Below are 115,343 nucleotides of genomic sequence, written 5' to 3' on the forward strand. Positions count from 1 at the left end.
GGGGGGGGGGGGGGGGGGGGGCGGGGGGGGGGGGGGGGGGCCGGGGGTGGGGGGGGGGGGGGGGGGGGGGGGGGGGGCGCCCCCCCCCCCCCCCCCCTCCCGGGGTCGTGTGCTGCTGGGTGGTCAGGCCCAGAGCTGGCCGTGCAGGGTTTCGATGGCGGCTTCCGTGGTGGGTGCGGTGTAGACGCCGGTCGAGAGGTACTTCCAGCCGCCGTCGGCGACGACGAAGACGATGTCGGCGGATTCGCCCGCCTTGACGGCCTTCTTGCCGACGCCTATGGCGGCGTGGAGTGCGGCTCCGGTGGAGACGCCGGCGAAGATGCCCTCCTGCTGGAGGAGCTCGCGGGTGCGGGTGACGGCGTCGGCGGAGCCGACGGAGAAGCGGGTGGTGAGTACGGAGGCGTCGTAGAGCTCGGGTACGAAGCCCTCGTCGAGGTTGCGCAGGCCGTAGACGAGGTCGTCGTAGCGGGGTTCGGCGGCGACGACCGCGACGTCGGGCTTGTTCTCGCGGAGGTAGCGGCCGACGCCCATGAGGGTGCCGGTCGTTCCGAGTCCGGCCACGAAGTGTGTGACGGACGGGAGGTCGGCGAGGATCTCCGGGCCGGTGGTGGCGTAGTGGGCGCCGGCGTTGTCGGGGTTTCCGTACTGGTAGAGCATGACCCAGTCGGGGTGTTCGGCCGAGAGTTCCTTGGCAACGCGTACGGCGGTGTTGGAGCCGCCCGCGGCGGGTGAGGAGATGATCTCGGCGCCCCACATGGTGAGCAGGTCGCGCCGTTCCTGCGAGGTGTTCTCCGGCATGACGCACACGATGCGGTAGCCCTTGAGCCTGGCCGCCATGGCGAGTGAGATGCCGGTGTTGCCGCTGGTGGGTTCGAGGATGGTGCAGCCCGGGGTCAGGCGGCCGTCCTTCTCCGCCTGTTCGACCATGTGGAGCGCGGGGCGGTCCTTGATCGAGCCGGTGGGGTTGCGGTCCTCCAGCTTGGCCCAGATCCGGACGTCCTCGGACGGGGACAGTCGCGGGAGGCGGACCAGGGGCGTGTTGCCGACGACCGCGAGCGGGGAGTCGTACCGCATCAGCGCATTCCGCCGGCGACGGCCGGGAGGATGGTGACGTTGTCGCCGTCGGCGAGCTTGGTGGAGATGCCGTCGAGGAAACGGACGTCCTCGTCGTTGAGGTAGACGTTCACGAAGCGGCGGAGCTGGTCGCCGTCGACGATGCGCTCACGGATGCCGTTGTGGCGGGTCTCCAGGTCGGCGAGGAGGTCGGCGAGGGTGTCCCCGGTGCCTTCGACGGCCTTGGCGCCGTCGGTGTAGGTGCGGAGGATGGTCGGGATGCGGACCTCGATGGCCATGGCGTGGGCTCCTGTCGAAAGCGGGGAGGGCGTGGGGCGCGCGTCTGCTCGCCCCCGCGCGGGGGTGGTGCGTACGTGGTGGCGCTCGGACCGCGGCTCAGGCCGTGCGGTTCACGGGCAGGCGGCAGCGGGGACACATCGCGCTGGAGAGCCTGCACAGGTCGACGTGCAGCCGCGCGACGAGCAGCATGCCCGGCGTCTTGTCGCTCACGTCATGGGGAACCATGCGCTCATCGTATCGATTCCCCACCCGGGATCCGGAGTGTGATTCCACATGGTGGATGGTGGGCGTTCGCCATTCGGACATGTGTCGTCGGCGGGCGGTCCCGGAGCCGTTCAGGTGCTCAGCCGGCGGTGGGGTAGGCCTCGACGACCTCGACCTCTTCCTCGGTGATCTCGCCGTCCACGATGCGGTACGAGCGGAACTGGAAGGGGCCGGCGTCGTCGGTGTCGGCGGTGGAGACCAGGACGTAGTGGGCGCCGGGTTCGTTGGCGTAGGTGAGGTCGGTGCGTGAGGGGTAGGCCTCGGTCGCGGTGTGGGAGTGGTAGATGATCACCGGCTCCTCGTCGCGGTCGTCCATCTCGCGGTAGAGCTTCAGCAGGTCGGTGGAGTCGAACTCGTAGAAGGTGGGCGAGCGTGCGGCGTTGAGCATGGGGACGAAGCGTTCGGGGCGGCCGGTTCCGGCGGGGCCGGCGACCACGCCGCACGCCTCGTCGGGGTGGTCGGCACGGGCGTGGGCGACGATCTGGTCGTGGAGGGCCTGGGTAAGGGTCAGCATGGCGCCAGGATAAGCAGACGGGCCCCCGCGTACCGAGGAGTGGTACGCGGGGGCCCGGATGCCGGACAGGACCGTTGGGGCGGCCGGTGTCCCGCGGGTGCCGTGGCCGGAGGGGCGGGCGGGGGCCGTCGGGTTCCCTCCGGTCACGGCATCAGGTGCCGTGGTGCGGGTCAGCGCTTGCTGAAGGCGGCGTTCCCGGGGTTGCGGGCCCGGAGGACGAGGTAGGAGACGCCGAGCAGGAGAGCCCAGACGGGGGCGCAGTAGAGCGAGATCCTGGCGTCCTTGTCGATGGCCATCATGACGATGACGAGGCCGATGAAGGCGAGGGAGAACCAGCTGGTGAAGGGTGCTCCGGGGGCCTTGAAGGTGGACTGGGGCAGTTCGCCGCGGTCGGCCTTGGCGCGGTAGCGGATCTGGCAGACGAGGATCATGATCCAGGCCCACATGCCGGAGATGGTGGCGAAGGAGACGACGTAGTTGAACGCGTCGCCGGGCCACTGGTAGTTGATCCACACGCCGACGAGCATCAGGGCGGCGGAGAAGGTGGTGCCGATGAACGGCAGGCCGTTCTTCGAGAGCCTGGTGAAGACCTGGGGGCCCTGTCCGTTGAGTGCCAGGTCGCGGAGCATGCGCCCGGTGGAGTACATGCCGGAGTTGCAGGAGGAGAGTGCCGCGGTCAGGACGACGAAGTTCACGATGGCGGCGCCGATGCCGAGGCCCATCTCCTGGAAGGCGGCGACGAACGGGGAGACGCCGGGCTTGAAGGTGCTCCAGGGGACCACGGACAGGATCATGATGAGCGCGCCGACGTAGAAGACGGCGATGCGCCAGGGCACGGTGTTGATGGCCTTGGGCAGGACGGTCTTGGGGTCCTTGGACTCGCCGGCGGTGACGCCGACGAGTTCTACGGCGAGGAAGGCGAACATCACGATCTGGAGGGTCATCAGCGTGCCGCCGATGCCTTCGGGGAAGAATCCGCCGTCGTTCCACAGGTTGGAGACGGTGGCGGTGTCGCCGGCGTCGGAGAAGCCGATGGTGAGGACGCCGGCGCAGATGAGGATCATGCCGAGGATCGCGGTGACCTTGACCATCGAGAACCAGAACTCGAGTTCACCGAAGAGTTTCACCGAGATCAGGTTGGCGCCGTACAGGATGAAGGTGAACACCAGTGCGGACAGCCATTGCGGAATGTCCCACCAATACGTCATGTAGGTGGCGGCGGCGGTCACTTCGGTGATTCCGGTGACGACCCAGAAGAGCCAGTACGTCCAGCCGGTCACGAATCCGAAGAAGGGGCCGAGGAATTCGCGCGCGTACTCCGAGAAGGAGCCTGACACCGGGCGGTACATGAGGAGTTCGCCCAGGGCGCGCATGATGAAGAAGATGACCAGGCCGGCGATGGCGTAGGCGAGGATGAGGCTCGGTCCGGCCCTGTCGATGGCCTTTCCGGCGCCCAGGAAGAGGCCTGTGCCGATGGCTCCGCCGATGGCGATCATCTGGATCTGGCGGGCTCCGAGGCCACGCTTGTAGCCCTCGCCCGCCGGGGCGCCGACGGCGTCCGCGCCGTCCTGCTGCCCCTTGTCGACCTTCGCCGATGTCATGGTGGTGCGCCTTTCTCCACGCCGATCCGCGCCGCCTTCGGCAGCGGATCAGGTCCTGATCCCCCCGGATATGGATGGAGTGCCGCCGGCGTTCGGCCGGTCTGTGGCGCCCCCGGGGACAGGGGTGGCGTCCCCGGGCGGTCGTGAAGATCTATCACGGACGCCCGAGGGCGCCGGAGAACATTCTGTGGCACACACCACAGGGAAAAGCGGACAATTGTTTCCAGGTAAGGCAAAGAAGGCGGACCCTATGGCGGGATCGTTATTCGGATTTGAGGATCCGTTGAGCGAACGCCCTGGCGCGCACTCCTGCTCAGTCGGGCATGAGGGTTTCGACGAGTGTTTCCTGGAGTGCGCCGAGCCACAGATAGGCCATGACCATCGGTTTGCGCGGGTCGCTGTCGGGGAGGCGGTAGAGCGCGCCGTCCTGCCCCTCGTCCTCGTCGGAGACCTCCAGGCGGGTCCCGATGGTGAGCCTGAGGTCGTTGAGGGAGCCCAGCCAGTGGTGGCATTCGCCGGGCGTGAGGGCGAGCACGGCTCCGCCGTCGGAGACCGGCTGGAGGGCGTCGAGCGTCCGCACGACGGCCAGGGCGTCCTCCCGCTTGCGGCTGCGCAGGTCGTTCTCCGTGAAGCGGCGGAACTCGGCGGACGCCTCGCGCAGTTCCTTGTCCTCGTCGCCGTAGGCCTCGGGGAAGAGCCGGGCGAGGGCGGGGTCGGAGGGCGGCTCGCTGGGCCCTTCGGCGAACAGGGCCGCCAGGGGGTCCTCGCCGTCGGCGGGCTGGTCGCCGGGGCCGATCAGTTCGAGCAGCTGGACGGTGAGGGAGCGCAGGATGGCGATCTCGACCTCGTCGAGGGCGACGGACGCGCCGCCGCCTGGGGTGGCCTCGAAGTGGCCGGCCATGGATTCTCCGATGAGTGGGTCGGACGGAGGGGCAGCGGTCGGGTCAGTTGCGGTCCTGGGTCAGCGTGGCCCAGAGCCCGTAGCCGTGCATGGCCTGGACGTCGCGTTCCATCTCCTCGCGGCTGCCGCTGGAGACGACCGCGCGGCCCTTCTGGTGGACGTCGAGCATGAGCTTGTGCGCCTTGTCCTTGGAGTAGCCGAAGTAGGCCTGGAAGACGTACGTCACGTAGCTCATGAGGTTGACCGGATCGTTGTGCACCAGCGTCACCCAGGGGACGTCGGGCTCGGGGACGGCGAAGGTCTCCTCGGCCGATTCGGGACGTTCGATCTCTACGGGGGCAGCAACGCTCACCTACCCCATGCTGCCACCACTGAGGGGCCCGCGCACAAACGGCGCCCCCATCTCGTCACTTTGACGAATAGGGAGTAGCATCCCCGGCATGAACTCAGCGGACCTTGGGCGACGGGTCGGTGTGCCGTCGACCGCGCTCTTCACCGACCAGTACGAGCTCACGATGGTGCAGGCCGCACTGAAGGCAGGCACCGCGGACCGGCGCTCCGTCTTCGAGGCGTTCACGCGGCGGCTGCCCGAGGGCCGGCGCTACGGCGTCGTCGCGGGCACCGGGCGGGTGCTGGACGCGGTGGAGAACTTCCACTTCGACGACGAGATGCTCGGCTTCCTGCGCGACCAGCGGATCGTGGACGGGGCGACCGTGGACTGGCTGGCCGACTACCGCTTCAGCGGCGACATCTGGGGTTACCCGGAGGGCGAGGTGTACTTCCCGGGCTCGCCGCTGCTGCGGGTGGAGGGCTCCTTCGCCGAGTGCGTGCTGCTGGAGACCGTGATCCTCTCGATCCTCAACCACGACTCGGCGATCGCCGCCGCCGCGTCCCGGATGTCGGCGGCCGCCGGGGGCCGCAGGCTCATCGAGATGGGTGCCCGGCGCACCCACGAGCTGTCGGCGGTGGCGTCGGCCCGCGCCGCGTACATCGGCGGGTTCCACACCACCTCGGACCTGGCTGCGGGCTTCCGCTACAACATCCCCACGGTGGGCACGAGCGCGCACGCGTTCACCCTGCTGCACGACAGCGAGCGGGACGCCTTCCGGGCCCAGGTGGACTCGCTGGGCCGCGGGACCTCCCTCCTGGTCGACACCTACGACGTGACCGAGGCGGTCCGCACGGCGGTGGAGATCGCGGGGCCCGAGCTCGGCGCCGTACGCATCGACTCGGGCGATCTGCTGCTCGTGGCGCACCGGGTGCGCCAGCAGCTGGACGAGCTGGGCGCCACGGAGACGAAGATCGTGGTGACGTCGGATCTCGACGAGTACGCGATCGCCTCGCTGGCCGCCGCGCCCGTGGACTCGTACGGGGTCGGCACCCAGCTGGTCACCGGGAGCGGGCACCCGACGTGTTCCATGGTCTACAAGCTGGTGGCGCGCGCGAGGTCGGCGGATCCGGCCGATCCGCTGCTGCCCGTGGTGAAGAAGTCGCTGGGCGCGAAGTCGTCACGGGGCGGCCGCAAGTGGGCGGCGCGCCGGCTGGACGCCGCGGGTACCGCGGAGGCCGAGGTGATCGGCAGCGGGGACGTCCCGGCGGAGCTGGTGGAACGGCAGCTGCAGGTGGAGCTGGTCAGGGGCGGCGAGGTCGTCGGACGGGAGCCGCTGGAGGCCGCCAGGGACCGGCACATCGCGGCCCGGGCGGGCCTTCCGATGTCGGCGATGCAGCTGTCCCGCGGCGAGCCGGTGCTGCCCACCGAGTACCTCTGAGTGCCGCGCGGGGGCGGGGGCCCGTGACGCCCGGCGCGAGAGCCGGTGCGTATGCCCCCTCCCGCGGGGTGCGCCGAGTCTCTAGGCTCGGTGGCGTATCCGCCCGCCCTTCTCCGTACACACCGCCGACCCCCCATCGAAGGACACACGTCATGCATCGCGCGTTGATCGTCGTTGACGTCCAGAACGACTTCTGCGAGGGCGGCAGCCTCGCGGTGGCGGGCGGCGCCGATGTCGCCGCCGCCATCACCGACCTGATCGGTCAGGCCCAGCCCGGGTACAGCCATGTGGTGGCCACCCGCGACCACCACATCGACCCCGGTGACCACTTCTCCCCCTCCCCCGACTTCGAGCACTCCTGGCCGCCGCACTGCGTCGCCGGTACGGAGGGGGTGGGATTCCACCCGAACTTCGCTCCCGCGGTGGCCTCGGGCGCGATCGACACCGTCTTCGACAAGGGCGCCTACGCGGCGGCCTACAGCGGTTTCGAGGGTGTCGACGAGAACGGCGTCGGCCTGGCGCAGTGGCTGCGGGACCGCTCCGTGACCGCTGTCGACGTGGTGGGCATCGCCACGGACCACTGTGTGCGGGCCACCGCCCTGGACGCGGCCCGGGAGGGGTTCGCCACGCACGTGCTCCTGGACCTGACGGCCGGTGTCGCCGAGGGGACCACGGAGCGGGCCCTGGAGGAGCTGCGGACCGCGGGTGTGGAGCTGACGGGCAAGCCGGTCGTCTGACGGGTCACCGCGCCCTCGCGGCCACCGCGCCCTGCGCGCCCTCGCGGCCACCGCGGGTCCCGGGGGGGGGCATGCACCGGCCGGGCTCAGGCCGCCGGGCGGGCGGGGCCGGCGTAGCCGGCGGTGCCGAGCAGGGCCCGTATCGGGTGCCAGAGCTCCTGGCTGCCGGTCTGGGGCGCCGTGCGGCGCCAGAGCAGCCCGTCCGGGTGGTGCAGGACCGCCGTTATCTCGTCCGGGGTGGGCGGCTGGGCGTTGCCGCGGAGGTAGACCGCGCGCAGCCCCAGGTTGCGCAGCCTGGTCAGGGCGCGCGCCCTGTTCGCCGCGTGGACCAGCACCCGTACGGGCGCTCCGGGGCCGGCGCCGTCCGCCGGGCCGTGCAGGGCCAGTGCCACGACCACGGTGCCGCCGGGCAACCTGCAGAAACCTCCGCCTGCCATGCTTCGCGCTCCCCCGTAAGACTTCGTGTCAATAAGGATCGGTAGGACGCACCTAAACACGACCGGCCGCCGCCCCGCTAGGGGGCGACGGCCGATCATGGTTTGACCAGGCTTTTTTCGGACTACTTGCCCGAGGGGCCGACCTTCACGATCATCGTGGCGCCGCTGAGCGGCTCGCTGACGATGGTGATCCGGGTGTTGGTGTCAGTAACCTTGACGCTTCCGGTCGGGTTCTCCTCGTACCAGTAGGTGCCCTTGCGGTCGTCGAAGACCGGGACGCCCAGCGAGGGCTTGATCTTCAGCGCCACGTCCGCGTTGTGCAGCGTGAAGCCCTTGTTCGGGTACCAGCTGAACGGCGCGTCGAACGGCTGGATCTTGTTGCGCAGGATCGAGCCGTTCGTCCACTTCAGCGGCTTGGCGTGGGAGTCCACCGGAAGGATCAGCCCCTGGCCCGGGTGGACCGAGGTGTTGTTGTCCTTCTGGGAGGTGTCCCAGAGCCAGACCATCAGGCCGTTCTGGTACGAGTAGTGCTCGACCCAGTCGGGGCGGGTGGTGGTGAAGCCGAAGTTGTACGGGCCGACCTCGAGGGTCTTGTCGTACGAGACGTACTGGCGGTTCTCGGCGAGGTAGTACTGCGGGTAGTCGTTGGTGAACGACTCGCCGATGCGCGAGAAGCCCTTGCCGGTCCAGCCGTTGTCGTCGCCCTCGGCGTCGTCCGAGAAGAGGACCGCGCCGTCGGCGGTGACGGTGATCGCGTCCGCGGCGAAGCCCTTGCCGCCCGCGCCGCCGTCCGTCTGGTAGCGGAAGCGGAGGTCGATCTTCTGGCCGGCGTAGGCGTCCAGCGGGTAGACGAGCTTCTTGTACGCGCCGGAGACGTCGGTCAGGGCCGGCTTGTCGCTGGCGTCGCGCGGGATGGCCTTGCCGTCGGCGGTGCCGTCGAGCGCGGTCCAGCTGGTGCCGCCGTTGGTGGACACCTCGGTGTAGAGGTAGTCGTAGTCGGCCTCGATGTCGTACCAGCCGGACAGGTCCAGCGAGGCGGACGACTTGCCGGTCAGGTCGACCGAGCGGGTCAGGGTGTTCGACAGGTCGTCACCCATGTCGCTCCACCACTGCTTCGAGCCCTGCGCGGGCTTCGTCACGGTGGTGGTGACTTCCTTCTCGGGAAGCTCGACGACCAGCGCCTGCTTGTCCTTGGTGTTGTACTCCGAGACACCCAGCTTGTGGAGGGAGTTCGTCGCGGCCTTGGCCGTGTCGTAGTCGAGCCAGCCCAGCTGGAGCTTGTCCCAGGCGGTCATGTCGCCCGGGAGGTTGCCTATCTGGCCGTCGCCGGTGCCGAGCCAGGAGCCGGCCGACATCAGGGACCAGAAGCCGACGGAGTTCTCGCCGCCGCCGGAGGTGTCGTACAGGTCCGGGAGGCCGAGGTCGTGGGCGTACTCGTGGGCGAAGACGCCCAGGCCGCCGTTCTCGGGCTGCGCGGTGTAGTCACCGACCCACATGCCGGTGTCGCCGATCTCGGCGCCGCCCGCCTTGTTGCCCTCGGGGCCGGTGGCTCCGGCGTTGGTGCCGTAGGCGTACCAGCGGTGCGCCCAGATGGCGTCGGTGCCCTCGACGCCGCCGCCCGCGGACTCGTCCTCGCCGGCGTGGACCAGCTGGAAGTGGTCGATGTAGCCGTCGGGCTCGTTGAAGTTGCCGTCGCCGTCGTAGTCGTAGCGGTCCCACTGGTCGTACTGGGCGAGGTCGGCCTTGATCTGGTCCAGGGTGCGGCCCTTGGCCTTCTGGTCGGTGACCCAGGCGTTCACGCCGTCGCGGACGGTGTCCCAGACGTTGGCGCAGTTGGTGGAGCCGCAGTAGTTGGAACCGTAGCGCGCCTCGTTGTAGGGGACCTTGACCCAGTCCGAGACCTCGCCGTCGACCGAGTAGCGCCCGGAGGACGTCTTCTCGTAGTAGGTCTTGAGCGATTCCTTGCCCTTGCCCTCACCGAAGTAGAGGTCCTGGAAGTGCTCCTGGTCGTAGTCGGCCTGCCAGGCGGTGCTGTTGTCCTTCGCCGGGTCGGGCTCGGCTATCTCGTTGTGCTGCGGGCCGGGCGTCCCGCCGTACTTCTTGACGGGCGGCTTGGGGCCGTCGCCGTCGGGGTCGAACATCGTGGTGTCGTCGACCTTGTCGCCGAACTCCACGAGGATGGTGAAGATCTTGTCGGTCTTCTCGCGGCCGAGCTCGACGTACTTGCTCTTGCCGAGCTGCACGACCTTGGAGCCGCCGCGGGTGGTCACCTTCTTGTCCCCGGACAGGACCTGCTCCAGGGCGGACTGCCGCTGGGCGTCCTGCTCCTTGCTGAAGGGGCCTTCCAGGTCGTGCTCCTGCGCCTTGACCGGCGCGGGGTCGCGCCGGTCGACGACGGAGGCACCGGAACCTGATGCCCTGTCATCCGCCTGGGCGGTGGCGAAGGTCGACGCCGTCGCGGCGGTGGCGGCCAGCGCCACGGCCACCGCGGTGGCGCGTAGCGCCCGTCTCTGAGTGATCACTTGATGCAGTCCTCCCCGGCGTTCGCGTCCGCGGCCGGGCGGTGGGTGGGTACGGGGCCGCGCGCGATTGAACGCGTCACAAGTGACGACATTCGATCGGAGTTATGAGAGAAAAGACAGACCTTGACTTGCACAGGCCAAGTGCACTATGCGGGAGCCGAATTCCGATATCCGGACGCCCCATCAGCCGTTCCGCGGACCTGCCGACTCCGACCGGCGCGCCGAGACCGGAATCCGGCAACCACGTGACTCCGTGCGCCCCCCGTGCACCGGTACCGTGGGTTAGGTCACGCTTACTCATCGTCCCGCACGGGCATCCACCGTCGTAGAGTCGATTGACAGTGCGAACGCGTCGAGAGACGTGTCGAGAGACTCCCCAACCGACGCCCCGAGGACGGATATCGCCATGCCGCGTCCGACTGCCGCACAGTACTTCTCCGGTTCGGCCACCGTCGTCGTCTCCGCCCTGGCCCTGCTGCTCCTCCTCGGCGTGGAGTCGGGCCCCGGCGTCGCGGCCGTCTGCGCCGCCTCCCTGGTGCTCGGCCTGCTGGTGGCTGCGGCCCTGCCGTCCCGCACGGCCGCGACCGCGACGACGGCCGCGCCGTCGATCGAGGTCAGGGCGCACCGCATGGCCGAGGACCTGGAGCGCGCCGCCGGCCGGGAGCGCGTCAGCGGTCAGACCTCGCGCCGCTGAGCGTCGGGCACGGTGACGACCACGGTCTTGCCCGCCTTGTCCTGCAGGCCCTGCCGGTACGGCTTGTCCGTGAACATCAGCACGATGTTGATGAGCCACCACAGGCACGGGCAGCAGAGCAGCGCCGGGACCCAGAGCACGACGGCGCGCATCAGCGCGGAGCTCGTGTCGGGGACCGAGCCGTCGTTGAGCATCGCGACGCGCATCTTCAGCAGCCGCTTGCCGGGCGTCCGGCCGTCCTTGTGGGTGAAGTAGGTGTCGTAGGCGACGTAGACGACCAGCCCGATGAGCGACCAGACGAGCTGGTGCCCGCTGTAGGCGTCGCCGACGGCGTTGCCGAAGTCCTCCCCGTCCTCCGACGTGACGTCGACCGCCCCGCCGAAGGGCAGCGAGATCAGGTACAGCGGGATCGAGATGATGAGGAAGTCGATGAGTCGCGCCAGGATCCGCTTGCCCGGTTCGGCCAGCGGCGGCATGCCCGCCAGCGGATCCGCGCCACCGTACGGGCCCCCGCCGCCGTACGGGTCGTTCGGCGGAGGCGGGGGCGGGGGCCCGCTGTCGTAGGGGGAACCGCCCTGCGGGGGCGGCGGCCCCTGCGGTGGCCGCTTCGAGAAGGGGTCGTCGTCGGGCGGCGGGGGTGGCGGCTGGTTGCTCATGGGGGCAGTGCACCCCGGCCCGCCGGGGCCCGCAACGGCTGAGGTCCCTTCGGGGGACGGGGCGTCAGCACACGGGCGTACGGGTTGTCAGCGCACCGGTACGCGGGTGGCTCTCACCCCGCGACGAAGGTGCGGGCGGCCTTGTCGTGCCAGCACTGACGCCACGGACGGTCGATCAGGCACCAGAGCACACCGACGACTCCGACGAGGAGGAGCCCCAGGACCCCGTACACCAGCCAGCGGCGCAGGGCGGCGCCCACGCCGGGCGAGTCATGGGACTCGATGTCCCGGACCTCGATGCCGCAGAGCCTCTTGCCCAGCGTGCGGCCCCACTTGGCGGTGGGCAGCGCCTCCAGGAGGAAGCCGAGGACCAGGAAGGCGGCGAGGACTCCGCCGAGGAGGGTGGCCGTGGTGGAGTCGAGGAGCCAGACCGTGACGGTCTCGCCCGACAGCTTCGCCGCGTCGATCTTCCGGTCGATGTGGTCCGTCGCCCGGGAGACCAGGGGGACGGCGGCCGCGCCGACGAGGGCGCCGAGGACGACGGTGTCCACCAGTCGCGCGGCGAACCGCCTGCCGAGGCCCGCCGGTCGGGCCGAGGCCTGGGACCGGGCGAGCTGCTGGAAGGGGTCGTCCACCGGCGGCTTCCAGGGCACCACGGGCTGCTGCTCGGGGCCCGCACCCGGCTGTCCGGAGCGGACCTGCGGCGGACCGGCCTGCTGCCCCTGGCCCGGCAACTGGTGCCCCTGTTGCGGCCAGGAGGCGCCCGCCCCTCCCGGGTCAGGTGCCGCGGGCGTGACGGGCGCGGGCGTCTGGCGCTGCGGGACGGCGGGCAGGGACGCCTGGGGCTGCGGGGTGGGTGCGGGCGGCCGGTGCCGGGGGGTGGCGGGTGCGGGCGGCCGCGCGGTGCCGGCGGGCGGCACGGCGCGGATCGCCATGGTGCCTTCGGCGGGCACGCGGCCCTCGTCGCGCGGCTGCGGGGCACGCGCCGGACCGCCGCGGCCGACCGCCCGGATCGTGACCGTGCCGTCCGTCGGCGGGCGGGTGCCGGAGCCGTCCCCGGCGACGTCGGGCCGGACGGGGTCCGCGCCACCGGCGACCGCGTCGCCGCCGTCCCGCATGCCGGGCAGGGCACCGCGTACGGGATCCTCGGCGCCGGTGGGCACACCACCTGACGGGGCGCCACCCGCCGGGCCGTCCTCGGCGGACGCGGGCCTGCGGGGCTCGGGCGTACGGGGGTCCTGGCCGCCGCCCCACGAGACACGGTTGTCGCGTTCACCGCCGAAGCCGGTCTGCCGCGACGTGTCCGCCTGCCAGGCCGAGGCGGGCAGGGAGCGGCCCGGGGGCGCGACGCCCTCACCGCCGTGGCCGGGCTCCTCGACCTCGTCGAGGTACATCGGCCCGGTCTCGTCCACCGGGGCGGTACGCGACACCGGGGACGGGCCGGACGACGGGGAGGGGGCGGTGCCGGGCCGCCCGGCGGACTGCGTGGCGGGGGGCGTCCCGTCCTGCTGGGGTGCGGGCCGGCTCGTGCCGGGGACCCACGAGGCGCCGTTCCAGTACCGGACGTATCCGGGGATGGACGGGTCGGGGTAGTACCCCTCGCGGGGGTTCTCGTCACCGGGTGCCGGGGTTGGGGCGCTCATCACCGTGGTCCCGTATCTCTTCGTGGCCTCATGCCGGCCGACCTCCATACAAGGGTCCACATCTATCAGACCTCCGAGTGCCCCCGGGCCCGTCCTGACGTTTGGACCACTTTCAGGGTCCGGAGAAGATTTTCTGGGAAGTCGCGTCATAGACGTCGGGGAGGGCGCTCTCTCCTTGTGCGGACCGGTCGAGGGACCGGCCCCTACGAGCATCGGAAGGTCGTGCACCCGCATGCAGAACGCCGTGGAACGCGAGCTGGAAGTCAAGCTGGTCCTGTCGCCCGAGCGGTCCGTCCCGGTACCCGCCCGGCTGTCCTACTTCACCGACGACCCGTACGCCGTGCACATCGCCTTCCACATCGGCTCGGACACGCCCGTGCACTGGACGTTCGCCCGGGAACTGCTGGTGGAGGGTGTGTTCAGGCCGTGCGGTCACGGGGACGTGCGGATCTGGCCGGCCAAGGTCGACGACCGGGGCCTCATCTGTGTCGCCCTCACCTCGCCCGACGGCAACGCGCTGCTGGAACTGCCGTCGGTCGCGGTGTCCGCGTGGGTGGAGCGCACCCTGCGGATCGTCCCTCCGGGGACCGAGAGCACGCTGCTCGGTCTGGAGGACGCCCTCACCCGGCTGCTCACCCCTCTGCCGGCCGACGACCTGTGGCTGAGCGACCCCTGGTCGCAGGACGAGCCGAAGGACGGCGAGGGCTGAGCCGTGGCGGAAGGGCTCAGAAGAGCTTGCCGGGGTTGAGCAGTCCGAGGGGGTCGAAGGCGGCCTTGATGCCGCGCTGCACCTCGACGCCCACCTCGCCCAGTTCGCGGGAGAGCCACTCCTTCTTCAGGACACCGACCCCGTGTTCACCGGTGATGGTGCCCCCCAGTTCCAGGCCGAGCGCCATGATCTCGTCGAAGGACTCACGAGCCCTGCGGGACTCGTCGGCGTCGGTGTGGTCGAAGCAGACGACGGGGTGGGTGTTCCCGTCGCCCGCGTGGGCGCAGACACCGATGGTCAGCCCGAACTTCTCCGCGATGGCGGCCGTGCCCTCGATCATCTCGCCGAGCCGCGAGCGGGGCACGCACACGTCGTCGATCATCGTGGCGGACCGGACGGTCTCCAGGGCGGGGAGAGACAGCCGGCGCGCCTGCATCAGGAGTTCGGACTCGGCGGTGTCCTCGGCGGGCACCACCTCGGTCGCCCCGGCCGCGGTGCAGAGCTCACCGACCGCCGCGAGGTCGGCGGCCGGGTCGGGCGTGTCGAAGGCGCAGAGGAGAAGGGCCTCCGTGGACTCCGGGAGGCCCATGGACGCCATCGCGTTGACGGCACGGACGGTCGTACGGTCCATCAGTTCGAGGAGTGACGGGGTGTGTCCGCGCTCCATGATCCGGCACACCGCGTCGCAGGCGGCGGCCGCCGAGGGGAACTCGGCGGCGAGCACGAGCTGCTGCGGCGGCTGCGGGCGCAGGGCGAGCACAGCTTTGACAACGATGCCGAGGCTTCCCTCGGAGCCGACGAAGAGACGGGTGAGGTCGTAACCGGCCACCCCCTTGGCGGTGCGCCGTCCGGTGTTCAGCAGCCGCCCGTCGGCCAGGACGACCTCGAGGCCCAGGACGTACTCGGCGGTCACCCCGTACTTCACGCAGCACAGCCCGCCGGACGCGGTGCCGATGTTGCCGCCGATGGTGCACATCTCCCAGCTCGACGGGTCGGGCGGGTAGTAGAGACCGTGCTCGTTCACCGCCCGGGAGAGGGTGGCGTTGACGACGCCCGGTTCGACGACCGCGATCCGGTCGACCGGGTTGATCTCGAGGATGCGGTCCATCTTCACCAGCGAGAGCACGATGCAGCCGTCGGATGCGTTCGCCGCGCCCGAGAGGCCCGTCCGCGCACCCTGGGGCACGACGGGGACGCGCAGCGCGGTGGCGGTCCGCATCACGTGCTGGACCTCTTCGACCGTCCGCGGGAGCACCACCACGGCCGGGGAGCCGGCCTCGCAGAAGCTGGCCATGTCGTGGGCGTACGAGGCGGTGACGTCGGGGTCCGTGATCAGCGCCTCGGCCGGAAGCCCCGCGCGCAGTCGTTCGAGAAGATCATCCATGATCCAAGCCTGACACCCGGGGCCAATGGTGTGAACCCGTCTGCGTCACCCTTCGGACACCACGATGTGATCTTCGTACTGACGCAGAGTGATGGCCATGGATGCCAAGTCGCAGCAGATCCCGGAGCCTCTCCCCTCCACCCTGCCGCCCCAGGGTGCGACGGCCGTCCCCCAGCCCCCCGCGCCGATGCGCACCACGCTGCGCCGGGCGGCGTTCGGTGCGGTGGCCGGCGCCGTGCTCGTGGCCGGAGCGGTGATCGCGGTGCCGGACGAGGCGGAGAAGGCCCCGCCGCCCGTGGCCGGGCCCGTGGCGAGGGCCGAGGCCGCCGCGGCTGCGGGCTCGCCCGCGTCCCTGTCGGACCTGACGGCTCTCATCGGCGACCGGCAGAAGTGGGTGGAGACGCATCCGGCGGACGCCCCGTCCTGGGCCACGCTGGGCACCGCGTACGTCGAATGGGGACGGCGCTCGGCGGACGCGTCCTACTACACCCGGGCCGAGCAGGCGCTCCAGCGCTCGCTGGCCGCCCAGCCGGGTGAGCGGGGGAACTCGGGGGCCTGGGTGGGGCTCGGGGCACTGGCCAACGCCCGTAACGACTTCCTCGCCGCGAAGAAGTGGGGCGAGACGGTCCGCGCCCGGCAGCCCAAGGACTGGACGGCCTACCCGGTGCTGATCGACGCGTACGAGGGGCTCGGTGAGTACGCGTCGGCGGCGAAGGCGACGGAGAAGTTCGCCTCCCTCCGCAAGGGCGCCCCCGCGCTGGCCAGGACCTCCGAGATGTACCGCAACCAGGGGTGGCGGGAGGACGCCCTCGCCGCGGCGCAGGAGGCGGCCGACCGCGCGGCTTCCCCCACGGAGAAGGCGGAGGCGCTGAACCGGCTGGGCGCGCTGGCCGCCGAGCGCGGGGAGCCGGACGAGGCGCTCGCCCAGTACGACGCCGCCCGGCGGACCGACCGCGGCAGCCTCACCTCCCTCGCGGGCCGGGCGCGCGCCCTGGTCGCCCTGGACCGCGCGGACGAGGCGCTGGTGGACTACCGGACGGTGACGACGAAGCTGCCCCGCCCCGCGTACGTCCTCGAACTGGGCGAGCTGTACGAGTCCCTCGGCCTGGACGGTGACGCCCGCACGCAGTACGCCCGGCTCCGCGGCCTCCTGACGCAGGCGAGGACCTCCGGGGTGGACGAGTCGCTGACCGAGGCCCGCTTCGAGGCCGACCACGGCGACCCGGAGGCCGCGGTGGACCTCATGCGCACCGCGTGGGAGGGACAGCGCCGCAGCGCCGCCGTCGCGGACACCCTGGCCTGGTCCCTGCACCGGGCCGGCCGCAGCGAGGAGGCGATGCAGTACGCGGAACGGGCGGTGGAGACGGGCGTACGGAACGCCTCGTACTCCTACCACCTGGGCGTGATCGAGAGCGCCCTCGGCCAGGACGGCCCGGCCCGCGGGCATCTGCAGGACGCGCTGCGCACCGACCCGCGGTTCTCACCGCTGGGCGCCCCGCTCGCCCGGGAGGCACTGGACGCTCTGGGTGAACCGGCGGAAGGCGGACCGGCACAGATCCTGCCGCCCTCCCAGGCCCCTGCCCCCGAACCCCCGGCGTCGGCCCCGGCGCCTGAGCCGGAGCGGAAGCAGGAGCAGGAGCAGGAGCCGAAGTCCGGGCCCTCACCGGATCCGACGCCCTCGCAGCCGGCCTCACCGTCCGCCCGCGCACCGGGGACGGGGGCCTCGGCGAGTCCCCGGGCGTGACGGGAGCAGGACCGGCAGGACGGAGGAGGGCCGCCCGGGGCTTCGGGCGGCCCTCCTCCGTCCGGTACGGGGGCACCCGGCCGAGGGCTTCGCGCTCATGGCGGGTGCCACGCGGCCGGGCCCCGCCGGAGACGCGCGGCCGGGAGTGCGGCGGCCGAGCGGGCCTCGGGCACGCGGGCTCCCGGGCCGTACGGAACCCCTGCCGCCGGGTCACCGGCCGCGCTGGATCCCCGGCGCCCGGATCACCGGCCGCGGGGGATCCGCGCCGCCCGGGTCACCGGCCGCGGCGGGTTCCGTCAGAGGTTTCCGCGCTTCTCCTGCTCGCGCTCGATCGCCTCGAAGAGCGCCTTGAAGTTGCCCTTGCCGAAGCCCATGGAGCCGTGGCGCTCGATCATCTCGAAGAAGACCGTCGGACGGTCCTGGACCGGCTTGGTGAAGATCTGCAGCAGGTAGCCGTCCTCGTCGCGGTCGACCAGGATCTTCAGCTCGCGCAGCGTCTCCACCGGCACCCGGGTCTCGCCGGCCCACTCACCCAGGGTGTCGTAGTAGGAGTCCGGGGTGTCGAGGAACTGCACACCGGCGGCACGCATGGCCCGGACGGACCCGACGATGTCGTTGGTGGCGAGCGCGATGTGCTGGACGCCCGCCTCGCCGTAGAACTCGAGGTACTCGTCGATCTGCGACTTCTTCTTCGCGATCGCCGGCTCGTTGATGGGGAACTTCACCTTGAGGGTGCCGTCTGCGACGACCTTCGACATCAGGGCGGAGTACTCGGTGGCGATGTCGTCGCCCACGAACTCCTTCATGTTGGTGAAGCCCATGACCTCGTTGTAGAAGGTCACCCACTCGTTCATCCGGCCGAGCTCGACGTTGCCGACGCAGTGGTCGACGGCCTGGAAGGTGCGCTTGGCGGGCGGCTCGACGATCGGGTCGGCCGCGACGTAGCCGGGGAGGTAGGGGCCGTCGTAGCCGCCGCGCTCGACCAGGGTGTGCCGGGTCTTGCCGTAGGTGGCGATGGCGGCGAGCACGACGGTGCCGTTCTCGTCCTTCACCTCGTGGGGCTCGGTGATGCCCCGGGCGCCGTGCTCGACGGCGTAGGCGTACGCGGCCCGCGCGTCGGGGACCTCGATGGCGAGGTCGACCACGCCGTCGCCGTGCGCGTGCACGTGGTCGGCGAGGAAGGTGCCCCACTCGGAGGACGCCTTGACGACCGACGTGAGGACGAAGCGGGCGGAGCCGTTGGTCAGGACGTAGCTCGCGGTCTCCCGGCTGCCGTTCTCCGGGCCGGAGTAGGCGACGAGCTTCATGCCGAAGGCGGTCGAGTAGTAGTGCGCCGCCTGCTTGGCGTTGCCCACCGCGAAGACCACCGCGTCCATTCCCTTGACCGGGAAGGGGTCGGCCTGCCGGGCGGTGTCCGGGGTGGTGTGCACAGTCTCAGTCATGTCCGAAGGTTCCCGCCGCTTCGCAAGGTGCGCAACAGTTCGCGAAACGCCTGGTCAATCTGTCCAGTGAACGGTCAGGATGAGCGGACTATCTGTACAGGCTGACCATCAGGGGGCGGACCATGGCGATCGACGGACTCGACGGCCGGCTCATCGTGCTGCTGGCCCGGGAGCCCCGTATCGGCGTGCTCGAGGCGTCCCGGCGGCTCGGGGTGGCACGGGGCACGGTGCAGGCGCGGCTCGACCGTCTTCAGTCCAATGGCGTCATCCGCGGCCTCGGACCGGACGTGGACCCGGCGGCGCTCGGCTACCCGGTCACCGCGTTCGCCACGCTGGAGATCAAGCAGGGCCAAGGCTCCGACGTGCGGGCCCATTTGAGCGGTGTGCCGGAGGTCCTGGAGCTCCACACCACGACCGGGCACGGGGACATGCTCTGCAGGCTCGTGGCCCGTTCCAACGCCGACCTTCAGCGGGTGATCGACCTGGTGGTCGGCTTTGATGGGATTGTCCGGGCCTCCACGGCGATCGTCATGGAAAACCCGGTGCCCCTGCGTATTATCCCGCTGGTTGAGCAGGCTGCAGGGGACACCGACTGAGCCTACGGAGCACCATGTGAACTTCTGGGAGTATTTGGGCACCCGCCACCAGCAACTGCTCACCGACACGTATCAGCACGCCAGCGCCGTCTTCCAGTGCATGGTCATCGCCACCCTTCTCGGCGTGCTGATCGGTGTGGTCAGCTACCGCAGCAACTGGGGCGGGTCGCTCGCGATCACGTCGACCTCGGCGATCCTCACCATTCCGTCGCTCGCCGCGATCGGTCTGCTGATCCCCCTGGTCGGTCTGGGGGTCCCGCCCACCGTGATCATCCTGACCCTCTACGGGCTGCTGCCCATCGTCCGCAACTGCATCGTCGGGCTGCGCGGGGTCGACCCCGCCCTCGTCGACGCGGCGAAGGGCATCGGCATGTCCCGGACCCGTCGGCTGCTGAAAGTCGAACTGCCCCTCGCATGGCCGCCCATCCTCACCGGCATCCGGGTCTCCACCCAGATGCTGATGGGCATCGCCGCCATCGCCGCCTACGCCTCGGGCCCCGGACTCGGCAACGAGATCTTCCGCGGCCTCGCCTCACTCGGAAGCGCCAACGCCATCAACCAGGTCCTCGCCGGCACGATCGGCATCGTCATTCTCGCCCTGCTCTTCGACGCCGCGTACGTACTGCTCGGGCGGCTCACCATCCCTAGGGGGATCCGTGCCTGAGACCGTCACCGCGCAGGCGGATTCCACCCCGGCCCGCCCGGCCACCACCTCCGGCGCCACCATCCAGCTGGAGAACCTCAGCAAGTCCTACCCCGGCAGCCCCTCCCCCGCCGTGGACGACGTGTCCATGGACATCAAGGCCGGTGAGACGGTGATCCTCGTCGGTCCTTCGGGCTGCGGGAAGTCCACCACCCTGAAGATGATCAACCGGCTGATCGAGCCGACCTCCGGGCGGATCAGGATCAACGACGAGGACGTCACCGACATGGATCCGGTGAAGCTCCGCCGGAAGATCGGCTACGCGATCCAGTCCTCGGGTCTCTTCCCGCACATGACGGTCGCCGAGAACATCGCGCTCGTGCCGAAGATGACCGGCTGGTCGAAGTCCGGGGTGAAGGACCGCGTCGAGGAGATGCTCGACCTGGTCGGGCTCGACCCCCGGGAGTTCCACGGCCGCTACCCTCGCCAGCTCTCCGGAGGCCAGCAGCAGCGCGTCGGTGTGGCACGGGCCCTGGCAGCGGACCCGCCGGTGCTGCTCATGGACGAGCCGTTCGGCGCCGTCGACCCGATCACCCGTGACCACCTCCAGGACGAACTGATCCGTCTTCAGCACGAGCTGCACAAGACGATCGTCTTCGTCACCCACGACTTCGACGAGGCCATCAAGCTCGGCGACCGTATCGCGGTGCTCCGGGAGCGGTCCCACATCGCGCAGTTCGACACCCCCGAGGCCATCCTCACCAACCCGACGGACGACTTCGTCTCCGGTTTCGTCGGTGCGGGCGCGGCCCTGAAGCGGCTCAACCTCACCCGGGTACGGGACGTCGGCATCGCCGAGTTCCCCACGGTGACCGTCGAGGACCCGCTCCAGTCGATCTTCAACAAGCTGCGGGCCGGCCAGCACAACGAACTGCTGATGCTGGACCGCAACAACCGCCCCTACAAGTGGCTGCGGCGCGGCGACCTGAGCCGGGCCAAGGGCTCACTGGCCCGTGCCGGGCAGCTGGTGCACGACACGGTGACCCGGGACGCGACGCTCCACGACGCGCTGGAGGCGGTGCTGACCGACAGCGGCGGCCGGGTCGCGGTGACGGGGCGGCGCGGGGAGTTCATCGGCGTCGTCGACATGCAGACCCTGATGAACTCGGTGCAGGAGCTCCTGGAGGCGGACCGCCTCGCGGCGATGGAGCACGAGCACGACCTGGAGGAGCTGCGCTCCCACCGGACGGAGCAGGAGCTGGAAGGGGGTGACGGCGGACTGTGACCCCCAGTCATCAGGCTCCCCCCAAGGGGGAGCGCCCGCCCGGCGAACACGAGGTGGGGGGCAAGGTCTTCCGCGACGAGGAGAGCGAGCCCGTCTCGCATCCCGCGCCGGCCCGGCGCATCACCTGGAAGAAGCTCGTCGTGGTCCCGGCCGTCTGCGCGGTCGTGCTCGTGGTCACCTACCTGTGGATCTCCAACGTCGAGCTCGACTCGATCGCGGAGAACTCACTGGCCGGTGACAACGTGCAGGTCCGCTGGTGGCAGCACGTCAGGCTGACCGCGATCTCCACCTTCTGGGTGCTGGTCATCGCGATCCCGCTGGGCATCGCGCTGACCCGCCGCGGGATCAGGAGGGCAGCCCCGGTCGTCACCGCCTTCGCCAACATCGGCCAGGCCACTCCCGCGATCGGTCTGCTGGCCCTGCTGGTGATCTGGCTGGGCATCGGCCCGTCGACGGCCATCACCGGCATGGTGATCTACGCCGTCCTGCCCGTGCTCTCCAACACGGTCGCGGGCCTGAACGCCATCGAGCCGACGCTCGTGGAGGCGTCCAAGGGCATCGGCATGTCGCCGATGGGCACCCTCACCAGGGTCGAGCTGCCGCTCGCGGTACCGCTGATCCTGGCCGGTGTCCGTACGGCGCTCGTACTCAACGTGGGCACGGCGACGCTTGCCACCTTCGGCGGTGGCGGCGGACTCGGCGACCTCATCACCTCGGGGATCCAGACGCAGCGCATGCCCGTGCTGATCCTCGGATCCGTGCTGACGGTGGTGCTGGCACTGCTGGTGGACTGGCTGGCCTCGCTGGTCGAACTGTGGCTGACGCCGCGCGGGCTGGAGGAAGCATGAGGATACGAACGGGCCTCGCATCGGCGGCCGCGCTCGCCCTCCTGCTCACGGGGTGCGGGCTGAAGAGCGGTTCACCGATGGTGGACGAAGTGGAACCGGGATCCATCGGCAAGGGGCAGCCCCTCAAGGGTGCCTCGCTGACGGTGACCTCGAAGAACTTCAGCGAGAACATCGTCCTCGGCCAGATCATGGGGCTGGTCTTCAAGGCGGCCGGCGCGGAGGTACTGGACCGGACGAACCTGCCGGGGTCGATCAGTGCGCGCGAGGCGGTGGTCAAGGGCGACGCCGACGCGCTGTACGACTACACGGGCACGGCGTGGATCACCTACCTGGGCCACGCCAAGCCGATCGTCGACCCGCAGGAGCAGTGGAAGGCGGTGCGTGACGAGGACCTGGGCAACGGGGTGACCTGGCTGCCGCCGTCCACGCTCGACAACACGTACGCCCTCACGATCAGCAAGAAGAACAACGCCAAGTACCACCTGAAGAACCTGTCCGACGTCGCCGCGCTCGCGAAGAAGGACCCCAAGGCCGTGACGGTCTGCGTGGAGAACGAGTTCGCCTCGCGTGACGACGGGCTTCCCGGCATGCAGAAGCACTACGGGATGAAGCTTCCGGCGGCGAACATCAAGAAGATGGACGCGGGGATCATCTACACCCAGGTGAACTCGGGCGGCTGCCTGCTGGGCGAGGTGTACACGACGGACGGCCGGATCAAGGCGATGAACCTCGACGTCCTGGAGGACGACAAGCAGTTCTTCCCCAACTACAACGCCTCTCCCCTGATCCACACGGCGACGCTGGAGAAGTACCCCGAGATCGCCTCGCTGCTGGCCCCGGTGACGAAGAAGCTCACCACCCCGCTCGCCCAGGAGCTCAACTCCAAGGTGGACGTGGACGGGGAGGACCCGCACGAGGTCGCCCTGGACTGGCTGGTGCAGGAAGGATTCATCCAGGAGAACTGACCGCACCGCAGAACGGCCCTCGCCGGGGCCCGCACCGCGCAGTACGCGCGGTGCGGGCCCCGGTCATGTCAGCAGCTCGGGACCTTGCCGCCCTCGTCCAGGGCGCGCAGCGAGGACACCGCGCTCTTCAGTGTCGTGACGGGGATGAGCCGCAGGCCGTCGGGGCGCTCGGCCTCGGCCTGCCTGCACTCGGCCTTCGGCACGAGGAAGACGGTGGCGCCGTCGCGGCGGGCGGCCTGCGTCTTGAGGGAGACCCCGCCGACCGCGCCGACCGTACCGTCGGCGTCGATGGTGCCTGTCCCGGCTACGGTGCGGCCGCCGGTCAGGTCGCCGCCGGAGCCGTTGCCGTCCAGCTTGTCGATGATGCCGAGGGAGAAGAAGAGTCCCGCGCTGGGCCCGCCGACGTCGGCGAGGTGGAGGGTGACGTCCACGGAGCCGGGCTTCCGGTCCAGGTACTCCAGCGCTGCGTCGACGGCCGCGTTCTGCGACTTCTCCATGTCCTGGAGGTTGTGCTGTTCGATCTCCGTCTCGGAGCCGCCGGTCGGATAGACCGAGTCCCGCGGCATGACGGCGCGGTCCGTACGGAACCAGCTGTCGACGATGTCCCCGATCCCGACGTCGGCCGTGGGACTCGTCGCCAGGATGGTCGTCATCCGCAGCTCTCCGTCGGTGGGGCGGGTCGGGGCGCCCTTGATCGTGATGACCGGCTTGCCCTTGTCGTCGCCGAGCACGTCCGCCGTGGTACCCGGCTGCGCCACGGTGAAGGGCAGCGGCGCGAGGACGGCCGCGGCGAGCAGCCCGAGGACGGGCAGCGCGCAGAGAGCGAGGACGCGGGGGCGGGAGAGACGAATGGCCACCCGCCCAATCTAACCGCCGGCGTGCCCCGGCCAGGACCGCCCCGGTCGTACGGGCGGTCCCGGCCCGGAGGCTCTAACGCAGCGCGTCGGCGACCTCACGGGCTGCGTCGAGGACCCGGGGCCCCACCCGTTCCGGCACGGCGTCGGCGAGCATGACGACGCCCACGCTGCCCTCCACCCCCGACACCCCGACGAGCGGGGCGGCCGCCCCGCAGGCGCCGGCTTCGAGCTCGCCCTGGGTGAGGGTGTAGCCGGGGTGGTCGACCGTCTTCTGCCGGGCGGTGAGGATCGCCCGGCCCGCGGCGCCCCGGTCCAGTGAGTGGCGGAAGCCGGCCCGGTAGGCCACGTGGTAGTCCGTCCAGGTCGGCTCGACCACGGCGACGGCGAGCGCTTCCGCTCCGTCGACGAGTGTGAGGTGGGCGGTGGCCCCTATGTCCTCGGCCAGGGAGCGCAGCGCGGGCAGCGCGGCCTCCCGGACGAGGGGATGCACCTGCCGGCCCAACCGCAGGACGCCGAGCCCCACGCGCGCCCGGCCGCCCAGGTCACGCCGGACGAGGGCGTGCTGTTCCAGGGTGGCCAGCAGGCGGTAGACGACGGTGCGGTTGACCCCGAGTTTGTTGGACAACTCGGTGACGGTCAGGCCGTGATCGGTATCGGCGAGCAGCTTGAGGACACGCAGTCCTCTGTCGAGCGTCTGGGAAGTCTCCGCGGTCACGACGCCCTCTCCCTCGTGGTGAAGCGGGGCGGTTGTCTCTACGGGGTCCGTCGGCGCCGGTCCCACGGCGCGACGCACCGAGAGGCCGCCGACTGGCCATGGCACCGGCTGCGCTCCGCGGCCACATTGCCACGGGGCGTTCATGTTTCGGGGAGATTAGCGAGAGGGTCCGCTCAGCGGAAGCCCTCGTCCAGAATCCGGTCCCGCCGCGCGCTCGCCCCGAATAACCCCCGGTCAGCGGAAGACCGTTCGGAACCCGGACATCTACGCGCGTTCACGTCACGCGACTCCAGGCAACGCTCCGTACAACGCGGGTGAACCGTTGTTAACCCAGCGTGAAAAGTATCGAGAAAAATCTTCACCCCGGGGCGCCCGCCTCCTGCACACGCGCCCTTGAACACCGCGTGCGCGCCCGGGACCCGCACCTCGGAGCGCACGCCCTCGGCATGGCGCACACCCAGGCGGACACCGCATCGAATGAGCCAGAATCGCCGTCCACCGCCCGACGCCGGGCCCGCCTCACTCCGCTTGATGTACGGCTGTCGTACGACCGAGCGGCAGGGCCCGGCTCACGGGGAGGGTGACCGTGAATGGGAGAAGACCACTCCGCACATAAGGGCAGGACTCACCGTGACGAAAAGCCAGGTCGCCCCCGACGGTACGGACAAGGACCAGATCACCGTCCTCACTGCGGCGTCCCGCGCCCTGGCGGACGAACTCGGCTGCGCCGCACAGGCGAAGCTGCCCACGGAGGTACCCGACGCTCTCTCCGGATGACACCCCGGATCCGGTGCGGGACGGCCTCATGCCGTCCCGCACCGGGTCCCGGGCTCACCGCATCCGGGTGGCCCACTCCTGGACCTTCTTGATCCGGTCCTGGATCTGCCCGGCCGTCGCCTCCGCGCTCGGCGGGCCGCCGCACACCCGGCGCAGTTCGTTGTGGATCACCCCGTGCGGCTTGCCGCTCTGGTGGGTGTACGCCGACACCATGGTGTTGAGCTGCTTGCGCAGTTCCAGCAGCTTCTTGTGGGTGACGACGGGCCGCCCCTCGGCCGGCTTCTCCAGCAGGTCGGCCTCCTCGGCGGGCTTCTGCCTGCTGTGGGCGATCTGCCGGGTCTGCCGCTTCTGGAGCAGCAGCTGCACCTGGTCGGGTTCGAGGAGGCCCGGGATGCCGAGGTAGTCCTGCTCCTCCTCGCTGCCCGGGTGGGCCTGCATGCCGAACTCGGCGCCGTCGTAGAGCACCCGGTCGAACACGGCGTCGGATTCCAGCGCCTCGAAGGGCAGTTGGTCCTCGGTCTCCTCGTCCTCGAGCTTCTCGGCGTCGGCGAGGAGCTGGTCCTCCTCGGCGAAGGGGTTCTCCTCGTCGCTGCCCTTCTTCGGCTTGTCGAGGACGTGGTCGCGCTCGACCTCCATCTCGTTGGCGAAGTCGAGCAGCATCGGGATGGTCGGCAGGAACACCGACGCGGTCTCGCCGCGCCTGCGTGAGCGCACGAATCGCCCGACGGCCTGGGCGAAGAAGAGGGGCGTGGAGATCGTCGTGGCGTACACGCCGACCGCTAGGCGCGGGACGTCGACGCCCTCCGACACCATGCGGACCGCGACCATCCAGCGCGAGGTGTCGTGGCTGAAGGCGTCGATGTTCTTGGACGCGGCCTTCTCGTCGGAGAGGACCACGGTCGGCTTCTCGCCGGTCACCGACTTGAGGATCTTGGCGTAGGCGCGCGCCGACTCCTGGTCGGTGGCGATGACCAGCCCGCCCGCGTCCGGGATGCCCTTGCGGACCTCGGTCAGCCGCTTGTCGGCGGCGGCCAGCACGTTGGGGATCCAGTCACCGGTGGGCGAGAGAGCGGTACGCCAGGCCTGCCCGATGGCGTCCTTGGTCATCGGCTCGCCGAGCCGTGCGGCGATCTCGTCCCCGGCCTTGGTGCGCCAGCGCATGTTGCCGCTGTAGCTGAGGAAGATCACCGGGCGGACCACGCCGTCGGCGAGGGCGTTGCCGTAGCCGTAGGTGTAGTCGGCCGAGGAGCGGCGGATGCCGTCGTTGCCCTCCTCGTACGCGACGAAGGGGATCGGGTTGGTGTCGGACCGGAACGGCGTACCGGTGAGCGCGAGGCGCCTGGTGGCGGGGTCGAAGGCCTCCTGGCATGCCTCGCCCCAGGACTTGGAGTCACCGGCGTGGTGGATCTCGTCGAGGATCACCAGCGTCTTGCGCTGCTCGCAGCGGTTTCGGTGCAGCATCGGGCGTACGCCGACACCGGCGTAGGTGACCGCGACCCCGTGGTACTCCTTGCTGAGCGGTCCGGCGCTGTAGTCGGGGTCGAGCTTGATCCCTATGCGGGCGGCCGCCTCCGCCCACTGCTTCTTGAGGTGCTCGGTGGGCGCCACGACGGTGACCTGCTGCACCACGTGGTGGTGCAGCAGCCATGAGGCGAGGGTCAGCGCGAAGGTGGTCTTCCCCGCGCCGGGGGTGGCGACGGCGAGGAAGTCGCGCGGCTGGTCCTGGATGTACCTGTCCATCGCGCCCTGCTGCCAGGCTCGCAGCTTGCCGGCCGTGCCCCAGGGGGCGCGGCCGGGAAAGGCGGGTGAGAGGTGGTGGGAGGCGGTAGTAGTCACGGTCTCCGGTTCGGGGCACTCGGGTACGTGGGGGCGCTGGCCGTACGGACCGGAACGGGCCCGCACGCGATACGACAACCGGGCCACCCTACCGGCGCGCGGGCCCGGACCCGCTATGACCGACCGCGCCACCGTGGCGCTGAGACCGGCCTCACAGCGGGCGCGCGGCCGGCGCCGCACGGCACCTCGGCCGTCCTCGGATCAGGGCCGGAAGGCCCTGAGCGTGGCGTCGACGAGGGCGTCGGCGTAGTCGGCGGTCAGCGGGCCGCCGCGGTGCAGCCACCGCTGGAAGAGCGGCGCGTAGAGCATCGCAAGGACCAGGTCCAGGTCGGCGTCGGGGGCGAGCTGACCGGCCCGCTGGGCGCTGCGCAGGCGTGCCTTCTTCGCTTCCTCCAGGGGTCGGTCCAGCTTCTCGCGGTACTCGGCCGCCAGTTCCGCGTCGTTGGCGATCTCCGTGTTGAGGGCGCGGATCAGGCGGTCGAAGGACGGGTCGCCGAACTCCTCGACCGTCGCGCGCATGACGAGCTTGAGGTCGGCCGAGACGTCGCCGGTGTCGGGCAGTGCGAGCGAGGAGGTGTCCGCGTCCTCGCTCAGCTCCAGGACGGCGGCGAAGACGACCGCGCTCTTCGTCGGCCACCTCCGGTAGATCGTCTGCTTGCCGACGCCCGCGCGGGCGGCGATGCCCTCGACCGTGACCTTCTCGTACGTCTCCTCGGCGACCAGGGCGCGGGTCGCCGTGAGGATCGCCTGCCGGGACCGTTCCTTGCGCCGGGAGTGATCCGGCCCCTTCTCGGTGAGCATGGGCACAGCTTACCGAAACGAGACGCACCGTATTGCCAACCGGTCGGCCAGGCCCTACTCTTCTCAAAACGAGACGCACCGTCTCCTTTACTGAGAGTGAGATAACGTGACCGACGCACGAGTCTGGCTCATCACCGGCGCGTCCCGCGGCCTGGGCAGGGCCTTCGCCGAGGCCGCCCTGGCGGGCGGTGACCGGGTGGTGGCGGCCGCCCGCGACGTCACGCCCCTGAAGGAACTGGCCGAGAGACATCCCGGCCATCTGCTCCCGCTGCCCCTGGACGTCTCCGACCGCCGGCAGGTGTTCGACGGGGTGGAGCGCGCGGCAGCCGAGTTCGGCGGGCTGGACGTGGTCGTCAACAACGCCGGCGGAATGCTCTACGGCATGGTGGAGGAGGCCGGCGAGGAGCAGATCCGGGCCCACATGGATGTGAACTTCTTCGGCGCCGTGTGGGTGGCGCAGGCGGTCCTGCCCCACCTGCGGACCGCCCGGGACGGCGGACGCCTCCTCCAGGTCACCTCGATGGGCAGCGGCGGAGGCATGGCCACCGTCGGCTTCTACGGCGCGGGCAAGGCGGCTCTGGACTCGGTCAGCGAGGCGCTGGCCATGGAGGTGGAACGCTTCGGCGTCAAGGTCACCGTCCTGCAGATGGGCGGCTACGACACCGGCCTCTTCACCACGGGCACCACCGCGACGGAACCCCTGGAGCGCTACCAGCCGCTGCGTACCGAGATGGAGGCCATGTGGGGTGACGCCGCCTCCCCCGCCCCTGAGACCGCCGCTCCGGTCGTCATGGAACTGGTGTCCATGCCGGCCCCGCCCCGGCGGCTGATCGTCGGCGGCCAGTCCTTCGACCAGGTCATGGAGATGCGGCGGGCCCAGGAGGAGCACTACAGGGCGTGGGAGGGGCTCAGCCGCCTGGCCCCGGGGTGAGGGGCCGCCGGGGGTTCGCCACAGACCCCGTACCCCTCAGGGGCTCGTCCGCACCCGGGTGGCGACCCACACGCCCACGGCGGCCACCGCGGCCATCGGCAGGAACACCACGGTGAACGCCCCCGGGTGGGCCCCGGCAGCACTCGTGGACCCGTGCGCGGCCGCGCCCACCGCTCCGCCCCCGAGCGCGGCGAAGGCGGCACCGCCCGCCGCGAGCAGCAGCACGTTGGACAGCCCGTCGGCGATCTGGAGGGAGGCGGAGTTGGCTCCCGCCTCCTCCGGCGCCGACAGCTTCAGCAGCAGCACGCTCGTGGAGGCGATCACGATGCCCATCCCGAAGCAGCCGACCGCCCAGACCGCGGCCAGGGTCCACGCCGGGACGGCCTCGATCAGCACGCTCGGGGCGGCGACGATCGCGAGCGTCACCAGGACCATTCCGGCGACCATGAGGGCCCCCTTGTGGGGCTCCAGGCGGGGCCTGGCCAGGACGTACGAGCCGAGGGCCCAGGTGAGTCCGCCGGCGGCCAGGGAGAGGCCGGCCAGCGTCGGGGACATCCCTCGCTGGGTGACGAGCATCAGCGGGACGAAGGACTCGGCGACGATGAAGGAACCGGCCGCGATGCCCCGCAGCAGGATCACCGCGGGCAGCCCCCGCGCCGCCCGCAGGGTGCCCCGGGGCAGCAGCCCGCGTACGGCCGGTACGAGCAGGGCGGCACCGGCCGCCGCCGGGACCAGGGACAGCCACCGCAGCTCCTGGCCCGCGTACTGGAGCAGCCCGGCGCCCGCCGAGATCCCGAGGGCGAGCCGGATGCGGCGCATGTCGAACGGCTCCGAGGCGGCCGCCGCGTCCGTGGGACCGCCGGCCATGCGACGGATCGCCGGCAGGGCCAGCCCCAGCGGCAGCAGGATCAGGACCGGGATGCCGACGAAGACCCAGCGCCAGCCGAGGTGCTCGGTGACGGTTCCCGAAGCGAGTGGCCCGACGACGGAGGGGACGATCCAGGCCGCGGAGAACGCGGCCATGATGCTGGGCCGGATCCGCTCCGGGTAGGCCCGACCGATGACGACGTACAACGCCACGATGACGAGCCCGCCGCCGATGCCCTGGACCGCGCGGCCCAGGATGAACGCCAGCATGTTCGCCGCCGTGCCGGAGAGCAGCAGCCCGGCCCCGAAGGCGCCGATGCCCGTGGCGAGGGGGGCGAGCGGGCCCCGCCGGTCGGCCCACTGCCCGGAGAGGACCATGGCGAAGAGGCTGGTGGTGAAGTACGCGGAGAAGGCGAAGGCGTAGAGCGGGATGCCGTGCAGTTCCCTGGCCGCCACCGGCATCGCGGTGCCGACCGCGGTCGCCTCGAAGGCGATGAGCAGCACGACGGAGACGATCCCGATGCTGAGCGCCCGGTGGGTCCGGCCCAGGATGCCTTCCGCCGGTTGCACGACGGTGGTCTCGACGATGGTGGCGGTGACCTCGGCGTCACGGGGTTCCAGGGCAGACATGGGATTCAGGGTAAGTGCCGTGGCCCCGGGTGACCCCTGTCGGTGGGCGGTATCCGGCTGGTCCCTTCGACGTAGGCCCGTCCGCTGTTTCATGAACGCGGCATGGCAGTCACGTTGCCGCACGCCCGCACCCCTTGGCCGGCTCGACCGGGGCCCGTACGGTCGGGAGCAGATCAACGCACGGCCGTGTGCCCGAGAGGCTCAGGGGCTCGACTGCAACTCGAGTTACACCGGTTCGAATCCGGTCACGGCCTCCACGCGGGAGAACCCGAAAGGCGACGGCCGCCCCCATGCTGCGGGGGCGGCCGTCGTCTTCGTCCCCGCGGCCGCACCGACCAGCTCCCCCGGCTCCAAGCGCGGTGTGCCTCACACTCGGGCCCCCACCCCGCACTCAGGGTTTCGGCTGGGCCTTCTGCCGGGCGCGCTCCTGAGACTCCTGCATCTCGAGGATTCGGAAGACATGGGAACTCGCCCGCTTGCGTGCGCTCCCGCTGGTGAACAATGCCGCACCCGCGACAGCGGGCGGCACGGCAAGAAATCCGAGTCCGAGGAGCTCCGGCCAGTCTCGCTCGGCGCTGCACAGCTTCCCCGCCCCCTGGCTGTACGAGCTGCTCTCGCTGTCGTAGAACACCGGTGCCTCACAGGCGATTTCGTCCTGGTAGTCGTGCACGGTGAACGGGATCATCAGCAAGTAACCCAGCCAGAGGAACAGGGCTGCGGACACCGCCATCAGGCCCGCCCCCCAGCCCTGTTGCCGTCCGGCGACACGGTCGAATTCCTGTCGGGCCGGCCATTGCATGAGTAGTCTCCCGTCGGTTGTCCGGCTCTGTTGCCCGCTGAGGATCGTACGGACGTATCCGGCCCCGATGGGCCGGTGCCGTGAACGGACCGCATGCGGGGCCGTTCGACCCCACCCCGACGATTCCGCCGAGTTCTCCACAAGATGCCCACACCAGTGCTCCTGGTTCGGACTCCGCCCAAGTAGACGCCCTGACAGGTTGCTAGCTTGGTCTGCAAGCCTGGACGCCCACCGGGGCACGCGGGCGCAGGACGAGCAGGCGGGGGAAGGGTTACCCATGGCATGGGACGAGTGGGAGCAACTGAAGACGCAGGCCGCCGATCGGCGGTCGACCGGTATGCAGTTGAACCAGCTCGACCCCGGAGGCGGGGGCTCTGCGACTCTGCCGGGACAAACGGGTGACCTCAAGGTGGGGCACAGCGATCTGGTGAAGATCGGCAGCCAGGCGCACGGCCTCTACAACGACCTCTGGAACAAGGCCCGGGTGGCCGTTCCCAGCAGCGACAAGGCCGCCGGTGACCTGAGCGGTCAGGGCTTCGCGCTGGGCGGCGGGCTCAAGCACGTGTCGACCCGGTGGGACGAGCAGCTGAAGTCGCTCATGGACGCCTGTGCCCACATCTCCAACCACATGCAGGTCACCAAGAAGGTGCACGCCGGTGACGAGGCCTACATCCATCGGGCGGTGAGCAGCATCGATGCCCTGGATGCCGGATTCGACGAACGGGTCGGCGAGCCGGGCGAGAAGAACCCGGCGTACGAGCCGAAGAAGTAACGGCGCGGCCACAGAGTCATACAGGAGAAACGACACCTCATGGATCTCAACGCGCTGCGCTTCGCCAACTTCACCACGCTGGACGAGGCGGTCTCGGACTGGGGCCTGCTCGTACGGCACCTCGTCGAACTGAAGAGGCAGGCCGAGGACGGGCTGCACAAGGCCGCCAACTCGGCCGACTGGACCGGTCTGAACGCCCAGGTCACCAAGGAATTCGTCGGCAAGACAGCTGGCGAGTTCGGAGACGCCCACACACAGGCCGACACCATTCACAAGATCCTCACCGACACCCGGGACGAGCTGCGCCAGTACAAGAAGGATCTCGAGGCCGCCATCAGCCGGGGTCAGAAGAAGAATCTGACCGTCACCAGCACGGGCGGCGGCGGTTTCACCGTCACCATGAACATCCACCCGGACCGGGCGGCCCGGGGCACCACCGTGCCGGACCACAGCGAGAGCGATGTCACCGCGCTGCGCGACGAGGTGCAGGCGATCCTCAAGAACGCCTCGGAGAGTGACGAGTCGGCGAGCAAGGTGCTGACCGCAATAGCCGACCAGGCCAGAATGGGCTTCTCGGACGCCGACTACAAGGACCGCGACTCCGCGGCGGAAGCAGTCCAGGCGGCTGAGGACCTCGCCAAGATCGCGGCGAAGAATCCCGAGGACCTCACGCCCGCCGACTTCGACAGGATCAACAACGGCCTGGAGAAGTACAAGGACGATCCGCTGTTCTCCGAGCGGTTCGCCACGCAGCTCGGCCCCAAGAAGACCCTCGAGTTCTGGCAGGGCATCAACGACCCCGCCATGAACCCCTCCCTCGGCCAGGAACGGGTCGACAAGTTCGACGACCTCCAGCGCAATCTCGGGATGACGCTCGCCACCGCCACGCAGAGCGACTCCGCCGACATGACGAGCTGGAAGGGCAACATGATCAAGCTCGGAGAGCAGCCCATCGGGCGGGACGGCGGCGGGCCCATGGGCTTCCAGGTCATGAGCAACCTGATGCGCACCGGCGACTACGACGACCAGTTCCTCAAGAGCTACGGCACCAAGCTCATGGAGACGGAACGCAAGCTCACGGGCAACGGCGAGCACGCAAACATGGCGTGGCAGCACATGGGCATGGACCCGTGGCTCAACAGGATCGGTGACGACAGCGGGGACGACCCGCTGACCGGCTACCTCAAGGGTCTGTCCAACAGTCCGGACGCGGCGACCGACTTCTTCAACGAGGAGTACGTCTCCAAGGACGACTCCCCCTTCGAGCGCGACACGGACGGCAACGGCAAGAACGGGAAGGTCCCGCTCTCCAACTTCCAGTACCTCTTCGAGGAGCGGGAGTGGCCGCAGGAGACAAACCTCAAGGGCGACGACGACATCACCGGCCGCAACAATCTCGCTCTCGCCTTGGAGGCCGCCACCACCGGGCACCCTGCGGGCGAGCTGCCGACGGCAGACACACCCGCGCACAACGAGGGGCAGACCAAGCTGTTCGAGTCGCTCGTGGCCTCCGTCTCGGACGACAACGAACGGCTCACGAAGTACAACTACATGTCCGACAGCATCGGGCAGATCACCTCGGAGTACCTGCCTGACATCAACCGGGCCATGACCGACGACCAGGACGAGGACACCAACAGGCTGTTCCCCGTCGCCGGCAGCTCCGCGACGCTCAACCATCGTGACGTGACGGCCCTGTTGGTGACTGTCGGTCAGAACCCCGAGGGGTATGCCGCAGTGGAGGTGGCCAACAAGCAGTACATGGCGAACCTCATGGACTACCACATGAACCCGGACCTGCCGGCCGACCAGCGGTACTCCAATGACACGCAGTTCGCCGTCGATCAGATTGCTTTCGGGTCGGGCGAGGTGTCCGGCACTCTGGCCATCGGCCGTCAGGAGGCGGTCGCCGGCCCCGCCGAAGAGGCCGACAAGAAATTCGATCAGTCCGTGGGACAGTGGAAGAACGCCATCTCGGGGGGCATTGGCACCGGCATCGGCGTCGGCACTTCGTTCATCGCCAGCCCGGTCGGCGGTGCGGTGGCCGGCGGTGTGGCGGGGACGGCGAGCAGCATGGTCCTCGAAGCCCTCTTCAAGGACGTCGAGGGCCATGCCAAGGACGACGCGGGCGCTGTCATCGGTGAGAAGTGGGAGAGCGGTCTTGATCAGAACGCGGCGTACACCGAGAAGGCTGTGGAGAACGCGGCGAAGGCGCACAACCGTGACGACCTGATGGACAACAGCTCCGACGAGAAGGCGCGCGCACGCGCTCACGAGGGGTTTCAGGCCGCGGGTGTCAACGCCACTTTCATGGCGCCACACTTGCGGACGGAAATCTGACCGACATTCCGGGCACAACGCCCGCCGCGTCATCTCTGTTCGAATCCAGAAAGGCTTTTCACGTTGTCTGCCCGTTCAACTCTCCGGCGTCACCGGTCCATCGGCACTGCCGCTTCCCTGTCGGCAGTCGTCGTCCTCGCCGCCGGCCTGTCGGCGTGCTCCGGCGACGACCAGCCCAAGAAGGCCTACACCGTGCCCACGTCGCTGTGCGGGGTCGACGTCGATCCCGCACAGGTGAAGGCCGTGCTGCCGGGCGGAGATGCCCTCTCCTCGGCACCCTCCCGGCCGAACGGCGGGACGACTCGCTGCGACGTGTCCGTGGACGGCAGGAAGGCCCTGCGCCTGGCCCAGACATGGTGGAACAGGACAGAGACGGCAATGGCCGTCGCGGCAGCGTACGACGGCACGGACGGCGGGGCGACGACCGACGACTACCGATTCGTTTACGCCGGAAAGGCGGGTGTGGGCAAGGTCCAGTCGTGCACGTCGTCGGAACACCCGGAGATGGCTCTCTTCACGATCATCCAGGTCTTGGACTCCGGTATCGACGACCAAGCCGCCATGAAGAGCCTGACCACCGACTACACCAAGGCCGTCGAGCAGTCGACGGCCTGTGAGTGACCTCGCCGCGCGGTGAGAGCCGGGAGAACCGCGCCTGCGGGGCGTCCGGGACCGTCGGCCTGATATGCCGTGGGTGTAGAGGCATACTCTGCCACCTTGCCCTGTCGCGGGATCACGGGAGTTCACCCAATGGCCGTCGTCGTCCTCTTGTTCGTCATAGCCGCCGTGTTCCTCGTCATCGCGCTGGTCGGCCCCTACCGGCTCTACTGGCAGGCCCGTCCTCACGCACCGCGACAGCCGTCGGACGGCGCACTCGCGGTGGGGCGGGTCGTCGCGTTCGGGGTTGCCGGGATCTTCGTCTTCGGTGGCTGCTCGGTCCAGGCGAGCATCGACCAGGCGACCTGGAGTGCGAGCGAGGTCCGGGAGGCCGCCGAGGACGCGGCCGAGTCCCTGGCCACCGACACCCAGATCCGCCGCGACCCGACGGACGGCTACACCTCGCTCATCGAGGCGGCCGTCGGAACGGCCGGCGAGGACCAGGGTCCGTCGTACAGGATTTCCGTGGAACGGGCCGGCGAGGGGCAGGACTACGAGATAGCGGCGGACGGGAGCGACACCACCGTCTGCATGCACGTAACGGAGAATGCCTCCGCGGAGGGCGGAGTCTTCGTCCCGGGCGCGGGCGCGGATGGCAGCAGCAACTCCATCCCGGAGTACGAGCTGACCGCCACCGTCGACGACGGCGCCTGCTGAGGGATCCAGCGGGCCCGTGCTGCCACTGACCACGCACGCGGTCAGCCCGTGGCCGCGCCCGCCACGGATGCGGTCCAGGCGGAGGGGTGACGGTGAAGGCGGGGCCGTCGGTGGCCTTGGAGCTCGCTCAGTGCGCCGGCCAGCCCAGGCGTTCCCTGGCGTTCCCCAGGTCGGCGGTGAGCGCGTCGCTCATCGGGTCTCCGGCTCGTTCCAGCATGTCGACGAGAACGGCCGCTCCGGCCAGGGCGCTCTCCTCGGCCTCGCGCAGCGGCACGATCACGGTGGAGTCGCCGGTGTTCAGGGTGGTCCAGCGGTGGGCGGCATCGCAGAGGAGCAGCGCCTCCCAGAATGCGCGCAGTGCCGCGGGAAGGCGGTCGGATGCGATCAGCTGGTGGCCGATCCGGGCGAGCGAAGTGACCTGACGTGGAACCGCGTTGACCACGTTCATCCGTCCGGTGGCCGAGAACCTGGTTCCGTCCCCGCCGCAGAGGGAAAGTCGCAGCGTCCGGATCTCCATCGGATCCAGGACGGCGGCCCGACCTCCGCCTGCGAGTCTGGTGGACTCCGTACGCTCCGCCTCCAGCAGTGCCTCCCGCAGACTCGGCGCAAGCACCGAAGCGAACTCCCGCTCCATCTCCGCGATCCGATCATGCGACCCACGGGCGGCCATGGCCAGATGTCCGGCCGCCTCCGCGTCACGCCCGGCCTCTCTCAGGTGGACTCCGATCCGGGCATGAGCCCCGGGACTTCCGGCCCCGCCGAGTTCCGCGGCCTCCAGAATCACGCCGTCCACCGCCAGGGCCGCGTCCCACTGCCCACGCGCCGCCTCCAGCATGGAGACGACGGGTGCGGCGAGACCGATCGCGTACGGGATCGCTTCCGGGCCGATCCGGCCCATCTCCTGGTATCGGGCGAGGGACTCCTGGCCGCATTCCAGAGCCAGTTCGTGGTCCCCTACCCGCAGTTGGATCCTCGCCCCCACCGCGAGGATGCGGGCGGCGTCCCCGGATCGGTCCGAGAGGGGAGTGAAGGCTCCCGCCCGCATGTACCCGCCGATCGACATGTCCAGATCGCTGAGGGCACTGAAGGGACGGTCCCACTCGGCATATGTCCGGGCCCTTCGCAGCCGGACGTCGGCCGTCAGCAGGACCGCGGGAACGGGACCCGTCTCCTGCCGGTCACCCCGCTGCTCACCCTCCTTCCGGGCGGCGAGCTGATCCGACTCCATCCGCTGGTACAGCTCCTCGGCCTGGTCCAGGGATGCGACGGCACCGGTCATGTCTCCGGCATCAGCCCTGGCCCGTCCCATGGCGTAGAGCAGCCCCGCCCTGGCCTGGGGAAGCTCAGGCAGGTCCGGTGAGGCTGCGTCGAGACGGTCCAGGGCGTCCAGCGCCCGCGCGAACTCGGCGAGCGCCTGTGCCGGCCCCTGGCTCTGCTCGGCGGCGAGCCCTCGTTCGTAGGCCGTCCCGTACTCCTGGATCGCCCTCTCGGTACGATCCCGGTCCTGCGAGACTCCCCGTCGCCGGAATATCTTCATCTTCCGCATTTCCCCCTTGAGTTGACTGCAGCCCGCCGTCCGGTGAAACGTCGGCATCCTGTCACGGCGTCTCCACCGGACGCCGCCGTTCACTTCGAAGGGTCCGTCACGGGTTCCCCGGCCGACCGGCTTGTGCCGGTGTGCCGGTGCGCGTGGGGGGGTGTCGGCAAGGCGTGCGGCGCCCGCGATCGGCGGACGGCCGGACCGCGCGGGTGCACGGGGGTGCGGGTGCGCGGGGGTGTCGTCCTCTTGTTCGTCACAGCCGCCGCGTTCCCCACCACCGCGCCGGTCGGGGCCCAGCCGTCCAGCCCCGTCGCTCAGGGACGCGCGTCAGGTTGCGGAGGCTCGCGACGAGGGAAGGCCCGGCGGTCGGGTCCCGTGTCCCGGGACCCGATCCCCCCTGGTGCACGCGTGGCTCACAGCCACATGTGAGGTGTTACGACCTGGCCGCCGCCACCGCTGCCTGCGGCCGGATCGGGAGGCGGTTGACGGGGCGGCCCGTGGCGGCGCGTACCGCCGAGGCCACGGCCGCCGGAGAGGTGACCACCGGGACCGCCGAGGCCGCCTTCGCGCCGAAGGGAGCGACCACGTCACGCTCCTCGACCAGCTTGACGATCCGGATGTCCGGCGCGTCCAGCGCCGTCGGCAGGGCGTACCCGGTGAGGTCCGGGTGGCGGATGATCCCGCGGGCGGTACGGAGGTTCTCCGTCAGGGCCGCGCCGATGCCCTGGGTGACGCCCGCCTCGATACGGGTCGCCAGCTGGGCGGGGTTGAGGACACGGCCCACGTCCTGGGCGACGGCCATCTCGACCACCCGGACGGAACCGAGCTCGATGTCCACGTCGACGACCGCGCGGACCGCGCAGAACGCGAGGCCCACGAAGGCGTCGCCCTGGCCCGCCTCGTCCAGGGGCTCGGTGGGGTGCGGGCGGCACTGGGCGGTGGCCCAGAGCTCCTTGCCGTCCATCGCCTCCGTGACCGTCGTCGAGAGCACCCCGTCGTACGAGGTGATCTTGCCGTCGGCGATCTGGAGGAGCTCCGTGGACATCCCGAACTTGTGGGCCAGAGGCTGGAGGAGCTGGGTGCGGACCATCTTCGCGGCACGCTCGATCGCACCGCCCGAGACCCAGGTGTGGCGTCCGTGCGTGGCCGCGCCGGCGGGCGGCTGGTCGCTGTCGACCGCCGCCACGTGCACCTCCTCGACGCCCAGGGTCTCCTGGACGATCTGGCGGGCGAGCGTGGTGAACCCCTGGCCCGTCTCGACGGCGGCGCAGATGACGGTGGCGACACCGTCGTGGACGCGGACCGTGGCCGTGGAGACCTCGTCGGCGCCCTCCGCTCCGAGCATGTGGACCATGCCCAGGGCGTAGCCCACCCCCCTGCGGACGGCACCCGGCTCCCCCGCGCCCTCCGGGCCGCCGGGGAGCAGCCACTCGTCCTCCGGGGCGTCCTTGGGGAGCACCGGGAGGGGGAAGTCGCGCAGTGCGCCGAGGAGTTCGGCGACGGGCGCGGGGCAGGTGACGGTCTGGCCGGTGGGGAGTATGTCGCCCGTGGCGAGGGCGTTGCGCTCCCGGAGTTCGAGCGGGTCGATGCCGAGCTTGGCCGCGAGCTTGTCCATCTGGCCCTCGTACGCGGCGCAGACCTGCAGGGCGCCCTCGCCCCGTACGTGCCCGGAGGGCGGGTTGTTGGTGCGGACGGCCCAGCCCTCGATGAAGGCGTGCGGGACGACGTACGGGCCGCAGGCGAAGGCCACGGCCGCTGCGAGGGATTCGGACGAGGCGTCGGCGTAGGCGCCCGCGTCGAGCAGGATCTGTGCCTCGACCTTGACCAGTCTGCCGTCGGCGTCCGCGTGGTGGCGGTAGCGCAGCAGGGTGGGGTGCCGGTGGGCGTGCCCCAGGAAGGACTCCTCGCGGGTGGCCGCCAGTTTGACGGGGCAGCCGGTGCGCAGGGCGAGGAGGCCCAGCGGGATCTGGAAGCCCGGGTCCTCGCGGTCGCCCGTCGCTCCGGGGACACCGGTGACGACGACCTTGACCCGTTCGGGGTCCAGGCCGAAGCAGGCGGCGGCCAGATCCCGGTCGGTGTGCGGGTCGGTGGAGGCGGTGTAGAGCTCGACGCCTCCGTCGGGCCGGGGTACGGCGAGCCCGGCCTCGGCGCCGATCGGGGCGGGGTCCTGGCGGCCGATGCGGTAGAGGCCCTCGACGATGACCTCGCCGACGGTGTCCGGGTCGCCGTAGCGGAGCGGGATGTGGCGGATCAGGTTGCCGTCGGGGTGCAGGGGTTCCGCGGCGAACGCCTTCTCGGGGTCGGTGACCGGTTCGAGGACCTCGTAGTCGACGGTGATCGCGGCGGCCGCCAGCCGGGCGGTGTCGGGGTGGTCGGCTGCGACCGCGGCGATGGCCTCGCCGTGGTGGCGTACGAGCTCGGAGGCGAACACCGGGCGGTCGACGATGCTGCGGCCGTACGAGCCGTCGCCGGGGATGTCCTCGTGGGTGACCACGGCGCGGACCCCGGGCATGCCCGCGGCACCCGTCGTGTCGATGGACCGGATCCGCGCGTGCGGGTGTGGGGAGCGCAGCACCGCGGCCCACAGCAGCCCCTCGGCCCACAGGTCGGCGGCGTAGGGGAAGGTGCCCTCGGTCTTGGCCCGGGCGTCGGCGGGCGGCAGCGAGGTGCCCAGTCCGAGCGCGGGCGGTTCCTGGTCCGGGCCGGTGCCCTCGGGCGGCGCCGTCGTGCGGGGGGTGCTGGTCGCGGTGGCTGCGTCGCTGGTCACGCCGCCTCCTTGTCATTCGCTGCGCGGCGGCTTCTGGTGGGGATGACCGGTCGTGCGGGGGACGGCGCGGTGTTCACCGGACGTCTCCCTCGTGGGCCTGGGCGCTGCCCGCGCCCGGGGCTGCCTGGTGCGGGATGCGCGGCTCGGCGTCGTCGGTGGCGGTGGTGGCCGCCGCCTCCGCGGTCGCCTCCCGGCTCGCCACGACGTCGCGTACGGCGTCGAGCACGCCCCGGTAGCCGGTGCACCGGCAGAGGTTGCCGCACAGGGCCTGGCGGGTCTCCAGCTCGCTGGGAGCGTGGTTGCCCTCCAGAAGGTCGTGCACGGTCATGGCCATGCCGGGGATGCAGAATCCGCACTGGACGGCTCCGCACTCGGCCAGGGCCCGCTGGACGTCGGACGGTTCGCCGTCGACCGCGAGACCCTCGACGGTGCGGACCTCGCTGCCGGCGGTCGTGGCGGCGGGGACCAGGCAGGACGCCACGAGACGCCCGTCGACCTGGACGTTGCAGGCGCCGCACTCGCCCTGCGAGCAGCCGTCCTTGGCCCCGGCGAGGCCGAGGCGCTCGCGGAGCACGTAGAGCAGCGACTCGCCGATCCAGGCGTCGCTCACGGGCCGGTCCACGCCGTTGACGTGCAGGACGTACGAGGCGGAGGGGTGCTCGCTGGGGCCGCCCGGGAGGGCGGACGGGGCGGGCTCGTCCGCGGGACCGGGGAGCTGCCCGGCGTCGGCACCGGGCTGTCCGGCCGCGCCGGCCTCCCGTTCGGCCTCCTCGGCGGCCGGTCCCTGCTCGGCGGACACCTCAGGTGCGGCCTCCTCCGGTGCGGTCTCCTCAGGGGCCGGCGCCTCAGGGGCCCGTGCCTCGCGGCCCGGTTCCGTCCCGGCTCCGTCGGGGAGATCGCCGTCGGAGGGAGCACCGCCGGAGGAGACGCCGTCGGGAGCAACGACGCCGTCGGCCTCGTCCGGCGCCTCCGGACCCGGCTCCGGCGCGACGTGGTGGGACTGCTCGCCATGTCCCGGGGCTTCGAGTGCGTCCTCGGCGCCCGAAGCGGTGGCAGGGGGCCCGGCGGGGGCCTCGTCGGCGCCGGCCGGCGGCTGCTGAGTCGCCCAGGGAGCGGTGGCTCCGCCCGGCAGCGTGGCGGGGGGCGCCTCCGTGTACCAGGCCGCCATCGCCGAGGCGGAGAACTCGCCGGACTCGTCGGGGAGGTCGCCGTCGGCCACCGGGATCGTCCACTCACCGGTGTGTCCCGCCGGTTCGGGCACCGGCTCGGGCTCGGGCTCCGGCGGTACGGCCTCGGTGAAGTGCCACTGGGCGGTGGTGGACGAGGTCCGCTCGTACTGCGCGGTGTCCGCGTACGGCTGCTGGTACGGGTCCTGCGGCTGGTTCGGGTCCGGCCAGTGGACCGCCTCGGGAGCGGCCTCCGGCCGGTGCGCGGCGGCCCGCTCCTGCTGGCTCTGCGTCTGCACCACCCAGCTGCCCGTTGCCGCCGGGTCGAGGCCGGCGGCCGGGGTCAGCGGAAGGATCATCGGCGGTACGTAGCTGTGCCCGGGTGCGGCCAGCGGGTCGTTCCCGAGGTCGGCGAGGTCCTCCGGGGGCAGATGGACGAAGGCGGTCGCCTCGGCGTCGTACTCACCGCCCTGCGGGGTCGGCTCCCAGCCGGCGTACGGGTCGGACTCCCCGTGCCGCTGCCCGGGGTTCTCCTCGTTGGTCACGACAGTGCCCTCCCCAGTGCGCGTCGGGCGAGCGCGGCGACGGTGCGCCGCAGGTGCAGTACGGCGGGCGACAGCGGAGGAGCCTCCCCGCCGTCGTCCGGTGATGCCTGGTCCGGGATGCAGGCGGCCGCGACGTACTCGCCGAAGGCGGCCAGCGCGTCGGGGGCCAGGCCGCGCTCCCCGTCCCAGTCGATCAGTGAGGCGATCCAGCGTTCCGCCTCCAGGGGCCGCAGCGGCATCGGCGCGATCGCGCCGACCGCGCACCGCACCCCGCGCCGGGCCGGGTCCAGGACGATCGCGACGGAGGCGGTGGCACGGCCGGGGCCGGTACGCCCGGTCGCCTTGAGGAAGACCTGCGGCGCGTGCAGGAGCGGCACGCGGACGAAACCGATCAGCTCGGCGGGCTCCAGCATCTCGCGTCCCGCCAGCAGGTGCGAGACGGGGATCTCACGCCGCGCCCCGTCGGCGCCGGCGATGACGAGCTCGGCCTCCAGGGCGGCCAGGACCGGCAGGGTGTCCCCCGTCGGGGCCGCGCCGGCGATGTTGCCGCCGAGGGTGCCGGCGTTACGGATCTGGGGCGGGCCCGCGGCCCGCGCGGAGGCGGCCAGCGCGGGGATGAGGGCGGCGAAGTCGGGGCGCCCCATGCGCGCGTGGGTGAGGCCGGCGCCGAGCAGCGCGTGGCCGTCCTGGTAGTGCCAGCCGCGCAGCTCGCTGATCCGGCCGAGGCCGACCAGCCCGGAGGGCCGCAGCAGGCCCTTGTTGACCGCCGACATGAGGTCCGTGCCGCCGGCCACCGGTACGGCTGCGGGCATGGCGCGGAGAGCCGCCACGGCCTCGTCGAGCGAGGCCGGCAGCATCACCGACCGCATCGTCCGCGGTGCGTGCGTGGTCAACCCAGCTGCCCCTTCCCGGTGTCCCGGCAGTCCCGCCTGTCCGCCGTACGGTACGTGCTCACGGCCGGGACGTGGCAACTCTGGCACATCTTCGGGGTCGGCCGTCGCGAGGGTCCACGAAGGATGCTTCCGTCCCGGACCAGGGGAAAAGCGGCCTTTGGCAGCCCTTTCGCCACACATGCGAATTGCCACTCTTCAGGAGATTCGTACGACTTATCCGCTTCCCCTGGCCGGACCCCGGAACACCGGTCACGCGCTCGGCGGCGGTCCCTCGATCGGGCGACCCGGGACGCCGGGACGCCGTTGCCACGGCTTCGGCCCCGTGGGCGGCCGGTAGGCGACGCCCAGGGCGTCGAGCCGGGCGTAGTGCGCCGTCATCCGGCGCTCGAAGTCCGCGAAGTCCCGTTCGCCCGGGGCCGGGAGGCGGGACCAGGCGACCTCGGCGAAGGCGGCGAGACGGGGGAAGACCTGGTAGTCGACGCGGTCCTGGTTCTGCATGACCTCGGTCCAGACGTTGGCCTGGGTCCCCATCACATGCCGGGCCGCCTCCTCGGAGAGGCCCGGGGGCACGGGCTCGAAGCGGTAGACGTCCTCCAGGGTGCGGACGTACGCGATGGGCATCGGCTCGTCCGGGCCGTCCGCCTGACGGTAGTCCAGGTACACCTGCTGCAGCGGGCACATCACCACGTCGTGGCCTGCCTCGGCGGCGGCGATGCCGCCCCCGTAACCGCGCCACGACGTCACGGCCGCCCCCTCGGCCAGACCCCCCTCCAGGATCTCGTCCCAGCCGATGAGCCGGCGGCCACGGTCCCTGAACCACCGGTCGAAGTGGCGGATGAACCAGGACTGGAGCTCGTCCTCGTCCGCCAGGCCGAGTTCGGCGATGCGCGCCTGCGCCGCCGGGGACTGCCTCCACTGGTCCTTGGGGCACTCGTCACCGCCGATGTGGAAGAAGGGCGAGGTGTCCGCGGGGAACAGTTCGAGGAGTTCCTCGAAGACCCCTTCGAAGAACCGCAGGGTGCCGTCGGTGGGTGCGAGTACGTTCGGACTGACGCCCCAGCTGTCCCACACGGACAGTGCGGAGGTGTCGACGACGTCGCGGTTGCCCAGCTCCGGATACGCGCTGACGGCCGCCTGCGAGTGCCCCGGGATGTCGACCTCGGGGACCACCCTGATGTGCCGTTCGGCGGCGTAGGCGACGATCTCGCGGATGTCGTCCTTCGTGTAGAAGCCACCGTGCGGTGTCTCGTCCCAGAGCTCGGAGTCACGGTGGCCGTACCTGGTGCGCGCACGCCAGGAACCGACCTCCGTGAGCCGGGGGTGGCGTTCGATCTCGACGCGCCAGCCCTGGTCGTCGGTGAGGTGGAAGTGGAAAACGTTCAGCTTGTGGGCGGCCAGCAGGTCGAGCACGCGCAGCACGCCCTCCTTGGGCGTGAAGTGGCGCGCCACGTCGAGCATCATCCCGCGCCAGCCGAAGCGGGGGCCGTCCTCGATGTCCATGGCGGCCAGGCCCCTGGGCCCGCCGTCGCCCACGGGTGCACGGCGGAAGGCCTCGGGACCGAGGAGCTGACGGAGCGTCTGCGCCCCCCAGAACACCCCGGCCGCGCTGCCTCCGGTGATGCGTACGCCCCAGGCGGGCACGGTCACCAGCCGGTAGCCCTCGGGCTCGACGGAGGGGTCGATGCGCAGTTCCACCGTGTTCGGGGCGCTCGCGGCGCCGTCGGCGCCCACGGCTCCCGGGGTGAGCCCCAGGCCGAACGCCGCGCCGAGGGTCGCTCGGAGCCAGCGCTCGGTGCCCTCGGTGCCCGGCCCCGCAGTGAGCGTGGTGGACCGGTCCAGGAAGAAACCGCAGCGACCTTCGCCCCCCACACGTGAGGGCGCCGGAATCAGGTCGTACATGTCAGTCCTTCACCGCGCCGCCGAGTCCGGAGACCAGGCGCCGCTGTACGAGGACGAAGAAGACCAGTACGGGAATGGTCATCACCGTCGAGGCCGCCATGATCCCTCCCCAGTCGTTCTCGTCGGGTTTGAAGAAGACCAGCAACGCCATCGGAAGCGTCGACCGGGAGATGTCGCTGATGATGAACGACTTCGCGAACAGGAAGTCGTTCCAGGTCGAGATGAAGGAGAACACGCTGGTCGCCACGAGACCGGGCAGGACGAGCGGGAAGAGGATCTGCCACAGGAACCGTGTCCGGCTCGCCCCGTCGATGTACGCGGCCTCCTCCAGGGCCTCGGGGACGGCCCTGACGAAGCCGCGCAGCATCCAGATCGCGAACGGCAGCGAAAAGGCGAGGTGCGGCAGGATCAGCGATCCCAGGGTGTTCAGCTGGCCGAAGTCGCGCATCAGGAAGAACAGCGGGATGGTCAGCGCCTCCACCGGCACCATCTGCGCCACGAGGAACATGATGAGCAGCGTGGTGCGGAACCGGAAGCGGAACCTGGTCACGGCGGTCGCGGCCAGGAAGGCGATCAGCGCGGAGACGACCACCACGGTTCCGGCGACGACCAGGCTGTTCAGGAAGTAGCGCCCGAAGTCCTGCTGCCCGAGGACGCGGCGGAACGAGTCGAGGGAGGGTGCCAGGGTCCAGGGGCGGGCGTCGGTGGACTGGATCTCGCCCGCGGGCTTGAAGGCCGAGAGCACCATCCAGTAGAGCGGGAAGGCGACGGCGGCGGCGATCAGCAGGGCGGCGGCCTCGGCCGCGAGCCGTCCGGGCCGTCTGATCCGCAGAAGCGTGCGCGCGCTCACAGTTCCTCCCCCTGCCGTCGCACCAGGCGCAGGTACACCAGCGTCACCGCCAGCAGGATCAGCAGCATCACGACGCCGATGGCCGATCCGAGGCTGTACTGCGAGTTGGCGAACGCCTTCTGGTACGCGTAGACGTTGAGCACCAGGTTCTGTCCGGCGATCCCGCCGCCGCCCGTCATGACGTAGATCTGGGTGAAGACCTTGAAGTCCCAGATGACCGACTGGATGGTGACGACGGTCAGAATCGGCCGCAGCATCGGCGCCGTGACCGACCGCCAGATCCGCCACTGCGAGGCGCCGTCGAGCGAGGCGGCCTCCAGCACTTCCGCGGGGATCGCCCGGATGCCCGCGTAGACGGTCACCATCACGAACGGGAACGAGCACCAGAGCACTTCGAGGAGCACCAGGGCGAAGGCGCTCCAGCGCCCGTACGTCCAGGAGAAGTCGCCGATCCCCAGCACCTTGTTGACCGGGCCGAAGTCCGGGTCGAAGAGGAAGACCCAGACGGTCGAGCCGGTGATCGCCGGTGTCGCCCACGCCCCGAGGGCGGCCAGCATGAGCGCGAGCCGGGGCAGGGCGCGGATCCGGGTGAGCAGGACGGCCAGCGCGCAGCCGGCGAGGAGGGTGGAGAGTACGCAGGCGGCGGCGAAGAGCACCGTCGCGAGGAGCACCTGCCGGAACTGGCTGTCCCCGAAGAGCGTGGCGTAGTTGCCGAAGCCCTTGAAGGTGGTCGGCTCGCCGCCGCTGACCTGCGCCTGGGTGTACTCCAGGAAGGAGATGAGGCCCAGTTGGTAGATCGGGTAGACGAGCAGCCCGCCGAGCAGGACGAGCGCGGGCAGCAGGTAGAGCCATGGCGTCCAGCCGGGGTGCCGGGCGGGTGACACGGGCCGGCGGCGGGGCGGGCGTGGTCGCTCCCCGCCCGCCCCGGCACGCACGGGGGCCTTGCGCGGCGTGGTGTCGGCGGTCATCGTCAGCCCGCTTCGGCGAACGCCGCGTCCATCTTCTCCGCCGCGTCGTCCGAGGCGGCGGCCACGTCCTTACGGCCGCTGACGATCTCCTGGAACATGGTGGGCAGCACCAGCGAGGAGTCGATGCGGCCCCAGGCCGGGGAGGCGGGGACGAACTTGGCTCCCGCGTCGAGGGTCCGGACGAAGGGGCCGACGAAGGGTTCCTTCTTCGCGGCGTCGTCCCGTACGTCGGTGTACGTCGGCAGGAAGCCCATGGCGTCGAACATCGCGGCCTGGGTCTTCTTGCCGGCCAGTGACCTCATGAGGTCGACGGCGAGGGTGCGGTGCGAACTGCTCCTGAGGACACCGATGTTGTTGCCGCCGGCGAAGGCGGGGGCGATCGACCCCTCGGCGACCCCGGGCAGCGGCACGACGGCGTACTTCCCCTTCACCGGGCCCGCCTCGACCGCGGTGTGGCTGAAGTCCCCGCCGATCGCCATGGCCGCCTTCCCGGAGGCGAAGGCGGTGACGGTCGCGTTGCCGCCCATGGAGGCGCATTTGGCGGCCGGGCAGTTGTCGTCGCCGAAGAGCGAGGTGTAGGCCTCGATGCCCTTGCGTGCCTCGGGGCTGTTGACGGCCGAGCGGTAGGTCGCGCCTGTCTCGCCGGCGAGTTCGCCGCCGTTGGCCCAGATGAAGGGCATGGCACCGTAGGTGTAGGCGCCGCCGACGGCGAGGCCGTAGAGGTCCTTCCTCTCCTTGTGGATCTTCTTCGCGGTGGAGATCAGCTCCCCCTGGGACTCGGGGGGTTCGATGCCGAGCTCGTCGAAGACGTCGGTGCGGTAGTAGAGGGCGCGGACGCCGACGAAGAAGGGCGCCCCGTAGACCTTGCCGTCCACGGTCACGGACTGCCTGGCGGCCGGGTCGGTGTCCTTCGCGTCGTCCCACGCCCCGAACTCCTCGGTGACGTCCGCCAGTCCGCCGTCCTTCACGTATCCGGCGGTGTCGGTGTTGCCGTACTCGATGACGTCCGGGGCGCTCCCCGGGTCGTTGAACGCGGCCTTGACCCGCTGGGCGCGGGTGTCGACGGGTATGTACTCGACCTCGACGTCGGCGCCTTCGTGGGCCTTCTCGAAGTCGGCCACCGCGGCGTTCACCACGCTCTCCTTGGGCTTGTTGCCGACCTCCTGGAACAGCCAGACCCGGAGCGTGCCGGTCCTGCCGTCCCCCTTCGAGCTGGTGTCGGAGGTCTGCGGCGCGCAGGCGGTGGCGGTGAGGCCGGCCAGTACAAGTGCCGCGGCCGGAGCGGCGATTCGGGCAGAAAGCTTCATCCGGGACCCCTACCGGTCGATCGTTGCATTCCTTGCAACGGACGTTTCGTTCTGCACAACTGGCAGGAGACTAAGGGGGTGTCCGCGCGCCGACAAGTGGTCTCTACCACTCTGTGACCACGCCGCCCTGCCGGGCGGCTCCGCGACCACGGGAAGCGGCCCTGCGACGCCCGCCGGCGCGGCGGCCGGGCCCGGCAGGCCCTCCGCCGACGGGCGGGCCGTGCCCGGCGCCGTGCCGCGCCGCCCCGCCGGACCCTTCGGGGCCCGGACATGCGGACGGCCCCCGGGGCACGCGTCTCGGCGTGCCCCGGGGGCCGTGGTCAGGCGGGATCAGGCCGGAAGGGGGGAGGGAACGTTCGAAGAGGTGCCGGGCGGACTACTTCTTTCCGCCGTCCTTGCCCTTGCCCTTGTCCTTGTCGCCTCCGGCGCCCATGGACTCGTAGATCTCTTTGCACATGGGACAGACCGGATACTTCTTGGGGTCACGCCCCGGGACCCAGACCTTGCCGCACAGTGCGACCACGGGAGTGCCCTCCAGGGCGCTCGCCATGATCTTGTCCTTCTGGACGTAATGGGCGTAGCGCTCGTGGTCGCCGTCGCCGTTCGACACCTGCGGCGTCGGCTCTACGAGGGTCCCCGTACCTGCCCCGCGCTCGGGCTCAAGAGTGCTCATAACTGCCAAGCGTACTGAAAGCTCCGCGCATCAGTTCAGCGAAGGGTCGTCCGGATACGTGGCGATCATCGCCAGCTCGCCGCGCTGCCTGCGCAGCACCGCGCGCCAGAGGTTCTCGGGCCGTGGCGAGGAGATGTCGCCGGGCTCCGACTCGACCACGTACCAGGCGCCGTCGGTGAGCTCGGTCTCCAGCTGACCGGGGCCCCAGCCGGCGTATCCGGCGAAGATCCGCAAGGAGGCCAGGGCCGCCCCGAGCAGCTCCGGAGGGGCCTCCAGGTCGACCAGGCCGATCGCGCCGTGGACCCGCCGCCACCCCGGCGGACCCTCGCCACCGGGGATCACCGCGAGCGCGAGAGCGGAGTCCAGCGAGACCGGGCCGCCCTGGAAGACGACGTCCGGTTCCCCGATCAGTCCGGCCCACGCGGCCAGGATGTCCGCGACGACGACCGGCGTCGGGCGGTTGAGGACCACACCGAGCGAGCCCTCCTCGTCGTGGTCGAGGAGCAGCACCACCGCACGCTCGAAATTCGGATCCGCCAGTGCGGGCGCGGCCACGAGCAGCCGTCCTGTGAGCGAGGACACCTCCGTCATGCCACAGATGATCCCGCATCCTCGCCCTCCGGGGGGACCGGGCGCCCGGTCCGCTCCCCGCGGGGGCGCGTCCGCAGCTCAGGGCGTACGGATGCGCGCCGGACGCGCGGGGAGCGCACGCCCGGAGGATGCCGGGAGCGGCCCGCCGCACGGTGACCCTCCGCGAGGTGCCACGAGCGGAACGTGTCGGACCGGATCGTGGGCGCCCGCCGCGCACCGGGCGACTTACTGAAGGAGGGCCGGAGCCCATTACCCTTTTGATGGCCCCCTGCCCGACCACTCCGGAACGCGAGATACATGACCGGCACAGACGATGTCCTGCTTGTCCACGGCGGAACCCCGCTGGAGGGCGAGATCCGCGTCCGAGGCGCCAAGAACCTGGTGCCGAAGGCAATGGTCGCCGCGCTGCTCGGCAGCGGGCCCAGCCGACTGCGCAACGTTCCCGACATCCGCGACGTGCGGGTCGTCCGGGGGCTCCTGCAGCTCCACGGCGTGACCGTCCGGCCCGGTGACGAGCCGGGCGAACTCGTCCTCGATCCCTCGCACGTCGAGAGCGCGAACGTCGCCGACATCGACGCCCACGCGGGCTCGTCGCGCATCCCGATCCTGTTCTGCGGCCCCCTGCTGCACCGCCTGGGACACGCCTTCATCCCCGGTCTCGGCGGCTGCGACATCGGCGGACGGCCGATCGACTTCCACTTCGAGGTGCTCCGCCAGTTCGGCGCGACCATCGAGAAGCGGGCGGACGGCCAGTACCTGGAGGCCCCGCAGCGCCTGCGCGGCACCAAGATCCGTCTGCCGTACCCGTCGGTGGGCTCCACCGAGCAGGTGCTGCTGACCGCCGTCCTCGCCGAGGGCGTCACGGAACTGTCCAACGCCGCCGTCGAGCCGGAGATCGAGGACCTCATCTGCGTGCTGCAGAAGATGGGCGCGATCATCTCGATGGACACCGACCGGACCATCCGGATCACCGGTGTCGACAAGCTCGACGGTTACACCCACCGGGCCATCCCGGACCGCCTGGAGGCCGCCTCCTGGGCCTCCGCGGCGCTGGCGACCGAGGGCAACATCTACGTGCGCGGCGCCCAGCAGCGCTCGATGATGACCTTCCTCAACACCTACCGCAAGGTCGGCGGTGCCTTCGAGATCGACGACGAGGGCATCCGCTTCTGGCACCCGGGCGGGGCGCTCAACGCGATCGCCCTGGAGACGGACGTGCACCCCGGCTTCCAGACCGACTGGCAGCAGCCGCTGGTCGTGGCCCTGACGCAGGCCGCCGGGCTCTCGATCGTCCACGAGACGGTCTACGAGTCCCGGCTGGGCTTCACGTCGGCGCTCAACCAGATGGGTGCGCACATCCAGCTGTACCGCGAGTGCCTCGGCGGCTCGGACTGCCGCTTCGGCCAGCGGAACTTCCTCCACTCGGCGGTGGTGTCCGGTCCCACGAAGCTCCAGGGCGCGGATCTGGTCATCCCCGACCTGCGCGGCGGCTTCTCGTACCTGATCGCCGCGCTGGCCGCCCAGGGCACGTCCCGGGTCCACGGCATCGACCTGATCAACCGCGGCTACGAGAACTTCATGGAGAAGCTCGAGAAGCTCGGCGCGAAGGTCGAGCTGCCGGGCGGCTCGCTCGTCTGAGGCGCACGCGCCCCGGCGCGCACAGTGCTGCCGCACACAGCACTGCGCACCCGCACCACCTGGGAGGACCGCCGCCGCGGCCCCCGTACGCACCGCGTACGGGGGCCGCGGCGTCTCCGCGCGACGCCCGCCCCGCGCTCCCGCCCCCGCGATCGCAGGGCACCTCCCCGCCCCGCCCTCCTCCGGCACCGGCGCGGGAGGGAGCGGCAACCGGCGCAGGCGCCGCGGAACGCCCGTACAGGGCCGAACGAGGCGGTCCGCCTCCCCGGGGCCGGACGGGCCTCCGGGAAGGCCGCAGCCCGCCTCACACCGCCCACGCGGGCGGTGGGAGGTGCGTCGGACGGCCCCGGACATGCGGAAGGGCGGCCGCCCCGGTGGGGGACGGCCGCCCTTCCTGACGCCTCGGGGGTCTTACTTGCCCTTGGCGGCTTCCTTGAGCTTCGAGCCCGCGGAGACCTTCACGCTGTAGCCGGCCGGGATGTTGATCGGGTCGCCGGTCTGCGGGTTACGAGCGGTGCGAGCGGCACGGTGGGTGCGCTCGAAGGTCAGGAAGCCGGGGATGGTGACCTTCTCGTCGCCCTTGGCGACGATCTCGCCGACGGTCTCGGCGAGCGCGGCCAGAACGGCGTCGGCGTCCTTGCGGGTCACCTCGGCACGGTCGGCCAGGGCGGCCACCAGCTCACTGCGGTTCATGTTTGTACTCCCGTGTTCTTCTTGCCTGTGAGGCGTGAGATCGAAGCCGATGCTGCCAGGGCCCTCTGACAGTCCCCGGACCCGGGTCTGATGTCAGACCCTCGCGCCCGAATACGCATCCTGCCCCCACCTGCGGCGCTAACGCCAATCCGGACCCCTCGACGTCATACGAAAACCACCACCACGTGGCTGTGATGACGTTCCGTCGACTTGTCGGAGCGGTACGCAGCGGATGCAGGGCCTGCGGGGCTCGCTGCCCGCCCACCCTAAAGGGGCGTTTGGGACGCCGCGACCCGCGACGCGCCGGACGAAGCCGCGCGGACAGGCCCGGAGGCGGGCCGAGGCGCCGTCCGCGGGAGCCGTGGCCGGCCCGCGCGGACGGTGTAAGGCGGGCACCCGCGCCCGGCACAGGCCCGGTCCGTTACGCCGGGTCGCCCGCGGCCTCGGCGACACCGGCCGCCTTGGCCGCCTCGCGGACCGCTCCCGCGACGGCTCCCGCGACCTTGTCGTTGAAGACCGAGGGGATGATGTAGTTCGCGTTGACCTCGTCCTCCGCGACCACGTCGGCGAGGGCGCGCGCGGCGGCGAGCATCATCTCCGTGTTGACGGTGCGGGACTGCGCGTCCAGCAGACCGCGGAACACACCCGGGAAGACCAGCACGTTGTTGATCTGGTTCGGGAAGTCGGAGCGGCCGGTGGCCACGACGGCCGCGGTCTCACGGGCGATCGCCGGGTCCACCTCGGGGTCCGGATTCGCGAGCGCGAACACAATTGCGCCCTCCGCCATGGCCGCCACGTCGGCGCCGTCCAGGACGTTGGGGGCGGAGACGCCGATGAACACGTCGGAGCCGGCGACGGCCTCCTTGAGGGTGCCGGTGACGCCCTCCGGGTTGGTGTTGTCGGCGATCCAGCGCAGCGGGGAGTCCGGGGTGGCGTCGACCAGGTCCTCGCGGCCGGCGTGCACCACACCGTGGATGTCGGCGACGACCGTGTGCTTGACGCCGGCGGCGATGAGCAGCTTCAGGATGGCCGTACCCGCGGCACCGGCGCCGGACATGACGACGCGTACGTCACCGATCCCCTTGCCGACGACGCGCAGCGCGTTGGTCAGGGCGGCGAGGACGACGATCGCGGTGCCGTGCTGGTCGTCGTGGAAGACCGGGATGTCCAGGGCCTCGCGCAGCCGGGCCTCGATCTCGAAGCAGCGGGGCGCGGAGATGTCCTCCAGGTTGATGCCCGCGAAGCCGGGGGCGATCGCCTTGACGATCTCGACGATGGCGTCCGTGTCCTGGGTGTCCAGGCAGATCGGCCAGGCGTCGATGCCCGCGAAGCGCTTGAAGAGGGCCGCCTTGCCCTCCATGACGGGCAGCGAGGCCATCGGGCCGATGTTGCCGAGGCCGAGCACCGCGGAACCGTCGGTCACCACGGCGACGGAGTTGCGCTTGATGGTCAGACGGCGGGCGTCCTCGGGGTTCTCGGCGATGGCCATGCAGACGCGTGCCACACCCGGGGTGTAGATCATCGAGAGGTCGTCACGGCTGCGGATGGGGTGCTTGGACGCCATCTCGATCTTGCCGCCGAGGTGCATCAGGAACGTACGGTCGGAGACCTTGCCGAGGACGACGCCCTCGATGTCGCGCAGCCCCTCGACGATCTCGTCCGCGTGCGAGGTCGACGTCGCCGCGATCGTGACGTCGATCCGCAGCTTCTCGTGGCCGGAGGCGGTCACGTCGAGGCCGGTGACGGAGCCACCGGAGGACTCCACGGCCGTGGTGAGCTGGGAGACCGCTGTGCCGCTCGCGGGCACCTCCAGCCTGACCGTCATCGAGTACGAGACGCTGGGCGCCGTTGCCATGGCCGAGTCCTTCGCTTTCCTGAGCTTCGTTGCCGCACGCGCAGGGCCCGGGGCTCCGTACGTGCGTTCCGATGGTCGCACCTACCGGTCGGTAGCAGGTAATGACTGCCACCTTTCGGAAACTTTTTTCCACCATACGAGAAGTGACCGCTCCGCGTAACCCCGGACGGCTGTGAAAACGGCCGCGGGCCGACGGGCCCCTGGGGTGCGTCCGGACGCGGCGGGAGCGGGCGGCACCCCGGGGAAACAGAAACAGACCCGCGTCACCAGCAGGTGACGCGGGTCTGTCTTCTCACTCAGGTGGCACCGGCCCGCCATGCTCGCCTCGCGGCAAGTGGTCGCTCGTAGCGACGAAGGTTGGGCCCGGGGGCTTGGATCGAACCGGTGCCGCCACCAGGCTAACAAAGACCCCGGAGAAGTGATTCCTGTGCGCCGGGTTGACTCGGAAAAGTCCTCCGTACGCGCGCTCCCCGAGGGCCGCCTCAGTCCCTCAACAGGTCCGGGACCCCGTCCTCGTCCGGCATGTCGCGCTCCCCGGAGACGACGGTGAGCTGTTGCGTCGCACGGGTGAGAGCCACGTAGAGCACCCGCAGTCCCGCCGGGGACTCGTCGGCGATCTCCGCGGGCGAGACGACCACCGTGGCGTCGTACTCCAGGCCCTTGGCCTCCAGGCTGCCCAGCGCGACGACCCGCTCCCCGAGCTCCTCCAGCCAGGAGGCCGCCTCGGCCCTGCGGTCCATCGCGACGACCACACCGACGGTGCCGTCCACCTCGGCGAGCAGCCTGCGCGCCTCCTCGCGGACCGTCGAGGCGAGGTCCCCGCCCCGCACCGTCTCGAAGCGCGGCACCACACCAGTCGAACGCACCGCCGAGGGGGACTCCATCCCCGGCATGGCCAGCGCCAGCACCCTGGCGGCCAGCTCGGCGATCTCGGCCGGGTTGCGGTAGTTCACCGTGAGGGTGAACCGGCGCCGCGGCCGGCTGCCCAGCGCCTCGTCACGGGCCGCAGCCGCCTCGTCCGGGTCGGACCACGAGGACTGCGCGGCGTCCCCGACGATCGTCCAGGTCGCGTGCCGGCCCCTGCGGCCGACCATCCGCCACTGCATCGGTGTCAGGTCCTGCGCCTCGTCGACGATGACGTGGGCGTACTCGGTGCGCTCCGCCGCCAGCCGCTCCGCCCGCTCGCGCTGGGTCTCCTCGCGCTGCGGCATCAGCTCCTCCAGCCCGGTGAGCTGGTCCAGCGGGTCGTACTCGCGCTTCTTCCTCGGCCGGGCCGGGGTGCCCAGCAGCGTCTGGAGCTCGTCCAGGAGCGCGACGTCGTGGACGGAGAGCGGGCCCCTGCCCTGCGCGTCCAGCCGTCTCAGCGAACGGGCGAGGCGGCGCACCTCCCCCTGGTTGAGGATCCGGCGGGACCACTTGCCGAGCCGCCGCTCGTCGGCCATGGCGACCAGTACCTGGCGCGGGGTCAGCTCCGGCCACCAGGCGTCCAGGAAGGTCAGGAAGGGGGTCTCGGTGGACACGTCCTCGTCGAACGACGCACGCAGCTCCGCGACCAGTTCGGGGTCGGTGTAGCGCCCCCGGGCCGACGACTTGTTCCACAGGGCGTCCAGGAGGAGCTTGCGGGCGCGCGGACGCAGCAGATTGACCGGGGCGGTGCCCCCGAGGACGTTGTGCCGGATCCGCCGGAGCTCGTCCGCCTCCAGCTCCAGCCGGCCGCCGAAGGCGACCACACGCAGCCGGGTCGGCGTGGTGGGACCTGAGGGCTCCTCGCCGAGGGCGAGCTGCCCCTCCTGGGAGGCGGGCCGGGGCACCGGCTGTTCGAGGGCGCCCCGGGCTGCCCTGCGCAGGACCTGGAGCATCCGGGACGAGCCCTTGATCCGGGCGACCGAGGGTTCGTCGTAGGTGGTCGCACCCTCCGGGCCGGCCGCCTCGTCGGAGAGCGAGCCGACGGCGCGGATCGCGACCTGGCCCTCCTCGCCGAGCGAGGGGAGCACGCCCTCGGTGTAGGCGACCAGGAGCGGGGTCGGCGAGACCACGAGGATGCCGCCGGAGTAGCGCCGGCGGTCCTGGTACAGGAGGTAGGCGGCCCGGTGCAGGGCGACGGCCGTCTTGCCGGTGCCGGGTCCGCCGGAGACCTCGGTGACGGAGGCCGCGGGTGCCCGGATCACCAGGTCCTGCTCGGCCTGGATCGAGGAGACGATGTCGCGCATCGTGTGGCTGCGGGCCTGGCCGAGCGCGGCCATCAGGGCGCCGTCGCCGACGACGGGCAGCGTCGCGCCGTCGAGGAAGGCGGTCAGCTCCGGGCGCATGAGGTCGTCCTCGACCCCGAGGACCCTGCGGCCCTTGGAGCGGATGACCCGGCGGCGTACGACCCGGCCGGGCTCCTTCGGCGTCGACCGGTAGAACGGCGCGGCGGCCGGTGCCCGCCAGTCGATGACCAGGGGCGCGTAGTCGGCGTCGAGCACTCCTATGCGGCCGATGTGGAGCGTCTCCGCGATCCGGGCGGTGGAGTCCTCCGCCACCGCGTCGTCGGCCGCCTCCACGGAGGTGAAGGCGCCGTCCGGGCCGCGCTCACCGTCTTTGCCGCGGAGCAGGTCGATCCGCCCGAAGAGGAAGTCCTCGAACTCGTTGTTCAGACGGTTGAGATGCACCCCGGCCCGGAAGACCTGGGCATCCCGTTCCGCGAGCGCGCCCGGGGTGCCTACCTGGCCCCGTTTCCCGGCGTCCCGCATGAGAAATTCCGCCTCGTCGATCTTCTCTTCGAGACGGCGGTAGACCCGGTCCAGATGTTCTTGTTCGACACCGATCTCCCGGTCCCGCAACGAATCGACAGCGGCATCCTGCGCGGCCACCGAGGCCCCCTTCTGACGTGCATCGGGCAGCCGTCAACCGTACGCGAAAGTAGGGCCCGGGCGCACCTGCCACCCAGGTCGCGTTTACGCGTCGATCCCCGCCGGCCGCCCGCTGCCGGCGGCGCGGGCGGCTCTTGCCCGCCGGTGCCGAGCCGTTCAGCCCTCCGGAGGACCGTCGTGCAGGATCCGCTGGAACATCCGGTGGTCCCGCCAGGCGCCGTTGATGTGCAGATAGCGCGGCGCGGTGCCGTAGAGCTCGAACCCGGCCTTGGCCAGGACCCGTTGCGAGGCCGCGTTGTCCACGACGGTCCCGGCGGCGATCCGGTGCAGCCCGAGTCCGTCACGGGCCAGCTCGCAGACCCGGCCGACGGCGGCCGTGGCCAGACCCCGGCCCGCCCGGTCCACGTCGATCCAGTAGCCGAGCCGCGCGTTGCGGAACGGGCCGCGCTCGATGGAGGCGAGGGTCATCGCCCCCACGACCAGGTCCTCCTCGTCGGCCAGCACCCAGGGCATGGCGCGTCCCGCGTCACGGTCGGCCAGAAGTCCGGTCAGCCGCGCGGTCTGGCCCTCGGTGGTGTAGAAGACCTCGGGCCGCACGGGCTCCCACTTCCGCATGTGGGCACGGCTGCGGGACAGGGTCACGGCGAACGAGGCCGCGTCGGCGAGTGTGGCGGGCCTCAGGCGGACCCCGTCCGCCAGCGGATGGCTGTCGTCGATCATCCCCGCAGCGTACTGCGCCCGCTTCCGCGGCCTGACAGCCGCTCAGGCCGGGCGGGACCGCCCCTCAGGAACCGTCGTACTTGGAGTCCGCCGAGGGGTCGAGCGCCAGCCGGTAGCCGCGCTTGACGACCGTCTGGATCAGCCGCGGCGCCCCCAGGGACGTGCGCAGCCGTGCCATCGCCGTCTCCACCGCGTGCTCGTCCGTGCCGCCGCCTGGCAGCGACCGCAGCAGATCGGCGCGGGAGACGACCCAGCCCGGTCTGCGGGCCAGGGCCTGCAGCAGGGCCATCCCGGCCGGGGGCACCGGTCGCAGGGCCCCGTCCACCAGCACGGCGTGGCCCCGGATCTCGACGGTGTGACCGGCGACGGGCAGCGTACGGGCACGGGCGGGCAGCTGGGAGCAGAGCACCTGCACGAGCGGGCCGAGCCGGAAGCGTTCCGGCTGGACGGTGTCGATCCCCTTGGCCTGCAGGGGCAGGGCGGTCACCGGGCCCACGCAGGCGCTCAGGACGTCGTGGCTCAGTGCCTCCAGCACCTCGCCGAGCATCCCGCGCGCCTCCGCCCGGTTCAGATAGGACGCCACTGCGGGGGCGCTGGTGAAGGTGAGCGCGTCCAGCCCGCGGGCGACCGTGATGTCGAGCATGCGGTCGAGGGGCGCGATGTCCTCCGGCGGCATCCAGCGGTACACGGGTACGCCGACGACCTCCGCGCCTGCCGCCCGGAGCGACTCCACGAAGCCGGGCAGCGGCTCACCGTGCAGCTGGAGGGCGACCCTGCGGCCCGACACCCCCTCCTCCAGCAGCCGGTCCATGACCTCGGCCATCGACTCGGACTGCGGCGACCATGCCTCGGTCAGGCCGGCGGCCCTGATGGCGCCCTTGACCTTGGGCCCGCGGGCCAGGAGTTCGACCCCCCGGAGCAGATCGAGGAGCCCGTCCCCGATGCCCCAGCCGTCGGCGGCCTCCACCCAGCCCCGGAAGCCGATCGCCGTCGTCGCGATCACGATGTCGGGGGCGTCGCCGATCAGTTCCTTGGTGGCGGCCAGGAGTTCGCTGTCGTCCGCGAGCGGCACGATCCGCAGGGCGGGGGCGTGCAGCACCGAGGCGCCACGGCGCGTGAGGAGTGTTCCCAGCTCCTCCGCCCGACGGGCTGCTGTCACCCCGACCGTGAAGCCCGCCAGGGGCCCGTGCTGTGCGTCGTCGTCGTGCATGGCGTGATACCCGGCTCTCGTCCCGCTGTTGCTCGATGATGCGGAGGACCGAGACTGTCAACAGCTCGTGACAGTTTCGGTCCTCCCGTATTTCCCGCCCGTTACGTCCTGCGACACCCTGTGTCCGCGATCACACCTCGGCGTAGCTGAGCTGCGGCTTCGCGGCGACCTCCGGGGTACGCCGAAGGTATACCGCCCAGGTCAGGCCGAAGCAGACCGCGTAGAAGCCGAGGAAGCACCAGAAGGCCGCCGTGCCCGTGCCCGAGGTCGCGAAGGACTGGCGGAACGCGAGGTTGATGGCGAGGCCGCCGAGCGCCCCGACCGCCCCGATGAGCCCCATGGAGGCACCGGAGAGGCGCCGCCCGTAGGCCGCCGCCTCCTCGCCGCGCAGGCCCTTGGCGAGCCCCTGGGCGTGGAAGATGCCGGGGATCATCTTGAACGTGGATCCGTTGCCGAGGCCGGTCAGGACGAAGAGGGCGATGAAGCCGACGAGGAACACGGGCAGGGACTCGATGCCGGAGGCGTAGACGACGACTCCGGTCGCCGCCGCCATCGCCGCGAAGTTCCACAGGGTCATCCGGGCACCGCCGTAGCGGTCGGCGAGCCAGCCGCCCGCGGGCCGGATGAGGGACCCGAGCAGCGGGCCGATGAAGGTGAGCGAGGCCGCCTGCAGCGGGGTGCGGCCGAACTGCGTCTGCAGGACGAGCCCGAAGGCGAAGCTGTAGCCGATGAACGACCCGAAGGTGCCGATGTACAGCACCGACATGATCCAGGTGTGCCGCTCCCGGACGGCCTGGAGCGCGGCCCCGGTGTCGTTCTGGACGGGCCGGAGGTTGTCCATCCGCAGCACGGCGCCGAGGGCGGCCACCAGGATCAGCGGGATGTACGCCCCGAGCAGGATCCGCGGGTGGGTGGCGCCCGCTGTGCCGATCACCAGCAGGCCGATGAGCTGGACGACCGGTACGCCGATGTTGCCGCCGCCGGCGTTGAGCCCGAGGGCCCAGCCCTTCTTCCGCAGCGGGAAGAAGGCGTTGATGTTCGTCATCGAGGAGGCGAAGTTGCCACCGCCGATACCGGTGAGCGCGGCGACGGCGAGGAACGTGCCGTACGAGGTGCCGGGCTCCATCACCCAGAAGGCCGCGATCGTGGGCACCAGGAGCGAGAGCGCGCTGAAGACGGTCCAGTTGCGCCCGCCGAACAACGCGACCGCGAAGGTGTACGGGACCCGCGCGATGGCGCCCACCAGGGTGGCCGTGGAGATGAGGAAGAACTTCCCCGCCGGGTCGACGCCGTACTCCGGTCCCATGAAGAGGACCATCACGGACCACAGGGACCAGATGGAGAACCCGATGTGCTCCGAGAGGACGGAGAACCACAGGTTCCTGCGGGCGACCTTCTCGCCCGTCTCCCGCCAGAACGTCTCGTCCTCCGGCTCCCACTGCTCGATCCAACGACCGGCCATCACGCGCCTCCACACAGGTCGGGGTGTTGTCCTGCCGACGCTAGGGAGTCCGCGTTTCGGCGCGGTGCCGTGAGGTGACCGGTGCGCAACCTTGCTCTCACTCGGTGCGAGGGGGTGCGGTGAGCCGCGCCCCCGGCTCACCGCACCCCCTCCCGGACCGTCAGGCCCTGCGCCCCCGGGGCGCGCCGTTCGGCCACAGGCGCGGGCGCCGCTTGGCGGCGACGTCCTCCACCCAGCCGAACGCCACGATCGCGAGCCCTATCAGCGGCCAGACCGCGATCAGGACCAGCACCTCGTACGAACGCTCTATGTAAGACCCGAAGGTGTCCCCCAGCCACGGGACGGCCCAGAGCTCGTCCACGAGGTGCGCGGAGGCCATCAGCAGCAGGTTGTGCCAGAGGTAGATCGTCACGGCCCTGTTGTTGGCCAGCGTCACCAGGCTGTCCCAGGCGGCGAACCGGCCGGGGAGCTTCTGCCAGGACGGCGAGTAGACCAGGAGGATCGCGCAGAAGCCGAGCGACCAGGTGGCCTGCGCCAGCGGGATCTCGTCCAGGTTCCAGCCCTCCGCCGTGAGGTGGCCGGAGGCCCACCACAGACCGAAGCCCATGACGATGGCGGCGGACGAGACCGCGAGGTAGCGCGGGATCCGCTTCAGCAGGCCGTCGTGGTGGGCGAAGCCCAGGATCCAGCAGGCGCCGAACACCGCGAAGTCGACGAGACCCTCACCGAAGGTGCCGGGCACCGTCACCAGGCCTGTGCCGATCACGGCGGTCAGGGCGACCGGCGCGAGCAGCGTCGCCCAGGGCAGCCTGCGGAACGCCTTGAGCAGCAGGGGCGAGGCGATGACGAACCAGAGGTAGGCCCGGATGTACCAGAGCGGCCCCGCGGCCTGGTCGGCCCACGACAGTTCCAGCCAGCCTCCGGCGGACCCGTTCTCCTCGGGGTACGGCGGGGAGCCCAGCGGAAGGACGTAGCTGCCCAGCTTGATGAACCACCACAGCCCCTCCTCCCGTACGGGCTTCCAGCTCAGTGCGAACATCACCGGTACGACGACCAGCGAGAACGCCCACATCGGCGGGAGCAGGCGGCGCAGCCGCCCGCGGATGACGCTGCCGGCCGGGCGGCTCAGCGAGCGGGCCATCAGCGACCCGGCCAGGGCGAACATCACGCCCATGGACGGGAACACGACGGTCAGCCAGCCCCACCCGAAGAGATGGAAGCAGACGACCCGGACCAGGGCCACGGCCCTGAGCAGGTCGAGATACCGGTCCCGTCCCGGCTTGGCGGGGGCCGCGGGGGCTTCCTCCCCGGCACCGGCTCCGGTGGTGCGCCCGTCACGGCCCGCGGGCGCGGGGACGGCGACGGGCGTGCCCGTCGCGGGCGGGGTCGCGGTGTACGCAGCGGTGGGCCCGGTGACGGTTCCGGGGAAGGCGCCGCCGCCCTGCTGGGGCGGGGGTGCCCAGGTGGCATCGGGGGCCTGCCAGGAGGCGCCGTCGTAGCCGGTGTCGTACTGCCCTGTCCGGTCTGGGGGTGTCATGCCACCGGCCTCCGGTCCCTGTCCAGGTCCTTGCGACGGCTCTGCGTACCGCCGGGCGCCTCCACCACGCCGGTGCGGCGCAGCTTCTGCCAGCGCAGCCGGCCGCCGGTGAGAGCGGTGATCCACGACTGGAGCAGCACCACGTACATCAGCTGCCGGTAGAGGACCTGCTGGAGCGGGAGCGAGATCAGATGGGTCATGCGTTCCCGGTCCAGCCGGAAGGCGTAGGCGGCGCACACCGCCTGGACCAGCAGGACGCCGAACCACGCGGCGACCGTCTTGCCCGTCGGGCCGAAGACCAGCCCGTACAGGAGGAACACGTCGATGAGGGGTGCCAGCAGCGGCGCCACCACCATGAACAGGGAGACGAACGGCAGTCCCACCCGGCCGAACCGGCCCGAGGGGCCGCGCTCGACGACCGCGCGGCGGTGCTTCCAGATGGCCTGCATCGTGCCGTAGGACCACCGGTAGCGCTGCGACCAGAGCTGCTGCACGGACTCGGGGGCCTCGGTCCAGGCCCGGGCGTTCTCCGCGTAGACGACGCGCCAGCCGTCGCGGTGGAGCGCCATGGTGACGTCGGTGTCCTCGGCGAGGGTGTCCTCGCTCATGCCGCCGATACGGTCCAGCGCGTCCCGACGGAAGGCGCCGACGGCGCCGGGGATGGTCGGCATGCAGCCCAGGAGGTCGTACATGCGCCGGTCGAGGTTGAAGCCCATCACGTACTCGATGTGCTGCCACGCGCCGATCAGCGAGTCCCGGTTGCCCACTTTGGCGTTCCCCGCGACCGCGCCGACCCGGTGGTCCGCGAACGGCTGCACGAGCTCGCGCACGGTGGAGGGCTCGAAGACGGTGTCGCCGTCCATCATCACGACGATGTCGTAACGGGCGTTCCTGATGCCGTTGTTGAGCGCCGCGGGCTTGCCCGCGTTGCGCTGGCGTACGACGCGCACGTTGGGGATCCACATCGCCTCGACGAGGTCGGCGGTGCCGTCCGTCGAGCCGTCGTCGATCACGATGACCTCGATCGGGTAGTCGCTGGCCACCAGGGAACGCACGGTCGCCTCGATGCACTCCCGCTCGTTGTACGCCGGCACGAGGACCGAGACCGGACGGGTGAAGGGCTCGCCCCAGCTGAAGTTCCTCCGGCGGACCTTCCTGGCGTGCAGGAAGGACAGCAGCAGCATCAGCCCGAACCGCACCATGACCAGGACTCCGATGACCGCGAGTCCGACGACCATGACCCCGGTGACGTTCTCGGAGATCTTCACCGCGCCGATGAACGCCTTCCCCTTCCAGAGCGCGAGGCCGGTGACCGGGGTGTGCGCGCTGGGCGCGCCGAGCGCGGCGGTCAGGTTGGTGAAGTCGTAGCCCCGCTCCTGCATCGCCGGCAGGAACGTCCCCAGCGCGGCGACGGTCTGGGACCGGTCGCCTCCGGAGTCGTGCATCAGGATGATGGCGCCCTTGCCGTTGCGGGGTGTGGCGCGCTCGATGATCGCGGGGACACCGGGCCGCTTCCAGTCCTCGCTGTCGGTGTTGTTCACGACGGTGAGGTAGCCGCGGCTGCCGATGTACTGCGTGACCGGCCAGGACTTGTTGTCCATGGCGTCGGAGAACGAGGAGTAGGGAGGCCGGAACAACGAGGTGCGGATGCCCGCGGCGCCCGCCAGCACCAGCTGGTTCTGGGAGAGTTCCCAGTCGATGCGGCTGGTGGACTGGAAGGACAGGTCGGGGTGGTTGAAGGTGTGCAGGCCCACCTCGTGGCCCTCGTCGACCATCCGCTTCACGAGTTCCGGATAGCGGGAGGCCATGGTGCCCGTGACGAAGAAGACCCCGTGGGCGTGGTGCTTCTTCAGCTCGTCCAGCACCCGTGGCGTCCAGACTGGGTCGGGGCCGTCGTCGAAGGTGAGGACGATCTTGCGGTCGGGTATACGGAGGGTCTTGGCGTCCTGGCCCGCCTCACGGGCGTCGATGACCGGGCCGCCGTCGAGGATGTCGTCGGGTACCTGGCTGGTGGGCGCCGGGGCCTGGATGCGGTGGTCGGCGAGGATCTCGCTGTGCACGTATCCACGGAGCATGAGCATGGCGAGCAGGGCCACAAGGAGGAGCGAGGGAAGCAGGTAGCGCATGGGAAGCCTGCGCCGGACGGTCCGCTTCTTCTTCCGGTTGTGCCTGCCCCGTGCGACGGGGGGTGTCATCTACTGAGCGCCTTCTTGTGGTTGCACCGGGGATTCCGAGGGGTCGGGGGACGCCGGAGGGGGCTCCTCCACGGACGGCTCGGGACTGGGGGTCACCGGCGGCTCGCCGGTCGGCGGCACGGCGACCGAGGTGTCGGGCGCCGGAGCCGAGGAGGAGGTGCCCCGGGGCGGCTTGCCGGCGGCCACCGAGGCCGAGGCGCTCGCGCCGGGCCGGGCGGAGGCGGAGCCGGACGCGGCGGAGCCCGACGGCTCGGCCGTCGCACCGGCGGAGGCCGAGGAGGAGGCGCCGGGTGTGGCTCCGGGAGACCGGGAGACGACGTCGTCGCTCGGCGCCGGCCGCACCTCGACGTCCTCGGCGTGCTTCTTCTCCTCCTGCCCGGAGAGCGGCAGCCAGGGGGCGGCGGAGTTCCCTCCCAGTACGGCGACCACGAGGGTCACCGCGTACACGGCGCAGATCGCCGCGAGGACCCAGCCCACACGCCGGTACGTCTTGCTGCGGCGGCCGCTCTCGTCGACGAAGACGGGACCGTCGGACGGATCCGGAGGGCCGGGTTCGACCGGTAGTTCGGACAGCTGACGTCCCAGCCCGTCCAGCTGGACGGTGACGTCGTTCGGCTCATGCGTGTGCCCTGTTCGGGTACCTTCGCGCCAATTTTCCACAGGTGTTCGCACTTCCCCCACTCAATGAAGCAGGTGCGCCTGAATGACTGGAATACAGCTGTCGGACAGGGCCCCCACCCTGCCTGAGCCTCACTCGCCACCGTGCACCTGAGGCACTGAATGTAGCGCACGGCGGACGCACCGACCCCGGTATCACCTGTTGTTCACCAATGGTGACGTATCGGTGACGAAACGATGCTAGAGGGCCGCGAGTTGGGTGCCTCGGGCTACCGAACCGCCGTGCGGCCGCACGCGCATCCGCACCCGGGCGGCGGAGGCGGGGAAGGCTTTTCCGCCACCCGCCCCGACGCCCGCCGGGCGCGGTGCCCGGCCGGCGCCCCGCCCGGCCGGCGCCCCGCCCGACGCCGGGCGCCGGGCGCCGGGCGCACAAGAACGAGGACCCCGCTGCCGGTGGCAACGGGGTCCTCGTTCACATGGGAATTGTGGAGATGGCGGGAATCGAACCCGCGTCCAACGGTGCGGAACCAGGGCTTCTCCGAGTGCAGTTCGCTACGCTTTTCTCGGCCCCGGAGGTCACGCGAACAAGCCTCCGACAGGCCCAGTCACTGTTTGATTTCCTTCAGAACCCCGTGACCGGGCTCAGAAGTTTAGATCCCTTGATGATGCCAGGATCCGGGTCGGGATCACCCCCGGGCTGACACTCCGCAGAGTCTTCGCTAGCTGCTAATTAGGCAGCAAGGGCGAAGGCGGAGGAATCGCGCTTGGAATTGGCGATTATTGGTTGCGACATATGGTTTACGAGATCATTGCCGCTTCCTCGACTCGCTTCCCCTGCTTCGACATCCGCTGTCGAAACCGATCATCCCCATGTTGTTTTATCAATGCGCGCACCCGCTGTGAGGTGCAGGACCCATCGTACGTGACCGACGCACGCCGATGCCACCGTATTTCCGGCGGCTCCTGCCGGGACCGGCGCTCAGGCCTGGCGCTGGCGCCGGCGGGCGGCCGCGATCGCGCGGTTCGTCTCCCGCGTGTCCTGCTTCTCGCGCAGCGTCTGCCGCTTGTCGAACTCCTTCTTGCCCTTCGCGAGCGCGATCTCGATCTTGACGCGGCCGTCCTTGAAGTACAGGGCCAGCGGCACGATGGTGTGCCCCGTCTCCTGGGACTTGGACTCCAGCTTGTCGATCTCGGCCCGGTGCAGGAGCAGCTTGCGCTTGCGCTTGGCCGAGTGGTTCGTCCAGGTGCCCTGCACGTACTCCGGCACGTGGATGTTGTGCAGCCACGCCTCGTGGTCGTCGATCTGGACGAAGCCGTCGACCAGCGACGCCCTGCCCATCCGCAGCGACTTGACCTCCGTGCCCATGAGCACGAGACCGCACTCGTAGGTGTCGAGGACGTGGTAGTCGTGCCGCGCCTTCTTGTTCTGGGCGATCATCTTGCGCCCGGTGTCTTTTTCCTTGGCCATAGTGCGGTCATTTTCGCACTACGACCCACCCCCGAGGCCACTCAATACCGACTCGCCCCTCCGCAGGGCCTCGGAACCGGCCCCGACGTCCGGGGTGATCCCGCTCCCCTCGACGCTGCGGCCCGCCGGGGTGCGGTAGTGCCCCACGGTCAGCTCGGCCACCGAACCCCCCGGAAGCCTGCTAGGCATCTGGACGGAGCCCTTGCCGAAGGTGCGTGAGCCCACGGTCACCGCCCTGCCCCGGTCCTGCAGGGCTCCGGTGAGGAGCTCGGCCGCGCTCATCGTCCCCCCGTCGACCAGGACGACCACCGGCCGTTCCGTGTCCCCGCCGGGATCGGCGTAGAGGGCACGCTGCTTCCCGTGCACGTCGTAGGTGGCGACGAGCCCGCCGTCCAGGAAGGCGGAGGACGCGGTGACGGCCTCCGTGACGAGGCCGCCCGAGTTGGCCCGGAGGTCCAGCAGGATGCCCGCGTCCCCCGGTGCGCCGGCCACCGCGTCACGGACGGCGGTCCCCGTACCCCGGGTGAAGGCGGCGACCTTGATCAGTACGGCCGACGAGCCGTCGCGCCCGAGGCGCCGGACGCTCACGGGATCGGTACTGAGCCGCGCCCTGTGCAGGGTCGTCGTCCAGGAACGGCTGCCCCGGCTCAGCCCGAGGACCACGGCGGACCCCGCGGCGGCCTCGGTCCGGTCCCCTCTGAGCGACGCCACCACGTCGGCGACCGGGCGTCCCCCCACGGGGCGGCCGTCGACGCTGCGCAGCAGATCACCCTTGCGCACGCCCGCCCGCGCGGCCGGGCCGCCGGACCTGACCCCCGTGACGACGACGTCACCGCGGACCGAGCGGCGGGCGGAGACGCCTACACCGGTGTAGGAGCCTCCGAGCGCCTGCTCGAGTTCCTCGTACTCCCGCTCGTCGTAGACGGCTCCCCAGCGGTCACCGCTGCGGCTGACGACCTCCTCGGCCGCCTCGGTCCCGGACTTCCCGTCGGCCTCGGCGTCGGCGGCCGCGTCCGCGATCTCCTCACGGTCCACGGAACCGACGGTGGAGGACACCGCACGGGTCCTTATCTCGGTGCCGGAGTCCTCGTCCCGCGGCAGGGAGCCGGTGGCGGCCGCGGTGGCGAGCACACCGGCGAACACCAGCGTCAGGGCCGCCCCGCGGCGGAAACCGCGGGGTTCCAAATGGTGCGTAAGGCCCGTCATGGGGCCGAGTGTAGGACAACGCCCCGCGCGCTCAGGGCCCGTTGGCCGTAAGCGCGACGGGGCGCTCGTCACACCTTCAGGTACTTGCGCAACGCGAACAGAGCGGCAACAGCGGGCATCAGCAGACCGATCGCCAGGACAAGCGGAAGCTTCGTGAGCACCGCCTCCCAGCCGATGAAGTCGATCAGGTTCAGCTTGTCCTGGAGGGAGAGTCCGGCGTCGATCAGGAAGTACCGGGCGGCGATCAGGAGCCCGCAGGCGAGCACTCCGCCGATCAGGCCCGCGAACGCGGCCTCCATGATGAACGGCGTCTGGATGTAGAAACCGGAGGCCCCCACCAGCCGCATGATGCCCGTCTCGCGCCTTCGGCTGAACGCCGATACGCGGACGGTGTTCACGATGAGCATCAGGGCGATGACCAGCATCAGCCCCATCAGGAAGAGCGCGGCGACGTTCATGCCGTTCATCAGCCCGAAGAGGTTGTCGAGGATGCCCCGCTGGTCCTGCACGGACTGCACCCCGTCACGGCCCGCGAAGGCCGTCGCGACCACCTTGTACTTCTGCGGGTCCTTCAGCTTGACCCGGAACGACTCCTGCATCTGGTCCGGCGTGATGTTGCCGGCCATCGGCGAGTCGCCGAACTGCTCCTGGTAGTGCTTGTACGCCTCGTCGACCGTCTCGAAGAGGACCGGCTTCTCGACGGCCTCCATCTTCTCGAGGTCGGCCTTGATCTCCTTCTTCTGCTCCACCGTGACGGCACCCTTGGCGCACTTGGGCACGTCCTTGGCGTCGTTCTTGTTGCAGAGGAAGATCGAGACGTTGACCTTGTCGTACCAGTAGGTCTTCATCGAGCTGACCTGCTCGCGCATCAACAGCGCACCGCCGAACAGGGCGAGCGAGAGGGCGACGGAGACCACGACGGCGAAGGTCATCGTGAGGTTGCGACGAAGACCGACCCCGATCTCCGACAGGACGAACTGGGCGCGCATGGCGTCCTTTCAGTACTCGATGCTCGTGCAGAGGCGCGGAGGCCGGCGGAGCGGGCCGCCGGGCCCCTCTCAGTGCTGGTAGCCGTAGACGCCGCGTGCCTGGTCACGCACCAGACGGCCCTGCTCGAGCTCGATGACGCGCTTGCGCATCTGGTCGACGATGTTCTGGTCGTGGGTCGCCATGATCACGGTGGTGCCGGTCCGGTTGATCCGGTCCAGCAGCTTCATGATGCCCACGGAGGTCTGCGGGTCCAGGTTCCCGGTCGGCTCGTCCGCGATCAGCAGCATGGGGCGGTTGACGAACGCCCTGGCGATCGCGACGCGTTGCTGCTCACCACCGGAGAGCTCGCCGGGCATCCGGTCCTCCTTGCCCCCGAGCCCGACGAGGTCGAGGACCTGCGGCACGGCCTTGCGGATCTCGCCGCGCGGCTTGCCGATGACCTCCTGCGCGAAGGCCACGTTCTCGGCGACGGTCTTGTTCGGCAGGAGACGGAAGTCCTGGAACACCGTGCCCAGCTGGCGGCGCATCTGCGGCACCTTCCAGTTGGACAGCCGCGCGAGGTCCTTGCCGAGCACGTGGACCATGCCCGTACTGGCTCGCTCCTCGCGGAGGATGAGCCGCATGAAGGTGGACTTGCCGGAGCCGGAGGAGCCCACCAGGAAGACGAACTCACCCTTCTCGATGTCGAGTGAGACGTCCCGGAGCGCCGGACGGCTCTGCTTCGGGTAGGTCTTGGAGACGTTGTCGAATCGGATCACGGATGCACCACGGTCGGCCGGGGGTAGGTGAGCGTGACCATACGCGACCCGGGTGAGCGCGTGCAGTCGGCGTCCTTCAATGAGGGATTTGTGACGGAACGCGACGGGGAACGAAACGGGGCGTGCCGGACCTCGCCCGGTGGGCCGCGCCGAAATCGCCCCGAGCTGGCACAGTGGAAGGGGGAACGGTCGCGTTTCCCTGAGCGTTGTGCGGAGAGAACGTGAACAAGCGGCTCCGCCGCGCGGGAGGAGGACTGCGCATGACCTATGACCGTTTGGTGTGCGCGAACTGCGCGGCGCCCGTGAGCGAGGGCCGCTGCCATGTCTGCCGCGCGAGCCGGGAGCGCATGCAGGAGCAGGGCATGTTCGCGGGGCTCAGCCCGGCGATGCTGATAGCTCTGATGGTGATCCTCGTGGCCGCCCTGGCCCTGCTGGCGCACCAGGCCGTCTGAGCCCGGAGAGCGCCGCCCCGGGTGTGCGAGCGGTCCCAGGTGTACGCGTGCGGCCGCAGGAGCGGCTCCGGCGCGCGAAAGGGCCCAGGAGGCCGTGAAGACTCTCCCGGGCCCTTCAGCGTGCGCTCAGAGGCGTCAGGCCGCCGTACGGCCGCCGCCCGCCAGGCGCGGCAGGATACGGAAGCCGATGCCGCCGGCGATCATCGTGGCGGCGCCGACCAGCAGGAACGTGGTCTCGGCCGCACCGGTCTCGGCGAGCTCGTCCTTGCCCTTGCCCTGCTCGACCGGCTGGTTGCCGACGCTGTCCGTGTCGGTGTTGTCGTCGGGGTAGACCGGGTCGACACCCTCGCCCGAGCCTCCGGTGACAGAGCCATCGGACCCATCGGCCGGAGGCTTCTGCGTGGGCTCATCGGTCGGCGGATTCGGGTTCTCGCCACCCGGGTTCTCCCCGCCCGGGTTCTCGCCACCCGGGTTCTCCCCACCCGGGTTCTCGCCACCCGGGTTCTCGCCACCCGGGTTCTCGCCACCCGGGTTCTCGCCACCCGGGTTCTCGCCACCCGGGTCTTCCCCGCCCGGGTTCTCCCCGCCCGGGTCCTCGCCGCCCGGGTTCTCCCCGCCCGGGTCCTCGCCGCCCGGGTCTTCCCCGCCCGGGTTGTTCGGGTCTTCGCCGCCCGGGTTGTTCGGGTCCCCCCCGCCCGGGTTGTTCGGGTCCTCGTCACCCGGGTTGTTCGGGTCCTCGCCAGCCGGGTTCGTCGAGTTCGGCGCCTCGTTGACCGCACCGAACAGGTCCCCGATGCCTACCGCCTGCGCCGCGCCCGCGGCCGTCAGGGAGGCACCCGCTGCGATAACCGCGGCTGCGGCTATCCGCGCGACGCGGATCCGCGTCTTCTTCGTCATCTGTTGCTACCCCCAGTAGCTGTCTCGTCGATGGAGCAGCCATATGCGGTCCTCGGCCCTGCGGGGGCGTGCGCGGTCGCACGTCTCGCAGGGCCACGCATCACCGTGGTCATCCCGCCCCCCGTTCACACCTGTCCCAGACATACGTGTGCTGCCCTAGCACCCTGTCCAGAGACACCGACCACGTCAAGGATGTTCCGGCGGTATTCGCGTCGCTATGGGTGTTCTTGACGGCTATTCGGAATCACGACTGTGACGCATTCGCCACACATTCCCCCCAACTCCCCTGCTGCCGCCCCGTGGTGGGACGCCGAAGGCCCGGACAGGATTTCCTGTCCGGGCCTTCGGAGGCTTGCCGCGAGTACTACTTCTCGCTCTGCTTGCGCCAGCGGATACCCGCCTCGATGAAGCCGTCGATCTCTCCGCCGAAGACCGCCTCGGGGTTGCCGAGTTCGAACTCGGTACGCAGGTCCTTGACCATCTGGTACGGGTGCAGGACGTACGAACGCATCTGGTTGCCCCAGGAGTTGCCGCCGTCGCCCTTGAGCGCGTTCATCTTGGCCTGCTCCTCCTGGCGGCGGCGCTCGAGGAGCTTCGCCTGGAGGACGTTCATCGCGGACGCCTTGTTCTGGATCTGCGAGCGCTCGTTCTGGCAGGAGACGACGATGCCGGTCGGCAGGTGGGTCAGGCGGACCGCGGAGTCGGTGGTGTTGACGCCCTGGCCACCGGGACCCGAGGAGCGGTACACGTCCACCCGGAGCTCCGACTCGTCGATCTCGACGTGGTCGGTCTGCTCGACGACCGGCAGCACCTCGACACCCGCGAAGGACGTCTGGCGCCGGCCCTGGTTGTCGAACGGGGAGATGCGCACCAGGCGGTGCGTGCCCTGCTCCACGGAGAGGGTGCCGTAGGCGTACGGGACCTCGACGGCGAAGGTGGTCGACTTGATGCCGGCCTCTTCGGCGTACGCGGTCTCGTAGACCTCGGTCTTGTAGTTGTGCCGCTCGGCCCAGCGGAGGTACATGCGCTGGAGCTTCTCGGCGAAGTCCGCCGCGTCGACGCCGCCGGCCTCGGCCCGGATGGTCACCAGGGCCTCACGCGCGTCGTACTCGCCGGAGAGGAGGGTGCGGACCTCCATCTCGTCGAGCGCCTTGCGGACGGATTCGAGCTCCGCCTCGGCCTCGGCCAGCGTGTCGGCATCGCCCTCGTCCTCGGCGAGCTCGAAGAGGACTCCGAGATCGTCGATTCGGCTCCGCAGGGCCTCGGCCTTGCGGACCTCGGCCTGGAGGTGCGAAAGCTTGCTGGTGATCTTCTGCGCCGCCTCCGGGTCGTCCCAGAGGGACGGCGCCGCCGCCTGCTCCTCGAGCGCGGCGATGTCGGCCCTCAGCGCATCCAGGTCCAGGACGGCCTCGATCGACCCCATGGTCGAGGAGAGGGACTTCAGCTCTTCGGAAATATCGACGACTGCCACGGGTCCAGCGTAACGGCTGGACGAGTGAACCTGTCCCTCCCCCGGTACGCGGCTCGCCCCGCACCGCCCTCAGGGGGCCGTGGGCGCCGAGTTCCGGGTGTCCTCGGGGGCCTGGCCCGGGTCGTCGCCGCTCATGGCGAACCAGCCGCCCACCCCTATGGCCGCGCACAGCGCGACCGCGGCCACACCCAGCGTGATCCGGCGTTTGCGGACGGCCGCCGACCTGTTCCGCGCCGAGCCCGGACGCGGCCGGCCCGGGGCCCGGGGGGCCCGTGCCGTGCCGAGGGCGCCGCCGGAGAGCTCGTCGGGTCCGGGTACGCGCATGCTCGTGTGGGTGTCCCGGTTGGAGTCCGGGGACGCCCCCGGCACCAGCGGGACCGCGCCTCGGCGGCGGGGCTCCTCCTCGGGGGCCTGGCCGTACTGCTGCTCGTCGTAGCCCTGCGGCTCGCCGTCGTTGTCCGGCTCGTCGACGTCGAGCGGGGGTATCCCGGCGAGGAGCGGCAGCAGCTCCCGCAGCCGGGCCGCGAGCTCGGAGGCGCGGAGCCGGGAGGCCGGGGCCTTGGCCAGGCACTGCACCAGGAGCTGCCAGAGCTCCTCGGGGATGCCGGGGAGCGGGACGACCGTCTCGGTGACGTGGCGGCGCAGCACCGCGCCGGGGTGGCCGCCGCCGAACGGGGTGAAGCCCGCGAGAAGCTCGTAGAGGACGGTCGCGAGGGCGTAGATGTCCACGGCGGCGCGCGGAGGGAGCCCTTCGACGATCTCGGGCGCCAGGTAGTCCGGCGTACCGATGATCTTGGTGGTCCTGGTGCGCCTGGGGGTGTCGATCAGCTTGGCGACGCCGAAGTCGGTGAGCAGCGCGGGGTGGGAGCCGCCGGGGCCGAGCGGACCCTCCATGTCGAGCAGGATGTTCTCCGGCTTGACGTCGCGGTGGACCACTCCCGCCCGGTGCGCGGCGGCGAGCGCGTCCGCGACGTCCGCGACGATCGCCGCGGCGGCCTCCGGCGCGAGGCGGCGTTCCCGGTCGAGGCGGGTCCGCAGGTCGGTGCCCCGCACGAGATCCATGACGAGTGCCAGGTCGGTGCCGTCCACCACGAGGTCGCGCACGGCGACGACGTGCGGATGGTCGAGTCCGAGCAGCGCGGTGCGCTCCTGCACGAACCGGCCCACGAGCTCCTGGTCGGACGCGAGGTCCTCGCGGAGCAGCTTGATGGCGACCGGGCCCTCCGGGCCCTCGCCGAGCCACACCGTACCGGCGCTGCCGCGCCCCAGGATCTGGTGGGCGGTGTACCGGCTGCCGATATTCCGTGCCAAGACTGCTCCCTCAGCGGCTGGCGTTGACCCCCGGTCGACAAAGTTACGCGGCGAACGGGGTGCTCCGCGCCCCGGACGGTGCCAACCTGCGCTTCCGCGGGCGAATTGGGCCCGCGGAAGTCGACAAAGAAACAGAGTGGGTGCGGTTACTGGCCGGTCGTGCCGCCCGAACCGCTTCCGCCGAGGTCCTCGAACCAGCCGGTGACCTTGTCGATGCCGTCCCCTATGGCGTCCCAGAAGCTCTGCCCCTGGGCGATCCAGTCCTGGAGCGGTGTCAGTTCCCAGATGAGCCAGGCGGCGACGATCAGCAGCACCACCGAGAAGAGGCAGCCCTTGAGGCACCCGAGGCCCGGGATGCGCATCGGGTTGGCGCTGCGCTGCCGGGGCGCGCGCGGTGCCGGGGCCTGGGGCGGGGGCTGCTGCGGAGGCGCGTACTGCTGCCGCTGCGGCGCCTGCTGGGGCCGCTGCTGCGGCTGGTGGCGCTGGGGCTGCTGCTGTTGCGGGTACTGCTGAGCCCGCTGCTGCTGGGGCTGCTGCCTCGGGGGCTGCTGCGGGGGCTGCTGGCGCTGGGGGCGGCGGCGCAGCGGGTCCTGGCTGGGGTCGAGGTACTGGACCTGTGTCTGCTCGTTGCGGTCTCGGGCCGCCCGCAGCTGGGACTGCCAGGGGTGCGGCTCGTCGGGCCGCGGCGGGCCGGACGGCACGGGCGGCATCATCGCGGTCGGGTCGGCCTGGCCGCCGCCGGGGGTCTGCCGCATCACGCTGGTCGGGGCGGCCGGGTCGTACGAGCCCGCGTTGCTCGGCAGCACCTGCGTCGGGTCGGCCGCGCCCGGGGTGTCCGGGACGGCGGCGGGTGCCGGATCGGGCGCGAGCAGGGCGCCCACGCCCTCGGCCGCGGCGATCTGCGCGGAGTTCGCGTGCACGCCGATGCCCGAGCCGACCGTACGCAGCGCGCGGGCGAGGTTCACCGCGCTGGGACGCTGGTCGGGGTCCTTGCGCAGGCAGCGCTCGATGACCGTCCAGAGCGGTTCGGGGACGTTGCCGGGGCGCACCGGCTCCTCGCTGAGGTGCCGGTGCAGGACCTCCAGCGCCGAGCCCCCGGAGAACGGCGGGCGGCCCGTGACGAGCTCGTACAGCAGGATGCCCGCGCCGTAGATGTCCACGGCGGAGGTCTGCGGCCGGCCCTCGGCCGATTCGGGCGCCACGTAGGCCGGCGTGCCGACGAACTCGTGGGTCCGGGTCAGCCCCGGGGAGTCCGCCAGCCGCGCGATGCCGAAGTCGGTGAGCATCGGGCGCATCTCGCCGTTGCGCTCGTCCAGGAGCACGTTGGCGGGCTTGAGGTCGCGGTGGACGACACCGTCCGCGTGGCTCGCGGCCAGCGCGTCGGCGATCTGCGCGGTGAGCAGCGAGGCCGCGACCGGGCTGAGCGGACCGTTCTCACGGAGGTACCGGTGCAGGTCGGGGCCGTCGATCAGGTCCATCACCAGCGCGAGGAGGTCGCCCTCGACGACCAGGTCGCGGGTGCGGACGATGTTCGCGTGGGTGAGCCGCAGCAGCACGGAGCGCTCGCGCAGGAACCGCATCACGACATCCGCGTCGTTGGCGAGCTCCTCCTTGAGCACCTTGATCGCGACGGTCTCACCGGGCTGCCCGGCGACGGCCGCCTCGGCGCCCGCGGTCTCCCGCTGGCGGGCTCGCCAGACGGTGCCCGTGGCGCCGCGTCCGAGCGGCTCCTCGAGCAGGTACTTGCTGCCGACTGGCCGCACGTCACGCGCTCCCTGCTGATCGTTGTGCTTGCGGTCCCCCGGGCCCGCCCGGATGTTCCGGCCCACTCTAGTGCCGCCGTACGGGGCACCGGCCGGGTCGCTCCACGCCCGTGTGCCCCGTGTTCGACGGAAGACGTCACCACGGACGAGTTGGTTGCCGAACGAGTGTGCAGCACTCTCGCGGCAGGACCAAGCAGGCACTTATGCACGCACACTCGGCCAATCAAGATCACTTGGCGGCCACCGCCGGGCGTGTTGTCGGTGGCAGGTGCGAGGATGCCTGGAGCACGGAACCGTGGGGTCGGGAGCCTCACGCTCCGTGATGACCTGTACCGGACGACGCGTCCGTGCCGGGTGGGGGGAATCACAGGGCATCTCCCCTGCCGGGCACCCCGCGCAGAAGGGACCGCTGACGGCGATGCAGATCCGGCTGACCGTCCTCGCGCCGCGCAGCGGCCAGACCCCGGCGCGCGCCTGCGACGTGCTCGTGACCGCCCCCGCGGGGACGGCCCTCGCGGCCGTGGCCTCGGGGCTCGCCGCGGCCGTCTCGGGTGCCGAGGGCTCACTCGGCGGCGGCGCCACCGTGCTGTACGCGGGGCGCGAGCGGCTCGACCCGCAGCGCTGCGCCCTCGGCGAGCCTCCCCTGGTGGACGGCGCGGTGCTCTCCCTGCAGGTGCCGGGCGAGGACGAGGCGGCGGACGACGCCGTCCCCGCGCGGCTGCACGTCATCGCGGGCCCCGACGCCGGAGGGGTCCACCTGCTGCACGGCGGGCAGATCCGGATCGGCCGGTCCGCCGAGGCGGACGTCCCCCTCGACGACCCGGACGTGTCCCGGCTGCACTGCACGGTGACGGTCTCCGACGACGGCCGGGTGTCCGTCGCCGACCTGGGCTCGACCAACGGCACCTCGCTGGACGGCGAGGACGTCCACGACCGGCCGGTCAGGCTCAGGCCCGGCGCCCTGCTGCGGCTCGGCGAGTCCACGCTCCGGCTCACACCCGGCACGCGCACACCTCCGCTGGCGACGGCACCGGACGGCGAGGGCCATCTGCGGGTCGCACGCGCGGAGCGGACGGGCACCCCCTCCGGTGACCACGAGCACCAGCCCGCACCCGTCGCCCCGGGGGTCTACGACGGCCTGAGCCACGACCAGCTCCGGGACGGGACCGGCTCGCGCGGCGCCCAGGGGCGGGGCCACGCCCACCTCCCCGGCGAGTCCCCCAGACGCGGCGGCATAGGAGCCTGGGCGAGGAGGCTGACCGGCGCCAGAGGCGAACAGCAGTCCGCGTCCGCCACCGACCCGGTACCGGCGCACGCGTCCGCCGCGCACGCCCCGTCCGCGCCTCTGCACACCTCTTCCGCCCCTGACGGGACCTGGCCGGACCCGGCGACGGTACTGCTGACCGCGCTCGGCCCCGGCCCCCGCCTGTGGGAGCGCGACGCCTCGCACCCGGAGGCCCTGGTCGTCCGGCTCGGGACGACGGAGCGGGCCGGCCTGCCCGCGGTGCCCGTGACCGTGGGCCTGCGGGAGGCCGGGTCACTCGGTCTCGCCGGCCCCCGGGACCGGCTGTCCGGGCTCGCCCGCTCGACGGTCGCGCAGCTCGCCGCACTGCACTCACCCTTCGCACTGGAGATCGTGCTGATCAGCACGGACCGGGCACGCAGCGCCGAGGAACGCCGGCGCGAGTGGTCCTGGCTCGGCTGGCTGCCCCATCTGCGCCCGCTGCACGGCCAGGACTGCCGCCTGCTCCTGGCCTACGACCGTGAACAGGCCGCCGCCCGCGCCGCCGAGCTGGTGCGCCGCATGGACGAAGGACCGCTGGGCCCGGGGTGGGCCAGTGCCGACCGGTCCTCGGTGGCCGAGGCCGCCCGCGCCCACGAGGGCCCCGTGACGGTGGTGATCGTCGACGGCGATCCCGGCTCCGCCGCACTCAGGGAGACCACGGCCGGGCTGGCGGGAGCCGGAGCCGCCGCGGGGATCCATCTGCTCTGCCTGGCCGAGACACCCGCAGCCTCCCCCACCTCGCCCGTCGCCGCGACCTACGACGCGGCGTGCCGGGCCTCGATCGCCTTCCGCGAGTGCGGCGCGGTCGCCATGCTCAGCGGTGACGTGGCGACCGCCCTGCGACTGCTGCGGACCGCGGGCGGCCGGACGGCCGGCCACGGCACGGTCGCCTCGGTGGACGCCGTGTCGGCGGCATGGGCCGAGCGGTTCGGCCGCGCCCTCGCCCCCCTTCGCGACGAGGGGGCCGCGGCGTTGCCGGGCCGGCCCGTGACGGCCGCCCTGCCGCCGTCGGCCCGGCTGCTGGACGAGCTGGGCCTCGCCAGGGCCACTCCCGCCTCCCTGATGGCCCGCTGGGCGTCCACGGCGGAGGAACAGCCGGGCGCGACGGTACGCGCGCCCGCGCCCGACACCGCCGACCTGGACACCGCGGGATCCGGCCGGACCCTGAGCACCGGGCCCCGCATCGGCGCGCCGCGCGACTCCCCGGACGCCGGTCACACCCCCTCCCCGAGCAGCGGACCCACCAGCACCGGCTCGGGCCGCTCCGGCTACGCCCCCGCGGCCGGCCCCGGCGCCACGCCCCGGATCGGCGCCCAGCGGCGGGACAGCCCGGCCGAGCCGGGCTCCGGGGCGGGCGGGCCGTCCTCCGCGTACGCCGGCCGGCCCGTGGTCGTGCTGGGTGCGGGCCCGCACGGCCCGCTCTCCGTCGACCTGGCCGACGAGGGCCCGCACCTCCTGGTGGAGGGCCCCGCGGGCAGCGGACGCACGGAGCTGCTGCGCGCCGTCGCCGCCTCGCTGGCCTCCGCCGCACGCCCCGACCGGCTCGGCATCCTCCTCGTGGACGGGGCGGGCGGTGAGCGCGGGGAGCGGGGCGACGGACTGCGCCCCTGCACCGAGCTGCCGCACGTCTTCTCCCATCTGGTGGCCTCCGACCCCGTACGGATGCGGGAGTTCGCCCAGGCGCTGGGCGCCGAACTCAAACGCCGCGCGGAGCTGCTCGGCACGGCAGGCTTCGCCGAATGGCACGCCCGGTACGAGGAGTCGCTGGTGCTCACCGGCCGGCGCCAGGCGGGCACCTCCGAGCAGCGCGGCGACATCGAGTCGCCCCCGAGCGGCACTCTGCGGCTGCGGCCGGCCTCCGCCCGCCAGGCGGACCCGGGCCCCTCCCCTCTTCCCAGGCTCGTCGTCCTGGCCGACGACTTCGACGCCCTGGTCGCCCCCGCGCTCGGCAGTCCCGGCCGGCCCTCGGCCGGTTCGGTCGTCAGGGTGCTGGAGGCCGTGGCCAGGGAGGGCGGGCGCCTCGGGGTCCATCTGGTGGCCTCCTCAGCCCGCCCGGACCGCACCGAGGACACCGAGCTGGCCCGGGGGGCGCGGCTGCGGATCGTGCTCGACCCGCCCGTCGTCCCCCCGTCGCCGGACGAGCCGTCACCCGGCCGCGGCCGGCTGGGGCACCCGGACGGCCGGGTGACACCGTTCCAGGGCGGCAGGGTCACGGGCCGCATCCCGCGCACGGCGACCCTGCGCCCCACCGTCGTACCGCTGGAGTGGGAGCGGATGGGCGACCCGCCGGCCCGCCGTCCGGTGCGCGAGCTGGGCAACGGGCCGACGGACCTGGCGCTGCTGGCAAGCGCCCTGGACCGGGCGGCCCGCTCGGTCAACGCGGAGCCGCTCCCGCCGCTGATTCCCTGAGGCGGGCCGCGGCCGGGGGCCCCGCGTCGTCCTACGCGGAGGTACCGGGAGGTGCGGCTTCGGACGCCTCCCCGGTCCGTGCGGTCTCGAGGACCGTCTCGACGAACGCGCGCACCTTCGCGGTGTTGCCCGTGGCCGACCGGAGGAAGCCGTACTCCACCGGCGGGGCGTCGCTGAACGGGACGAAGGCGATGTCCGGGCGCGAGTAGTAGTTCGCGGCGCGCAGGCAGGTGGGGGACACCCCCTTGCCCGCGGCCACCAGGGCCAGCACCTCCTGCCAGGCGATCGCCGAGGGACCGCGCGGGATCAGCCGCCCACGGGGGGTGCGGCGGGGATAGTGCAGGTCGATGAAGTACGAGGGCTGATCGGTGACGGCGATCATCGGGGCGTCCGCGAGGTCCTCGAGCGAGACGCTCTCCCGCCGGGCCAACGGATGGGCCACGGGAACGACCAGGGCCCGGGGCTCGACGAAGACCACGGGCCCGCTGACCAGGTCGGGTTCGTCGATCGGCATCTCCAGAAGAGTGAGATCGAGCAGCCCCTGCCTCAACCGCTTCACCGGGTCGGCGAGTTGCAGGTCGACGAGTTCGATCAGGCACTGGGGGTGCCGGGAGCGGAAGGTGTCGGCGGCCGCCAGGACCAGACTGCCGCACCAGGCCGAGGAGTAGCCGATCCGGAGCTCGCCCGTGAGGGCCTTGCCGGCCTCGGCCGCCGCGGCGAGCGCGTCCTGGATCTGCCGGAGGCCCGCGGCGAGACCGTCCCTCAACTCCGCCCCGATCGGGGTGAGCTGGACGCTCCGGCTGGTGCGCCTGAACAGCTCCGCGCCGATGGCGCGCTCCTGCTTCTTGATGGCCTGGCTGACGCGCGCCGGAGTGACGTGCAGACGCTCCGCCGTGCGGCCGAAATGCAGTTCCTCCGCCAGCGCGAGGAAGATCTCTATCTCCCGCAGCTCCACCCGTGCCCCCGCCGATCCGTGAACCTCTGGGTTAACCGTGCCTGCACGATACGTCGTTGATCTGGGCATTCACAGTGCCGATGCTTGTGGTGGCGGCAAGCCGGACGAGCGAGAGGAGTCCGAGACATGAACATCATCGGGTCGGCGGTGCTGCTGGCCGTCGGCGATCCCGGTGCGTCCAGCCGGTTCTTCACCACCCATCTGGGCTTCCGGGAGGTCCTGGTGGCCGAGGGCGTCATCCACCTGTCGCGCGACGACGCGGCCACCGACCTCGTGGTCCTGCGACGCACACCGGAGGACGGGGATCCTCCCGGGCCGTGCACGGAAGGGCGGCCGCCCGCAGCCCGCGCCGAGGGAGCGGTGTCCTTCACGGTCACCGGCCTCGCCGCCGAGCACGAACGGCTGCGGAGGGAAGGCGCCCTGATCACCACCCCCTTGCGCCAGGAGCCCTGGGGCGAGCAGGTGTTGCGGCTCACCGATCCCAACGGTGTGGTGATCCAGCTCGTCGAATGGGTTCCCCCTTCCGGCGCCTGAGGGACGGCGGGCGTACCCGTCCGCCCCCCGACCGGGCGTCGCCCCGCGGTGGCGTGCCCCGCCCGCCTCCTCGCCCCGTGCGCCGCGCACGGGCGGCGGCCGTCGCCCCGAGGTGGGTGCCACGAAGCGCAAGGACAGGTGCGGGCCGCCGGGTGCCGCGCTCCCACCACGTCACATCCCCCGGCAACTTCCATCCACTTCCATCTCCCACGAGAGGACCCACCCATGCATCTCCCTGTCATGCCCACGACCACACGGCAGGACGGTGTGCCATCACCCGCCGCCGTGTCGGCCGTCGGCCTGCGCAAGTCCTACGGCGACAAGGTCGTGCTGGACGGCATCGACCTGGACATCCCCGCCGGTTCGGTGTTCGCGCTGCTCGGACCGAACGGCGCGGGCAAGACCACCGCCGTGAAGATCCTCTCCACCCTGGTCACCGCCGACGCCGGGGACCTGCGGGTCGCCGGACACGACCTGGCCTCCGACCCGCAGTCGGTGCGCGCGCTCATCGGCGTCACGGGTCAGTTCTCCGCGGTCGACGGGCTGATCACCGGCGAGGAGAACATGCTGCTCATGGCGGACCTGCACCATCAGCCGAGGCAGGAGGGGAGACGGGTCACGGACGAACTGCTGACCCGGTTCGATCTCGTGGAGGCGGCGAAGAAGCCCGCGGCGAGCTACTCCGGCGGCATGAAGCGCCGCCTGGACATCGCCATGACCCTCGTCGGCGGCCCGCGCGTGATCTTCCTCGACGAGCCCACCACCGGCCTGGACCCCCGCTCGCGCCACACCATGTGGCAGATCATCCGAGAACTCGTCACCGGCGGCGTCACCGTCTTCCTCACCACCCAGTACCTGGAGGAGGCCGACGAACTCGCCGACCACATCGCCGTCCTCCACGGCGGGAGAATCGCCGCCGAGGGGAGCGCCGGTGAACTGAAGCGCCTGGTGCCGGGCGGGCACGTCCGCCTCCGCTTCACCGACCCCGGCGCCTACCGCTCGGCCGCCGCCGCACTTCGTGAGGCCGGAGCCGACGACGAGGCGCTGACCCTCCAGATCCCGAGCGGAGGGAGCCAGCGCGAACTGCGCGCCATCCTGGACCGGCTGGACGCGGAGGAGATCGAGGCGGACGAACTCACCGTCCACACACCCGATCTCGACGACGTCTTCCTCGCGCTCACCGCCACCGAGGCGGGCTCCGCCTCCGGCACGGACGCCCGCGCCGGCGCGGTTGCCCCCGCCGGCCCGGATGCCGTGCTCCGGGCCGGCTCCCGCCCCTCCCCCGCACACACCGCCCAGCCGCCGCACCGGCACAAGGAGACCTCCCGATGAGCAGCACCCTGACCCTCGCCGTACGCGACTCCTCGACCATGCTGCGGCGCAACCTCCTGCACGCCCGCCGCTACCCCTCCATGACACTCAACCTGCTGCTCACCCCGGTCATGCTGCTCCTGCTGTTCGTCTTCGTGTTCGGCGACGTGATGAGCGCGGGCATCGGGGGCAGGCCGGACCGCTCCGCGTACATCGCCTACGTGGTGCCTGGGCTGCTGCTGATGACCATCGGCAGCACGGTGATCGGGACGGCGGTGTCGGTGTCCACCGACATGTCCGAGGGCATCATCGCCCGCTTCCGGACGATGGCGATCCACCGCCCCTCGGTACTCGTCGGGCACGTCGTCGGCAGCGTCCTCCAGTCGGTGGCGAGTGTCGTCCTGGTGGGCGCGGTGGGCGTGGCCATCGGCTTCCGCTCCTCCGGTGCCACGGCCCTGGAATGGCTGGCGGCGCTCGGCCTCCTCGCGCTGTTCGCGCTTGCCCTCACCTGGATCGCCGTCGGCATGGGCCTCGTCAGCCCGAACGCGGAGGCGGCCGGCAACAACGCCATGCCGCTCATCCTCCTGCCCCTGCTGTCGAGCGCGTTCACCCCGGTCGAATCGATGCCCGGCTGGTTCCGGCCGATCGCCGAGTACCAGCCGTTCACCCCGGCCATCGAGACCCTCCGGGGCCTGCTCCTGGGCACCGGGATCGGTCACAACGGCTGGCTGGCCGTCGCCTGGTGCCTGGGCCTCACGGTCCTCGGATACGTCTGGGCGACCGCGAGGTTCAACCGGCACCAGGGCTGACCGGACCCCCTGCCTCCGGACAGGCCCCGGCCCGGGGCCGCGATACCTGACGTGACGTCACGAGCCGATCACGATAGCGCCGTTGACGGCGACGCCGGTATTGCGGCCCCGGAACGCCGGGCATAGGACTGTGCGCACGGACGACGTGAACCGCGCGATGTGAGACGTGAGCGGCACCGCAGGGTCCGACCGTGGGTGCCGGTCCGCGCACATGCGCGCGCCGGAGAGACGGGGCAGGGAATGCGCAGAACCCTTCGCATGCGTAGGGCCGCAGTGGTGTTCACCGCGATCGGGGCACTGGCCCTCGCGGGATGCAGCGGCGACGGCGAGGACGAGCCGAGCACGGATCCGGGCACGAAGGACGACCGCCCGTCGAGCGTCTCCCTGCCGAAGCTGGACGGCGAGAAGATATCGGTGGCCGCGGTCTGGACCGGACCCGAGCAGGCCAACTTCACCAAGGTCCTGGACGAGTTCGAGAAGCGAACCGGAGCCACGGTCACCTTCGTCCCGGCGCAGGACCCGATCGTCAACTTCCTCGGCACGAAGATCGCCGGCGGGCAGCCGCCGGACGTCGCGATGATCCCGCAGGTGGGAGCCATCCAGCAGGCCGTGGCCAAGAAGTGGGCCAAGCCGGTCGGCGACGAGGCGAAAGCTCAGCTCGGCAAGAACTACGCGCAGGTCTGGCAGGACCTCGGCTCGGTCGACGGCACCCAGTACGGCGTGTACTTCAAGGCTGCGAACAAGTCCCTGGTCTGGTACAACGCCAAGGCCTTCGAGAACGCGGGCGCGAGCGAGCCGAAGAGCTGGAAGGACTTCCTGTCCGCGGCCGAGACCGTGTCCGCCTCCGGCATCACCCCGGTCTCGGTGGGCGGCGCGGACGGCTGGACGCTCACCGACTGGTTCGAGAACGTCTACCTCTCGCAGGCGGGCCCGGAGAAGTACGACCAGCTCGCGAAGCACGAGATCAAGTGGACCGACCCCTCGGTCAAGGACGCCCTGACCACCCTCGCGGAGCTCTTCGGCAAGCCGGAGCTGATCTCCGGCGGGGCCGACGGGGCGCTGCAGACCGAGTTCCCCGCCTCCGTCACCCAGACGTTCACCGGCGGCGACCAGCCCAAGGGCGCGATGGTCTTCGAGGGGGACTTCGTCTCCGTCAACATCGCGCAGACCGAGGCGAAGATCGGGACGGACGCCAAGGTGTTCCCGTTCCCCGCGGTCGGAGCGGAGTCCCCCGTGGTCACGGGCGGCGACGCGGCCGTGGCGCTCAAGGACGGCAAGGGCGCCCAGGCGCTGCTGACCTGGCTCGCCTCGACCGACGCGGCGAGGATCTGGGCCGAGGCCGGCGGCTTCATCTCCCCGAACAAGTCCCTGGACTCCGCGGCGTACCCGAACGACGTGCAGCGCAAGATCGCCGAGGCGCTGATCGCGGCCGGCGACGACGTCCGCTTCGACATGTCCGACCAGGCCCCGCAGTCGTTCGGCGGGACGCCCGGCAAGGGTGAGTGGAAGATCCTGCAGGACTTCCTGAAGAACCCGAAGGACGTCGCGGGGACCCAGGCGGCGCTGGAGTCCGCCGCCGCCAAGGCGTACACGAGCTGACGGGATGACCACAGCGACCGCGGGGGGCGCGGGCAGCGCGCCTCCCGCCGACAAGCGTCCCGGCCCGGACGCCGGCGGCCCGCGCCGCGGCGTGACCGGCACCCGGAGAACCGTCGCGGCGGCGTTCCTGCTGCCGTCCCTGGTCCTGCTCGGCGCACTGGTCGTCTATCCGATCGCGTACTCCGTCTACCGGTCGTTCCTCGACCAGTCGGGCACCTCCTTCGCCGGACTGGACAACTACCGGGAGCTGTTCACCGACGACACCATCCGGACGGCGGTGAGGAACAACGCGATCTGGGTGGTCTTCGCACCCACCGTCGCGACCGTGCTGGGGCTGATCTTCGCGGTGCTCACCGAGCGGATCCGCTGGGGTACGGCGTTCAAGCTGGTCGTCTTCATGCCGATGGCGATCTCGATGCTGGCCGCCGGCATCATCTTCCGGCTGGTCTACGAGCAGGCGCCCGAGCGCGGGGTCGCCAACGCGGTGGTGGTGGGGGTGCACGACACCTTCGCCGAGTCCTCGGGCTTCCCGAAGGCCCACCCACTGCCCGTCCACCCGCTGAAGGCGGGCGGTGGCGGATCCTTCGTGACGAAGGAGACGGTGCGGGCCGGGACGCCCGTGAGCCTGCCGCTGGTGGGCGTGGCCCCGGCGAAGATGCCCGGCGACGCTGAGCCCGCGAAGGCGGCCACCGCTTCCGGCGACGGGATCACGGGTACGGCCTGGCTCGACTTCACCAAGGGAGGCGGCGGGAAGCCGAACGTCGTCGACCCGAAGGAGCTCGGGCTCAAGGGCCTCACCGTCCAGGCGGTCAAGGACGGCAAGGTCGTCGCCTCCGCGAAGGCGGGCGCGGACGGGGTGTTCACCCTGCCGGCCTCGGCGGACGGAGCCGTCCTGCGGCTTCCCGCGGACAACTTCCGGGAGCCCTACAACGGCGTCGACTGGCTCGGGCCCTCCCTGGTGACACCGGGGATCATCGGGAGCTACGTCTGGATGTGGGCCGGCTTCGCGATGGTGCTGATCGCCGCGGGCCTGGCGGGCCTGCCCCGTGAACTCCTCGAAGCCGCAAGGGTGGACGGCGCCAACGAGTGGCAGGTGTTCCGCCGGATCACCGTGCCGATGCTCGCCCCGGTGCTGGCCGTGGTCCTGGTCACGCTGATGATCAACGTGCTGAAGATCTTCGACCTGGTCTTCATCATCGCCCCGGGCTCCTCGCAGGACGACGCGAACGTCCTGGCACTCCAGCTGTACCGCACCTCGTTCGGTACGGACGCGGACCTCGGGGTCGGCAGCGCGATCGCCGTGCTCCTGCTGCTGCTGGTGATCCCGGTGATGTACTTCAACGTCCGCCGGATCCGGAAGGAGAACCGCCGATGACGACGACCGAGGCCGTAAGGGCCGAAAGCGTTCCCGCGGCCGCGCCCGCCGGCCGGGAGCGGTCGCTCGGCGCACGGATCGCCGCCCGGGCCGGTGGCGGTGTGATGCGGGTCTTCCTCGTCCTGGCCGGACTGTTCTGGCTGATGCCGACCGTCGGGCTGCTGCTCTCCTCGCTGCGCGGCCCCGAGGACATCGCGGCGTCGGGATGGTGGAAGGTCTTCACCGCGCCCTCCGAGCTCACCTTCGACAACTACCAGCGGCTGCTGGACAACTCGGCCATCACCGGGTCCCTGCTCAGCACCCTCCTGATCACGGTGCCGTCCACCGTCCTGGTCGTGGTGATCGGATCGTTCGCCGGCTACGCCTTCGCCTGGATGGACTTCCCCGGACGCGACTGGTGGTTCCTGGTGGTCGTGGGGCTGCTGGTCGTCCCCGTGCAGGTCGCCCTCATCCCGGTGTCCGAACTCTTCGGCGCCATAGGGATCTTCGAGACGACCTTCGGCGTGATCATGTTCCACACGGCGTTCGGGCTGCCGTTCGCCATCTTCCTGCTGCGGAACTTCTTCGCGGAGATCCCCCGTGAGCTGCTGGAGGCGGCGCGGCTCGACGGCGCCGGCGAGATCCGGCTGTTCACCCGGGTCGTGATGCCGCTCGGCGGTCCCGCGATCGCCTCCCTGGGGATCTTCCAGTTCCTCTGGGTGTGGAACGACATGCTGGTGGCGCTGATCTTCGCGGACGCCGATTCCCCGCCGATCACCGTCGCCCTGCAGCAGCAGGTGCGGCAGTTCGGCAACAACATCGACGTGCTGGCCCCGGGCGCCTTCGTGTCGATGGTCATCCCGCTGGCCGTCTTCTTCGCCTTCCAGCGCCAGTTCGTCTCCGGGGTGATGGCGGGCGCGGTGAAGTAGGGAGCCAGCTCCACGCACACACGTTCGTCAACATCAGGGCGGTCCGTTCACTCTCGATCGGGCCGCCCTACCTGGTACTTCGCCCGAATGCCACGCGCCGCGTAACCACGTCACTCCATCAGCCGTTTGCGGGCCACCTACCCGTCTCGCGAGCGCCCCCTGGATGTGTCGTGCCCCGGTTCAGTGTCATCGTGCCCGCGTACCGGGTGCAGGCGTATCTGCACGAGTGTCTCGACTCCGTGCTGAACCAGTCCTTCAAGGACCACGAAGTCATCGTGGTCGACGACCGCTCCCCGGACTCCTGCGGAGCCATCGCCGACGAGTACGCCGCGCACGACCCCCGGGTCACCGTCGTCCACCTGCCGCACAACTCCGGCCTCGGCCCCGCCCGCAACGCCGGGATCGCCCGCGCCACCGGGGACTACCTCCTCTTCCTCGACGGAGACGACACCTTCGCCCCGGAGGCGCTCCAGACCATCGCCGACCGGCTGGAGGCCACCGGCGGCCCCGACGTCCTGGTCTACGACTACGCCCGCACGTACTGGTCGGGCGAGAGCGTGCGCAACGTCCTGTCCCACCACCTCGCCGAGACCGGGCCCGCGTCCTTCCGGCTGGCCGACCGGCCGGAGCTGCTCAAGATCCTCATGGTCGTGTGGAACAAGGCCTACCGCAGGGCGTTCGTCGAGGCCGAGGGCTTCACCTTCCCGCCCGGCTACTACGAGGACACCCCGTGGACCTACCCCGTCCTCATGGCGGCCCGGTCGATCGCCGTACTGGACACGGTGTGCGTCGGCTACCGCCAGCGGCGCCGCGGCAACATCCTCTCCACGACCACGCTCCGCCACTTCGACGTGTTCGACCAGTACGACCGCGTCTTCGCCTTCATCGACGCGCGCCCCGGACTCTCGGTTTGGCGCCCGGTGATATTCCGCAGGATGCTCGACCACTTCTCCACCCTCTTCACCTCCCGGGGCCGGCTCCCGCGTGGCAGCCGGACCCGCTTCTTCCGCCTCGCCCGCGCGCACTGCCACCGCTACCGCACCCCCGGCGCGTCCGTGCCCCTCCGCACCCGGCTGCGGCACTCCCTCTTCCGGCTCGGCACCCACCGGGCCTACCGGGCCCTCTGGGCCGCGCAGCGGCTGGGCGGACGACTCGGACACGCCGTCGCCGCCACCCGCCGGGCGGTGCGCGCGGCAGCGCTCCAGGCGCACTACCGCATCCAGCTGCGCCTGCCCGTGCGCGGCCGCGACGCGGTCTTCGCCGCCTACTGGCACCGCGGCTACACCTGCAGCCCGGCCGCGCTGGAGGCCGCGGCCAGGACTCTCGTGCCGGGGTTGCGGACCGCGTGGATCTGCCGCCCCGAGGACGCCCACACCGTCCCGGAGGGGACGCGTGTACTGCACCCGGGCACGGCCGCCTACTGGACGGCGCTCGCCCGCTCCAAGTACCTCGTGAACAACGTGAACTTCGACCGCAGGCTCGTGAAGAGACGCGGCCAGGTGCTGCTGCAGACACACCACGGCACCCCGCTGAAGACCATGGGGACCGATCTGATCCGGTACCCGGCCGCCGCCGGGGCCATGGACTTCACCCAGCTGATGCGCAACGTCGACAAGTGGGACTACTCGCTGTCGGCGAACCAGCACTCCACGCTGGTGTGGGAACGCACCTACCCCTCCGGCTACACCACGCTCGAGTACGGCAGCCCGCGCAACGACGTCTTCCACCGCACGGACGCCGACCGGACCGCCCGCCTGCGCGCCCTGCTGGGCGTCCCCGAGGGCAGCACCGCCCTCCTGTACGCCCCGACCCACCGCGACTACCGGCGGGTGCCGCGGCACTCCCTGGACCTGGAACAGCTGGTCCGCGTCCTGGGCCCGCGCTTCGTGGTGCTGGCACGCTCCCATTACCTGGACACCACGGCCCGGGCCGCCACCGCCGGCCACCCGGGGATCATCGACGTCAGCGGCCATCCGTCCGTGGAGGAGCTCTGCCTCGCCTCCGACGGCCTGATCACGGACTACTCGTCGCTGATGTTCGACTACGTCAACCTCGACCGCCCCGTGGTGCTCCACCTGGAGGACGCCCAGGCCTACGAGGCCACCCGCGGCACGTACTTCGACCCCGCGTCCTTCCCGCCCGGGGCGGTGGCCCGGAACCAGGAGGAACTGCACGAGATCTTCGCCTCCGACCACTGGCGCGGGCCCCGCTCCGCCCAGCGGCGGGCCGCCTTCCGGGCACGGTTCTGCCCCTACGACGACGGGCACGTGGCCGAACGGGTGGTGCGCCGGGTCTTCCTGAACGACACCTCGGGTCTGCCGATGCCCGCCCCCCTGACCGACGGCGGCCCCGCCGGGGTCCCCCACCAAGTGCCGGTGCGGGAGTTCACGAACGGGTGATGCCGCCGGCCCGCCCCGGCCGCCCGGGGCCGTTGCCCCCGCCGCGCCCTGCTCCGGGCCCGCGCCGGAAAGCTCCGGGGTGCGCGCTCCGGGTCAGCGCTCCAGGAAGGCGAAGAGCTCCTCCCAGCGGCCGATGATCTCCGCCTCGGAGAACCTCTGGACGTTGACCCGCGCCCGGTCCCCCATCGCGTCCCGCATACGGGGGTTCCCCGTCAGCCGGAGCAGCCGGTCGGCCAGCGCCCCGATGTCCCCGGCCGGTGCGAGCAGCCCGTCCTCCCCGTCCCGGACGATCTCGCGGACCCCCGGCGCGCAGTCGAAAGCGGCGCACGGCACCCCGCTGGCCATGGCCTCCAGCAGCGCGAGCGGGAAGCCCTCGCCCCGTGAGGACTGGACGAAGACGGACGAGCCGGCGAGCGCCCCGGGCACGTCGTCGGTCCGCCCCCGCCACTCGACGCTCCCGTCGAGTCCCAGCCCGGTGCACCGCGCCCTCAGCTCCGCCTCGTCCTCGCCCGTCCCGTAGACGTCGAGCCGCCAGTCGGGGCGCCTCGGGGCGACCAGCGCCCAGGCGTCGAGGAGCATGTCGACGCCCTTCTGGTCGGTGAGCCGGCCGATGCTCGCGACGGACTTCTCCGTGCGGGGCGAGGGCAGCTCGGGCAGGTGCGCCAGGGCGTTGGGCATGAATCCGACGTTGTTCATGCCGTCGCCCGCCCACTTGTCGGCGTCCTCCTCGGTGAGGACGAGCCAGCGCTCCAGCCGCGGATAGTGGTTCCTGATCCAGCGGTACCGGTGACTGGCCCGGGAGTAGTCGTAGGACTCGTGGCTCATCCCGACGACCCGGAGGTCCCCGGTGTCGGCCTCGCCCACCCACTCCATCGCCCAGACCTGGCTGACGATCACGATCCCGCCCGGCCGGGCCGCCCGGAAGAGCTCCGAGAGCCGTCCGACGGCACGCCGCTTGTCCGCGGCACGGCGGGCCTCGGCGCGCCGCGCCGGGATCCGGAAGCGGTCCCCCAGGCCCTTGGGCGCCCAGGGGGTCGGGGGATGCGCGGGGTAGAGGGCGGTGACGGGGTAGCAGGCCGGCTCGGGCAGGGCCATCTTCCGCTCGGCCGAGTGGATCCCGACGGTGTGCACCCGGTGGCCCGCCTCCAGGAACAGCTGGGCGGTCCGGTGCGTCCAGCCGGTCACCCCGCCCAGTTCGTCGGTGCTGTTGGAGACGATGAAGACGTCACGGCTGCGGCTCATCGGCCGGCCTCCCCGGTGGGCGTGGTGCGGGACGGGACGTTGTGCCGGGCGAAGACCGCGTCGACGACCGCCCGGGAGGCGTCCCCCCGGTCGTAGGCGCCGAACTCCTCGGCGAACGCGGCACGGCGCTCCTGGAATCCGGTGTCCGCGGTCTTCAGCCGCGCCAGCACGTCGAAGAGTTCGTCCTCGGTCTCCGCCACCGGGCCGGGCGCCTTCTCCCGGAGGTCGAAGTAGCTGCCCCGCTCGGCGGTGTAGGAGTCCAGGTCGGGGGCGAAGAGCACCACCGGCCGGTCGAGGAGCGCGTAGTCGAACATGATCGACGAGTAGTCGGTGACCAGGACGTCGGCCAGTTCCAGCAGTTCGCCGGTGTCGTGGTGGTCCGAGACGTCGACGACCGTTCCTGGCGGGCAGGCCGGCAGGCTCGCCGCCTCCAGGTAGTGGGCACGCACCAGCAGGGTGTACGTGTCACCGAAGCGTTCGGCGAAACGCGCCGCGTCCAGCAGCAGCGGCTGCCGCCGTCGCTTCCCCGGTCCGCCCCGGAAGGTGGGCGCGTACAGCACCACCTTGCGGTGGTCGGGCAGGCCGAGCTCCGCCGCGAGCGGCGGACGGGGCAGCCGGCCCTCCGCCTCGTCCCGGGCCCGCGCCGCGACCAGCCGGTCGTTGCGGGGATAGCCGGTGCGCAGCAGCGTCCGCTCCGGGAGCCGGTAGGCGCGGGCCAGGGTCCGCTCGTCGTGCTCGGAGCGTACGAGGAAGTGGTCGAAGCGGGCGACGGCCTCCTGGAGCCGTTCGCGCTGCGGGGCGTTCTGCATCCGGACCCTGGTCTCGTCGAACCCCATGCGCTTGTACGCCGAACCGTGCCAGGTCTGGAGGTAGGTGGTGCCGGACGGCTTCGCGAGATGCTGCGGGAACCCCTGGTTGTCGACCCAGTACTCCGCCCGGGCCAGCGCCCACAGATAGCGCCAGGACCAGCGGCGTACCAGCCGGGCACCCTTCGGGAAGCCCTCCGGGGAACCGGCGTACGACCAGACGCAGCGCAGCCGGAGCCCCCGGGCGCGGACCTCCTCGTAGACGGCGCGGGGGCTGTCGCCGTAGCAGGTGCCCATGTGGCTCTCGAAGACCGCGGATCCCTTGCGCACGGGCAGCCTCAGCAGCCACGAGCGGTAGACGGATGCCTTGAAGCCCCTGGAACGGAACTTGTCCGCCCGCTTCTTCAGGGCGCGCGCCAGGTGCCTGGCCCGGCGGGCCGGGCGGAAGTGGGTGGCGTAGTGGACGAGCCGGCGGGCCGTACGGGCGGGGCCGTGGTGGGCTTCCAGCCGCAGCGCCAGATGGTCCCGGAGGGTGATGTAGGGCTGCCAGGTGTCGCCGGCCGTCCGCCCGAGGCGGGGAAGCGCGGGAGAACGGTCGCCCGGGCCGACCAGGTCGTGGGGGGCGAAGAGGTCCGACACCGAGCGGGCCCGGCCGTCCTCGAGCACCATCCGCACGTCCCACACCGTGTCGCGGGGCCCGTAGGGGCGCAGCAGCCGGGTGAGGCCGACGCGGACGGACCAGCTGATCCCGGTGGAGTCGGGCCTGAGCGCGGTGACGGGCGCCCGGAAGGAGCGGGCGCCGTCCCGCACGCGGAACTCCAGGTGCGCGGTGAGGGCGGCGTCCGGGGCCGGGCGGCTGTGGCCGGGCAGCACGAGACGGCCGGCGAGCGCGACGACACGGCCGTCCGCCTCGTAGCGGGTCAGCCGGTTCATCAGCTTCAGTTCGCCGAACGCGCGGTACTGGTGCCCGAGTCCGGTGACGTCCAGCACGGGCCCCTGGTCACCGGGCCAGTACGTCCGGCCGTCCTCCCCCGCGACGAGCGGAGCCGCCACCACACCCCGTCGGCGCAGCGCGTACGCGGCGGCGAGCAGCCGGTCCGCCTCGCCGCGCTCCAGCAGGCGCACACCGACGCGTTCCACGGGCGGCAGGGAGAGCAGGGCGGACTCCGGGACGTTGCCGGGCAGCACCCGGGCAGCCGTCGCCGCGACGCGTTCGCGTACGGCGGCGGGCAGTTCGGGGAAGGAGCGCACCAGCGGCACCAGATGGTCCCGCAGGAAGGCGCGGTCCCGCTCCTCGCGCAGTTCGCCGAGCCCTTGCGCCACCAGCACGTGGCACACCCGCCGGTGCGCCTCGACCAGCCCTCCGAGGTCCCGGCCCGCGTCGGGCGCGGCCCGTCCGGAGACGATCCGGCGGCGTACCAGCGCGATCCTGCCGACCACGGCCGCCGCCAGCGGGCCGAACAGGGTGGCGCTGCGGGTGAGGTCCTCGTCGTAGCGCAGGGCGTGCCGCTCCAGCGCCTCGCGGCGGAGGCAGAACCCGGTCACCAGGGCGTCGTGCACGGCCAGTTCGGGAGCCTCGGTGAACCGGCCGACGGTGCGGGAGCGGAGGAACAGCGGGTGCTGCCAGGAGGGCTCACGCTCCTTCGTCCCGTCGCCGGTGAGCCTGCTCCAGCGCCCGGCGATCAGGTCGGCGCGGGTGCGGGCCCCGGCCTCCCAGAGGTTGCGGCAGGCGTGCTCCTGGAGGCGTTCCCCGGCGTCGAGCACCAGGACGTAGCGGCCTCGCGCCGCGTCCAGACCGGCGTTGCGCAGGGCGGCGTCCGAACCGGTCCCGGGGTCGAGCACCCGGACCCGGTCCTGGGAGCGCCCGGCGAGTGAGGCGGCGGCCGCCCGCAGGGCGTCGGGGGCACCGGCCGGAAGGACCACCAGGGCCTCGACCGCCCGGAGACTCTGGCCGAGCACCGACTCCAGGGACGCGGTCAGCGCCTCGGCACCGCCTTCCCCGGCGGGGATCACACAGCTGAACTCGGGCGTGCTCACGCCTGGGCCCCCTTCAGCATCCGGTCCACGACCCGGGCGGCGGCCGTCCCGTCGTCGAGGTCGCAGAACGACTCGCGGAAGGCGTCGTACGCGTCCCGGTGACCGGCCGTCGCGCCCTCGGGGTCACGCAGCGCCTCGACGACCGCGGCGGATTCCGTGATCAGCGGGCCGGGCGCCCGTTTCTCGAAGTCGAAGCAGAAGCCGCGCAGGGTGTCGCGGTAGTGCTCCAGGTCGTAGGTGTGGAAGAGCATGGGCCGGCCGGTCTGCGCGAAGTCGAACATCAGGGAGGAGTAGTCGGTGACCAGGACGTCGCTGATCAGCATCAGCCGGGCCACGTCGGGGTGGCGCGAGACGTCCCGGACGAAGTCGCTCTCAGGGACGCTCCCGCCGACGAGGTAGTGCCGGCGCACCAGCAGGACGTGGTCGTCGCCGAGCGCGTCCCGGGCACGTTCGAGGTCCAGGTGGAGGTCGAGGCCGTACAGGCCGCTCCGCCTGGGCAGGTCCTCGCGCCAGGTGGGGGCGTACAGCACGACCCTCCTGCCCTCCGGCACACCGAGCGACCGCCGGACGGCCTCGGCCACCTTCGCCCGGTCCGCCGCGTACAGCAGGTCGTTGCGCGGGTAGCCGCACGCCAGGACCTCGCCCTCGTATCCGAAGGCGCGCCGCAGGACGGGGGTGGAGAAGCTGTTCGGCGAGACGAGCACGCTCCACTGGGCCGCCCGCCGGGGCATGGACTCCATGTACGCGGTGTCCGCGTAGGGGGTGCCCGCCAGGTCGCGGCCGATGCGCTTGAGCGGGGTGCCGTGCCAGGTCTGGACGACGAACTGCCCGTCCCGGCGTTCGAACCACTCCGGCAGATGGGTGTTGGTGACGATCCACCGGCTGCGGGCCAGGGCGTCGTGCCACTCGGCGCTGTGCAGGGCCACGGCGCGCGCACCGGCGGGCACGACGGCCTGCTGGTCGCGCACGACCCAGAGGTGCTCGGTCCCGCCGCCGCGCCGGACCAGTTCCTCGTGGACGGCGCGGGGCGAGTCGGAGTACTGGCGCCCGTCGAAGCTGGAGTACAGCACGGCGTCACGCAGCCCGTCGCCGCGTGCGTCCGCGTACCGTCCGCGCAGCAGGCGCCGGCCGTACGCGCCCCGCTCCGCCGGCGGGAGGGCGCTGCCGGACAGCAGGCAGAGCCGGTCGTGGAAGCGGCGCTCCAGGGTGAATCGGCGGCCGCCCGACTCCTGGTGCAGCGGCAGCACCGCGTGCAGCTGGGGAACCAGACGCAGCGGGAGGTAGCGCTCCGGGTCCGTCTCCCCCGGTTCGCGGAGGAAGGGGTACCAGCGGCCCTCGGCGAGCGGAACGGTGCCGCCGGCGCCGTCCACGGCCCCCGGCGACAGCTCCGCACGGTGCACCGGGTCCGTCCGCTCCACGGGGAAGGTGTTCTCCTCCTGGTGCCCGCTGTGGCGCAGTACGAGCTCCAGCGGCCTGCCGGCCGGGCCGGGGAACGTCCACTCCAGGGCCAGCACGCCGCCGTCCGTCCATGCCGCGCGGGCGACGACGGGCCGCACCTCCCGGTCGGTGAGCACCAGGTCGCCGGAGGGGTTGGCGGCGGCGTAGACCTCACGGCCGCCGGGGAGCGGATAGCGCACGGCATCCGTCTCGGGCCGGGCGGCGACCGTCATCCGGCGTGCCGCGCCCACGAGCTGCACCCCCCAGTCGCCGTCGGCGCCACGGAACGTCCCCGTCGGCACCTCGGCGGCGAAGGTGCGGCCGTCACCGCCCTCCTCCGGGGTGAGCGGGAACTCCCGGGACTCCTTGGACCGCCATTCCTGGACGCGCAGCGCGGTGGGCGTGCCGGGGCCGAGGACGCGCACCGTGATCCGGATCCCGTCCCCGGTGCCGGTGGGGCCGTGGCCGGCGACGACGGCGTCCACGCGTTCTGCGCGCAGCTCCAGCTTGTTCCCCGACAGGAGCGGGACGATCCGGGTGCGTTCGTCGGCGTACCGCACGGCGGGCGGCGCCGGGTTGCCGAGGAGGCGCATGGGCCCGCGGCGGGGCCGGCCGGCGCCGACGACGAGGGATTCCAGCTTCCAGACGGTCCGCGCACCCTTCGCGGTGGCCCGGGTGAGGAGCCGGCGCGGGTCGACGGTGGTCTCGAAGCCGGACCGTTCGTAGCGGTGCAGCGAGCGGCCGGAGCCCGCCGCGGCCTCGTCGGTGGGTGTCCCGCGCAGCCGGAGCGGGATCAGCCTTCGGCCGGATCGCAGCCATCCGGTGCCGGCGGACCGGCCGGGGGCGTTGCGGACGTAGGCGTACCCCTTGAGGTGCAGCAGTCCGTCCCGCCAGACGGCCTCCGTCAGGTGCGCGTGCACGGGGAGGTCGGTGCCGGACAGGGCGGTGACGGCGCGCGGGAGCGGGGCCGTGATCCCCGGGTACTGGGCCCGCGGCCGGAGCCTCCCGCGGACGTGGAAGGTGTCGCGGTCCGCGGACTCGTGGGCCAGCAGGGCGAGCAGCTCCTCCGTGCGGCGCTCCCGGATGAGCTGCCACCGGACCCGCAGGTGCAGGGGGAGAGCGCCGAGGACCGCGGGGTCGACCGTGTCGGCGAAGGCGTTGGCGTGGGTGAGGAAGGCCTCGTGGAAGTCTGTGTCGCCCTGCGGGAGCGCCTCGATGAACAGCCAGAGGTCCCCGGAGAGGGCGTGCTCGTCGTAGCGGCGCTTGGCGTCCGTCATGCCGCGGTCGGCGAGGAACCGGCTGACGGTGGAGACCGCCGTGACCCGGTCGCGGATGCCCTTGGCCACCGCGCGCCGGGTGGTGATCGAACCGTCGCGGTCCCGCCAGTGGTACACGGGCTCCTCCACCACGTCCACGCTCCGGGCGAGGAAGTGGGCCGGCAGGACGACGGCGATGTCCTCGTAGAGGACGCCGGTCGGGAAGGCGAAGCCGTGCTCGTCCCAGAAGGACCTGCGGAAGACCTTGTTGCAGGCGATGCGGTCGCCGAGCAGGACCCAGTCCCGGGTGACATGGGTGGCCCTGCGGTGCTTCTCCATCGGCCGGCGGAACATCGGGGACTGTTCGAGGGCGCCGTTCGCGCGGAGCCTGAGTACGTTGCCCGTCGCGAAGTCCGAGCCGGACGCGTCGAGTTCGCCGAGCATCCGGGCGAAGGCGCCTTCGGGCACGATGTCGTCACTGTCGACGAAGGCCAGGAACTCGGCCTCAGGACAGGCGTGCCCGGCCCCCGCGTTGCGGGCCGCCCCGAGGCCGGCGTTCTCCTGCCGTACGAGGCGGAAGCGCGGGTCGCGCCGGGTGAACTCGCGCGCCACGCCGGCGCTGCCGTCGGTCGAACCGTCGTCGACCATGACGACTTCGAGGTCGGCCATGGTCTGCCCGGCGAGCGATTCCAGGCAGGCGCCGAGGTACTCCTCGACGTTGTAGAGCGGGACGACGACGGTGAGACGGGGTGGCATGACGCTGCGCACGATCCTTCCGGACGGACGAACGGACTTCCTCTGCCCTGTGGAACGAGCCCCGTGCCGGTGAGGCACGGGGCTTGCAACGGCCTTCGCCCGCTCAGGGTTTGACGGCGATCCGGCCCTCGTCCATACGCAGCAGCAACAGCCGCGCGCCGGTCTCCTCCAGGAACTCGTCGACGGCCTGCCGCGACCCCTGCCAGTAGCCGTAGTCGTCGATCAGCAGCACCCCGCCGCTCACCAGCCGCCCGTAGAGGTGGTCGAGTTCGTGCTTGGTGGAGGCGTACCAGTCGGTGTCGAGGCGGAGGATGGCGATCTGCTCGGGCGCCTGCTCCGGGACGGTCTCCTCGACCTTGCCGCGCACGTAGTGGATGCGCTCACCGGGGTACGGCACCTTCTCGAAGCCGGCCTGTACGTCCTCCAGGGAGGCGACGGCCCAGATGGGCCGGTCCTTGCCCTGGGCGTCCAGCAGCTCCTGCGCCGGCCTGCCGTCGCGCCGCAGGTCCTCCGCGGTGGGCGGGGTCATCCCCTCGTACGTGTCGAAGAGGTGCAGGTCGCGGTCGGTCTCGCCGAGCGACAGCAGGGTCTTGGCGCAGGCCTGCATGGAACCGCCGCGCCAGACACCGCACTCGACGATGTCGCCCGGGATCCCGTGCCGGACGATGTACCGGGTCGCGAGGACGAACGCGTTGAGCCGTTCCGGGGAGGTCATCGTGTACGGCTTCACCGCACGGATGATGTCTCTCGCCTCGTCGTCGTAGTCCGCGGGGAACTGCGGCTGCTTCCTGGCGGAGGCCGGCTTCACCACCGGGTCCGGGGCGGCCGGTGCGGGCCTGGGTGCGGGCAGGGTCGCGCGCCTGAGCTGGTATCCGGTGAGCTGCTGAAGGACGCCGTTGACGGCGTTGCGCCAAGCCATGGGCCGGGACAGTACGCGCGCTATGCGGCTCATGTCATCTTTCGTCAACCTGTGGTTGATGCCGCCGTGCCGCTGCCAGGGCGTCCGCACAGCTCCCGGCCGTCCAGCGGACGCGGCAGGGGCACCCGGTCCACTCCGCCGACCCTGTTCGCCCACCACACCGCCGTCTCCCGCACGGCGAACATCTTCAGCCGGGGGTAGCCCGACGGCCTGCGGAACACCCCGACGGAGTCGCCCCAGTAGGCGGCCTTGGCGTCGATGCCCCGGTAGTCGTGCCAGATGCCCTTCGTCGGCGGGAAGTCGGTGTACGCCTCGCGGAGTTCCAGCCCGGAGTGGGCGGCCATCGCCCGGAAACCGTCGGGGTAGTAGCGCCAGCAGTCCTGCGCGTCGTGGACGTGGCCGCGCGAGGGGGCCGTCACGAAGGCGTGGCCGCCGGGCTTGAGGATCCGGGCGATCTCCATCATCGACACCCAGAAGAACGGGATGTGCTCGAAGGCCTGGCCGGACAGGACCACGTCGGCGCTGCGCGACTTCACCGGGATCCGGTAGGGCCGGGTCATGACGGCGTCGACGTTGGGCCCGTCGAGCACGTCCACCCCGAAGTAGTCGACGTCATGGTCCGCCAGCAGCCCCCGGTGGGTCCGCTTCTGCTTCCCCGAGATCCTCGACCCGAGGTCCACCACACGGTGCCTGCGGTCCTTGGGCAGGTACTCGTCGACGCAGAGCCGCATCTGCTCGTAGGCGGATCGGTGCACGGTGTTCTCCCCTGGTTGCCGGTTGCGCTCGCGTGCCGCCCAGCACAACGACGGCGGCCTACCGAGGGAGCGCCCCGTACGGGTGACCCGGGTCCGCGCCCGCCTCGTCCCGGAACAACCGCCGCACCACCCGCTCCGCCGCGCGTCCGTCGTCGTACGGGCAGAAGCGGCGGCGGAAGGCGGCGCGCAGCGCCTCGGCCCCGGGCGACCTCCACGAGCCGGAGCGCACCACGTCGAGCAGTTCCCGCTGGGTGGTGGCGACCGCGCCCGGGGTGTCGCCCGGGCGGCCGGACAGCAGGTCGAAGTAGGTGCCCCGGGAGGCGCGGTAGGCCTCCCAGTCCGGTGCGTACGTGATGATCGGGCGGTCCAGGCACGCGTAGTCGAACATCAGCGACGAGTAGTCGGTGATCAACGCGTCGGACGCCACGCAGAGTTCCTCCACGCTCGGGTGCCCGGTGACGTCCACGACCCCCTGCCCCCCGGCCGTGTCCGCCGTACGGCCGTAGAAGTAGTGGGCGCGCACGAGGAGTACGTGCCCGGGGCCGAGATCACCGACGAGCCGTTCGGGGTCGAGCCGGGGGACGTAGCCCCTGCGGTAGTCGCGGTGGGTCGGGGCGTAGAGCAGCACGGTCGTGCCGGGCGCGATGCCCAGCTCGGCGCGGATCCTGCCCGTGCGCTCGGGGGTGGCCGTGCGGAGCGCGTCGTTGCGCGGGTAGCCGTACGGCAGGTGTTCGTAGGAGGAGGGGTAGACCCGGTCCCAGGTCTCGGTGCTGTGCGGGTTCGCGGAGAGGCTGTAGTCCCACTGGTCGGTGTGGGCGAGGATCCGCTCGAAGTCGGCCCCGTCGGTGAGAGCCGGGTAGGGGAGCTGGTCCAGGCCCATGGTCTTCAGCGGGGTGCCGTGGTGGGTCTGGAGGTAGACCTGCCCGGGCCGCTTGGTGAACCCCCCGGGAAAACTGGTGTTGTTGACGAGGTACGTCGCGGTGGCCATGGTCCGCCAGTAGGGGCGGGAGCCCTCGATGACGTACGGCACCCCGGCCGGCATCCGGTCCCGGTGCCGGGAGGAGACCACCCAGACCCCGCGGATCTCCGGGGCGAGTTCACGCGCCTTGAGGTAGATCGCGGCCGGATTGCAGGCGAAGCCCCTGTTCCAGTACGCGCCGTAGACGGCGAGGCGGGGGTCGAGCGGACGGTGCAGGTCGGCGCGGTACACGGCTCTCATCGCCCGCGCGCGCAGGGACTTGCGCGCCGCCCGGACGGTTTCCCCGGCCCGCGCACGCCCGGCACGGGCGGCCTCCCGGCCCCGGTGCGCGGTGTACGCGCCGGGAAGCCCCGCGGCCCGGAAGAAGGCGGCACGGTCGGCGGGTGCGACACGGCCGCGGTCGCCGAGCACGGCCGTCAGATGGGCCGTGCGCGCGGCCCGGGTCCGGGGGTCGTCCCCGGTCTCGGCGGCGAGCCGCCCGTACGCCTCGATGACGGCGAAGTGCGCGCGGCCCGCGGCCGCTCCGGTGCGCCGCAGCCTGTGGCGTACGCAGACCCGGTCGAGCGTGGCGAGGGTGCCCGTGTCGGCGGCGAGGAGGGCGGCCCGGATGACGGGCACGACATGACCGTAGGGGCCCTCGGTGAAGCGGAGCCCTCGCGCCTCCCGGAAGGCGCGGCGCACGAGCTGGTTCCCGGCGGCCGGGAGGCCGTCGCCCGGCAGGATCCGCCCCCGCCAGTCGGCCCGTTCGTGCCCCAGCCGCAGCACGTCGGGGCGGTCGTCGCCCAGGTGGGCGGCGATGCCGGCCACCGCTCCCTCCAGGAGCAGGTCGTCGGCGTCGAGGAAGAGCAGATACGTGCCGCGCGCCGCGTCGGCGCCGGCGTTCCTGGCGGCGCCGGTGTCCCAGGGCCCCTCGACGACCGACACCCGCAGCCGCGGGTCCCGCTCCGCGCACTCCCGGGCGATGGCGAGGTCCGGGGCGCCGCCCTGGGCGTCCGTACCGACGACGAGCACTTCCAGGCCGGACGGCCCGTCCGGCCCCGGCGCCTGCCCGGTGACGGACTCCAGGCACGCGCGGAGGTACCCCTGGGCGCTGTGTGCGGGCACGACGACACTGAGGAGCATGGCAGCCGAGCGTAGTGCCGCCTCCCGGCACCCCCTACGGATCTTCACCCGTTCGGGGTAACGGCGTGACCCGTGGCGCTCCCCCGGGTTGAGCTGTGCATGAAGCCGCTCCTCAGTGTCGTCGTCCCCGTGCACAACGTCGAGGGCTACCTGGAGGAGTGCCTCGCCTCGCTGGCGGGACAGTCACTCGATGACATCGAGGTGGTGCTCGTCGACGACGGTTCGACGGACGGGAGCCGCCGGATCGCCGAGGACTTCGCCGCCCGCGACGAGCGCTTCCGCTGCGTCCACCAGCGCAACGCGGGTCTGAGCGCCGCCCGTAACGCGGGCGTCGCCCACACCTCGCCCGGTGTGCCGTACCTGGCGTTCGCCGACAGCGACGACGTCGTCGTGCCCGACGCCTACGAGCGGATGCTGGCGTCCCTGGAGTCGACCGGATCGGACCTGGTGACCGGCAACGTGCTCAGGCTCGACGAGGAGGGGACGCGGCAGGCCTGGCAGTACCGCTGGCTGACCTCCGACAGCCCGCGCACCCACATCACGCGCGACCCGCGGCTGCTGGCCGACCGCGTCGCCTGGAACAAGGTGTTCCGCCGCTCGTTCTGGGACCGGCACGCCTTCGCCTTCCCGGTGGGCAAGCTGTACGAGGACACCCCGGTGATGATTCCGGCGCACCACCTCGCCCGGTCGGTGGACGTGCTGCACGGGCACGTCTACCACTGGCGGGTGCGCGAGGGCTCGATCACCCGGCGCCGCACGGACGTCCGCGGCGTCCGCGACCGGATCGCGGCCTGCGAGCAGGTGAGCGCCTTCCTGGCGGGCCTCGGTGAGGAACAGCGGCTGCGCTACGACATCTCGTGCCTGCGCGACGACTTCGTGTACTTCCTGGAGGGGCTGCCCATGGGCGGCCCCGAGTACCGTGCCGCGTTCATGACGGACGCGGGTGCCTTCCTCGACCGGGCGGGCGACCGCGCGCTGGAGGGGTTGCCGGCGGCCGAACGCGTCCGCTGGCAGCTGGTGCGGGAGCGCCGGGCGGAGGAGCTGCTCGCGGTGCTGGAGTTCGCGCGGGCCAACGGGGCCGGCACGTTCGCCGTGTCCGGCCTCCCCGGGCGACGGCGGGCGGCATTCCCCGGGGTCCCCTCCGCCCGGGCCGGCCTCGGCAGGGGAGACCTCCCGGCCGTCGCCCGGCTGACCGGTTCGTCCTGGGACGAGGACGGCACGCTCCGGCTGCGCGGATACGCCTACATCCGCAACCTCCCGGCCGGCGCAGGCCGGCACTCCCTGAAGGCCGGCTTCCTCCGGGAGGCCGGGGGCAGGCGGCTGCGGCCCGTCCCGGTGCGTACGGTCAGGACCGACCGGGCCACGGCCGACTCGGGCCAGGAACTGCACGACTACGGCCACGCGGGCTTCGAGATGGTGCTCGACCCTGCCCGGCTGCGTACGGGCGCCTGGCTGGTGGGCGTGCTGGTCGCCGGGCACGGCGCGGTCCGGCGGGCGGCGCTGCGCGCCGTGGAGGCCGCCGCCGCGCGGACCACGTTCCACGACCTGGGCGGAGGGCTGCGCGCCGCGCTCGGCCACCGTGACGGGCGGCTGGTCCTGACCGTGACCCGGCTGCCTGCGGTGGCCACCGGCCACCGGACCGGGCCCGGTGGCCTGGAGCTCACCGGCCGCCTGCTCGGGGACACCCGGCCCACCGCCCTCGTCCTGACCCGCGACGGAGCGGCCGAACACGTCTGCCCGGTGCGACTCGTGGAGGCGGGCGCCGGGGAGGCCGGCTTCCGGGTCCGGATCCCGCTCGCCGCGCTCGCCGGGGAGCCCGGCCGTGACGCCCCCGTGGAGGCCCGGGGGGACGGCGGTCGGTGGCGGGCCGCACTCGTCACCGACGGGGACCGGGTACCGCTCGCCGCATCACCCGCCCTCCCCCCGCCCGCCTTCGCCGACGCGGCGGGGAACCTCGTGGTCGACCTCGCCTGCGAACCCTTCGTGGACACCGCCGACACCGGCCGGGACGGCTCCCCGCGGATCGCCGGAGCCGGATCAGGGCCGCTCCTCCTGCGGCACAGCTCCCTCGGCGAGAGCGTCGCCGTCGCGGTGGAGCGGCGGGAGGGCCGGTTCACCGCCGTTCTCGCACGGCCTCCCCGGGAAGGCGCCTGGGACGTCCTCATGGGCGGTCTGCCCGTACGCGTGGGCGCGGCACTCGCCGCCCGTCTGTCCGAGCAGGACGACGCGGCGGCCTTCCACCTCGGAGTCCGTCACGGCGACCGGCTGGCCGTGCACTGCGCGCCCGCCCTGCGCGAGGAGGAGCGCGGCGCGTACCACCAGGCCCGTCTGAGGACGGTGTGCCATCCGGCGTCGCGCCGGCTGCCGCTCCGGGACGTCGTGCTGTACGCCGGGGACGGCTCCCCGCGCGCCGTGCACGCGGAACTGGTGCGGCGGAACACCGATGCCGCGCACCTCTGGGTCACCGACGGGTCCGCGGGCGCCGCGGCCGGTGTGCCCTCCAACGCCGCGCCGGTCGTGGCGCACAGCACCGCCTGGTACGAGGCTCTGGCGCGGGCACGCTGGATCGTCGCGGCGGGCCAGCTGCCCGCCTGGTTCGAGCGCCGCCCCGGCCAGACGGTCGTGCAGACCTGGCACGGCCCCCCGCTGGGCCGCTTCGGCCTGGATCTCACCGGCACCCTGTACGCCGACCACCAGTACCTCGCCACGCTGGCCCACCGTTCCGCGCAGTGGTCGGTCCTGGTCTCGCCCAGCTCCTGGGCCACCCCGCACCTGCGCCGTTCGCTCGGGTACACCGGCGAGGTGCTGGAAGCGGGCTGCCCCGCGGACGACCTGCTCCTCGCCCCGGGCCGGGAGAAGACGGCCGAGCGGGTGCGCCGGGCCCTGGGGATCCCGGACGGGAACCGTGTGGTGCTCCACGCGCCGACCTACCGCGACCACCTCCTGCACCCGGCGGCGAGCCCGCCGGGCGGCGAGTGGCCCCGGCACCGCTGGGACCCCGCGCACGATCTGGCCGGGCTGGCCCGCGCCCTGGACGGCCGTACGACCGTGCTGGTGCGCCGTCATCCGCGGGTGACGGGCGCGGTCCCGGCGGACCCCGCCCTGCGGGACGTGTCGGCCCACCCCGACGCCACGGAGCTGCTCCTCGTCGCGGACGTGCTGGTCACGGACTACTCCGGCCTGGCGTTCGGGTTCGCCCGCACCGGCCGGCCGATGCTGTTCCACACCCATGACCTGGAGCACTACCGGGACACCGTCCGCGGCTTCTGCCTGGACTTCGAGACCATGGCGCCCGGCCCGCTGCTGGTCACCACCGAGGAGGTCGCCCACGCCGTCCGGGACGCCGAGGCGTCCGCGGAGCTCCACGCGGAGGCGTACGAGACCTTCCGGCAGGACTGCTGCGGCCCCGCGGACGGGCGGGCTGCCGCCCGGGTGGCGGACCGCCTGCTCGCCGGGGAGCAGGCCTCCCCGGGCTGAGGGCGGGACGGCCTCCGGGGGCCTTCGTCCCGAGCCGGGGTGCTCGGGACGAAGGCCCCCCGGTCACTCCTTGAGCGCCCGTACCGCCGATGCCGCGAGGTCGTCCAGATAGCCCTTGGGCAGGTCTCCCCGGACCACGACCAGGCGCCAGTAGAGCGGTCCGACGATGAGGTCCAGCGCCCTGTCCGGATCGCTGCCCTCGGGCAGCTCGCCGCGCGCCACCGCCTCCCGTACGACCACGGCGGCGACGCCCTGCTGCTGGTCGAGCAGCGCGGCCTTGATGGCGTCGGAGATCTCCGGGTTGCGGGCCGCCTCGACGAGGAGGTCCGGGATCACCTGCGAGGCCACCGGGTGACGCAGCGCGTACGCCGCCAGCTCCAGCACGGCGCGCACGTCCCCGTACAGCGAACCGGTGGCGGGGGCCGGCATGCCCTGGGCCGCGAGCGCGGAGACCAGGTCCAGGACGAGGTGGAGCTTGGACTTCCACCGGCGGTAGACCGCGGTCTTCCCCACCCCGGCACGCCGGGCGATGCCCTCTATGGACATCCGGGCGAACCCGACGGCGGCCAGCTCCTCGAAGACGGCGCCGCGGATCGCGTCGGTCACGTCCTCCCGCAGCACCGCGGCACCTGCCGGGGTGCGGCGCCCGGTTCGCCGTTCGGTGGTCATGGCCCGAATGATAGTCCGTGACGACGAAACGGTTGCGTTGCGACGCACAAACGTCCTACTGTCGGCGTTGCGACGATACGGTGCCGTCCCATCCCCCATCGCCGGAACCGTACGCCGCCGTTCCCCCCGCCCCTCGTCGAAAGCGACCGTGGTGAGCCAGACAGCAGCCCCGCCGGCATCGGTGGACACCCCAGCCCCCGCACTCCTCCCCACGTACGCGCCGGGCGAGCTCGCCGCACTCGCCGCACGGCACGGGCTGACCGTCAGCGGGGCCCGGCCGACCCTGGGCGAGTACGTCCGGCAGCTGTGGGGGCGCAGGCACTTCATCACCGCGTTCGCCACCGCCAAGCTCACCGCCCAGTACAGCCAGGCGAAGCTCGGCCAGATCTGGCAGATCATGACCCCGCTGCTCAACGCGACGGTCTACTACTTCATCTTCGGCGTCCTGATGAACACCAAGCACGGAGTCCCCGACTTCGTGCCCTTCCTGGTCACCGGCGTCTTCATCTGGACGTTCACCTCCAGCTCCATCACCGCCGGCACCCGGGCCATCAGCGGCAACACCGGGCTCGTCCGGGCCCTCCACTTCCCCCGGGCCTCCCTGCCCATCGCCCTCGCCATCCAGCAGCTCCAGCAGCTGCTCTTCTCGCTGGGCGCGCTCTTCCTGATCCTGCTGGCCTTCGGCCAGTACCCCCAGCCGTCCTGGCTCCTCGCCGTCCCCGCCCTCGCCCTGCAGGCGCTCTTCAACACCGGCGTCTCGATGGTCATGGCGCGGCTCGCCGCGAGGACCCCGGACATCGCCCAGCTGACACCCTTCCTGCTGCGCACCTGGATGTACGCCTCCGGCGTGATGTGGAGCCTGGACACCCTGCTCACCGCCGACCGGGTGCCCCGGCTGGTGCTGCTCGCCCTGGAGTGCAACCCGGCGGCGGTCTACATCGACCTGATGCGCTACGCCCTGATCGACAGCTTCACCGGCGCCCAGCTGCCCCCGCACGTGTGGGCCGTCGCGACGGGCTGGGCCCTGATCTGCGGCATCGGCGGTTTCGTGTACTTCTGGAAGGCAGAGGAGACGTACGGACGTGGCTGACACCCTCGACACCCGTGTGCCCACCGTCGTCGTCGACGACGTCCACATCACCTACACCGTCAACGGCGCCCGCACCGGCCGGGGCAGCGCCACCTCCGCCCTGAACCGCATCGTCTCGCGCCGCCAGCCGCGCGGGGCACGCAAGGTGCACGCCGTGAAGGGCGTCAGCTTCGCCGCGTACAAGGGCGAGGCGATCGGCCTGATCGGGTCCAACGGTTCCGGCAAGTCGACGCTCCTCAAGGCCATCGCCGGGCTCCTGCCCCCGTCCCAGGGCCGGGTCCACACCCAGGGCCAGCCCTCGCTCCTCGGGGTGAACGCGGCCCTGATGAGCGATCTGACCGGGGAGCGCAACGTCGTGCTCGGCGGTCTGGCCATGGGCATGTCGCGGCGCCAGATCCGCGAGCGCTACCAGGACATCGTCGACTTCTCCGGGATCAACGAGAAGGGCGACTTCATCACCCTGCCCATGCGGACGTACTCCTCGGGCATGGGCGCCCGGCTGCGCTTCTCCATCGCCGCGGCCAAGAGCCACGACGTGCTGCTGATCGACGAGGCCCTTTCCACCGGTGACGCGAAGTTCCAGCGGCGGAGCAAGGACCGGATCAAGGAGCTCCGCCAGGAGGCCGGCACGGTGTTCCTGGTCAGCCACAGCAACAGGTCGATCACCGAGACCTGCGACCGGGCGATCTGGCTCGAGGCGGGCACCCTGCGCATGGACGGCCCGGCCGAGGAGGTCGTGGCCGCGTACGAGGAGTTCACCGGGCCCGTGAAGGCGAAGAAGCCCAAGAAGTGACACGTCCGCCGTACGGGCCGGGAAGGCCCGTACGGCGGACGGTCGTGTCAGGCGGCCCCGCGGCCGCCGCGGATCAGGCGTGCGTGCGCAGCAGGGTCCGCATCGTCCTCATGGCCACCGAGAGGTTCGCCAGGTCGAAGGAGTCCGAGCCCCGGATCTCCTCCAGGGTGGAGCGGGAACGCGCGAGGATCGCGGCGTTCCGCTCCTCCCAGTCCGTGAAGCGCTGCTCGGGCGAGGATGCCCCGTTGCCGAAGGCCAGCACGTCCGCGGTGAGCGCGGCGTGCGCGGCGTACAGGTCCTCGCGGATGGACGCGCGGGCCATGGACTGCCAGCGGTCGGCCCGCGGCAGCTCGATGATCCGGTCCATCAGCTGGGTGATCCCCAGCCGGTCCGCGAGGTCGTAGTACACCTCGGCGACGGCCAGCGGGTCCTTGCCCGTGCGGTCCGCGATCGCGACGATGTCCAGCGCCGGGAAGGCCGACGAGAAACCGGCCACCCGCACGGCGAGTTCCTCCGGGACACCGGCCGAGGTGAGCTCGTCGAAGATCGACCGGTACCAGTCGAGGTCGGCACCCCTGAGCAGCTTCGGCAGCTCCTCCCAGACCCGTTCGACGCCCTCGCGGAAGAACCCGATGGTCTCCGAGATCGCCACCGGCTGGGGCCGGTTGCCGAGGAGCCAGCGCGAACCACGCTCGACGAGCCGCCTGGAGTGGAGCCGGATCCTCGTCTGCACATCGGCGGTGACGGTGTTGTCGAGCTCCTCCACCGCGTCCCAGACGGCGGAGAGGCCGAAGATCTCACGCGCGGCGAACTGGGCCCGCACGATCTCCTCCAGCGACGCCCCGGTCTCCTCACGCAGCCGGTGCAGGAAGGTCGAACCACCGGTGTTGACGGTGTCGTTGACCAGGACGGTCGTGATGATCTCGCGGCGCAGCGCGTGCCCGTCGACTGCCTCGGGGAACCGCTCGCTCAGCTGCTTCGGGAAGTACGCGTGCACCAGCGACTGCAGATGGGCGTCGTCCGGCAGGCTGGTGGAGATCAGCTCCTCGGCGGCGGTGATCTTCGTGTAGGCCAGCAGCACGGCGAGTTCGGGCTGGCTGAGGCCCTTGCCGTGGTTGAGCAGTTCACGGATCTGGCGGTCGTTCGGCAGGAACTCCAGGGCCCGGTCCAGGTGCCCGTCACGGCCGAGCCTGCGCATGAAGCGCTGGTGGGCGTGGAGCAGCGACGGCGCCTGGGCGCAGGCGTTGGCGAGCGCGGTGTTCTGCGCGTAGTTGTTGCGCAGCACCAGCCGGCCGACCTCGTCGGTCATCTCCGCGAGCACCTTGTTGCGCTGCTTCACGGTCATGTCGCCGTCGCGGACGAGGCCGTTGAGCAGGATCTTGATGTTCACCTCGTGGTCGGAGGTGTCCACACCGGCGCTGTTGTCGATCGCGTCGGTGTTGATCCGGCCGCCGGCCCGGGCGAACTCGATCCGGCCGAGCTGGGTGGCGCCGAGGTTTCCGCCCTCGCCCACGACCCTGGCCCGCAGCTCGCCGCCGTTGACCCGGATCGCGTCGTTCGCCTTGTCGCCGACGTCGGCGTTCGACTCGGACTCGGACTTGATATACGTGCCGATGCCGCCGTTCCACACGAGGTCGACCGACGCCTTGAGGATGTTCTGCATCAGCTCGGCGGGCGTCATCTTGGTGACCTTGGAGTCGATGCCGAGGGCCGCGCGCATGTGCGCGTTGACCGGGATCGACTTGGCGGAACGCGGGTGGATCCCGCCGCCCGGGGACAGCAGGTCCTTGTCGTAGTCCTCCCAGGAGCTGCGCGGCAGGTCGAACAGCCGGCGCCGCTCGGCGTACGAGGTCGCCGCGTCGGGGTTCGGGTCGATGAAGATGTGCCGGTGGTCGAAGGCCGCGACCAGCCGGATGTGTTCGGAGAGCAGCATCCCGTTGCCGAAGACGTCGCCGGACATGTCGCCGACGCCGACGACGGTGAAGTCCTCGGTCTGGGTGTCGTGGCCCAGCTCGCGGAAGTGGCGCTTCACCGACTCCCAGGCACCGCGGGCGGTGATCCCCATGCCCTTGTGGTCGTAGCCGGCCGAGCCGCCGGAGGCGAAGGCGTCACCGAGCCAGAAGCCGTAGGCGACCGCCACGTCGTTCGCGATGTCCGAGAAGCTCGCGGTCCCCTTGTCGGCGGCGACGACGAGGTAGGTGTCGTCCTCGTCGTGCCGGACGACGTCGGCGGGGTGCACGACCTCGCCCGTCACCATGTTGTCGGTGATGTCGAGGAGCGCCGAGATGAAGATCCGGTAGCAGGCGATGCCCTCGGCGAGCCAGGCGTCACGGTCGACCGCCGGGTCGGGGAGCTGCTTGGCGACGAACCCGCCCTTGGCGCCGACCGGCACGATCACGGTGTTCTTGACCATCTGCGCCTTGACCAGGCCGAGGATCTCCGTACGGAAGTCCTCCTTCCGGTCCGACCAGCGCAGGCCGCCGCGGGCGACCTTCCCGAACCGCAGGTGGACACCCTCGACGCGCGGCGAGTAGACCCAGATCTCGAACGCCGGGCGGGGCGCCGGGAGGTCCGGGATCGCCTGCGGGTCGAACTTCATGGAGACGTAGTTGTGCGGCTCGTGGTCGTCGGCCAGCTGGAAGTAGTTGGTCCGCAGCGTCGCCTTGATGACCGTGAGGAAGGACCGCAGGATCCGGTCCTCGTCGAGCGAGGCGACCTGGTCGAGAGCCCCGTCCAGTTCCTCCAGCAGTCCGTCCGTCAGCTCCGTGCCGGCCTTCTGCCTGGCAGGCGACATGCGGGCCTCGAAGAGCGAGACCAGCAGCCGGGTGGTGTGGACGTTGTTGCGGAGGGTGTCCTCCATGTAGTCCTGGCTGAACGTGGAGCCCGCCTGGCGGAGGTACTTCGCGTAGGCGCGCAGCACCATGGCCTGGCGCCAGTCGAGCCCGGCGCCCAGGACGAGGGAGTTGAAGCCGTCGTTCTCGGCCTCACCGGTCCAGATGGCGGCGAACGCCTCCTGGAAGCGGAACCGGGCGTCGTCGGCGAGGTAGTCACCGGCGCCCGTCGCCTTCTTCGGCAGGCGCAGCCCGAAGTCGTAGACCCAGGCGTGCGTGCGGTCCGAGCAGCGCAGCTCGTAGGGGCGTTCGTCGACGACCTCGACCCCGAGCCGCTGGAGCGCGGGCAGGACGGCGGAGAGCGAGACCTGCTCGCCCGTGCGGTAGATCTTGAACCGTCGTTCGTCGGGTCCGGCGCCGACCGGCTCGTAGAGGCTGAGCGCGAAGTCCTTCCGCTCGCTCCTGAGCTCCTCGATGTGGACCAGGTCGGCCACGGCGGCGCGCGGCGAGTGGTCCGCCTTGTACCCCTCGGGGAAGGACTGCCCGTAACGCCGCATCAGTTCGGCGGCGCGTTCCTCGCCGCACTCGGCGTTCAGCGCCTCCTGGAAGCCGTCGGCCCAGGAGCGGGCGGCCTCGACGAGCCTCGCCTCGATGCGGTCCGCGTCGGCGTCGGTGAGGTGCGGGAGCTCGGTGCCCGGCGGGACCCGTACGACGAAGTGCAGCCGGGAGAGGATCGACTCGGTGTTCCACGCGGTGAAGTCGACGCTGGTGCCGCCGAGTTCCTCCTTGAGGATGTCGATCAGGCGGAGCCTCACCCCGGTGGTGTACCGGTCGCGGGGGAGGTAGACGAGGGCGGAGTAGTAGCGCCCGTACTCGTCCTGGCGCAGGTACAGCCGCAGCCTGCGGCGCTCCTGGAGGTACAGCACGGAGGTGACGATGGAACGCAGCTGGTCGACGGGGGTCTGGAACAGCTCGTCGCGCGGGTAGGTCTCCAGGATCTGGAGCAGGTCGCGGCCGTCGTGGCTGTTCGGCGTGAAGCCCGCGCCCTCCAGCACCTCGGCGACCTTGCGGCGCACCACGGGTACCCGGCGCACCGACTCGGTGTACGCGGCGGAGGAGAACAGGCCGAGGAACCGGCGCTCGCCGACGACGTTGCCCTCGGCGTCGAACTTCTTCACACCGACGTAGTCGAGGTAGCTGGGGCGGTGCACGGTCGCCCTGCTGTTGGCCTTCGTCAGCACGAGCAGCTTGTGCTCCCGTGCCTTCGCCCGGACGTCGGCGGGCAGCCGGTCGAAGGACGGGCTCACCGGATGCGCCTCGTCCTCGCTGTGCTTCGGGTCGGAGCGGAGGATGCCGAGGCCGGTGCCGGGCACGGCGGTCAGGGCGTCGGAGTCGCGCAGCTCGTACTCGCGGTACCCCAGGAAGGTGAAGTGGTCGGCGGCGAGCCAGCGCAGCAGCTCACGAGCCTCCTCGACCTCCTCCCCGGCCAGCTCGTCGAGCGGTTCGGCCGGGAGGTCGTCGGCGATCCGCAGAGCGGCGTCGCGCATCTTGTCCCAGTCCTCGACGGTCTCCCGCACGTCGGACAGGACCCGGAGAAGGTCGGCCGTGATCTGCTTCAGATCGGCACGGTCCGTCTCCCGGTCGATCTCGACGTGGATCCACGACTCGACCAGGGCGTCGTGCGGCAGTTCGGCCGGGACGTCCTTGGCACCGCCGGTCCGCTTCGAACCGTTGCTCCTGGCGGGATCGTCACCGAACACCTCGATCAGCTTCCCGGCGACGTCACGCCGGACGATGACCTGCGGGTGGATCACGAGGTGGATGCCCCGGCCCTGCCGGGACAGCTCGTTGGTGACCGAATCGACCAGGAAGGGCATGTCGTCGGTGACGACCTCGACGACGGAGTGGCTGCTCGTCCAGCCGTTCTCCTCGACGGTCGGGGTGTGCACCCGGACGTTCGCGGTGCCCTGGGGGCGGTTCTCCGCCAGACGGTAGTGGGAGGAAGCGGCACCGAAGACGTCGACCGGGTCGCGGTCGGTCACGTCCTCAGGGGCGGTGTGCAGGTAGTAGCGCTGGAGGTAGGCGAGCAGTGTGTCCTGCACCGGCCGGCCGTCCGGGCCGGGCTCGGTGCCGTCCTCTGCACCAGTGCCGCCGGCGAGGTGCACCCGGAGGCCGCCTCCCGGGCCACCGACACCACCGCCCGGACCGTTGTCAGCTACCCGGGCCGCCCGTGCGAGCAGCTCGGCCTTGGCTTCGTCCAGCTTGGTCTGCATGTCCTCTGGCTCCTGTCGCGCGCCGTTGCGTGACGTAGGTGTAAAAGGCGACGTACCGCCACGACGCGGGGTTTCCGGTCGGGGTCGACGCTATGCCGCCTGGGGAGATTCCCGGGACCACATCGGCCGATTCCGGCGGACGGCCCGGTGTGCGGAGATCACGCATCGCCCGGGTGCCGTGGCACTCCGGGCGCAGGCCGGGGGCTTCGCTGCCCCCCAGGCGTATCGCGCTGATCACCGCACCAGGCTATCCCTCCTGCACCCACAACCGTCATGGGCCGCATATGTACAAAAGATGACCCAGAACTTTGACACTCTGGACATCGCGCGAGGGCGTACCCGCACTCAAGGGCACACGGGCGGGCAGACCCGGTCAGCCCGGTCCGGGACCCTCACCGTCCCGCACGGCACGCCCGCACCCCCCGGCTCCCGCTCCGGGCACGCGCGGCGGGCCCTTCCCGAACGGTCCGCCGTCGTGTCGGCCGGTCAGTCCGCCATCAGTTCGGCCAGCGCCACGGCCTCGGCCAGGGTGTCCACCACGGGGACCCCCACGGCCTCCAGGCTGGCGCGGCTGTGGGAGCCGCCGGTGTAGAGCACCGCGCGCGCACCGACGTGGTCCGCCGCGACGGCGTCGTCCACCGCGTCACCGATGACCACCGCGGACTCGGGCGCTATGCCCCCGAGCGCTGCGAAGTGCCGGGCCATGTGCTGCGCCTTGCTGCCTCCGGACGGTCCGGTACGGCCGTCGACGCGGACGAAGTGCCGCTCGATGCCGTAGGCGCGCACCACGGGCACCAGGTGCTCGTGGTCGTACATGCTGAGCACCGACTGGCTCCTGCCACCGGTTCCCCACCGTACGAGCAGGTCCTCGACGCCCTCGGTCAGCCCGCAGGCCGCCCGCTGCTGGGTGTAGTGGCGGTGGAAGAGGCCGTCCATCCGCTCCCACTCGGCCTCGGTGGGCAGGCGGCCCAGGAGGCGCTCGTAGAACTTGGGTATCGGCACGCAGTACATCTCGCGGTACTGCTCCAGGGTGAGCGGTGCCAGGTCGACCTCCGCGAAGGCGGCGTTCGACGCGCCGAGGACCGCCTGGACGTCGTCGAGCAGGGTGCCGTTCCAGTCCCAGACCAGATGGGTGCGGTGCTTCTTCCCGGATGTCGCCATGAGAAGAAAATACCCGCCGGGTACGACAGCGCCCCCGGGCGGCCCGCCCGCTCGCGTGCCCCGGAACACCGATCCCGCCGGGACACGGAGCCCCGCCGGGACACAGCCCGCCGCGGCCGGGCCGGCTCAGCCGATGAGGCCGGGGATCTCCTGGATCCCGAACCACAGGAGTTCGTGGTCGTCCGCGCCGTCCACGGTGAACTGGGCGTCGTCGTCCCCGAGGTCGGCCGCCCCGAGCGCCGCGGCCGCGGCGGCGACGTCCTTCTCGGCGTCGTCGGCGTCCACGTGCACGGCAGCCGCCTTCGCCAGTGGGACCGCGTCCGCGATCCTGACCTCGCCCAGCGACGAGGCTTCCAGCCCGTGGTCGGGGTCGGCGACCGCCGCTCCGTCCGGCACGTCGAGCGCGACGACGACCCTGCGACGGATCTCCTCCGGCCTGGCCGCGATCACGCGCAGCGATGCGGCGGCCGCCCTGTTGAGCGCCGCGTACTCCAGCTCCTCGATGTCGTCGGATACGTACCACTCGCGCAGACCGGGCGTCACCGCGTAGGCGGTCAGAGGCCCCGGACCGACCTCGCCCGCTCCGTGCGCCGCGGCAAGACCGGAAAGGGTCAGGGGGACGTACACACGCATGACTGGGACCGCTTTCGTAGTCGAGGACGTCCTCAGGATACGTGCGACATCCCCCCTTCGGGGTCGCCGCCGGACGTCCCGGTGTCCACCTCGCGGGGGCCGTCACCCTCACTTCCGCCGTGCGGCCACGGGGTCCGCCACCCGGATAGGTGAACTCGTGGGCCGCCCCCTTCGGCCCCATCGCGGCTTGCGGCGCCGAGGACCGGCCCCGTAGAAGATCCCCAGGAAGTTACCGCCCGGTACTGACCGGGTTCCACACATCAGCCACGGGGGCGATGACCATGAGCACCGACAGGACGAGGCCGGCCGGACGGCGGGACCGCACCAGGCCGGGCACCGTACCCGCGCAACGGCCGACTCGGCCCCTGCGCCCGCACCAGTGGTTCGCCGAACGCCTGCTCGCGGTCCTCAGCGGCCAGCGTCCGGTCCACTGGATGCTCGGCCACACCATCGGGGACGCGTACGACCAGCTCGCCGAGCTCGCACCCGACACACCGCTCGGCCCCGGCAGCAGGCGCCCGGTCGTACGCGCCTGCCACTGCACCCAGCCCGCCACCGGTGTGGTCGAGGCCTTCGCCAGCATCGCCACGGGCGACCGGGTCCGCGCGATGGCCTTCCGCCTGGAGCAGGGACCTGACCTCCGCTGGCGGTGCGCCGCAGTCGACCTCGGCGGCGAACGGCTCCACGCGATCCGGTAGCCGGCCCCGCCGGGTCCCGCGCGAGGCACGGCGCGGGCGGTCCGGCGCGACGGCCGCCGGGCCCCCCGCGAGGGGGCCCGGCGGAACCGGCTGGCGGGCCCTCGGCGTCCGGGACCGGCCGGCGGGGGCCCGCGCACGGGCCCGTCCTGCGGACTCGGCGTAGCCGCGGGGCCCGGCCGGGCTCGGCCCGACCTGGCCCGGCTCGGCTCGGCTCGGCTCGGCTCAGCAACCGTGCAGGGGACGGCGTGGGGCGCGGAAGCCCGGCGTACGAAAGGGGTGAGGGGCAACGGGGAGAGGGCGCCTGGGAGCGGCGCAGGAACCGGCAGGGAAGACGTACCGCCCCGGCGCCGGGGCCCGAAGCGTGGGGTCTTGCGGAGACTCGGCACAGAAGCCGACTGCCCGGCACAGACACCCGGCGTGGGCGCCCGTCGCAGGAACCGCCGCAACCGGTCACTGGCCCCGGCGCAGGAACGCCGGAACCGGAACCGGTTCGCGCAGGAACCGCCGGACCGGAACCGATTACGGGCCCCGGCGCACGAGCCGGCGGGAACGGTGGCCGACCCGCCGTACGAGCCGGCCCGGGCACTCGGCGCCGATACGCCGCGCGGGGGGACGGCACAGGCGACCGGCCGGAACGCTCAGGAGACGCCCAGAAGCCCTGCGGGGAGACGCACGGACGGCCCCATCCGCCCACACGGGAGCCCCGGAGCCACGAGAGCCGCACGGTCCCGCACAGCCCCGTACAGAGGCCTGCACGGCTCCGAGCCCGGACAGGACTCCGGCCCGGACACCGATCGGTGTCCGGGCCGGGAACGCCTGACGCACACGCGTCTGACGCACGTGCTTCAGGGCACTACTTCTTCCGGCGGCGTCCGCCCGTGCTCTTCTGCGCCTTGCGGCGCTCGGCACGCGTCATGCCGTCGCCCTCGGAGCGGCCACCGTCGCCGTTGGAGAAGTCGCCCTCGACGACGCCGCCCTCACCGTCGACCGTGGGGGCGGAGAAGTGCAGCCGGTCCGGGCGCTGCGGAGCGTCCAGGCCCTTGGCACGGATCTCCGGGCGGCCGGAGCCGGCCGCGACCGGCGTCTCCTTCTTCTCCAGGGACGCGGCCTCGGCGCCCTCGGCCACCGGCACCTCCTCGACCTGCTGCTCGACCTGGACCTCCAGGTTGAACAGGTAGCCGACGGACTCCTCCTTGATGCCCTCCATCATGGCGTTGAACATGTCGAAGCCCTCTCGCTGGTACTCGACCAGCGGGTCCTTCTGCGCCATGGCCCGCAGGCCGATGCCCTCCTGGAGGTAGTCCATCTCGTAGAGGTGCTCACGCCACTTGCGGTCCAGGACGGACAGCACCACGCGCCGCTCCAGCTCACGCATGATGTCCGAGCCGAGCGTCTTCTCACGCTCCGCGTACTGCTCGTGGATGTCGTCCTTGACCGACTCGGCGATGAAGTCGGCGGTGACCCCGGCGAGATCGCCCGCGGCCTCCTCCAGTTCCTCGACCGTGACCTTCACCGGGTAGAGCTGCTTGAAGGCGCCCCACAGCCGGTCGAGGTCCCACTCCTCCGCGAAGCCCTCCGCCGTCTCCTGGCGGATGTAGTCGTCGATGGTGTCGTCCATGAAGTGACGGATCTGGTCCTGCAGATCCTCGCCCTCCAGGACGCGGCGGCGCTCGCCGTAGATCACCTCGCGCTGCCGGTTGAGCACCTCGTCGTACTTCAGGACGTTCTTGCGCGTCTCGAAGTTCTGCTGCTCCACCTGCGACTGCGCGGACGCGATCGCCCGGGTCACCATCTTGTTCTCGATGGGGACGTCGTCCGGCACGTTGGCCATCGACATGACGCGCTCGACCATCTGCGCCTTGAACAGACGCATCAGGTCGTCGCCCAGCGACAGGTAGAAACGGGACTCGCCCGGGTCACCCTGACGTCCGGAACGACCACGCAGCTGGTTGTCGATACGCCGCGACTCGTGGCGCTCGGTCCCCAGCACGTACAGCCCGCCGAGCTCCTTGACCTCCTCGAACTCCGCCTTCACGGCCTGCTCGGCCTTCTCCAGCGCGGCGGGCAGGGCGGCCGCCCACTGCTCGACGTGGTCCACGGGGTCGAGGCCGCGCTGCCGCAGCTCCGCCTCGGCGAGGTCGTCCGGGTTGCCGCCGAGCTTGATGTCGGTGCCTCGGCCGGCCATGTTCGTGGCGACCGTGACGGCGCCCTTGCGCCCGGCCTGGGCGACGATCGTCGCCTCACGGTCGTGCTGCTTGGCGTTGAGGACCTCGTGCTGGACACCGCGCTTGGAGAGCTGCTGCGAGAGGTACTCGGACTTCTCGACCGAGGTGGTGCCGACGAGGATCGGCTGCCCCTTCTCGTGCTTCTCGGCGATGTCGTCGACGACCGCCGCGAACTTCGCGACCTCGGTCCGGTAGATCAGGTCCGACTGGTCGGCACGGACCATCGGCCGGTTCGTCGGGATCGGCACCACACCGAGCTTGTAGATCTGGTGGAACTCCGCGGCCTCGGTCATCGCCGTACCGGTCATGCCGGAGAGCTTGTCGTACAGGCGGAAGAAGTTCTGCAGGGTGATCGTGGCGAGCGTCTGGTTCTCGTCCTTGATGTCCACCCCTTCCTTCGCCTCGATGGCCTGGTGCATGCCCTCGTTGTAACGGCGGCCGGCGAGGATACGGCCGGTGTGCTCGTCGACGATCATGACTTCGCCGTCGATGACGACGTAGTCCTTGTCCTTCTTGAAGAGTTCCTTGGCCTTGATCGCGTTGTTGAGGTAACCGACGAGCGGGGTGTTCACCGACTCGTACAGGTTGTCGATCCCCAGCCAGTCCTCGACCTTGGCCACACCGGGCTCGTGGATGGCCACGGTGCGCTTCTTCTCGTCGACCTCGTAGTCGCCGGTCTCCTCGATGCCCTTCAGCGGGTTGCCCGCCTCGCCCCTGGTGAGGCGGGTGACCAGCTTGGCGAAGTCGCCGTACCACTTGGTGGCCTGGTCGGCGGGCCCGGAGATGATCAGCGGGGTACGCGCCTCGTCCACGAGGATCGAGTCGACCTCGTCGACGACGGCGAAGTTGTGGCCGCGCTGGACGAGCTCGTCCTTGGACCACGCCATGTTGTCGCGGAGGTAGTCGAACCCGAACTCGTTGTTCGTGCCGTACGTGATGTCGCAGGCGTACTGCTCACG

The 115,343-nt window shown here is 71.5% G+C and carries 88 protein-coding genes, 1 tRNA gene and 1 other RNA gene (1 of these 90 running past the window's edge); 31 read left to right on the forward strand and 59 right to left on the reverse strand.

Translation table 11 applies throughout. The features are described 5' to 3' along the window. Nucleotides 1–123 precede the first annotated feature (123 nt). From ACFXOA_RS16925 to clpS, 7 genes are all read right to left on the reverse strand, one after another. Nucleotides 124–1,074, reverse strand: a complete 951-nt coding sequence (locus ACFXOA_RS16925) for a cysteine synthase (protein WP_365528642.1) — start codon at nt 1,072–1,074, stop codon at nt 124–126. Further along, entirely contained in the window at nt 1,074–1,352 is a 279-nt protein-coding gene (locus ACFXOA_RS16930; protein ID WP_385028228.1) for a MoaD/ThiS family protein, read from the reverse strand. Before ACFXOA_RS16930 ends, ACFXOA_RS16925 begins: the two co-directional genes overlap by 1 nt. A 97-nt stretch (nt 1,353–1,449) precedes the next feature. Next, nucleotides 1,450–1,578, reverse strand: a complete 129-nt coding sequence (locus ACFXOA_RS16935; protein ID WP_385028230.1) for a putative leader peptide — start codon at nt 1,576–1,578, stop codon at nt 1,450–1,452. A 118-nt stretch (nt 1,579–1,696) separates the two neighbouring features. Next, complete coding sequence (locus ACFXOA_RS16940) at nt 1,697–2,131, reverse strand: Mov34/MPN/PAD-1 family protein (protein ID WP_385028233.1); 435 nt, start codon at nt 2,129–2,131, stop codon at nt 1,697–1,699. Between the two features lie 170 nt (nt 2,132–2,301). Further along, the gene (locus tag ACFXOA_RS16945) at nt 2,302–3,732 is read right to left on the reverse strand and encodes an amino acid permease (RefSeq protein WP_385028236.1); all 1,431 of its coding nucleotides are present in this window, start codon (nt 3,730–3,732) and stop codon (nt 2,302–2,304) included. A gap of 313 nt (nt 3,733–4,045) precedes the next feature. Next, nucleotides 4,046–4,633: a DUF2017 domain-containing protein gene (locus tag ACFXOA_RS16950; RefSeq protein ID WP_385028239.1), complete on the reverse strand. Its 588-nt coding sequence runs from the start codon at nt 4,631–4,633 to the stop codon at nt 4,046–4,048. Nucleotides 4,634–4,676: 43 nt separating this feature from the next. Beyond that, nucleotides 4,677–4,985, reverse strand: coding sequence for an ATP-dependent Clp protease adapter ClpS (clpS, locus tag ACFXOA_RS16955; RefSeq protein WP_031100168.1), 309 nt, complete (start codon nt 4,983–4,985; stop codon nt 4,677–4,679). A gap of 88 nt (nt 4,986–5,073) precedes the next feature. Between clpS and ACFXOA_RS16960 the strand changes: the two genes are divergently transcribed. Both ACFXOA_RS16960 and ACFXOA_RS16965 read left to right on the forward strand, forming a co-directional pair. Continuing rightward, a complete protein-coding gene (locus ACFXOA_RS16960) occupies nt 5,074–6,402 on the forward strand; it encodes a nicotinate phosphoribosyltransferase (RefSeq protein ID WP_385028243.1) in 1,329 nt (442 codons plus the stop codon). A gap of 152 nt (nt 6,403–6,554) precedes the next feature. Beyond that, a complete protein-coding gene (locus tag ACFXOA_RS16965) occupies nt 6,555–7,139 on the forward strand; it encodes an isochorismatase family protein (RefSeq protein ID WP_385028246.1) in 585 nt (194 codons plus the stop codon). An 86-nt stretch (nt 7,140–7,225) separates the two neighbouring features. Here the strand turns inward: ACFXOA_RS16965 and ACFXOA_RS16970 are convergent, their stop codons facing one another. Both ACFXOA_RS16970 and ACFXOA_RS16975 read right to left on the reverse strand, forming a co-directional pair. Then, nucleotides 7,226–7,576 carry a hypothetical protein gene (locus ACFXOA_RS16970; protein ID WP_385028249.1) on the reverse strand — a complete coding sequence of 117 codons (351 nt, stop codon included), beginning with the start codon at nt 7,574–7,576 and terminating at the stop codon, nt 7,226–7,228. Nucleotides 7,577–7,698: 122 nt separating this feature from the next. Further along, entirely contained in the window at nt 7,699–10,098 is a 2,400-nt protein-coding gene (locus ACFXOA_RS16975) for an immune inhibitor A domain-containing protein (RefSeq protein ID WP_385028252.1), read from the reverse strand. A gap of 406 nt (nt 10,099–10,504) precedes the next feature. Between ACFXOA_RS16975 and ACFXOA_RS16980 the strand changes: the two genes are divergently transcribed. Then, entirely contained in the window at nt 10,505–10,792 is a 288-nt protein-coding gene (locus ACFXOA_RS16980; RefSeq protein WP_385028255.1) for a hypothetical protein, read from the forward strand. Here ACFXOA_RS16980 and ACFXOA_RS16985 read toward each other — a convergent pair. Then, on the reverse strand, nt 10,774–11,448 hold the full coding sequence (locus ACFXOA_RS16985) for an RDD family protein (RefSeq protein WP_385028257.1): 675 nt from the start codon (nt 11,446–11,448) through the stop codon (nt 10,774–10,776). The genes ACFXOA_RS16980 and ACFXOA_RS16985 overlap by 19 nt on opposite strands. Nucleotides 11,449–11,561: 113 nt before the next feature. Continuing rightward, nucleotides 11,562–13,091 (reverse strand): RDD family protein, encoded by a 1,530-nt coding sequence (locus tag ACFXOA_RS16990; protein ID WP_385028260.1) that lies wholly within the window; start codon nt 13,089–13,091, stop codon nt 11,562–11,564. A 232-nt stretch (nt 13,092–13,323) separates the two neighbouring features. Here ACFXOA_RS16990 and ACFXOA_RS16995 point away from each other — a divergent pair, with 232 nt between their 5' ends. Beyond that, entirely contained in the window at nt 13,324–13,800 is a 477-nt protein-coding gene (locus tag ACFXOA_RS16995; protein WP_385028263.1) for an SsgA family sporulation/cell division regulator, read from the forward strand. Between the two features lie 16 nt (nt 13,801–13,816). On the opposite strand, the gene ACFXOA_RS17000 is transcribed toward ACFXOA_RS16995, so the two are convergent. Continuing rightward, a complete protein-coding gene (locus tag ACFXOA_RS17000; protein ID WP_385028265.1) occupies nt 13,817–15,184 on the reverse strand; it encodes an FAD-binding oxidoreductase in 1,368 nt (455 codons plus the stop codon). Between the two features lie 97 nt (nt 15,185–15,281). Here ACFXOA_RS17000 and ACFXOA_RS17005 point away from each other — a divergent pair, with 97 nt between their 5' ends. Then, nucleotides 15,282–16,928 (forward strand): tetratricopeptide repeat protein, encoded by a 1,647-nt coding sequence (locus ACFXOA_RS17005; RefSeq protein ID WP_385028268.1) that lies wholly within the window; start codon nt 15,282–15,284, stop codon nt 16,926–16,928. 296 nt (nt 16,929–17,224) lie between these two features. On the opposite strand, the gene hppD is transcribed toward ACFXOA_RS17005, so the two are convergent. Further along, the gene (hppD, locus tag ACFXOA_RS17010; RefSeq protein ID WP_385028271.1) at nt 17,225–18,370 is read right to left on the reverse strand and encodes a 4-hydroxyphenylpyruvate dioxygenase; all 1,146 of its coding nucleotides are present in this window, start codon (nt 18,368–18,370) and stop codon (nt 17,225–17,227) included. Nucleotides 18,371–18,492: 122 nt separating this feature from the next. Here hppD and ACFXOA_RS17015 point away from each other — a divergent pair, with 122 nt between their 5' ends. The 5 genes from ACFXOA_RS17015 to ACFXOA_RS17035 are packed head-to-tail and all read left to right on the forward strand — an operon-like array spanning nt 18,493 to nt 22,707. After that, on the forward strand, nt 18,493–18,966 hold the full coding sequence (locus tag ACFXOA_RS17015) for an Lrp/AsnC family transcriptional regulator (RefSeq protein WP_385028274.1): 474 nt from the start codon (nt 18,493–18,495) through the stop codon (nt 18,964–18,966). A 16-nt stretch (nt 18,967–18,982) separates the two neighbouring features. Then, the gene (locus ACFXOA_RS17020; RefSeq protein WP_362546728.1) at nt 18,983–19,630 is read left to right on the forward strand and encodes an ABC transporter permease; all 648 of its coding nucleotides are present in this window, start codon (nt 18,983–18,985) and stop codon (nt 19,628–19,630) included. After that, nucleotides 19,623–20,894 carry a betaine/proline/choline family ABC transporter ATP-binding protein gene (locus ACFXOA_RS17025; protein ID WP_385028279.1) on the forward strand — a complete coding sequence of 424 codons (1,272 nt, stop codon included), beginning with the start codon at nt 19,623–19,625 and terminating at the stop codon, nt 20,892–20,894. Before ACFXOA_RS17020 ends, ACFXOA_RS17025 begins: the two co-directional genes overlap by 8 nt. Then, nucleotides 20,891–21,742 carry an ABC transporter permease gene (locus ACFXOA_RS17030; protein ID WP_385028282.1) on the forward strand — a complete coding sequence of 284 codons (852 nt, stop codon included), beginning with the start codon at nt 20,891–20,893 and terminating at the stop codon, nt 21,740–21,742. The genes ACFXOA_RS17025 and ACFXOA_RS17030 overlap by 4 nt, the downstream gene beginning before the upstream one ends. Then, a complete protein-coding gene (locus ACFXOA_RS17035; protein ID WP_385028285.1) occupies nt 21,739–22,707 on the forward strand; it encodes a glycine betaine ABC transporter substrate-binding protein in 969 nt (322 codons plus the stop codon). The genes ACFXOA_RS17030 and ACFXOA_RS17035 overlap by 4 nt, the downstream gene beginning before the upstream one ends. A 68-nt stretch (nt 22,708–22,775) precedes the next feature. On the opposite strand, the gene ACFXOA_RS17040 is transcribed toward ACFXOA_RS17035, so the two are convergent. Then, nucleotides 22,776–23,564 (reverse strand): S16 family serine protease, encoded by a 789-nt coding sequence (locus ACFXOA_RS17040; RefSeq protein ID WP_385028288.1) that lies wholly within the window; start codon nt 23,562–23,564, stop codon nt 22,776–22,778. A 73-nt stretch (nt 23,565–23,637) separates the two neighbouring features. Continuing rightward, nucleotides 23,638–24,279, reverse strand: a complete 642-nt coding sequence (locus ACFXOA_RS17045) for an IclR family transcriptional regulator (RefSeq protein ID WP_385028291.1) — start codon at nt 24,277–24,279, stop codon at nt 23,638–23,640. A gap of 630 nt (nt 24,280–24,909) precedes the next feature. Between ACFXOA_RS17045 and ACFXOA_RS17050 the strand changes: the two genes are divergently transcribed. Further along, nucleotides 24,910–25,056: a hypothetical protein gene (locus ACFXOA_RS17050; RefSeq protein ID WP_385028294.1), complete on the forward strand. Its 147-nt coding sequence runs from the start codon at nt 24,910–24,912 to the stop codon at nt 25,054–25,056. A 54-nt stretch (nt 25,057–25,110) separates the two neighbouring features. Here ACFXOA_RS17050 and ACFXOA_RS17055 read toward each other — a convergent pair whose 3' ends face one another. Next, a complete protein-coding gene (locus ACFXOA_RS17055) occupies nt 25,111–26,892 on the reverse strand; it encodes a DEAD/DEAH box helicase (RefSeq protein ID WP_362546749.1) in 1,782 nt (593 codons plus the stop codon). Between the two features lie 201 nt (nt 26,893–27,093). Continuing rightward, a complete protein-coding gene (locus ACFXOA_RS17060; protein WP_385028297.1) occupies nt 27,094–27,693 on the reverse strand; it encodes a TetR/AcrR family transcriptional regulator in 600 nt (199 codons plus the stop codon). A 106-nt stretch (nt 27,694–27,799) separates the two neighbouring features. On the opposite strand from ACFXOA_RS17060, the gene ACFXOA_RS17065 reads away from it, so the two are divergent. After that, nucleotides 27,800–28,624: an SDR family NAD(P)-dependent oxidoreductase gene (locus ACFXOA_RS17065; protein ID WP_385028300.1), complete on the forward strand. Its 825-nt coding sequence runs from the start codon at nt 27,800–27,802 to the stop codon at nt 28,622–28,624. A 36-nt stretch (nt 28,625–28,660) separates the two neighbouring features. Here ACFXOA_RS17065 and ACFXOA_RS17070 read toward each other — a convergent pair whose 3' ends face one another. Next, the gene (locus tag ACFXOA_RS17070; RefSeq protein WP_385028303.1) at nt 28,661–30,121 is read right to left on the reverse strand and encodes an MFS transporter; all 1,461 of its coding nucleotides are present in this window, start codon (nt 30,119–30,121) and stop codon (nt 28,661–28,663) included. A gap of 182 nt (nt 30,122–30,303) precedes the next feature. Between ACFXOA_RS17070 and ACFXOA_RS17075 the strand changes: the two genes are divergently transcribed. Further along, a tRNA-Cys gene (locus ACFXOA_RS17075) sits at nt 30,304–30,378 on the forward strand. A 134-nt stretch (nt 30,379–30,512) separates the two neighbouring features. On the opposite strand, the gene ACFXOA_RS17080 is transcribed toward ACFXOA_RS17075, so the two are convergent. Further along, nucleotides 30,513–30,920 (reverse strand): hypothetical protein, encoded by a 408-nt coding sequence (locus tag ACFXOA_RS17080; protein WP_385028306.1) that lies wholly within the window; start codon nt 30,918–30,920, stop codon nt 30,513–30,515. 277 nt (nt 30,921–31,197) lie between these two features. On the opposite strand from ACFXOA_RS17080, the gene ACFXOA_RS17085 reads away from it, so the two are divergent. From ACFXOA_RS17085 to ACFXOA_RS17100, 4 genes are all read left to right on the forward strand, one after another. Beyond that, the gene (locus tag ACFXOA_RS17085; RefSeq protein WP_385028308.1) at nt 31,198–31,692 is read left to right on the forward strand and encodes a hypothetical protein; all 495 of its coding nucleotides are present in this window, start codon (nt 31,198–31,200) and stop codon (nt 31,690–31,692) included. Nucleotides 31,693–31,731: 39 nt separating this feature from the next. Then, the gene (locus ACFXOA_RS17090; RefSeq protein WP_385028311.1) at nt 31,732–34,032 is read left to right on the forward strand and encodes a hypothetical protein; all 2,301 of its coding nucleotides are present in this window, start codon (nt 31,732–31,734) and stop codon (nt 34,030–34,032) included. A 63-nt stretch (nt 34,033–34,095) separates the two neighbouring features. Beyond that, a complete protein-coding gene (locus ACFXOA_RS17095; protein ID WP_385028314.1) occupies nt 34,096–34,653 on the forward strand; it encodes a hypothetical protein in 558 nt (185 codons plus the stop codon). A gap of 129 nt (nt 34,654–34,782) precedes the next feature. Continuing rightward, nucleotides 34,783–35,346: a hypothetical protein gene (locus tag ACFXOA_RS17100; RefSeq protein ID WP_385028316.1), complete on the forward strand. Its 564-nt coding sequence runs from the start codon at nt 34,783–34,785 to the stop codon at nt 35,344–35,346. 127 nt (nt 35,347–35,473) lie between these two features. Here ACFXOA_RS17100 and ACFXOA_RS17105 read toward each other — a convergent pair whose 3' ends face one another. The 10 genes from ACFXOA_RS17105 to ACFXOA_RS17150 all read right to left on the reverse strand — a co-directional run bounded on the left by ACFXOA_RS17105 (nt 35,474) and on the right by ACFXOA_RS17150 (nt 48,545). Then, entirely contained in the window at nt 35,474–36,883 is a 1,410-nt protein-coding gene (locus ACFXOA_RS17105; protein WP_385028319.1) for a hypothetical protein, read from the reverse strand. Between the two features lie 436 nt (nt 36,884–37,319). After that, complete coding sequence (locus tag ACFXOA_RS17110) at nt 37,320–39,653, reverse strand: xanthine dehydrogenase family protein molybdopterin-binding subunit (RefSeq protein ID WP_385028322.1); 2,334 nt, start codon at nt 39,651–39,653, stop codon at nt 37,320–37,322. Nucleotides 39,654–39,726: 73 nt separating this feature from the next. Next, complete coding sequence (locus ACFXOA_RS17115; protein WP_385028325.1) at nt 39,727–41,364, reverse strand: 2Fe-2S iron-sulfur cluster-binding protein; 1,638 nt, start codon at nt 41,362–41,364, stop codon at nt 39,727–39,729. Next, a complete protein-coding gene (locus ACFXOA_RS17120) occupies nt 41,361–42,257 on the reverse strand; it encodes an FAD binding domain-containing protein (protein ID WP_385028328.1) in 897 nt (298 codons plus the stop codon). Before ACFXOA_RS17120 ends, ACFXOA_RS17115 begins: the two co-directional genes overlap by 4 nt. 249 nt (nt 42,258–42,506) lie before the next feature. Next, the gene (locus ACFXOA_RS17125) at nt 42,507–44,156 is read right to left on the reverse strand and encodes a beta-N-acetylhexosaminidase (protein WP_385028330.1); all 1,650 of its coding nucleotides are present in this window, start codon (nt 44,154–44,156) and stop codon (nt 42,507–42,509) included. 1 nt (nt 44,157) lies between these two features. After that, complete coding sequence (locus ACFXOA_RS17130) at nt 44,158–45,006, reverse strand: carbohydrate ABC transporter permease (protein ID WP_385028333.1); 849 nt, start codon at nt 45,004–45,006, stop codon at nt 44,158–44,160. Next, nucleotides 45,003–45,974, reverse strand: coding sequence for a carbohydrate ABC transporter permease (locus tag ACFXOA_RS17135; protein WP_385028336.1), 972 nt, complete (start codon nt 45,972–45,974; stop codon nt 45,003–45,005). The genes ACFXOA_RS17130 and ACFXOA_RS17135 overlap by 4 nt, the downstream gene beginning before the upstream one ends. A gap of 2 nt (nt 45,975–45,976) precedes the next feature. Further along, nucleotides 45,977–47,281: an extracellular solute-binding protein gene (locus tag ACFXOA_RS17140; RefSeq protein ID WP_385028339.1), complete on the reverse strand. Its 1,305-nt coding sequence runs from the start codon at nt 47,279–47,281 to the stop codon at nt 45,977–45,979. A gap of 376 nt (nt 47,282–47,657) precedes the next feature. Next, nucleotides 47,658–47,954: a DUF3039 domain-containing protein gene (locus ACFXOA_RS17145; RefSeq protein ID WP_362546802.1), complete on the reverse strand. Its 297-nt coding sequence runs from the start codon at nt 47,952–47,954 to the stop codon at nt 47,658–47,660. A gap of 30 nt (nt 47,955–47,984) precedes the next feature. Next, nucleotides 47,985–48,545, reverse strand: coding sequence for a YqgE/AlgH family protein (locus ACFXOA_RS17150; RefSeq protein ID WP_385028342.1), 561 nt, complete (start codon nt 48,543–48,545; stop codon nt 47,985–47,987). A gap of 297 nt (nt 48,546–48,842) precedes the next feature. Between ACFXOA_RS17150 and murA the strand changes: the two genes are divergently transcribed. Then, nucleotides 48,843–50,183: a UDP-N-acetylglucosamine 1-carboxyvinyltransferase gene (gene murA / locus ACFXOA_RS17155; protein ID WP_385028346.1), complete on the forward strand. Its 1,341-nt coding sequence runs from the start codon at nt 48,843–48,845 to the stop codon at nt 50,181–50,183. A 411-nt stretch (nt 50,184–50,594) separates the two neighbouring features. Here the strand turns inward: murA and ACFXOA_RS17160 are convergent, their stop codons facing one another. From ACFXOA_RS17160 to ftsE, 14 genes are all read right to left on the reverse strand, one after another. After that, nucleotides 50,595–50,876, reverse strand: coding sequence for an HU family DNA-binding protein (locus ACFXOA_RS17160; protein ID WP_003968811.1), 282 nt, complete (start codon nt 50,874–50,876; stop codon nt 50,595–50,597). Between the two features lie 421 nt (nt 50,877–51,297). Beyond that, nucleotides 51,298–52,731: an NAD-dependent malic enzyme gene (locus tag ACFXOA_RS17165; protein ID WP_385028349.1), complete on the reverse strand. Its 1,434-nt coding sequence runs from the start codon at nt 52,729–52,731 to the stop codon at nt 51,298–51,300. 482 nt (nt 52,732–53,213) lie between these two features. Further along, nucleotides 53,214–55,583 (reverse strand): HelD family protein, encoded by a 2,370-nt coding sequence (locus ACFXOA_RS17170; protein WP_385028352.1) that lies wholly within the window; start codon nt 55,581–55,583, stop codon nt 53,214–53,216. Nucleotides 55,584–55,739: 156 nt separating this feature from the next. Continuing rightward, nucleotides 55,740–56,303 (reverse strand): GNAT family N-acetyltransferase, encoded by a 564-nt coding sequence (locus tag ACFXOA_RS17175; protein ID WP_385028355.1) that lies wholly within the window; start codon nt 56,301–56,303, stop codon nt 55,740–55,742. Between the two features lie 64 nt (nt 56,304–56,367). Next, the gene (locus tag ACFXOA_RS17180) at nt 56,368–57,513 is read right to left on the reverse strand and encodes a uroporphyrinogen-III synthase (protein ID WP_385028358.1); all 1,146 of its coding nucleotides are present in this window, start codon (nt 57,511–57,513) and stop codon (nt 56,368–56,370) included. A 130-nt stretch (nt 57,514–57,643) separates the two neighbouring features. Then, on the reverse strand, nt 57,644–58,975 hold the full coding sequence (locus tag ACFXOA_RS17185) for a nitrate/nitrite transporter (RefSeq protein ID WP_385028361.1): 1,332 nt from the start codon (nt 58,973–58,975) through the stop codon (nt 57,644–57,646). A 160-nt stretch (nt 58,976–59,135) separates the two neighbouring features. Further along, entirely contained in the window at nt 59,136–60,512 is a 1,377-nt protein-coding gene (locus tag ACFXOA_RS17190) for an acyltransferase (RefSeq protein WP_385028364.1), read from the reverse strand. Continuing rightward, on the reverse strand, nt 60,509–62,707 hold the full coding sequence (locus ACFXOA_RS17195; RefSeq protein ID WP_385028367.1) for a glycosyltransferase: 2,199 nt from the start codon (nt 62,705–62,707) through the stop codon (nt 60,509–60,511). The genes ACFXOA_RS17190 and ACFXOA_RS17195 overlap by 4 nt, the downstream gene beginning before the upstream one ends. Next, nucleotides 62,708–63,367: a hypothetical protein gene (locus tag ACFXOA_RS17200; RefSeq protein WP_385028370.1), complete on the reverse strand. Its 660-nt coding sequence runs from the start codon at nt 63,365–63,367 to the stop codon at nt 62,708–62,710. Nucleotides 63,368–63,808: 441 nt separating this feature from the next. Then, nucleotides 63,809–64,195: a transfer-messenger RNA gene (ssrA, locus tag ACFXOA_RS17205) on the reverse strand. Between the two features lie 109 nt (nt 64,196–64,304). Next, on the reverse strand, nt 64,305–64,793 hold the full coding sequence (smpB, locus tag ACFXOA_RS17210; RefSeq protein ID WP_385028373.1) for an SsrA-binding protein SmpB: 489 nt from the start codon (nt 64,791–64,793) through the stop codon (nt 64,305–64,307). A gap of 18 nt (nt 64,794–64,811) precedes the next feature. Beyond that, on the reverse strand, nt 64,812–65,999 hold the full coding sequence (locus ACFXOA_RS17215; RefSeq protein WP_385028376.1) for a S41 family peptidase: 1,188 nt from the start codon (nt 65,997–65,999) through the stop codon (nt 64,812–64,814). A gap of 68 nt (nt 66,000–66,067) precedes the next feature. Beyond that, nucleotides 66,068–66,988 (reverse strand): permease-like cell division protein FtsX, encoded by a 921-nt coding sequence (gene ftsX, locus ACFXOA_RS17220; protein WP_385028379.1) that lies wholly within the window; start codon nt 66,986–66,988, stop codon nt 66,068–66,070. Between the two features lie 69 nt (nt 66,989–67,057). Continuing rightward, entirely contained in the window at nt 67,058–67,747 is a 690-nt protein-coding gene (ftsE, locus tag ACFXOA_RS17225) for a cell division ATP-binding protein FtsE (RefSeq protein WP_362546851.1), read from the reverse strand. Between the two features lie 260 nt (nt 67,748–68,007). On the opposite strand from ftsE, the gene ACFXOA_RS17230 reads away from it, so the two are divergent. Next, the gene (locus ACFXOA_RS17230; RefSeq protein WP_385028383.1) at nt 68,008–68,199 is read left to right on the forward strand and encodes a hypothetical protein; all 192 of its coding nucleotides are present in this window, start codon (nt 68,008–68,010) and stop codon (nt 68,197–68,199) included. 135 nt (nt 68,200–68,334) lie between these two features. Here the strand turns inward: ACFXOA_RS17230 and ACFXOA_RS17235 are convergent, their stop codons facing one another. The 4 genes from ACFXOA_RS17235 to ACFXOA_RS17250 all read right to left on the reverse strand — a co-directional run bounded on the left by ACFXOA_RS17235 (nt 68,335) and on the right by ACFXOA_RS17250 (nt 73,641). Then, complete coding sequence (locus tag ACFXOA_RS17235) at nt 68,335–69,096, reverse strand: hypothetical protein (RefSeq protein ID WP_385028386.1); 762 nt, start codon at nt 69,094–69,096, stop codon at nt 68,335–68,337. 364 nt (nt 69,097–69,460) lie between these two features. Next, the gene (gene prfB, locus ACFXOA_RS17240; protein WP_385028389.1) at nt 69,461–70,567 is read right to left on the reverse strand and encodes a peptide chain release factor 2; all 1,107 of its coding nucleotides are present in this window, start codon (nt 70,565–70,567) and stop codon (nt 69,461–69,463) included. A 69-nt stretch (nt 70,568–70,636) separates the two neighbouring features. Continuing rightward, a complete protein-coding gene (locus ACFXOA_RS17245) occupies nt 70,637–71,878 on the reverse strand; it encodes a protein kinase (RefSeq protein WP_385028392.1) in 1,242 nt (413 codons plus the stop codon). A gap of 146 nt (nt 71,879–72,024) precedes the next feature. Next, nucleotides 72,025–73,641 carry a serine/threonine-protein kinase gene (locus ACFXOA_RS17250; protein ID WP_385028395.1) on the reverse strand — a complete coding sequence of 539 codons (1,617 nt, stop codon included), beginning with the start codon at nt 73,639–73,641 and terminating at the stop codon, nt 72,025–72,027. Nucleotides 73,642–74,059: 418 nt separating this feature from the next. Here ACFXOA_RS17250 and ACFXOA_RS17255 point away from each other — a divergent pair, with 418 nt between their 5' ends. After that, a complete protein-coding gene (locus ACFXOA_RS17255; RefSeq protein WP_385028398.1) occupies nt 74,060–77,335 on the forward strand; it encodes an FHA domain-containing protein in 3,276 nt (1,091 codons plus the stop codon). A gap of 31 nt (nt 77,336–77,366) precedes the next feature. Here ACFXOA_RS17255 and ACFXOA_RS17260 read toward each other — a convergent pair whose 3' ends face one another. Continuing rightward, entirely contained in the window at nt 77,367–78,290 is a 924-nt protein-coding gene (locus ACFXOA_RS17260) for a LysR family transcriptional regulator (RefSeq protein ID WP_385028401.1), read from the reverse strand. 126 nt (nt 78,291–78,416) lie between these two features. On the opposite strand from ACFXOA_RS17260, the gene ACFXOA_RS17265 reads away from it, so the two are divergent. The 7 genes from ACFXOA_RS17265 to ACFXOA_RS17295 all read left to right on the forward strand — a co-directional run bounded on the left by ACFXOA_RS17265 (nt 78,417) and on the right by ACFXOA_RS17295 (nt 87,225). Further along, entirely contained in the window at nt 78,417–78,824 is a 408-nt protein-coding gene (locus ACFXOA_RS17265) for a VOC family protein (protein ID WP_385028404.1), read from the forward strand. A 225-nt stretch (nt 78,825–79,049) separates the two neighbouring features. Next, entirely contained in the window at nt 79,050–80,156 is a 1,107-nt protein-coding gene (locus tag ACFXOA_RS17270) for an ATP-binding cassette domain-containing protein (protein ID WP_385028407.1), read from the forward strand. Beyond that, nucleotides 80,153–80,944, forward strand: a complete 792-nt coding sequence (locus ACFXOA_RS17275; RefSeq protein ID WP_385028410.1) for an ABC transporter permease — start codon at nt 80,153–80,155, stop codon at nt 80,942–80,944. Before ACFXOA_RS17270 ends, ACFXOA_RS17275 begins: the two co-directional genes overlap by 4 nt. Before the next feature lie 240 nt (nt 80,945–81,184). Beyond that, a complete protein-coding gene (locus ACFXOA_RS17280) occupies nt 81,185–82,543 on the forward strand; it encodes an ABC transporter substrate-binding protein (protein ID WP_385028413.1) in 1,359 nt (452 codons plus the stop codon). A 4-nt stretch (nt 82,544–82,547) separates the two neighbouring features. Continuing rightward, a complete protein-coding gene (locus ACFXOA_RS17285; RefSeq protein ID WP_385028416.1) occupies nt 82,548–83,918 on the forward strand; it encodes a carbohydrate ABC transporter permease in 1,371 nt (456 codons plus the stop codon). Further along, entirely contained in the window at nt 83,915–84,826 is a 912-nt protein-coding gene (locus ACFXOA_RS17290; protein ID WP_385028419.1) for a carbohydrate ABC transporter permease, read from the forward strand. The genes ACFXOA_RS17285 and ACFXOA_RS17290 overlap by 4 nt, the downstream gene beginning before the upstream one ends. Nucleotides 84,827–84,996: 170 nt before the next feature. Then, nucleotides 84,997–87,225 carry a CDP-glycerol glycerophosphotransferase family protein gene (locus ACFXOA_RS17295; RefSeq protein WP_385028422.1) on the forward strand — a complete coding sequence of 743 codons (2,229 nt, stop codon included), beginning with the start codon at nt 84,997–84,999 and terminating at the stop codon, nt 87,223–87,225. Between the two features lie 93 nt (nt 87,226–87,318). Here ACFXOA_RS17295 and ACFXOA_RS17300 read toward each other — a convergent pair whose 3' ends face one another. From ACFXOA_RS17300 to ACFXOA_RS17325, 6 genes are all read right to left on the reverse strand, one after another. Continuing rightward, a complete protein-coding gene (locus tag ACFXOA_RS17300) occupies nt 87,319–88,467 on the reverse strand; it encodes a glycosyltransferase (RefSeq protein WP_385028425.1) in 1,149 nt (382 codons plus the stop codon). Further along, nucleotides 88,464–91,310, reverse strand: a complete 2,847-nt coding sequence (locus ACFXOA_RS17305) for a CDP-glycerol glycerophosphotransferase family protein (RefSeq protein WP_385028428.1) — start codon at nt 91,308–91,310, stop codon at nt 88,464–88,466. Before ACFXOA_RS17305 ends, ACFXOA_RS17300 begins: the two co-directional genes overlap by 4 nt. Further along, nucleotides 91,307–94,759: a CDP-glycerol glycerophosphotransferase family protein gene (locus ACFXOA_RS17310; protein ID WP_385028431.1), complete on the reverse strand. Its 3,453-nt coding sequence runs from the start codon at nt 94,757–94,759 to the stop codon at nt 91,307–91,309. The genes ACFXOA_RS17305 and ACFXOA_RS17310 overlap by 4 nt, the downstream gene beginning before the upstream one ends. A gap of 103 nt (nt 94,760–94,862) precedes the next feature. Then, entirely contained in the window at nt 94,863–95,711 is an 849-nt protein-coding gene (locus ACFXOA_RS17315; protein ID WP_385028434.1) for a TylF/MycF/NovP-related O-methyltransferase, read from the reverse strand. A gap of 11 nt (nt 95,712–95,722) precedes the next feature. Beyond that, nucleotides 95,723–96,433, reverse strand: a complete 711-nt coding sequence (locus ACFXOA_RS17320) for a methyltransferase domain-containing protein (RefSeq protein WP_385028436.1) — start codon at nt 96,431–96,433, stop codon at nt 95,723–95,725. Between the two features lie 58 nt (nt 96,434–96,491). After that, nucleotides 96,492–98,534 (reverse strand): CDP-glycerol glycerophosphotransferase family protein, encoded by a 2,043-nt coding sequence (locus ACFXOA_RS17325; protein ID WP_385028439.1) that lies wholly within the window; start codon nt 98,532–98,534, stop codon nt 96,492–96,494. A gap of 99 nt (nt 98,535–98,633) precedes the next feature. Here ACFXOA_RS17325 and ACFXOA_RS17330 point away from each other — a divergent pair, with 99 nt between their 5' ends. After that, nucleotides 98,634–102,011 carry a CDP-glycerol glycerophosphotransferase family protein gene (locus tag ACFXOA_RS17330; protein WP_385028442.1) on the forward strand — a complete coding sequence of 1,126 codons (3,378 nt, stop codon included), beginning with the start codon at nt 98,634–98,636 and terminating at the stop codon, nt 102,009–102,011. A 63-nt stretch (nt 102,012–102,074) separates the two neighbouring features. Here the strand turns inward: ACFXOA_RS17330 and ACFXOA_RS17335 are convergent, their stop codons facing one another. Then, entirely contained in the window at nt 102,075–102,680 is a 606-nt protein-coding gene (locus tag ACFXOA_RS17335) for a TetR/AcrR family transcriptional regulator (RefSeq protein WP_385028445.1), read from the reverse strand. Between the two features lie 148 nt (nt 102,681–102,828). Between ACFXOA_RS17335 and ACFXOA_RS17340 the strand changes: the two genes are divergently transcribed. Further along, complete coding sequence (locus ACFXOA_RS17340) at nt 102,829–103,770, forward strand: ABC transporter permease (protein WP_385028448.1); 942 nt, start codon at nt 102,829–102,831, stop codon at nt 103,768–103,770. Then, nucleotides 103,763–104,563: an ABC transporter ATP-binding protein gene (locus ACFXOA_RS17345; protein WP_385028451.1), complete on the forward strand. Its 801-nt coding sequence runs from the start codon at nt 103,763–103,765 to the stop codon at nt 104,561–104,563. The genes ACFXOA_RS17340 and ACFXOA_RS17345 overlap by 8 nt, the downstream gene beginning before the upstream one ends. Nucleotides 104,564–104,636: 73 nt before the next feature. On the opposite strand, the gene ACFXOA_RS17350 is transcribed toward ACFXOA_RS17345, so the two are convergent. From ACFXOA_RS17350 to ACFXOA_RS17360, 3 genes are all read right to left on the reverse strand, one after another. After that, a complete protein-coding gene (locus ACFXOA_RS17350; RefSeq protein ID WP_385028454.1) occupies nt 104,637–109,667 on the reverse strand; it encodes an NAD-glutamate dehydrogenase in 5,031 nt (1,676 codons plus the stop codon). A gap of 486 nt (nt 109,668–110,153) precedes the next feature. Continuing rightward, on the reverse strand, nt 110,154–110,828 hold the full coding sequence (locus tag ACFXOA_RS17355; protein WP_385028457.1) for an HAD family hydrolase: 675 nt from the start codon (nt 110,826–110,828) through the stop codon (nt 110,154–110,156). 126 nt (nt 110,829–110,954) lie between these two features. Beyond that, entirely contained in the window at nt 110,955–111,461 is a 507-nt protein-coding gene (locus ACFXOA_RS17360) for a DUF6912 family protein (protein ID WP_385028460.1), read from the reverse strand. A 281-nt stretch (nt 111,462–111,742) separates the two neighbouring features. Between ACFXOA_RS17360 and ACFXOA_RS17365 the strand changes: the two genes are divergently transcribed. Beyond that, entirely contained in the window at nt 111,743–112,159 is a 417-nt protein-coding gene (locus ACFXOA_RS17365; protein ID WP_385028463.1) for an Rv3235 family protein, read from the forward strand. Nucleotides 112,160–113,012: 853 nt separating this feature from the next. Here the strand turns inward: ACFXOA_RS17365 and secA are convergent. Continuing rightward, nucleotides 113,013–115,343, reverse strand: the 3' portion of a protein-coding gene (gene secA / locus ACFXOA_RS17370; protein WP_385028465.1) for a preprotein translocase subunit SecA. The gene runs 492 nt beyond the window's last position; the window shows 2,331 of its 2,823 coding nt (coding positions 493–2,823); its start codon lies off the right edge, out of view; the stop codon is at nt 113,013–113,015.

Origin of the sequence: Streptomyces sp. NPDC059166 (assembly GCF_042755185.1) — a bacterium.
In the GTDB taxonomy this organism is placed as follows: Bacteria; Actinomycetota; Actinomycetes; order Streptomycetales; family Streptomycetaceae; genus Streptomyces.

Bases quoted from the DNA above. Each gene is read 5' to 3' on its own strand.
- ACFXOA_RS17315 (WP_385028434.1), bottom strand. From the start codon at position 95,711: ATGAGCCGCATAGCGCGCGTACTGTCCCGGCCCATGGCTTGGCGCAAC.
- ACFXOA_RS17275 (WP_385028410.1), top strand. From the start codon at position 80,153: ATGAGCAGCACCCTGACCCTCGCCGTACGCGACTCCTCGACCATGCTG.
- ACFXOA_RS16980 (WP_385028255.1), top strand. From the start codon at position 10,505: ATGCCGCGTCCGACTGCCGCACAGTACTTCTCCGGTTCGGCCACCGTC.
- ACFXOA_RS16945 (WP_385028236.1), bottom strand. From the start codon at position 3,732: ATGACATCGGCGAAGGTCGACAAGGGGCAGCAGGACGGCGCGGACGCC.
- ACFXOA_RS16990 (WP_385028260.1), bottom strand. From the start codon at position 13,091: ATGAGCGCCCCAACCCCGGCACCCGGTGACGAGAACCCCCGCGAGGGG.
- ACFXOA_RS17185 (WP_385028361.1), bottom strand. From the start codon at position 58,975: ATGGCCGGTCGTTGGATCGAGCAGTGGGAGCCGGAGGACGAGACGTTC.
- ACFXOA_RS17195 (WP_385028367.1), bottom strand. From the start codon at position 62,707: ATGACACCCCCCGTCGCACGGGGCAGGCACAACCGGAAGAAGAAGCGG.
- ACFXOA_RS17265 (WP_385028404.1), top strand. From the start codon at position 78,417: ATGAACATCATCGGGTCGGCGGTGCTGCTGGCCGTCGGCGATCCCGGT.
- ACFXOA_RS16970 (WP_385028249.1), bottom strand. From the start codon at position 7,576: ATGGCAGGCGGAGGTTTCTGCAGGTTGCCCGGCGGCACCGTGGTCGTG.
- ACFXOA_RS16995 (WP_385028263.1), top strand. From the start codon at position 13,324: ATGCAGAACGCCGTGGAACGCGAGCTGGAAGTCAAGCTGGTCCTGTCG.
- ACFXOA_RS17105 (WP_385028319.1), bottom strand. From the start codon at position 36,883: ATGAAGATATTCCGGCGACGGGGAGTCTCGCAGGACCGGGATCGTACC.
- ACFXOA_RS17230 (WP_385028383.1), top strand. From the start codon at position 68,008: ATGACCTATGACCGTTTGGTGTGCGCGAACTGCGCGGCGCCCGTGAGC.
- ACFXOA_RS17060 (WP_385028297.1), bottom strand. From the start codon at position 27,693: ATGCTCACCGAGAAGGGGCCGGATCACTCCCGGCGCAAGGAACGGTCC.
- ACFXOA_RS17035 (WP_385028285.1), top strand. From the start codon at position 21,739: ATGAGGATACGAACGGGCCTCGCATCGGCGGCCGCGCTCGCCCTCCTG.
- ACFXOA_RS17150 (WP_385028342.1), bottom strand. From the start codon at position 48,545: ATGACGGAGGTGTCCTCGCTCACAGGACGGCTGCTCGTGGCCGCGCCC.
- ACFXOA_RS17080 (WP_385028306.1), bottom strand. From the start codon at position 30,920: ATGCAATGGCCGGCCCGACAGGAATTCGACCGTGTCGCCGGACGGCAA.
- ACFXOA_RS17310 (WP_385028431.1), bottom strand. From the start codon at position 94,759: ATGCCACCCCGTCTCACCGTCGTCGTCCCGCTCTACAACGTCGAGGAG.
- ACFXOA_RS17165 (WP_385028349.1), bottom strand. From the start codon at position 52,731: ATGGCAACGGCGCCCAGCGTCTCGTACTCGATGACGGTCAGGCTGGAG.
- smpB (WP_385028373.1), bottom strand. From the start codon at position 64,793: ATGGCCAAGGAAAAAGACACCGGGCGCAAGATGATCGCCCAGAACAAG.
- ACFXOA_RS16930 (WP_385028228.1), bottom strand. From the start codon at position 1,352: ATGGCCATCGAGGTCCGCATCCCGACCATCCTCCGCACCTACACCGAC.
- ACFXOA_RS17360 (WP_385028460.1), bottom strand. From the start codon at position 111,461: ATGCGTGTGTACGTCCCCCTGACCCTTTCCGGTCTTGCCGCGGCGCAC.
- ACFXOA_RS17000 (WP_385028265.1), bottom strand. From the start codon at position 15,184: ATGGATGATCTTCTCGAACGACTGCGCGCGGGGCTTCCGGCCGAGGCG.
- ACFXOA_RS17215 (WP_385028376.1), bottom strand. From the start codon at position 65,999: ATGACGGGCCTTACGCACCATTTGGAACCCCGCGGTTTCCGCCGCGGG.
- ACFXOA_RS17160 (WP_003968811.1), bottom strand. From the start codon at position 50,876: ATGAACCGCAGTGAGCTGGTGGCCGCCCTGGCCGACCGTGCCGAGGTG.
- ACFXOA_RS17140 (WP_385028339.1), bottom strand. From the start codon at position 47,281: ATGAAGCTTTCTGCCCGAATCGCCGCTCCGGCCGCGGCACTTGTACTG.
- ACFXOA_RS17180 (WP_385028358.1), bottom strand. From the start codon at position 57,513: ATGCACGACGACGACGCACAGCACGGGCCCCTGGCGGGCTTCACGGTC.
- ACFXOA_RS16985 (WP_385028257.1), bottom strand. From the start codon at position 11,448: ATGAGCAACCAGCCGCCACCCCCGCCGCCCGACGACGACCCCTTCTCG.
- ACFXOA_RS17300 (WP_385028425.1), bottom strand. From the start codon at position 88,467: ATGAGCCGCAGCCGTGACGTCTTCATCGTCTCCAACAGCACCGACGAA.
- ACFXOA_RS17270 (WP_385028407.1), top strand. From the start codon at position 79,050: ATGCATCTCCCTGTCATGCCCACGACCACACGGCAGGACGGTGTGCCA.
- ACFXOA_RS17335 (WP_385028445.1), bottom strand. From the start codon at position 102,680: ATGACCACCGAACGGCGAACCGGGCGCCGCACCCCGGCAGGTGCCGCG.
- ACFXOA_RS17190 (WP_385028364.1), bottom strand. From the start codon at position 60,512: ATGACACCCCCAGACCGGACAGGGCAGTACGACACCGGCTACGACGGC.
- ACFXOA_RS16965 (WP_385028246.1), top strand. From the start codon at position 6,555: ATGCATCGCGCGTTGATCGTCGTTGACGTCCAGAACGACTTCTGCGAG.
- ACFXOA_RS17285 (WP_385028416.1), top strand. From the start codon at position 82,548: ATGACCACAGCGACCGCGGGGGGCGCGGGCAGCGCGCCTCCCGCCGAC.
- ACFXOA_RS17355 (WP_385028457.1), bottom strand. From the start codon at position 110,828: ATGGCGACATCCGGGAAGAAGCACCGCACCCATCTGGTCTGGGACTGG.
- ACFXOA_RS17175 (WP_385028355.1), bottom strand. From the start codon at position 56,303: ATGATCGACGACAGCCATCCGCTGGCGGACGGGGTCCGCCTGAGGCCC.
- ACFXOA_RS17100 (WP_385028316.1), top strand. From the start codon at position 34,783: ATGGCCGTCGTCGTCCTCTTGTTCGTCATAGCCGCCGTGTTCCTCGTC.
- ACFXOA_RS16960 (WP_385028243.1), top strand. From the start codon at position 5,074: ATGAACTCAGCGGACCTTGGGCGACGGGTCGGTGTGCCGTCGACCGCG.
- ACFXOA_RS17365 (WP_385028463.1), top strand. From the start codon at position 111,743: ATGAGCACCGACAGGACGAGGCCGGCCGGACGGCGGGACCGCACCAGG.
- ACFXOA_RS16925 (WP_365528642.1), bottom strand. From the start codon at position 1,074: ATGCGGTACGACTCCCCGCTCGCGGTCGTCGGCAACACGCCCCTGGTC.
- ACFXOA_RS17090 (WP_385028311.1), top strand. From the start codon at position 31,732: ATGGATCTCAACGCGCTGCGCTTCGCCAACTTCACCACGCTGGACGAG.
- ACFXOA_RS17325 (WP_385028439.1), bottom strand. From the start codon at position 98,534: ATGCTCCTCAGTGTCGTCGTGCCCGCACACAGCGCCCAGGGGTACCTC.
- ACFXOA_RS17280 (WP_385028413.1), top strand. From the start codon at position 81,185: ATGCGCAGAACCCTTCGCATGCGTAGGGCCGCAGTGGTGTTCACCGCG.
- ACFXOA_RS16935 (WP_385028230.1), bottom strand. From the start codon at position 1,578: ATGGTTCCCCATGACGTGAGCGACAAGACGCCGGGCATGCTGCTCGTC.
- ACFXOA_RS17015 (WP_385028274.1), top strand. From the start codon at position 18,493: ATGGCGATCGACGGACTCGACGGCCGGCTCATCGTGCTGCTGGCCCGG.
- ACFXOA_RS16940 (WP_385028233.1), bottom strand. From the start codon at position 2,131: ATGCTGACCCTTACCCAGGCCCTCCACGACCAGATCGTCGCCCACGCC.
- ACFXOA_RS17330 (WP_385028442.1), top strand. From the start codon at position 98,634: ATGAAGCCGCTCCTCAGTGTCGTCGTCCCCGTGCACAACGTCGAGGGC.
- ACFXOA_RS17235 (WP_385028386.1), bottom strand. From the start codon at position 69,096: ATGACGAAGAAGACGCGGATCCGCGTCGCGCGGATAGCCGCAGCCGCG.
- ACFXOA_RS17145 (WP_362546802.1), bottom strand. From the start codon at position 47,954: ATGAGCACTCTTGAGCCCGAGCGCGGGGCAGGTACGGGGACCCTCGTA.
- ftsX (WP_385028379.1), bottom strand. From the start codon at position 66,988: ATGCGCGCCCAGTTCGTCCTGTCGGAGATCGGGGTCGGTCTTCGTCGC.
- murA (WP_385028346.1), top strand. From the start codon at position 48,843: ATGACCGGCACAGACGATGTCCTGCTTGTCCACGGCGGAACCCCGCTG.
- hppD (WP_385028271.1), bottom strand. From the start codon at position 18,370: ATGACTGAGACTGTGCACACCACCCCGGACACCGCCCGGCAGGCCGAC.
- ACFXOA_RS16950 (WP_385028239.1), bottom strand. From the start codon at position 4,633: ATGGCCGGCCACTTCGAGGCCACCCCAGGCGGCGGCGCGTCCGTCGCC.
- ACFXOA_RS17290 (WP_385028419.1), top strand. From the start codon at position 83,915: ATGACGACGACCGAGGCCGTAAGGGCCGAAAGCGTTCCCGCGGCCGCG.
- ACFXOA_RS17255 (WP_385028398.1), top strand. From the start codon at position 74,060: ATGCAGATCCGGCTGACCGTCCTCGCGCCGCGCAGCGGCCAGACCCCG.
- ACFXOA_RS17135 (WP_385028336.1), bottom strand. From the start codon at position 45,974: ATGACCGCCGACACCACGCCGCGCAAGGCCCCCGTGCGTGCCGGGGCG.
- ACFXOA_RS17125 (WP_385028330.1), bottom strand. From the start codon at position 44,156: ATGTACGACCTGATTCCGGCGCCCTCACGTGTGGGGGGCGAAGGTCGC.
- ACFXOA_RS17350 (WP_385028454.1), bottom strand. From the start codon at position 109,667: ATGCAGACCAAGCTGGACGAAGCCAAGGCCGAGCTGCTCGCACGGGCG.
- ACFXOA_RS17085 (WP_385028308.1), top strand. From the start codon at position 31,198: ATGGCATGGGACGAGTGGGAGCAACTGAAGACGCAGGCCGCCGATCGG.
- ACFXOA_RS17070 (WP_385028303.1), bottom strand. From the start codon at position 30,121: ATGTCTGCCCTGGAACCCCGTGACGCCGAGGTCACCGCCACCATCGTC.
- ACFXOA_RS17005 (WP_385028268.1), top strand. From the start codon at position 15,282: ATGGATGCCAAGTCGCAGCAGATCCCGGAGCCTCTCCCCTCCACCCTG.